Raw genomic sequence first — 114,587 nt, forward strand, 5'->3', positions numbered from 1 at the left:
GGCAGTTCACGCGAATCGGCTGGTTCGAGCCCAGTCGCTCCAGCACACCGTCCTGCAGCACCCGCAGCAGCTTGACCTGCAGTCCGAGCGGCATGCTCTCGATCTCATCGAGAAACAGCGTGCCGCCCGATGCGTGCTCGAGCTTGCCGATGCGGCGCTTTGCAGCCCCCGTAAACGCGCCGGGCTCGTAGCCGAACATCTCCGATTCGAACATCGGTTCCGGCAGCGCGCCGCAATTGACCGCGAGAAACGGCTTGTCACGCCGCGGCGACAGTTCGTGCAGGCTGCGCGCAATCAACTCCTTGCCCGCGCCGGTATCGCCGTTGATGAGCACCGATGCATCGGTGGGCGCGACATTCGCAATCAGCCGCCGCACCTGTTCGATCACCGGACTGCGCCCGATGATGCGCGGCGCCACCGCGTTCTGCCCCGCCAGCTCACGGCGCAGCGCGTGATTCTCGAGCACCAGCGTGCGACGCTCCAGCGCGCGCCGCACCGTTTCGATCAGGCGCTCCGAGGCAAACGGCTTCTCGATGAAGTCGTACGCGCCGTCGCGCATCGCCTGGACCGCCATCGAGATGTCGCCGTGACCGGTGACGAGAATCACCGGCACATCGGGGGCGCGTTCGTGGCATTGAGCAAGCAGATCGAGACCGCTTGCGCCCGGCAAGCGGATATCGCTGACGATCACGCCCGGAAACTCCGCGCTGATCGCGCGCGCCGCCGCTTCCACCGACGCATAGCCGGTCACGTCGAAGCCGGCGAGCTGCAGGCTCTGCACGCTCGCGCGGCGCACCAGTTCGTCGTCCTCGATATACAGCACCGGCAAACTATTGTTGACCATTGTCCTTACCACCTTAAAGCGCTCGAGCGCAATTGAAGCCGCCTGAATTCAGGACCCCGCAACGAGCGGATCGGTTGCCGGCACGCGCACCCGGCGCAGCGTCAGCACGAACAGCGCACCGCCGTCCGGCGCGTTGCGCGCCACCAGCGAACCACCGGCGTCACGCGCAATCGACGACGAGATCGCGAGGCCGAGCCCCAGTCCCTGGCCCATCTCCTTCGTCGTAAAGAACGGCTCGAAGAGCCGCGGCAAGACGTCGTCCGGAATGCCAGGGCCGTTATCGTGGACCGAGATGGAGAGCGTCGCTGCGGCGGCTTCGATGTCGATCTCAATCCTGGGAGCGGCGATGCCGGCGACCGCCGCGCCTTCAGCCGCCGGTCGGCCGGCCCCTGGCTCGCAAGCCGCGTCCAGCGCATTCCCCAGCAGATTGATCAGCACCTGCTCAAGCCGCAAGTCATCGCAATTCGCGACCAGCTCCGGATGTTCCTCAGACGAATCGAAACGCGTGCGCGTGCCCGCCTCGGCATCGACCACGGTCAAGACCACCTCCACGCCCTGCAAGCGCTTTTGCAACAGCGCCAGCACATTGCGCAACGCCCGTGCGAGCGGCGCCCGCGCGCTGCGTGGCCGCGCCCGCCCGACGAACAGCTTCAACTGATTGGTGATCTTGCCCATGCGCTCGGTCAGCGCCGCAATCGCTTCGAGGTTTTCGCGCGCCGACTCCTGATCGCCGCGCTCCAGCAACACGCGTGTGTTGTCCGAGAACCCGCGCAGCGCAGCCAGCGGCTGGTTCAACTCATGCGTGATACCCGCCGCCATCTGACCGAGTGCCGCCAGCTTGCTCGCCTGGATCAGCTCGTCGTGAGCCGCGCGCAACTCCTGCTCGGCGCGGGTGCGCTCGCTCACTTCCTTCTTGAGCTGCTCGTTCGCCTCCGACAGATCCGACGTCCGCTCTGCCACCCGTTGATTCAGCTCACCATAAGCGCGCTGCAGCAACTCACGGCTGCGCATCATCTCGCGCACGCGCGCACGCCGGGTCCTCCAGTAGAACACCAGCAGACACAGCGTCACGTAGCCAAAGCCCGTGACAATCGCGGCATTGCGCGCATCGGTGTCGACCGGGTCGACACTCGCCATGGTGATCAGTTGCCAGTCGGGCTCGCCGATCGAGCGCCGCGACTCCAGATAGCGTGGCGCATAGCGGCCGCCGCCAATCCGGACGATCTGCGCATCGCCCTCGAGCGTACGCTCGATCGTCATCGGCAGCGGTGGGATTCCCTGCTGCGCATACTGGCGCGTCTGATAAATCGAGTCCTCCACCGCCCCCGACAACGGCCGCACTGTGTGATATTTCCAGGCCGGCACTGACGAGAGGAAAATCACGCCGTGATCGTCAGTGACGATCAGCGGCTCGGACGCATCGGCGCCCTGAAACCACTCCAGATTGAGTTTGACGACCGCCACACCGACGATCTTGCCCGCGCGCCGCACCGGTTGCGAGATGTAGTAGCCAGGATCGTGGGAGATCGTGCCGATGCCGAAGAACCGGCCCACGCCGCCCTTCACTGCATCGATAAAATACGGCCGGAACTGATACTCGACGCCGGCAAAGCTCTCCGGCTCGCGCCAGTTGCTCGCCGCGACACAGAGCCCGTCGGCTTGAATGATGTAGGTGACCGTGGCCCGCGCATGGAGGTTCAGGTCTTCCAGATAGCGATTGGCGCGCTCGACGTTCGGCGCGCTCGGCGCGACCAGCACGTCCTGCACGAACGGATGCTCGCCGAGCAGATAAGGCAGGGATTCATAGCGCTCCAGCGTGCTCTTGAGCGCATTGGTGGTGCGATCGACGCGCACCGCGGCGTTGCGCCGCAAGCTGTCGATGCCGCGCTGCCACGTGATGCTCCACGTGAGCCCGCACGCTGCCACGAGCCCGGCGACGAGCGCGAAGAGGATCAGCAGGCGGCGCGTCACGTTGATGGATTCCGGTCAGTGGGGTTCGGTTATTGTGGCATAACGCGCCGGGGCGGACGGCGTGACGGCCGGGCGGTGGGCACCCGGGCCGTCAGCGCCCGCTTTCCTGCCAGCAACACCAGCACGGCGCCATCCCTGGTGGGAAGCGCCGCCATACGATGCTTACGCGCCCGCCGCTTCCTTCACGGTCACCACTTCACCGCGCAGTGCCGCACGCAGCTTGTTGCGATCGAGCTCCTTCTCCCACGCCGACACCACCACGGTTGCAACACCATTGCCGACGATATTCGTCAGCGCACGGCACTCGCTCATGAAGCGGTCGATGCCGAGAATCAGCACCATGCCCGACAGCGGAATGGTCGGCACCACGGCGAGCGTCGCTGCCAGCGTGATGAAACCGGCGCCCGTCACCCCACTGGCGCCCTTCGAGGTCAGCATCGTCACCGCGAGCAGCGTGAGCTGCTGCGTCAGCGTGAGATCCGTATTGGTGGCCTGAGCGATGAACAGCACCGCCATCGTCATATAGATATTGGTGCCATCGAGGTTGAACGAGTAACCGGTCGGCACCACGAGGCCCACCACCGAACGCGAGCAACCGAGCTTTTCGAGCTTCAGCATCAGTTGCGGCAGCGCCGCTTCCGACGAACTCGTGCCGAGCACGATCAGCATTTCTTCCTTGATGTAGGCCACAAAGCGCAGCACGCTGAAACCAACCATGCGTGCAATCGCGCCGAGCACCACCACGACGAACACGATCGAGGTCAGATAGAACGTGCCGATCAGCTTGAGCATGGGCACCAGCGAGCCGATGCCGTACTTGCCGATGGTGAAGGCCATCGCGCCGAACGCGCCGATCGGCGCCAGCTTCGTGATGATGCGCACCACACCGAACAGCACGCTCGAGAGGCTTTCGACCAGATCCGTGACGACCTTGCCGCGCTCGCCGAGCGTCGCCAGCACGCTGCCGAACAGCATGGCGATCAGCAGGATCTGCAGGATTTCGCCTTGGGCGAAGGCATCCGTGATCGTGTTCGGAATGATGTGCATCAGAAAGTCGACGGTGCTTTGGCCATGCGCCTTGGCGGCGTACGAGGCGACTTCCTTGCCGTCGAGCGTCGCCGGATCGACGTTGAAGCCCGCGCCCGGTTTCAGCACGTGGGTGGCGACCAGACCAAGCACCAGCGCGAACGACGAAACCACTTCGAAGTACAGCAGCGCCTTGCCGCCGACCCGCCCGACCTTCTTCATATCCTGCATGCCGGCGATGCCGGTCACAACCGTACAGAAGATGATCGGCCCGATCACCATCTTGATCAGCTTGATGAAGGCGTCGCCGAGCGGCTTCATGTCGATAGCGAAGGCCGACGAGTAATGGCCGAGGATAATGCCGACGATGATCGCGGCGATCACCTGGACATAAAGCACTTTATAGAAGGGTTTCTTCACGATGGTTCCTGCGATGTGGATGAGCCATTGGCCTGCCACGCTGCGCATCATGCGAACGAATAGACGTGTCGCCTGTGCACGGCATCGGGCCGCGACAAGACGACGAATTCAGAAATACCGGGAGGGGAAATCGGACATCGTTGTCTCCATGCTTTAGTTGTCGGGCCTTTGCGGCCGCGCTTCTACTTTGCAAGGTCGATGCCAGCTAGATGACGAGTCTTTCGCTTTGATTTTTAAGGGATTTTTTGAGGCGAGGCGAGCAACCCGTCCAGCTTTCCAGAAATCAGGACGGCGGGCGTCGGGGATTCCGGACAAAAAAATGCCTTCCTCGCGGCAGGAAGGCATTTCAATCGAATATCGGAGACTTTATTGTTCGTGGGCTTCGGGTAGGGGGTACCACGGCGAAGCTCACATCTCAATATTAGGACGGTTCGGGCGCGCTTACCGTTAAGCATTGTCAAATCGCGCACCGTTCCGCGAGCGCACCTGCCGTCTCGTCATCGTGGACAGGGTCATGCCGCCCATGGCGTGCGCCAGTGAAGTGAACTGGGTGAGGTCGGCGTATGGACATCATCGGTGCTCCATGACTTCGGATAAATCAGTGCTAAGCTGAACGACGTATCGTTTTTTCCGAAGTGATGCCGTCAATGCTGAACTATCGCCATCTCTACTATTTCTGGATCGTCGTAAAGGAAGGCGGCTTCGCCCGCGCGGCCGAGCGCCTCGACATGGCCGTCCAGACCATCAGCGCGCAGGTGCGTGAGCTGGAAAAATCGCTCGGGCGTCAGTTGCTGAAACCCGCGGGGCGCGGCGTCACCATGACCGAAGCCGGCGAGAGCGCCTTCAATCGCGCGGAACAGATTTTTCAGCTCGGCGAGGCGCTGCTCGACGAGATACGCGAGGCGGGCGGCCAACGCCTTGCGCGGCTGGCCGTGGGTCTCTCGGACGGCATTTCAAAGCTCGCCGCGCACGCACTGCTCGCGCCGGTGCTCGATACACCGTCGCTCAGGCTCCTGTGCCACGAAGGTGAGCACGCGCAACTGTTGTCGGAACTCGCCCTGCATCGGCTCGATCTGGTTCTGGCATGCCAGTCGGCGCCGCACAACGCGGATCTGCGCGTCGTGAGCCAGCGCCTCGTCGGCTCGCCCGTCGACTGGTATGGCCCGGCCGCGCTGATCCAGAAGGCCACTCGCGCGGACTTTCCACAATGCCTCACCGATCTGCCCGTACTCTTGCCCACCGGGCACGCCGCGCTGCGCGCGCGCCTCGACCGCTGGTTCGAAGCCACGGGGATCCGGCCGCGAATCGTCGGAGAATTCGAAGACAGCGCACTGATGGCGGTGTTCGCGGCGCGTGGCCTCGGCGTGTTCCCGCTCGCGGAACTGGGCGCCGAGGACCTCTCATTACTGCGAGGACTGCGCTGGCTCGGCCGCGCGGACGGCGTGATCGAAGAGATCCACGCTATCCGCTCGCGGCGCGGCCAGCATCATGCGCTCGCCTCTCAGGTGGTCGACGCAGCACGCTCATGACCGCGCAGGATGCCCGGCGGGGTACCGTGACGAACGGCGGCTAGCGCCGGAGCGGGTCCCCACACGCTAAAAACAGCCGCTAGCAGGGCGATCTCGCCATCCGCGAGATGGCCGTCGGCTATCGCGACGGCCATGCACAGGCGCATGACCTTGCGTCGCAACGCTGGGTCGTCGATCTCGACAAGCAGCGTGGCAAGCAAAGGCGTGTCGATCTGTCCGGCCATTGGCGCGAACGGCGCGTGAGCGATGGAGTGGTCCTCGCACAGCGTCTGCACGATCTGCGCGAATTGCTCCGGCGCAAGACCGAGTTGGCCGGCGATATCGAGCTTGTCGAGTGCACGCTCCTCGGAGCTGCAAACGTGGCCGTCGGAAGTCAGCAGCAGCGCGACGATGCGCGCAGCGGCTTGAGGACTGTTACGGGGATAGGTTCGCATGACTGGGCTCCTTTCGCGGACAATGTCCGCAGTGGTGATGAGCCTCAGTTTGCGTCAGAGTCCGGATCGGATAAACCTGTTAATTCTTGAGCGATGGTTCGGAAAAACCGAAGTGCTTGGCGGTGGGACAGGTTGCCTGCCCTTCGGCCACTCAGCCCCCTGAGCCACCACCCCGGGCACGCCCCTAAGCCGCACCTTCTTCCAGCACTAGCAGGTTCTCGTGCGAAAAACCCAAAGCCACCGGCTGGCCGCGCTCGGGCAAACGGCGATTCGGATCGTTGAACACGTCGAGCGAAATCACCGCGTCCTTGACCCGCGCTCTGATCCGCACCACCGCGCCGAGGAAACTCACCTCCTCGACCGTCGCCGCCAGCGTGTTGCGCCCCGCCGCCGGCGCCTCCAGCACGATCGCCTCGGGCCGCAACGCCAGCAAACGTTTCTTGCCGGCGTCATCCGGCGCGAGCTGCTGCGTGGTCACGAGCTCCTGGCCGTCGACCGCCATCGTGCCGCTCGCCGGATCCACCACATGGCCGGACAGGATATTCAGCGTGCCGACAAACGACGCCACAAAGCGCGTGCGCGGATAGTTATAGATCTCCGAGGAAGTGCCGACCTGCTCGACCCGTCCCTCGTTCATCACCACGATGCGGTCGGAGATGGAGAGCGCCTCTTCCTGGTCGTGCGTCACGAAGATCGATGTAATGCCCAGCTCGCGCTGCAGCGCACGAATATCCTGACGCAGCGAAATGCGAATTTTTGCATCCAGTGCAGACAGCGGTTCATCGAGCAACAGGACCTGCGGCTTGCCCGCCAGCGCGCGAGCGAGCGCCACACGCTGCTGCTGCCCGCCTGAAAGCTGCCACGGGTAGCGCTCGCCGACGTTCGGCAGCTTGATCAGCTCCAGCATCTCCTCGACGCGCTTGCGAATCTCGTCCTGCGGACGACGCGCCACTCGCAGGCCGAAGCCGATGTTGTCGGCGACCGTCATGTTCGGAAACAACGCGTACGACTGGAACACCATCCCGACCTTGCGCTGGCGCGTGCGCAGATGCGTCACGTCGCGGCCGTCGAGGCGGATCACGCCGCGCGTCGGGTTTTCGAAGCCCGCGATCATGCGCAGCACCGTGGTCTTGCCGCAGCCCGACGGACCAAGAAAGGTGATGAACTCGCCGCGCTCGATCTTCATGTCGAAATGATGCAGCGCCGTATTCGCCCCGAAGGACTTGTGCAGATTTTCGATCTCGAGGAATGCCATGATTCGAAGCCTCAGTTCATCAGGGTTTTTGTCCGGCGGCCGCGCGGGCCGAGCCGCGCGCCGAGCCGAATACCTGGATCAGCCCCATCGAGGCCCAGGTGATGACGAACGCGATGATCGCGAGCGCCGACGGTTCATAGGCGCGGTTTGCGCCGATCAGTTGCAGGTACGGCCCGAACGCCGGCCGGTCGAGCAGGCTCGCCAGCGTGAACTCGCCGATCACCACCGCAAAGGTGAGGAAGGCGCCGGACAGAATCCCCGAGCGGATATTCGGAAAAATCACCTTGAACAGGATGGTCGGCCAGCTTGCGCCGAGGCACTCCGCGGCTTCGGTCAAGGAGCGCACGTCCACGGCGGCGAGACCCGCATCGACCGCCCGGTACATGTACGGCAGCGATAGCGTCACGTAGCCGAACACCAGCAGCAGGTCGGTGGCGCGCTCGTTGCCGGTGAGCGGCAGGATCGAGCTGCTGTTGTAAATGCGCAGGTAGCCGAACACGATTACGATGGCCGGAATCACCAGCGGCAGCAGCGTGACGAACTCCACCACCGGACGCAGCTTCGGCAGACGCAGGCGGACCCAGTAGGCCGTCGGCACCACCAGCAGCACGCCCACCACGATCGTCAGGACTGCCATCAGCATCGAGTAGCCGAACGAGGCCTGGAAACGCGGGTCGCCCAGCACGACCCGGTAGGCGTCCAGGCTATACGAATCGCGCCGCATGCGCAGGCTGAATTCGAAGGTAGCTGCGAGCGGAATCAGGAAATACAGCGAGCCCACGACCATCGCGGTCCATGCGCCTACACGCGATTGGCTGTTCATCGACGCCCCCTCTCGGCCCGTGCACGCAGCCAGATGTAGCCGCCGTTCGACAGGCCGGTCACGAGGATCATCCCGAGCGCCAGTGCATAGCCGAGGTTCTGGTTATGCAGCACGTCGCCGCGAATCTGCGCGTACAGCAGGATGGTCACGATGTTCAGCGAGCTGCCGGTCAGGGCATAGGCGGTGGCCACCGCGCCGAACGAATTCGCAAACAGCAGCAGCGTCGCGCCGAGCACGCTCGGCCACAACACCGGCAAGGCGACGTAGCGCCAGTAGTGCAACGAGGTGCCGCCGAGGCAATCGCAGGCTTCGCGCCATTCGCGCTTCAGACCGTCGAGCGCGGGCGTGACGATCAAAACCATCAGCGGAATCTGGAAGTACAGATACGTCACCGTCAAACCGGTAAAGCTCAGGATGCTGAAGCCCGTCGAATACAGATTGATGCCGACGTATTTCTTCAGCAACACCGTGACGAGACCGACGCGCCCGAGCGTGCAGATGAACGCGAACGCGAGCGGCACGCCAGCAAAGTTCGAAGCGACACCGGAGAAGGTCATCAGCGTCGGGCGAATCCAGCCCGGCAAGCGGCCCTGCACGGCAGCCCAGGCGAGCAGCGAGCCGATCACGGCGCCGCCGATGGCCGAGGCCGCACTCACCTTGAAGCTGATCCAGTACGCGTCGAGCACGCCCGGCTGGAACAGGTCACGGAAGTTTGCGAGCGTGAAGTGGCCCTGGGAATCCTGAAACGCGCCCACCATCAGAAAACCGGTCGGCAGGATCAGGAACAGCAGGGCAAAAATGAAGAACGGCGCGACGCCGATCCAGGTCAGGAACTGGGACGATTCTCGCGGCCCCTTGACTTGGGGCGTCGGCGTGGGCACCGGCGGAACCAGCAGTTCCGGTTGCGCCGACCCGATATCCGATGAAGCGGTCATAGGTCACCCTTGGGGCAATCAGACTAACGCCGGGGCCGCGCAGGGCGACGCTCCAAGGAGGCCACGCGGGTCCCGGCACACAGCGAACTTACTTCACGTTCGCGCCGACCACTTCGTCCCAGTGCTTGGTGATCGTGTCTTTATAGGCGTCCTGCTGCTGCAGCGTGGGGAACACCGCGTTCTTGTAGGCCGACGCCGGCGGCAGCTTGTCGAGCAACGCCTGCGGCACCTTCTTTGCGGCAACCAGTTGGCTGTAGCGCATCGGGTGGCAGTAGCCGGTCAGCCAGCCGATCTGGCCTTCGTCCGAATACAGGTATTCCATCCACAGCTTCGCGGCGTTCGGGTGCGGTGCGTAAGCGCTGATTGCCTGCACGTACACGCCGGCTACGACGCCCGTCTTCGGCACCACGACCTGGACCTTCGGGTTGCCCTTGAGCGTGTCGCGATCAGCCAGCGCGTTGTAGTCCCAACGCACGATGATCGGCGTCGTACCTTGCGCAAGCGAAGCAGCCTTACCGATCACCGGTACGAAATTGCCGTTCTTGTTCAGGTTGGCGAAGTACTTCAGACCGGCGTCGGCCGACTTGGCGGTATCGTTCTTGCTCGACGACAGACCGGCTGCGTAGACAGCCTGGATGGCCTGATTGGCCGAACGCGGATCGCCTGCCAGCGACACGGCGTTCTTGTAGTCGGACTTGAGCAGATCGCTCCAGTCGGCCGGCACCTTGTCGATCATGTCCGCGTTCACTTCGAACGACAGCACGCCGTAATAGTCGCCGTACCAGTAGCCGTCAGCGTCCTTGGCCGAATCCGGAATTTCCTTCCACGTCGACACCTTGTACGGCTGCAACAACCCCTCGGCCTTCGCGGTCGGGCCGAACGACAGACCCACGTCGATCACGTCCGGCGCCTGCGGACCTTTGTTGCCCTTGTTGGCCTTGATGGCTTCGACTTCGTCGCCCGAACCGGCATCCGGATTCAGCTCGTTGACCTTGATGCCGTACTTCTGTTCGAAGGCTGCGATCATCGGACCGTAGCCGCACCAGTCGTGCGGCAATGCGATCACGGTAAGCTGTCCTTCCTGCCTGGCGGCGGCGACCAGCGCATCGAGCGGTGCAGCGACAGCGCTGCCTGTGCCTGCTGCGGCGACGCCCGCAACCGCTGACATCGAGATAACACGGCTTAGCCACGTGCGGTTCATAGTAGTTCCCATCCTTTGCCCAAAGTTGCTACGTTAGGAAAACTGCATTTGACGATTGTGTCCGGCGCGCCCACTCCCGGGGCGCTTGCCATGCGTTACGCCAGATCGCTGGGCGTGGACAGCATGTCGTGCGCAAGCATATCGATGCGATCGGTACAAATCATGTCAACGCCCCATTGCGCGAGCAACGCTGCGCGTTCGGGATCGTTCACCGTATAGACGAGCACGCGCAAACCCGCGGCACGGATCTCGGCAACCAGTTCCGCAGTGAGATGCTTATGGCTCGCATGCAGGGAGACGCAATCGAGTTCTCGCACGATGCGCAGCCAGTCGTCCGGCACCGCTTCGAACAGCATGCCGCGCGGCAGCGAGGGCGCAGCGTCTCGGGCAGCCGCGAGCGCTTCGAAAGAGAACGACGATAACAGCGGTTGCGTCTGCCCCTGCCAGAGCTCGAGGGCAGCAGCGGCGACGAGCCGGCCGGTAATGACATCGCGGCCAGGACAGGGTTTGATTTCGATGTTGGCGGCAATGCCGTCCTGAGCGCAGCGGGCGGCAGCCTCGGCGAGAGTCGGCAGGCGCTCGCCGGCAAACTCCGTGCCGCGCCACGAACCGGCATCGAGTTGCGCCAGTTCCCGCCAGGTATGCCCGGCGGCTGCGCCATGCCCGTTGGTCGTGCGATCGAGCGTGTCGTCGTGCAGTAAAAAGAGCTGATCGTCCGCCGAGAGCTTGGCGTCGAATTCAACCATGCGATAGCCGTAGCGCTTGCAGGCGTCGAACCCCGCAAGGGTATTTTCCGGCGCGAGCGTTCCACCACAGCGATGCGCGACCAGCCGCGGATACGGCCAGTCAGCGACAGTGCGATCAATTCCAGTTCCCACGTCTGTGTACCTTCGAAATAGACCGGATCTCATCCCTTACCCATACAGCCACAGCTAGCGCAAACGTATATGTTCTTATCAATGCCTGGCCGGTCGTGGCGCTGAGCGGTTTCGATGGCGTTGCCGTTCGGCGATGGTCCGGTGCTTGTTATGGTTTATCCCTGCAGCGCAGCATGCACTCCCTGGCGCAAGGTATCGTGCAACGCGCGCTTCGCCTCCGTCATCGTCGGGATGACGAACCGGGGGACGGTACTATCTCGTCAGCAAACTGCTAGCTGCAGACCGCCATCGGCAGCAGCGGCAACATAGGCCGCCGAGTCTAGTATGGAGCCAGCATACGGCAGCTTGCTTGCCAAAAACGACAATCAATGTTCGAAATTGGACATTTCAATTCCTTTTCGAACATTCCACGTTCGATTCGCTAGCAAACGTCCAATGTGCGAAGGCTAAATTTAAATACACAAATTTGCAAGGGACCAAAAAAATACAACACGAAACGGGTAAAGTAGGACCAATGACATAGGCACGACACATAAGCATGTCAGTGATGTTATAGGCTCTAAAAGGCCGCTCAGAACGACTCATACGCAAAGGGAAAATGCATGTGGCAGGAAGACCGTCATCAAAGAATTCGCGCGCTGTTATCGACCCTGCAACGGGTGTCGACCGAACGGATCATGGCGGATCTCGGTGTCTCGCGCGAAACTGTCCGGCGCGACCTGCTCGACCTCGAGGCACTCGGTGAATTGCGGCGGGTGCACGGCGGCGCCATCAAGCCGGATGACGAAGCTCCGATTGCAGAACGCGCCCATACCCGCGTCAAATCGAAGACAGCAATCGCCAAGGCGGCAGTGGGCGTGATTTCCAGCGGACAGACGCTGTTCATCGATGCGGGCACGACCACCGCGGCGCTGGCCGAAGAACTGGCGAAGCTAGCGAATCTGACGGTGGTGACCAACTCGATCGACGTGGCGCTGAAGTTGCGCGGGGTAACCGAGCAGCAGGTCGACGCCGGCAACAAGGTCATCCTGCTGGGCGGCTCGATCAGCGACCGGGCCATGGCGACCGGTGGAAGCACGACAATCCTCGAGATTCATCGCTACCGGGCGGACGTGGCGTTGCTGTCGCCGGTCGGCATCGACCACCGGCACGGCGCCACCAATTACGACCATGAGGAGACGGAGGTGGCGCGCGCGATGGTCGCCAACGCCCACCGCGTGGTCATCCTCGCCGACTACAGCAAGATCGGCCAGCGCAGCCGCATCTCGTACTGCCAGACCGAACAGATCGACGTGCTCATCACCAACAAGAAGGCGGCCGAGGCCGCCGACTTCGCTGCGCTGAAGAAGAAGGTCGCGCGGGTCATCCTGGCTTAAAGGCTGTCCAACCGGGAACCCAGTCGCAGCGCCATCGCCTCCCGCCTGCGCCCTATTGCGGCGCGTGCAGCGTATCGAGAACGCGCTTGCGCAAGCGCGTCTCGCGCAGCGCGCCGGCTGCGTCGAGCACCGGATACGCGGTTGAACAGAACAGCGAGTTCAGGCGCTTCATATCGCTGATCATGTCCAGATGCAGCGCGCTCGTCTCGATGCTGCGCAAAGTCTGCCCGGCCAGGCGGTCCAGGTGTGCATACGAATACACCCTCTCGAGATCGCGAAAGCGCTCCTTCTCTGCCAGCAAGCGCTCCGCACAACGCAGATCGTTGTTGAGGAACACGGATAGCCCGAGTTGCAGATTGCTGACGAGACGCGCGTGCAGATCTTCCAGCTCGCCCAGCCCCTGCTCGGAGAAAGCGAGCCGGTGGGCGATCTTCTTTTCCTCGATGTCGATCACGATACGCTCGATGATGTCGCCTGCATGTTCGAGGTTGATCGTGAGCGCAATGATGTCGGTCCAGCGGCGGCTGTCTGCCTCATCGAGCTGTTCGCGGGAAATGCTTGATAGATAGGCTTTGACGGCGGCATAAAGCTGGTCGACGTCGTCGTCCATGCGGGTCGTCTCGCGCGCTTTGGCAAGGTCGTTATGGTGAATCAGTTCGCCGACGTTATCGAGCATCGTGCGCACGATGTCGCCGATGCGCAGCACTTCGCGCGCCGCGTTGGCCAATGCCAGAGATGGGGTCGAGAGCGCAGCCTCGTCCAGATGCAAGGCATGCAGTTCGCCGTTCTGCGCCGGGCGGTCCGGCAGCACCCGGTTGCAGACGCGGGCAACCGGGTCGATCAGCGCGAGGCACGCGCAGCACCGCAGCGTGTTGTAGAGCAGATGAAACCCGACCACCGCCTCACGCGGGTTGCCGATCAACACGGGCAAGCCGCGCGCCAGCAGGGATGTGAACGGCAAGATCAACAGCGCGCCGGCCAGCTTGAACACGAGGCTGCCCAGCGCCAGACGGCGCGCCGCCGCGTTTTGCGCCAGCGTGCCGCTGAGCGCCAGCAAGCCGCTGCCCAGGTTTGCCCCGATCACGAGGCACAACGCCACTTTCAGCGAAATCACCCCGGACGACGCCAGCGTCGCCGTCAGCAGGACGGCCGCGAGGCTCGAGTAGGAAATCACCGCGAAGCCCGCGCCGACCAGTGCGTCGAGCATCGTGTCGCCCGTTAGCGCACCGAACATGACGCGCACGCCGGCGGCCTGCATCATCGGCTGCACCGCTTCAACGATCAGATGCAGCGCCAGCAGGATCAGCCCTAGGCCGATCGCGGTGCGCCCCGCCTGCCCGACGCGGGTCTGCTTGCGGGACAGGAAGAGCGGCACGCCCACCAGCACGAGGATTGGCGAGAGCCACGAGAGATCGAGCGTCAGCACGCGCGCCATGAGTGCCGTGCCGACATCGGCGCCCAGCATGATCGCCAGACCAATGGTGAGCGGCAGCAAGCCTTGGGCCGCAAACGACGTCACGATGACCGCGGTGGCGTTGCTGCTTTGCACGAGGCTAGTCACCGCGATACCGGACCCGAACGCCCGTAGACGACTACCGGTGCTGCGGCCGAGGGCCGTGCGCAGATCCGCGCCAAGCACGCGCAGGATGCCCGTGCGAACGATGTGCGAACCCCAGACGAGGAGCGCCACACCGGAAAGAAGGTTCAGGAGAATCAACATAGGGCACGACGCTTCTCATTCTTCCAACCACGACCCAACCCGCGTGCCGCCAGCTCGCGACACCCGGAGAAATATGACAGTAGTGTTGCACAAATTTGGCTTATTGTATTTTTGTGTATTTGAATATACGATCTGCCAACATGCGAAAAAGCGTGCCTTGCCGGCAGCTAGCCGGTTTCTGAGAGTGGATGCAAGGAACCCTTAGATGAGTCGTAACCTCGCGCTATTCGATCTGGACCACACGTTGATCCCCCTCGACAGCGATCAGGCGTGGGCCCACTTCATTGCGAAGCTGGGCGTGGAAGGCGCCGAGCGCCACGCGGAAGAAATCGATGCGTACTACCGCCAATACGTGGCCGGCACGCTCGACATGACCGATTACCTGAACTACACGCTGGCTCCGCTGGCGCGTCATTCCCGTGCGCAACTCGATGCGTGGCATGCCGCGTTCATGCAGGAAGTGATTGTCCCGGCGATCCGCCCGGCCGCACGCGAGCTGATCCAGCGGCACCTCGATGCAGGCGACCTGTGCTGCATCGTGACCGCCACGAACGTGTTCGTCACCGCGCCGATCGGCCGCGCGCTGGGGTTCGAGCATCTGCTTGGGATCGAACTGGGCACCGAAGGGGGCGATCCCCTCGCCCGCTATACCGGCGCCGCAGTGGGCGTGCCGACCTTCCGCGAAGGCAAGATCGTACGCACCGAAAGCTGGCTGGCGTCGTTGGGTTACGCGTTGCAGGACTTTCCGAAGAGCTACTTCTATAGCGATTCGATCAACGACGTGCCCTTGCTCGAGCGTGTCACGAACCCGGTGGCAACCAACCCGGATGAACGGTTGCGGACGATTGCCCGCGAGCGGGATTGGCCGGTTCTCGAGTTGTTCGCCTGAGACGAGAGCGGCTGGAAGCGGCGTGCGCGCCGCTTCGCTTGAGGCTTCAGGCTTCAGGCTTGAGGCTTCAGGCTTGAAGCTTGAGAGTAAGGGGCGGCGTCAGCGACGCCTACGCCCGCCCCTTCCATGGCACGAGGCGCCGCTCCAGCGCCCGCATGCCGAGGTCGAAGATCCACGCGATCAGGCCGATCAGCACGATCCCCATCACTACCACGTCGGTGCGCAGAAAGCTCGACGCGTTCAGCACCATCTGACCCAGCCCCGCCGTGGCCGCAACCATCTCCGCGGCGACCAGCGTGGTCCAGCCGAAGCCGATCGCAATCCGCAGTCCCGTGAGGATCTCCGGCAGCGCCGCCGGCAGCACGACATGGCGCACGATCTGCGTGAACGAGCCACCCAGCGAATACGCAGCATGAATCTGCTCGACAGTCGCGCTGCGTGCTCCGGCACGCGCCGCCATGGCGATCGGCGCAAAACAGGCGAGATAGATGACGACGATCTTCGCCGTCTCGTCGATGCCGAACCAGATCACCACCAGCGGCAAATACGCGAGCGGCGGCAGCGGCCGGTAGAACTCGAGCGGCGGGTCGAGCAGCCCGCGCGCCACACGGCTCACTCCCATCAGGATGCCGACCGGCACCGCCGTTACCGCCGCCAGCGCAAAGGCGCCGAAAACGCGCAGCGCGCTCCACGCGAGATGCTGCGACAAGGGCAGACCGCCCTGGATGCGTCCATGGCACGCGTCGATGAAGGCGGCCCAGACCGCTTCCGGCGTCGGCAGAAAGAGCGGCGGCAGCCAGTGCAGATGCGTGGCGATCCACCACAACGCGGCCAGCACGCTCACCGAAGCCAGGCTCAACGCGGCGGTCGGTCCTTCGCCCGGCATGCGCCACGCGCGGACCGGCCTCGCCCGCTTTTTGCGCGGCGGTACCGAGGCGGCAAGCGGAGCCTCCAGCAAGTTGTCCCCGAGTGGAGTCAACGGCGTCTGACTATGCGAATCAATCAGCGAACCACCCAGCGAATCATGCGAAACAGTCACGACAGCACCTCTTCCGGCGCCCGCTGATGCAGACGCCGCACCAGCCGTTCACGCCACTCGATAAACTCCGCCGACGACTTCACCGCCCGGGCATCGCGCGTCTCGAGAAAGCGCCGCGCGAACGGCAAATCGTAGCTCTCGGCGATACGCCCCGGTCCCGGCGTCATGACGACGAGACGGGTCGCCAGAAACAAGGCCTCTTCGACGCTGTGGGTAATGAAAAACACCGTCTTGCGAGTGCGGCCCCATACGTCGAGCACGAGCTCCTGCATCGACTCGCGCGTCATCGCATCGAGCGCGCCCATCGGCTCGTCCATCAGCAGCACCTGCGGGTCGCTCGCCAGCGCCCGGGCGATCCCGACGCGTTGCTGCATCCCGCCCGACAAGGCATAGACGTGCGTGTGCGCATGCTGCTCCAGGCCCACCAGCGCGAGCATCTGTAGCGCAATACGCTCGCGCTCAACTTTCGGCACGCGCTGAAAACGCAGCCCGAGCGCAACGTTGTCGAGCACATCGAGCCACGGCATCAGCGCGTACTTCTGGAACACCACGCCACGATCCGCGCCGGGTCCGTTGACCGGCTCGCCGTTCAGACGGACTTCCCCGCCGCTCGGCTGGATGAAACCGGCGATGCAATTGAGCAGGGTCGTCTTGCCGCAACCCGACGCGCCGAGCGCCACGACGAACTCGCCCGACTCGATGCGCAGATCGACATCGGCCAGCGCCACATGCGGGGCCGCGCCGCGTGCACCTTCATACGCGACGTGCAGCCCCCGGATCTCCAAAGCACTCATGGGCAGGCCTATGGGTTCCAGATACGACGCGCCGCCTTACTCATGCGCCGCTTGCTGCACGAAGTGCGGATCGACGCCCGCCGAATAGTCCGACAGCACCGTCTGAATCGTCCCTTGGGTCTTCAGGAACGCCGCCGTCGCAGCCAGCGATTTCGCCGCTCCGGATTGCGCGCCGCCGCCGAGCCACGTGCTGGACGCCTGCTGGGCCAGCGACGGGAAGGCATATAGCGCGAGACTGGCCGGCACGTCCTCGGCACTCGCTCCGGACTCCTTGGCGACCGCCGCCACTTGCGGCGAATTCGCGGACCATGCCGCAGTGTGATCGCGATAGTTCGCATCGCTTGCGGCCAGCACCTTAACGAAGCGTGCGACGAATTCGGGGTTTTGCTGAGCGAACTTGCGGTCGACCACGAAGCCGTCGAAGGTCGCCTTGCCGGTCTCCTGCGCGACCTGGCCCGAGGTGATCAGCACCTTGCCGTTCTTCTTCACCTTGGCGAGGACCGGGTCCCAGATGTAGGTAGCGTCGATGTCGCCGCGCTGCCAGGCGGCTGCGACTTCCTGCGGTCGCAGGTTGACGATCTTCACGTCCGCCGGATTCACGCCCGCATTTTGCAGCGCAACCAGCGTATGGAAATGCGAGGTCGAGACAAACGGCACGCCGATTGTTTTACCCTTTAAACCAGCCAGGCTCGTCACACCGGAACCATCGCGCGCGACCAGCGCCTCGGCATTGTTGATGTTATCGAGAATCCAGAACAACGAAATATCGACGCCTTGCGACAGGCCAGCCGCGATCGGGCTGGAACCGGCCTCACCGAGCTGCACCGAACCCGAGGCCAGCGCGCGAACCACTTCTGCGCCGCTGCCGAGTTGACGGTAGACCACTTTGTAACCGGTCTCCTTCTCGACTTCGCCAGTGGCCTGCGCGTAGCGCCACGGCACAACCATGTCCTGATATGCGATCACGACTTCTTTGGTATCGGCATGAGCGGCGCTCGCAAAAGGAGCGGACACGGCAAGCAGCGCCACGAGCGCGGCGAGCGGGCGAAGGAATCGGTTCATCGAGAGGCCCCGTTTTAATAAGGTGTTTGGGAGGCTTTCGACTATAGGGAGTTTGGACGGGGCCGGTTCTAACGATTTCTCGATTGCTAATCACGCTGTTCGAACATTGCTTTTCACGCTCGGTTAGATGAGCGCAGACCCAAGCGCTACCGGCCGGCCAGCGGCCGATGTCACCTCAGCGTCAAGTTCTGCAGCGATTATGCCGATATCCTGTCGGCGTGCCCGCATGGCGAGTGCAATGGCTTCCGGCCTTGCGTGGTGCGCAGCAGCATCGCGCTTTTGGAGATCGGGTACGGCGGTAGTGTGCGGGGCATGGGTGTTTCGCTAAGGCATGACGCAAGCAGGTCATGCCGCCCATGAACAATAAATGACAACACAAACGGACTACGAAATGTCTTCATCGATTCGCACGCGGATTCTCGTCACGTGTGTCGCAATCCTGGTAACCGCGCTCGCGGTGACCGGCGGCCTTATTTACTACGTAGTGAAAACCGACAACGATCGAGCCGTCGGACAAAACCTCAAATCCATTTCCACCGGCCATGCGCTAGCGATCGACGAATGGGTCGCCGGGCGCGCCGGGATCGTGCAGGCGCTCGCGGATACCCTGCCGGTCGGCGAAGGCGATCCGGTGCCTGCTCTACGGCTGCTCGCGAAGTCGGGCGGCTTCCAGGTCACAACGCTGGGTTTGCCTGATAAAACAGCCTACACCTCGGCCACCACGCCGCTCGCTCCCGGCTACGATCCCACGGGCCGCCCGTGGTACAAGCAGGCCGTCGCGGCAGGCAAGCTGGTGGTGACGAAGCCCTACGCCGACGTGGCGACCGGCAAGCCCGTGGTGTCCTTCGCGGTGCCCTTGCTGCGCGACGGCACGCTCAAGGGGGTGATCGCCGCGAGCGTGTTCCTGGATGGTGTGAGCTCGGTCGTGACCGCGGTCCACCCCACTCCCGCCAGCTTCGCCTTTCTCGTCGACCAGAGCGGTCATCTGGTGGCAATCCCCAAGAGCGAACTGATCCTCAAGCCGGCAACCGACCTCTCGCCCGACCTGACCGACGACGCACTCGGCACGTTGCAGGGCTCCACCGAGCCGATCGCAGCCAAGGTCGACGGCGCGACCAAGCTGCTGCACGCGGAGAAGATTCCAGGCACCGACTGGAGCCTCGTGATCGCGCTCGACAAGTCGGACGTGACCGCAGGCATGCGCGCAGTGGCCACCACCACCGTGATCGCGCTGATCGTCGTGGCGCTGATTGCCGCCGTGCTGGTCGGCGCGTTGACGAACACGGCGTTCCGCCGCGTGCTGGTCGTGCGCGATGCGCTGAACGATGTCAGCTCGGGCAGCGGCGACCTCTCGAAGCGGCTGCCCGCGAACGGCGACGATGAAGCGGCGCAGATTGCACGAGCCTTCAATCGGTTCACCGAAAAGATCAATGCGACCCTCATGCAGATCCGCGAGAGCAGCAAAACGGTGAACCATGCCAGCGCGGAAATCGCACAAGGCAATCTCGATCTGTCTAGCCGCACCGAGCATGCGGCGTCGAGCCTGCAGGAAACGGCGGCGGCGCTCGAGGAACTCACCGGCACCGCGAAGAACTCGGCGGACGCCGCCAGCCAGGTCAACCGGCTCGCCGAATCGGCCTCGACGGTGGCGGTACGCGGCGGCCACGTGGTCACGGAAGTCGTGACGATGATGAACGAGATTACCCAGGCCTCGCGGGAAATCGCCAACATCATCGGCGTGATCGACGGCATTGCCTTCCAGACCAATATCCTCGCGCTCAACGCCGCCGTCGAAGCCGCACGCGCGAGCGAGCACGGCCGTGGCTTCGCCGTGGTGGCCGGTGAAGTGCGCGCGCTGGCGCAGCGCAGCGCGCAGGCCGCCAAGGAGATCAAGCAGTTGATCAACTCATCGGTGCAAAAGATCGAGGCCGGCTCCGATCTCGTGCAAACCGCCGGCAAGACGATGGAGGAGATCGTCGAAGGCGTGCGCAACATCACGAGCGTGATCGGTGAGATCACCGTCGCGACCTCGGAACAGAGCACGGGGCTGGGTCAGGTGAATCAGGCGCTCTCGCAACTGGACAACGTGACGCAGCAGAACGCGGCGCTGGTGGAGCAATCCGCCGCGGCGGCGAATCTGCTGAAGGAAGAGGCCGCGACGCTGGCCGAAAGCGTGGGCACGTTCAGGTTGTCGGAGCAGCGCGTCGCCGCATAGCAGCGGCTGGCGGCTCGCGGCAGTCCCTATAAAGCAAAAGCCCGCATATGCGGGCTTTTGTCTTTTAGCGGAGTGCTACGTTTCGAGTAGCTTAAAGCAAGCTCAAACCACGCCGGCGCCATGCGCCTGCAGATCCGCGTGATAGCTCGAACGCACCATCGCGCCCACTGCCGCGTGCGTGAAGCCCATCTTGTAGGCTTCTTCCTCATACATCTTGAACGTATCCGGGTGCACGTACGAGCGCACCGGCAGGTGATGCTCGGACGGTTGCAGGTACTGGCCGATCGTCAGCATGTCGACGTCGTGCTCGCGCAGATCGCGCATCACCTGCAGAATTTCCTCTTCCGTCTCGCCCAGACCGACCATCAGGCCCGACTTGGTGGCGACGTCCGGATGCAGCGCCTTGAAGTCCTTCAGCAGCTTCAGCGAATGCGCGTAGTCCGAGCCCGGGCGTGCTTCCTTGTACAGACGCGGCACCGTTTCGAGGTTGTGGTTCATCACATCGGGCGGAGCGGCATTCAGAATGCCGAGCGCGCGGTCCAGACGGCCGCGGAAATCCGGCGTCAGGATTTCGATGCGCGTTTCCGGCGACAGCTCGCGGGTCTGGCGAATGCATTCCACGAAGTGCGCAGCGCCACCGTCGCGCAGGTCGTCACGGTCGACGCTGGTGATCACCACGTACTTGAGCTTGAGCGCTGCGATCGTGCGGGCCAGATTGCCTGGCTCCTCGACATCCAGCGGATCGGGACGGCCGTGGCCGACGTCGCAGAACGGGCAACGGCGCGTGCACTTGTCGCCCATGATCATGAAGGTGGCGGTGCCCTTGCCAAAGCACTCGCCGATGTTCGGGCAACTCGCTTCTTCGCAGACGGTGTGCAGGTTGTGTTCGCGCAGAATCTGCTTGATCTCGTAGAAACGCGAATTGCCGGTGGCCGCCTTCACGCGAATCCAGTCCGGCTTCTTCAGCTTTTCGATCGGGATGATCTTGATCGGAATGCGCGCCGTCTTGGCTTGCGCCTTCTGTTTCGCCGTAGCGTCATAAACGGCGGGCGCAACTGCACCTTCAGGGGTAGCAGTGCCGGCGAGGTTCGCGGTAACGTCAGTCATTCGTTCGATCCAGTCAGGCGGTCACGACACCGGCCTGCGGTTGGGCGACGGCCGCGGGCGTGCCGTCGATGTTTGCGGTGAGGCATGCGGCAAAGGTCCGGGCTACCTCGTCCCAGCCGGCAGCGACGCCGAGCGTCGCCATATCGACGGTTTCGAGCCCCGCGTACCCGCATGGGTTGATGGCCAGAAACGGCCGCAGATCCATCTTCACGTTGAGGCTGACACCGTGATAGCTGCAGCCATTGCGGATTTTCAGGCCCAGCGCGCCGATCTTAGCGCCGGCATGCGGCCCCACATCCGGACCGGGCGCCACATAGATGCCAGGGGCGCCCGCCTTGCGTTCTCCGGCGAGATTATACGCCGCGAGCGTGTCGATCACGGCCTGCTCGATCCGCGTGACCAGCTCGCGGACCATCAGCTTGCGGCGGCGCAGGTCCAGCAGCAGGTAGGCGACAACCTGACCGGGTCCGTGATAGGTAATTTGCCCGCCGCGGTCCACCTTGACGAGCGGAATGCCGCTGTCGGCAGACAGCAGATGCGCCGGATTGCCGGCCTGGCCGAGGGTAAAGACAGGCGGATGTTCGACCAGCCAGATCTCGTCGATCGTATCGGCGCTGCGCTCGTCCGTGAAGGCGCGCATCGCCTCGAAGCTGGCTTCGTACGACTCGAGCCCGCGCCAGCGCAGCGTGAGCAGGGGGGAAAGTGAAGGCGGGGAAGCCGGCGTAGCACACATAATGCCCACAGTTTACCGAAATACTGAGATGCCCGCCGGTCCCCTTGCAATGCCAGGCATCCCGTTCCAGCCAGTTAATGCCCAAACGGCGGCCCAAACGGCGCCTCAGACGGTGCGCCAGCCATCCCGCAGCCGCATGCCAAAGCGGTCGCCGAGCCGCATCAGCCAATCGAGCGCCCGCACATCCGCCCGAGCCGGGACGGCGAACGCTACCTGTGCCTCGGGGCCGCCTTCGACGCTCAGCCAGAGCCGCTCGCCACGCCGCAGCCGCAATGTGTGGCCAGACTCCAACCAATAGTCTTCAGTGTCGTCGCTGCGCGTCACCCACACCGCACCGCAGTTCACCTTCAGCCGGGTGCTGCGTGCAATCTTCATCGGAACCGTTTCGCCCGCCTTGATTTCGAACGTGACACTAGAGGAAATTTCTCGCATGATGGCCTCGCCAAAAAACGTTTCGTGGCTACAATCGTAGGCGTAGCAAGGGTTTACGCAAAACGATCAATTTTCACCTCTATGTGAGAAAAATTGCGATGGACCTTCGACATCTCCCCGCGCTCAACGCGATCAAGGCCTTCGAAGCCGCCGCCCGGCACGAGAGTTTCTCGCGCGCGGCGGACGAACTGTTCGTCACGCACGGCGCGGTCAGCCACCAGATTCGGGCGCTCGAGGCGGAATTGGGGGCAAAACTCTTTGCCCGCGACGGCAAACGGGTGCGCCTGACCGAGGTCGGCCGCCGTTACGCCGCGCAGGTGCGCAGCGCCCTGACGGCGCTCGCCGAGGCCACCCGGGAAATCCGCGCCGGCGACCGCGAGCGGCGCCTGGTGGTGTCGATGCTGTCGTCGTTCGCGGCGCGCTGGGTGACGCCGCGCATCGGCAGTTTTATCGAAGCCCATCCGCAATGGGATCTCGAACTGCTGTCCACCAATTCGCTGACGGACTTCGCCCGCGACGACGTCGATGCGGCGATTCGCTTCGGCTACGGCAAATATCCGGGCCTGCACGCCGAGCTGCTGCTCGAAGAGATCTTCTTCCCTGCCTGCTCGCCCAATTTCAACGGCGGCAGGCTGCCGAAAGTCCCGGGCGACCTCGCCAAAGTCCCGCTTCTGCGCTCCGACGACGAGCTGTGGCGCCCGTGGTTCGACGCCGCCGGCCTCGCCGACTGGCCCGAGCCGAAACGCGGCGTGCTGTATCAGGATTCATCGAACCTGCTGCAGGCCGCCATCGACGGTCAGGGCATCGCGCTTACGCGCCGCTCGCTCGCCATGCATGAGATCGCTGCGGGGCGCCTCGTGCGGCTATTCGATGTGGATGGTCCCAGCCCATGGCAGTACTACTTCATCTGCCCGCCGCAAAGCATGCAGGCGGAACGGGTGCGGGCGTTTCGGGATTGGGTGTTCGAGGAAGTGGGACAGTTCAAGCAGCTCTTCGACCAGGCTTGCGCAGCCGGGCCGCAAAGCGCGGCGGACGCATTGCACGTCGCACCGTAATCCGCTTGTAGCGAGCGGGAAACTCAAGGCAGACCGGGGCGCAAAGCGCCCCGCCACCCCTTACAGCACGACTTTCACCATCGGGTGCCCAGTGAGGGCGCGATAGATATCGTCGAGGTGCGCGCGGCTCGTGGCCCGCACCGTCACCGTCAGGCCGGTGTAATTGCCGCCGCTCGACGGCCGGGTCTCGACGCGCGAGGTGTCGACATCCGCGTCGAACTGCTTGACCACCGTCACGATCGTCTCGGCAAACTCGGGATGCGACTTGCCCATCACCTTGATCGGAAAATCGCAGGGAAACTCGAACAGCGAGTCATTGTCGGGTTGCATCTTTCACTCCTCGGCAACGGCTCCCGCAGCATCGCTGCCGGAGCCGTCCGTCATCAGCCAGCTGCGCAGGCAACGCGCGCGCCAGCGCTTACTTCTTCTTGTTGAACATCAGCATCAGCGAATCCCACACGCGGCCCACCACGCCGGCTTGCGGCACGGCCTGCAGCGCGACGATCGGGAACTGCGAGATCACCTTGCCATCCGACACCAGCTTCACCGTGCCGACCTGCTGGCCTTCGGCGATCGGCGCGATCAGCGGGTCGATATGCTCGACTTGCGGCTTGGCCTTGTCGGCGACACCCTTCGGCACCGTGATGTACTGATCGGCCTTCACACCGATCTTGACCGTGTCTTCCGCACCCTTGTAGACGCGCGGCGTCTCGATCACCTGACCGGCCTTGTACAGCCGCACCGTGTCGTACGCGCTGTAACCGTAGTTCAGCATCTTCAAGCTGTCTTCGACACGGTCGTGCTCTTTCACTTCACCCATCATCACCGAGACGAGACGGCGCGACACGTCCGACGAACCCGGCAGCGGGCGCTTCGCGCTCGCAATCAGGCAGTAGCCGGCCGCTTGCGTGTGGCCGGTCTTCAGGCCGTCGACCGTCGGATCGATCCACAACAGGCGGTTACGGTTCGGCTGCTTGATCTTGTTGTAGGTGAATTCCTTGACCGAGAAGATGTTGTAGTAGTCAGGGAAGTCGCGAATCAGGCGCGCCGACAGGATCGCCAGGTCGCCCGCGCTCGTGTAGTGCTGCGGGTCGGGCATGCCGTTCACGTCGGCGAAATGCGTGTGGGTCATGCCGAGGCGCTGGGCTTCGGTGTTCATCATGTTGACGAACTGCGCCTCGCTGCCGCCGACCAGCTCGGCCAGCGCGATTGCAGCGTCGTTGCCCGACTGGATGATCATGCCGTAGACGAGGTCGTGCACGGACACGGGCTTGTTCGCCTCGATGAACATGCGCGATTCGTCGGTCTTGACGCGGCGCACCGCTTCGCTCGGATTGACGATCTGCTCCATCGTAATCTTCTTCGTCTGCAGCGCTTCGAAGACCAGATAGGCGGTCATCAGCTTGGTGAGCGACGCCGGTTCGACGCGCTCATCGGCGTTGCCGGAAGCGAGCACCTGATTGCTGGTCGCGTCGACCAGCACCCATGAGCGTGCGTTCACCGCCGGCGGCGGGACCTGCGCGAAGGCGGCCGTGCTCGCGACCAGCGAGGCTGGCAGCAACACGCCGAGCGTCACCGCACGGCTGATGGTATGGGGAACGAAGGACGAGAGTGACGAAAAGCCGGAGGTGGAAAAACGCATAGGATCGATTCGGGCAGAAATATGCATCGCGCCCGGAGGCGCGCGGTTTGGAAGAGCCGGTCGGCGAGCGCTGGCCGCGTAAAAGCAGCGCGGCGCCCGTTGGACTTCCGGCCACACGATCGGTTCGCGCAACGCGCCCCGGCATCCGGCGCTGCCCTCATGCAGCGGCGCGCAACCGTGCGCCTGTCAGCCGGATGGGCCGCGCTGCGCCCAAAAAAGAGCGCTCATTATACGCGCGCCAGAGAGGCAAGCTTGCGGATAGCGTGTCGATAAATGTTGATTTGACGCGTACCTGTACCCCGGAAAACGTGTGCCGACCCTCTGATTACCGCCATGCGTCGACGATGATGCGCTTGAGGACGTGCAGTTTTCGATGCAGAAAATGCTCGGCGCCGGGGATCACGACCACCGGCAATTCCTGCGGCCGGGCCCAGTCGTAGACCGATTGAATGGGGACCGTATCATCGGTTTCGCCGTGAACCACAAGCGTGTTTTCCGGCACCGGCGCCACTTCCCAACGGCTCGCCGCGGTGCCGACAAACACCATCCGCTCGATCGCCTGCCCTTCTGCGACAAGCCGCGCGGCCACATGCGAGAGCACGAAGGTGCCGAACGAAAAGCCCGCGAGTACAAGGGGCAGATCGGCCTGGCCCGGCTGCGCCCGCATGTAATCGAGCACGGCGCGCAAGTCGTCGCGCTCGCCGATGCCGGCGTCGTGCTCGCCCTCGGTCTTGCCCACGCCGCGGAAATTCGAGCGATAGGTCACGTAATTCAACTGCGTGAGCGTGCGGACCAAGGTCACCGCGACCTTGTTGTCCATCGTGCCGCCGAATAGCGGATGCGGGTGCGCCACCAGCGCAATGCCGCGCGGCGCCGCGCCGTTTTCGCGCACGTCATCGGGCAGATCGAGCGCGACCTCGATCTTGCCGACCGGCCCGTCGATCAGGAACTGTTTCGTATGATTATTCATCGCGCTGCTTACTGATCGATTTTCAGACGCTCGACCACCTTGCCGTTCGCAAGATGCGATTCGACGATCTCATCGATATCGCTCTCGTCGACATACGTGTACCACGTGCCTTCCGGATAGATGACGATGGCCGGCCCTTCCTCGCAGCGGTCAAGACAGCCGGCCTTGTTGATGCGCACCTGGCCCGGACCCGCGAGGCCCAGTTGCTTCACGCGCTTTTTCGCGTGCTCCTGCATGGCTTGCGCGTTGCAGTTCGCGCAGCACGGGCGCTCCGCACCGGGTTCGCGCTGGTTGAGGCAGAAGAAGACGTGGTACTTGTAGAAAGAATCCATGATGTCCGGGGCGAGACGGTAAGGGGGAGCGGGATGGGCGCCTGCGGGTTCAAGCACCGCGGCGCGCCTGTAGTGCGACGATTATAGCGACGAGGGCATACAGGTGCTCGGACACGCCAGTTGCTCGCTGCTGCACCCGCTCACCGCGCTCACTGCGCGGCGACGAGCGCCTGCACGCCAAGCCACGCGGAGATCTGCGCGACGAGATCGTCGCTCGCCGCGGCAAGCGCTTGCGCCCCGCCCGCAGCGTCGGACGAACTGGCCGGCGCGCGGGCAATGAAGGTGCGTTGAGCGAGCACCTTGCCGCCTTGCGTCAGCGTGGCGCGCGCGGTGACCGCGCCGTGGCTTTGCGCCTGGCTGTCGAAAATCTGTTCGAACTCGCTCAGATCCACCTTCAACACCGGCGCGCTCACGCCGTCCGCGCCGGTCAGCACTGTGCCGCGCTGCGACAGCGCGTTGCGCAGGCGCTGGGTCAGCAGCGCGGACGGCGCCATGGTCCAGTGGCTGTTCGCATAGGCGGCGGTCTGCTGCGCGTCGGCATAGCTGAGCCGGTAGATCAGCTTGTCGGAGTTGAGTGTCTCGGGGGCCGTCACATCCAGCACCTTGACCGCCGGCATCGGCCCGGAGGTGGCCGTCTGCGGCGCCGGGCCGAGGTCGTAGCGGATGTCGGCGAGCGCCGCCGGCGTGCCCGCGCAGCCGGCCAGCATGCCGAACGCGAGCACGGCCGCCAACGCAGCGCCAGCGGAACGCAAATTGCGGAGTTGGCTACGCATCGAGCTGTGAAGCTGGCTTCGAAGCGGGCGATGAAGCAAGCGAGTCATGATGTTCATCCTTTCAAATCATTTTGCCGCGGGCGCTGCAGGCCACGTAAAGCCAGGCTCGCCCGGACCGGGCGAAGCCGGCGGAGCGCCGAACAGCACACTGCGCGGACTGGTGCTGAACACGTCAGCCGCGCGGTCCACCGAACGCATGGTGGAGCGCACATCGTCAGCCAGTGAATTGACGCGCGGCAACGTGTCGTACCCCACTCGCGCCGACAACTCCTGCACCGAGGTATTCATCGAGGTCAGCGCGTCGCCTGCCTGCTGCGCCGCCGTGCCGACCTTGTTCAGGTTGCTCTCAAACGGACCGTCCGGCCGGTTCAGGCCGGTGATCAGCTGGTTGGTCGACGCCAGCGTGCGGTCGAGCTGGTCAATCGTCTGCGGCAGCTTGCCGGCCGCCGGCGTCATCTGCTTCGTCAATGTCGTGACGCCGTCGGCGGCATGCTGCAGGCTCGCCGCCGTCGCCAGCAACTGGTCGCGCATTTCCGGCGACAGCACGTCGTTCACGTCGTCCGCGACCCGCTCCAGCTTGCGCAGCAGGACCTCGCCGCGCTGCTGCAACTGATCGAGCAGGCCCGGACGCATCGGCAATTGCGCAACCTCTTTCAGCGACGAAGGCAAGGGCGTCAGATCGCGCCCCGTATCGTCGAGCTGGATGAAGGCAATACCGGTTACGCCCTGAAAACCGAGGCTGCCGAAGGTCGAATGCGTGATCGGCGCGTGCTGGTCCACCAGAATCCGGATCAGGATCTGCCCGGGGTGTTCGCGATCGAACTTGATCGACTGCACCTTGCCCACGTCGAGGCCGCGATAGCGTACCGCGGCGTCCGTGTAGAGTCCGGTGACATTGGTGCGGGCAATCAGATCGTACGGCACGCGCACCGAACGGTCGACATTGAACAAAAAGGCCGCCGCCGCGATTGCCACCAGCAGCACCACCGTGAAGAGCCCAGCCCAGAAGGCATGTGATTTGTTTTCCATTGTCAGGTTCCCTGGTTCACAGCGGCAATTCAGACGATGCCGGTTCGAGCGCCGCGGGCGGCAGCTTGGCGCGGCGCTCCGGCGGCAGCGCCTGCAAGGCGCGGCGGCCGCGCAGGCCGAGGAAATACTCGCGAATAAACGGATGGTCGACGCCCGCGGCCTCCTCCACAGGCGCTGCGACCAGCACCTTGCGGTCGGCCAGGACGGCGACGCGGGTGGACAGCGCGACCATGGTGTCGAGATCGTGGGTCACCATCACGACGGTCAGGCCTAGCGCGCGGTGCAGCGTGCTCACCAGTTCGACGAACTCGTCGGACGCCTGCGGATCGAGCCCGGCGGTCGGCTCGTCGAGAAACAGCAGTTCGGGTTCGAGAGCGATCGCGCGGGCGATGCCGACCCGTTTGATCATCCCGCCCGAGAGCGCCGACGGCATCTTCGACGCATGCTTGCATGGCAGGCCGACCATCTCGAGCTTCAGCATCACGATATCGCGCAACAGGTCCTCGGGGATCTTGCCGAGCTCGCGCAACGGCTGCGCGATGTTGTCGAACACCGACAGCGACGAGAACAACGCGCCACGCTGGAACAGCATGCCGGAGCGGCTGCGCATCAAGAGCGCGGTTTCCGGCGGGATGGTCGAGAGGTCCTCGCCGAACAGCTTGATGGTGCCGGACGAGGGTTTCTCGAGGCCGAGAATCTGCCGCACCAGCGTGGTCTTGCCCGAGCCCGAACCGCCGACAATCGACACGATCTCGCCGCGCCGCACTTCGAAGTTCAGGTGCTGATGGACGATATTGCGGCCGTAGCGCTTGGTCAGATCGCGCACCTCGATCACCGGTTCGGCGATCGAAGGCAAGGGCTGGCCGCGCACGGCTTGAGTGAGCGGCGCGGTCATCCGAGCCCCACGTTCTGGAACAGGATGGCGAACACCGCGTCGGCGAGAATCACGATCGTGATCGACGACACCACTGAGGTGGTGGTGCCCTCACCGAGGCTCTGCGAATTCGCCTTGATGCGAAAGCCGAAATGGCAGCCGACGATGGCAATCAGCATGCCGAAGGCGACGCCCTTGCCAAGACCTATCCACAGGTTGGCGACCGGCACGACGCTCGGCAGCGCCCGGAAGAAATAGCTCATGTCGATGCCGAGCACCACTTTGGCGGCAAGCGCGCCGCCGGTAAGCGCGACGATATTGGTCCACATGACGAGCAGCGGCATCGCCACGCCGAGCGCAACAACCCGCGGCAGAATCAGCCGCAAGCCGTGCGGAATGCCCATCACGCGCATCGCATCGAGTTCTTCTGTGACGCGCATCACGCCGATCTGCGCGGTGATCGCCGAGCCGGAGCGGCCCGCCACCAGGATCGCCGAGAGCACCGGTCCCAGCTCGCGAATCACCGAGAGGCCGAGAATGTTGACGATGTACTGGTTCGCGCCGAACAGGCGCAACTGTTGCGCCGACAGATAGCTCAGCACGATGCCGATCAGGAAGGCCACCAGCGCGGTGATCGGCAGCGCCTTGGTGCCGGCGTTATAGACGTTCGCTGAGATCTCGGTCCACGGTGTGATCTTCGGATTGCGTACGATGGCAAGCAGGTCGAGCACGACGCGCCCGAACATCGCAATACCGCCATAAAGATGCTCGAAGAACGAGAACAGCGACAGGCCGAGGCGGGTGAACGGATCGAAGCGCACAACGGACTCGGGTGCTTCGCGCACCGAATCGAGCAAGGCGATGCGTTCGAATATGTCGCGCTGCGTGGCGTTCAGCTCAACCACCTGGGACGGCAGCTTGTGGCCCCAGACACGCCACAGCGCCTGGCCGCCGACGTGGTCCATCCGCTCGATGCGCGACAGATCCCATTGCATACCCTCGGCGCCGATCAGCGAGCGCAGACGGGGCACCACCTTGCCGGTGGCGCGGTCGCGCGCGAGCGCAAGCGCCGTCCATTGCCCGGAGAGCCGGACGATCTTGCCTTGGCTGCCTGCCGCGACTTCAAGGCCGGGCGGAGTGTCGTAGTTCAAGGATCGCTGGATTCTGGTTATCGGATCAGGGGCCATTGTAACGAAGGCGGCGCGAAGGAAGCGCGCTCCGTCACAACGGATGGGCCGTGCGCGCGCCCTGTCGCTACAATAAGCGGCATGAACGCCTCCAAGACTCCCCCCCAAGCCGGCCCGACGGGCGACTGGCGCATCGACCGCGAGCGCGCCGTCGCGCTGTTCGGTGCTCATGCTCACGACTGGCCGATCGAAATCGTCGAGGAAACCGGCTCCACCAACGCCGACCTGATGGCACGCGTCAAGGCGCTGCCACGCCGCTCAAATGCGCTGCCGCGGCCGATCGTGCGCGTGGCGTATCTGCAGACCGCCGGCCGTGGGCGGCGCGGTCGCACGTGGTACGCGGAGCCCGGCAATGCGCTGCTGTTTTCGGTGGCCTGCGTGCTGCCGCGGCCGCTCGAAGAACTCGGCGGGCTGAGCCTCGCGGTGGGCGTCGCGCTGGTCGACGGGCTGCGCTCGCTGCCGGTCGCAGGGCCGGGCCAGATCGCCTTGAAATGGCCCAACGACGTGCTGCTGGAAGGCGACAAGCTGGCCGGCATCCTGATCGAAACGGCCTGGAGCACCGACTATGCGACTGCAGTGGTGATCGGCATCGGCACCAACGTGAAGGGGGCGGACGAGCTGGCCGCCAAGGTCGGCGCGCTGAACGCCGACATCCCGCCGCAGGCGCGCGGCACCGTGCCGACGGCATTGTCGGCGGCGCTGCCCAATGCCAATCTGACCGATACGCTCGCCGCCGAGCTGAACGCACTCGAACCGGCGCTCAAGCGCTTCGGCGAGGACGGCTTCGAGCCGTTCCAGCCGCGCTGGAACGCCTGTCACGCCTACGCGGGCCGTGAAGTGGTGCTGCTCGAACAGGGTGTCGAGATTGCGCGCGGCGTGGCCGCAGGGGTGGACGAAATCGGGCAGTTGCTGCTCGATACGCCCACGGGCCGCCAGGCGATCGCCACCGGCGACGTCTCGCTGCGTCTGGCCGACGGCACGGCATGAGCGGCGCGCCTTTCCTGCTGATCGACGCCGGTAATAGCCGCATCAAATGGGCGCTGGTGCAGGCCGACGGCACGCAGAGTCATGCGGGCGCGCTTGGGCACGGGGGCGTTGACGAACCCGACTGGTCAGCCCTGCCGCGCCCCGCCAGCGCATGGATTTCCAATGTGGCGGGCGCAGCAGTCGCGCAACGCCTCGCGACTCTGCTCGACGCCCACTGGCCCGGCCTGCCGCGCACGATTATCCGCGCCTGCGAGCAGCAATGCGGCGTGACCAACGGCTATACGACCCCTGGCGCGCTCGGCAGCGACCGCTGGGCCGGCCTGATCGGCGCGCACGCAGCCTTTCCGGGCGAACCGCTGCTGATCGCGACCTTCGGCACCGCGACCACGCTGGAGGCGCTGCGCGCCGATGGCATGTTTGTCGGCGGACTGATCGCGCCCGGCTGGTCGCTGATGATGCGCTCGCTCGGCGAGCATACGGCGCAACTGCCCACACTCGACGCCAACGCGGCGCGCGGCCTGCTCGCATCCGGCGCAGAGACAACCGCGGCAAACCCGGCAAGCACGGCCGGCAACGGCCAGGCGTCCGGCGACGCCAAACCCCGCGGCCCGTTCTTCGCCACCGACACGCCACGCTCGCTCTCCGCCGGTTGCGCACTGGCGCAAGCCGGCCTGATCGAACGCATGTGGCACGACCTGCAGGACGCATGGGGCATACCGGTGCGGCTCGTCGTGGGTGGCGGCGCCGCGAACGAAGTGACAGGCGCACTCAAAGTGCCGCATACTCGCCACGATTCGCTCGTGCTATCGGGTCTCGCGCTGATTGCCGCCGCCGGCGCGCCAGCCGGGCACCGCTGAGCATCGCTATTGACGCACGCCGCACCCTTTAGACGGAGACTCCAACGATGCTGCGCTGGCTGATCGCTATTCTGTTTCTCGCCAACATGCTCGCGTTCGTAACGGTACGCGGCATGTTCGGGCCGGCACCCCTCGCGGGCGCGCGCGAGCCGAATCATCTGAATCGCCAGATTCACCCGGAAACGCTGAAGGTGCAGCCGGTTGCGGAGGCGGCCGACCTTGCGGTGGTCGGCGGACCGGCCCCGGCACCGGCAATTTCGGCGTCGGAACTGTCGCAGTAACCTGCAGGTCCCGCGCTGATGCGCCGGGTTGCCTGGGCCCTCACCCCTGAGCGCGGACCTTCTTCAACAGCGCGGTCGTCGAGCGGTCGTGCTCGAACGGAATCGCCAGCGCACGGCCGCCCCAGCCACGCACCAGCGCCGACTCGGGCAGCTTGTCCATATCGTAGTCGCCGCCTTTGACCAGCACGTCGGGGTGCAGCGCTTCGATCAGCGACACCGGCGTCTGCTCCTCGAAGCACACCACCCAGTCCACGCTTTCCAGCGCAGCAAGCAAGGCCATCCGGTCGGCTTCGTTGTTGATCGGCCGGTCGTCGCCCTTGCCGAGCCGGCGTACCGACGCATCGCTATTCACCCCGACGATCAGGCACGCACCCAAGGCTTTTGCATCGGCCAGATAGGTGACGTGACCGCGATGCAGGATGTCGAACACCCCGTTCGTGAACACCACCGGCCCGGTAAGCGAGGGGCGCAGTTGAGCAAGGGCGTCGCGGGTCGTGAGCTTGCGTTCGAAAATGGCTGACATGGGGAAATCGAAGAAAAGAGAAAAATAGGCAAACGGCCCGGCAGGCTTGCGCCTGTCGGGCCGTTCGTCACACGCTATATCACGCCGTGTCTGCCAGCTGGCGCCGCCTGCGCTCGACTCAACAAGCGCACGCCAACGCACGAAGCCATCAGGCCGGCTGTTCAGCCGTTTTCTGGTCGGCCTGCAAACGCGCCACGACTTCCTTGCGATAGCGGTTCAGTTCCTGAGCCGTGTTGAAAGTGCGCTCGAACAGGATGGACAGGTTGTGCAGGATACGTTCGACCACTTTCTTTTCCCAGCCGTCGTCGAAACGGATCTGCTCGTCGAGCCAGCGTTCGAGCCATTCCGGATCCGGCAGGCGCGACTGGATCGTGTCGCGCGGGAACAGAGCCTGATTCACGTGCAGGTTGGTCGGGTGCAGCGGCTTTTCCGTGCGGCGCGCCGACGCCATCAACACGCCGATCTTGGCGAACGCAGCACGCGCCACATCGCCGCAATTGTTCATGGCCTTCTTCATGTAGCGCAGGTACGCGCCGCCATGACGCGCTTCGTCACGCGAAATGGTTTCGTAGATGGCCTTGATGACCGGCTCCGTGTGCCATTCGGCCGCACGACGGTACCAGTGGTTCAGGCGAATCTCGCCGCAGAAGTGCAGCATCAGCGTTTCGAGCGGCGGCGCCGGATCGAATTCGAAGCGCACGGCGTGCAGCTCTTCTTCGGTCGGGCACAGTTCCGGCTTGAAACGGCGCAGATATTCCATCAGCACCAGCGAGTGTTTCTGTTCTTCGAAGAACCACACGCTCATGAAGGCCGAGAAGTCGCTGTCGTGGTGATTGTCGCGCAGGAACATTTCCGTTGCGGGCAACGCGGACCATTCGGTGATCGCGTTCATCTTGATCGTCGCGGCCTGCTCGTCGGTCAAGAGCGATGCATCGAACTTGTCCCAGGGAATGTCTTTCTCCATGTCCCATCGAACGGATTCGAGCGATTTATAAAGTTCCGGATAAAGCATGGTGTTCATAGTCCCACCCCTGTTCTGCGCATTGCGACGTCTGTTTGTGTCTATTGCTATTGTTGCTACCGGCGAACGAAACACACGCGTTCGCGAGCCAAGCATTCAATTTTACGCGGGAATCGGCCGCTTAGATGCACCTTACGGCAAAGAAGTCGTTCGGTGTTCTTGGGTTCGCGCCTGCCGAACTTTCGCACCAAGCCGCTCGAACTGGCGGCGCTGCCGACAGCAAAGGCGGCTGCAAACGCCCGCCCACCGGGCAACAACGGGCGGCGGACTGGTTGTTTTCGGGCACGCCCAAGAGCCAAATAAAGCTTTCACCATGATAGCACGCTGCCCTGGCAGCCTTACCTTACATAGGGTCATAAGGACGCGGCGCCTTGATCGATCTCAATAAGATAGCGGTCCTTCGTGTTTTGACTGTGACGAATCGTTAATTCCCGCGCGGCCGATCCATGCGGCGATCTCGTCGCGCTGCGCGAACGCGTCACGGTGTCCCAGTTCGATCAGCTCGCGGGTGAACTCGCTTTCGAACAGCAAATAGCTGGCAAACGACGCCCCGGACGCCCGGTTGCCGCCCACGGCGCCCAGCAGGCCGCGCACCGTCCGTGGCAGGCGTTGCAGATGGCGTGCCGCAATCACTTCGATGCGCTCGCTCGGCGCGATCGCCAGCACGTCGATATGGCGCCAGCCGCTCTCCGGTTCCACCGTGTGCGGCAGGTGCAGCACCATCCGGTTGATGTGCTCGATCCGTTCGATGTCGGCGCCGAGCGCATCGAGGAACACGCTTGCCAGCACCTGCTGGCCGATCTGCGCGAGCGACGGATACGCGTTGTCGCGTCCAGCCGCGGGCACCTCCGGGCGCGGCGCGGCGGCGCCGATCACGACGATACGGTCCGCGCCGAAATGAATCGCCGGGCTGAGCGGGGCGATCTGGCGAATCGAGCCGTCGCCGAAATACTCGTGGCGGCCGTCCAGTTCCAGCGGCACGGCGGGAAATATGTAGGGAATCGCCGAGGATGCAAGCAGATGCGCGGGTGTCAGTTCGACCATTCGCGCGGTGCGCTGCGCACGCCGCCACGCATGGATCGGCTCGCTCGCCTGGTAGAAGGTCAGATGTTGTCCTGACGAATAGCTGAGAGCGGTAATGGACAGCGCGTGCAACGCCCGCGTATCGAGCATCTGATCGATGCGATGGAAACTGAGCGCCTCGCGCAGAAGGTGGGCGAGCGGCGCGTTGTCGAGCAGCGCGCGCGGCGAACGGCGCGCAGCCCAACCGAAGCTCATCGCGGCCAGCCAGCGCGCACCGGCTCCGATCATGCCGGGCCAGTCCGTGCGGTACACGTGATGCGCATGCATGGCCGACCAGACCTTCACGAGCCGCTCGGCGCCACGCGAGAAATCGTCGGCGTGGCTCGCGATGGAGGTTGCGTTGATCGCGCCGGCCGAGGTGCCGCAGATCACGCTGAAGGGCGACGCGCGGGAGTCCGGCGCTGCCTCGCGAGCGATTTCGGCGAGCGCCTGCAGCGCGCCCACCTGATAGGCGGCGCGGGCGCCGCCGCCCATTAGAACCAGCGCGAGCCGCATGCCGGAGAGAGGCGTTGCATCACGCTGCGCCGCTTCACTCGGGCTGCGAAGGCGTCTTTTTGGCAGCGCGCGGCCGGCTCGCCGAGGCGCTCGACGAAGCACCCGAAGACCTGGCCGCAGGCGCGCGCCTGGCCGCCGGCTCCCTGGCTGATGGCTTGTCAGCGGCAGGCTTGGCGGCAGCGGCCGATTCTGGTGCAGCTGCACTGTCCGACGCATCGGCGCCCGCCGCCGCAGTTGCTGTGGCCGCAGCAGGTTGCGCCATGGCGAACTGCGCGATCTGGTTGAACTGCGATTGCAGCAGGTTCCACCAGGCCGAGGCATCGAAGCCAGGTGCCTCAGCGCCACCGCCCGCCTCGGGCTCAGCGGGGTCTGCCGCCTCGGCGCGCTGCGCAGCCTCTGGCTCGCGACGCGGTGGTTCGGCTGCAGCAGTTGCTGCAGCGGCGGCCGCCGGTTGCGCCATCGACTGCTGCGCGAACGCTCCAAAGGCCCGCAGCGTCGCAAGCGTGGCCCGCTGCACTTCGAGCGCCTGAATGGCCGACTGCAGCATGTTCAGATTCAGCTTGAGCCATTGCTCGACCGCACGCATATCGGTGATGCGCTTGTCGAGTTCCTCGACGTTGGTCAGCGGCGCCATCATGTCGGACATCATCGACAGCGATGGCCCGAGCCCATGGCCCCCGCCCGTCTGAGCCGCGGGAAAGGCCGAGCCGAACGGCGTGAGGCGCATCATGTCCCACATGCGATCCATCATCTCGCCGGGCGGAAAACCCGGGAAGCCGGGGAAGGGCGGCGTGGAGCCAGGTGTATCGGTCATGTTGTTCTCCTCGCAGCAGACAGGAATGGAATTGGCGCAATCCGACGCGCGTTTCATCCGATCATACCGCGCGAAAAGAGGTTGTTACGCAAGGTTGGCGGATGAGACCAGGGTACGTCAGGCGGCATGCCCGCCGGATCCGCCACGGCCAGGTGGATTGCCCTTCGCTGCATCGGCGCCGCGAAAATCCGGTGCACGCCGCTCGCGCAGCGAGGTTACCCCTTCGCGCACATCAGGGCCGGCAAAGCCCATGAATTCGAGCGCGAGCGAGGTATCGAAGGCTGGCCCCGCCGAGCGCAGCCAGTTGTTCAAGGCGTACTTGGTCCAGCGAATCGCCGTCTGCGATCCATGTGCCAGTTTCTCGGCGACTTCGAATGCTTTGGGCAACAGATCATGTTCGTAGACCGCGAGCGACACCAGCCCGATCCGCTCAGCTTCCTCGCCGCTCACCGGCTCGCACAGCAGCAGGTAGTACTTGGCCTTCGCCATGCCGCACAGCAGCGGCCAAACGATCGCCGCGTGATCGCCCGCGGCAACGCCCAGCCGCGTATGGCCGTCGATGATGCGCGCACTCTTCGTCGCAATCGAGATATCGGCGAGCAGCCCCGCCACCAGCCCAGCGCCGACCGCCGGACCGTGCATGGCAGAGACGATCGGCTTGCTGCAGTTGATGACGTTGTAGACGAGGTCGCGCGCCTCGCGCCAGACGCGCGTGCGGACCTCGAAGTCGGTCGCCATCTGCTCGACCAGATGCAGATCGCCGCCCGCCGAAAAGCCCTTGCCCTCGCCGCGAATCACGGCGACCCGCGTGTCCGGGTCGCGGTCGATATCGCGCCAGATTTCGGCGAGCTCGTAATGCATGCGCTCGTCCGCCGTCGCGAGTCCGCTCTTGTTTGCGCCCTCGCCGCTCATGATGACTTCGAGGATGCCATGCGGATGCCGCCGCAAGCGCAGCGAACGGTAATGCGAGTAGAAGGCGGGATCGTTGATCGGTGATTCGTGTGACATGGTGGTCAGTCCGGTAGTTCGGATCGCAATGGATCGATGCGTCAATGTTGAACGCCTGGCGGCGCGTGGTGCGCGCCGCTGCACATTCAGTCTGGTTGATAAACCCACTTGCCGTTATTGATTTCGACCATCACGCGAGCGCGCTGGTCGAGTCCGAGGTGATCGGTCGGACTCATGTTGACGACACCGTTAGTGTCCGCCAGAGCGTGCGTCGCTTCCAGCGCATCGCGCAAGGCATGACGAAATTCCGGGGTGCCGGGTTGTGCGCTTTTCAGCGCGAGCGGCACGGCGTTCGACAGCAGCATGCCCGCGTCCCACGTGTACGAGCCGAACGCCGATACGCTGCCCGCCCCATGCACGGCTTCGAAGCGCGCGATGTAGTCGAGCGCGAGGCGCTTCGCCGGATGGCCGGCCGGCAGTTGCGCCGCGACCAGCACGGGACTCGCCGGCAGGAAGGTGCCGTTGCAGTCCGCGCCGCAGACGCGCAGGAAGTCGTTATTGCCCACGCCGTGGTTGTGGTAGATCAAGCCCTTGTAGCCACGCTCCTTGAGTGTGCGCGGCGGCAAGGCGGCGGGCGTGCCCGCTGCGCCCACCACGACGGCATCGGGATGAGTGGCGAGAATCTTCAGCACCTGACCCGTCACGCTTGGATCGGTGCGGTTAAAGCGCTCGCTCGCGACCACGCTGATGTGATGCAGTTCGGCGAACTTCGCGACTTCGGCATAAAAGGTTTCGCCGAGCGCATCGGCCTGGCCGATGTAGGCAATCGTCTTCACGCCGTGCGAGCTGGCGTGTGCGGTGATCGCCGAGGCCATCATCGCGTCGGTTTGCGGCGTCTTGAACATCCAGTGACGCTTCGCATCGACCGGTTCGATGATCTTCGCGGACGACGCTAGCGAGATGGTCGGCGTCTCACCTTCGGCGATGACGTCGATCATCGCTAGCGTATTGGGGGTGATCGAAGAACCGATGATCGCATCGACGTGATCTTCGGAGATCAGCTTCTTGGTGTCCTGCACAGCCTGGGTGGTGTCCGAGGCATCGTCGAGCACGATGTACTCGACCTTCTGGCCGCCCATCGTCTTCGGCAGCATGGCAGCGGTATCGCGAGCCGGAATGCCCAGCGAAGCCGCCGGGCCGGTCAGCGACAGCACCAGTCCGATCTTCACCTGCGCCAATGCGAAAGCCGGCCAGGCGGTGCAGAGCGCGGCAATAAGGTGTGCGGCCCGCGGGCGGCGGGAGATGGGCAGGTTCGGCAGCGTCGCCGCACAGGCACGCCGGGTTGCCGGCGCCAACGCAAATGCAAACGAGCGCAGTCGCATGCATGTCTCCTTATCGTGGCTTTTTCGTTATGTTCCACTTCGCCGTTGCGGGGCCTGCGGCGGATCAAGGCGAGCCGTTGTGAGCCCTCACCTCGCCGCGACAGCAGCGGCGGCGCGCCAGCCGGTGGTCGCTGCGCGTCAGCCAGTGTAGCGGCGCCCGAGCGCGCCGGTATCGGGCGAAACCCTCTCGAGCGCGCTGCAGGCGCTTTAGCGCGCGCCGTCCAGCGGCGCAATGCCCTGCTCGATCGAACCGAAGATCGACTTGCCCGCCTCATCGAACATCTCGATCTTGACCGTATCGCCGTATTTCATGAACTCGGTCTGCGGTGCGCCATGCTCGATGGTTTCGAGGCAGCGCTTCTCGGCGATACAGCAGTAGCCGCGTTTGGCATCTTTGTTCGACACCGTGCCCGAGCCGACGATCGATCCCGCGCGCAGATTGCGCGTCTTCGCCGCATGCGCGATCAACTGGCCGAAGTGGAACACCATGTCGGTGCCGGCATCCGGCTGGCCGACCTTCTTGCCGTTCCAGTGGACGATCATCGGCCGGTGCACGCGGCCCTCGCGCCAGTGCTCGCCGAGTTCGTCCGGCGTGACGGCAACCGGCGCGAACGAGGTAGCAGGCTTGCTTTGGAAGAAACCGAAGCCCTTTGCCAGTTCCGCCGGAATCAGGTTGCGCAGCGACACGTCGTTGACCAGCGTGATCAAACGCACGCCCTTGAGCGCCTGGTCGGGCGTCGCGCCCATCGGAACGTCGGTGGTAATGACCGCGACTTCGGCTTCGAAGTCGATGCCGAACGCTTCCGAGGCGCACACCACGTCGTCTTTCGGGCCGATGAAGTCGTCGCTGCCGCCCTGATACATCAACGGATCGGTCCAGAACTCAGACGGCATTTCCGCACCGCGCGCGCGGCGCACCAGTTCGACGTGATTCACATACGAGGAGCCGTCGGCCCACTGGAACGCGCGCGGCAGCGGCGCCATGCATTCCTTGGCCTCGAACGCAAAGCTGTTGCGCGCCCGGCCCTGGTTGAGCGAGTCGTACAGATCCTGCAGTTGCGGCGCGTAGAAGGTCCAGTCGTCGAGCACGCGTTGCAGCGTCGGCGCAATCGCGTCGGCGATGGCGGCGGTGTGCAGGTCGCGGGACACGACGATCAGTTGGCCGTCGCGCGTGCCGTCCTTCAGCGTGGCAAGTTTCATAGGGGGAATGAGCCGTGTTAGTGACGATAGAGGGAATCTATTCTACGATGGTGAATCGCCGCAGCCCAGATGGGCTGTAAATGTGCTGGTTCATGCACCCCGGCTGCGGGAATCGCCGTGCCACGCCAGCGGCCTTTCCACCCGATTCACCGTCCCGCGCCACGTGCGCCTTGCTTATGCCTTCAGTAGCCCGCTCCGGCGCGATTGCCGCCGACGCCGAAACCACCGCAGCGACCGACCCGGCCGAGCCGCTCGACGCCGCCGAGGACGACACCGCAGATGCCGGCGAGGAGAAGCTGCGCTCGGGCATTCAGTCGATCGAGGTCGGTTTCCGTCTGCTCGAGGTGCTGACCCACGAGCCGCGCGCCATGATGCTGCGCGATCTGGCGCAGCGGGCCGGCATGAGCCCTGCCAAAGCGCACCGCTACCTGGTCAGTTTCCTGCGCCTCGGCGTCGTCGCGCAGGACCCGCTATCCGGGCGCTACGAGCTAGGCGGCTTCGCGCTGCAACTGGGACTCGCGCGGCTTGCGCGGGTCGACGGCGTGAAGCTCGCGCGCATCGCGCTCGCCGAACTGCGCGATCGCCTCGACCTGACCGTAGGCATCGCCGTATGGGGCAATCAGGGGCCGACCGTCGTGCACTGGATGGAATCGAGCCATCCCGCCAAGGCCTCGCTCAGGCTCGGCGACGTGATGCCGTTGCTCGGCTCCGCCACCGGCCTGCTGTTCGCCGCTTACCTGCCGGCGAGCAAGACCGCCGCGATGATCGAGCGCGAACTCGCCGATTCGCGCCGCTCGTCGCACACGGACGCTCCGCGTACGCCCGAAGATGTCGAGCGGGTGCTCGCGGACGTACGCAGACACGAAGCCGCTCGGGTGGAAGGCATGCTGCTGCCGACCATCCACGCGTTCTGCATGCCGGTTTTCGATTCGACCGGCGACCTGGCCCTCGGCTTGATTGCGCTCGGCCATGAGGGCGCGTTCGATATCCGCTGGGACGGTGAGATCGATACGGCGCTGCGCGAGTGCGCGCGCAAATTGTCGTACGAACTGGGCTATAGTCCGACGCCGCGTTAGGATGTCGGGCTGGACACCTTTTAATCCGCCAGAACCGCTCCGTTCGATGTCGTATCCCTCCACTGTCAGCCCATCCGACCGCACGCAGCTACCCGCAGCGCCGCGCCGTCCGCGCGCGTGGCGTTGGATCGTGGTGCTGGCGGTCGTGCTGGTCCTCCATTGGATCGCGGCGCAGTGGGTCGAACGCAACCGCGAGATCTTCACGTCCGGGAATACGTCCCACGTCCCCGTGCAGATTACCCTGCTGAAACCGGAGCGCATCGAACGCAAGCCGGCCAGCGCTGCACCCAGGCCCGCAGCGGCGCCAGTGCATAAGGCGGCCGCCAGCAAGCCGCGCGAGCATGCGCTGACTGCCACACGTGCCGGGCCGTCAGCGGTCGCCGCGGCATCGACACCGGCAGCCGACGCCGATGCGGCCTCGGAGGCGGCGAACGCGGCTGCGGCAGAGGCCCAAGCGGCGGCATCGGCAGCTAACGCAGCAAGCGCCGCGGCCGCGGCAAGCGGTACGGGCAGCGCACACGCTGCGGCCCCCGAAGCGGCTTCGGGCGTGAAGTTCCTGGTGCCCCCGTCCGGCGATCTGCCCTACGACACGTTCTATAACGGCGTACGCAATCAGCCCGGCACGATCCACTGGTCGAGCGACGGCAAGACCTACGACATGGTCGTCTCGATGCCGGTCCCGTTCATCGGCACGTTCAGTTATTCGAGCCACGGCCATATCGACGCATTCGGCCTCGCCCCCGATCAGTACATCGAAAAGCGCGGCCGCAGGCCAGAAGATGTTTCGATCTTCAACCGCACCACCAGGCAGATCGTGTTCACCCGCACACCCACGTCATTGCCGCTTACGGATGCGGCTCAAGACCGTTTCAGCATGGTGATGCAGCTCGCGAGCCTGGTACGCGGCGATCCGGACGCTTATAAGCCGGGCGTGACGCGTGAGTTTTTCGTGGTCGACAACGATAGCGGCGAAACGTGGCCAATCGAAACAATTGGCGATGAGACGATCCGCACACAGCACGGCTTCGTCACTGCGCGACATTTCATGCGCCTGCCGCGCCATCCGGGCGACAAGCGGCGCATCGACGTATGGCTCGCGCCCTCGCTGGGCTGGCTACCCGCGCGGCTCCTGCAAACGGAACCGAATGGTACGGAGATCGAACTGGTGTGGGGCGGACCGCTCAGTGCACCTGGCAGCACGGCTAACAGTGCACCCGGCAACGCGTCGGGCAACGACGATACGCAGACTTCGCCGGACAACAGCAGCAGCGCGGCAACTGGGGCAACTGGGGCAACTGGGGCAACTGGGGCAACTGACAATACGACAGGCAGTCCCGTCAATGGATCGCCCGCAGCACCCGCCGTGCCCGCCGCCCCCTCGGCACCGTCCCCAACTACCCCACCCTCCGCACTCGACAACGTACCGTCCGCGCCCGAGAAGCCCTGAAGTGGAGCGACTATTCGGCACAAAGCGCAGTGCAAAGCGCGGGACACTGCACGTCACACCGTGCGGCATGCGGCCGAATACCGAAACTTCCGGAGCAAACATGACTCGCACGAACAACGCGGCCACTTTGCCCAGCCAATACGTGTCCGCTGGGAACACGGTTTGCTAAAAGTGTTGTCGGCGCGCATCACCCAATATCACCATTTGTTACCGAAGCAGCCAGCGCCGCAACGCCGCGTCCGCCCTTTCACTGCATCATCTCTGAAGGAGTCTGCATGCAACTAAACCTCAACGGTATCGACACGCGCTATGTCCTCGACAACGAAGGCGGCGGCCCCTGGCTCACGTTTATCCATCAACTGGGCGGCGACCTCTCCGTATGGGACCAGTTGGCCGGCTACTTCCGCGACGACTTCACGGTGCTGCGTTACGACGTTCGCGGTCACGGCGCGAGCGCCGTGCCGCGTAGTCCGTTCAGCATCAAGGACCTGGCCGATGATCTCGCCAAGCTACTCGATGCGCTTGGCGCCCCGCACACGCATCTGGTGGGCATGTCGATGGGGGGCATGATTGCGCAGCAGTTCGCGCTCGACCACCCAACGCGCGTCGCCACGCTGACGCTCGCCGACACGGTCGCCGCGACAGCGCCCGAGAGCCGCGCCGTCTGGGACCAGCGGGCCGCTGCCGTGCGCAGCGGCGGCATGGCCGCACTCGCGCCTGCGACCTTGAGCCGTTGGTTGACGGCCGATTTCCAGGCCGCGCACCCGGAAGCCGTCGAGCAGATCCGCGAGGTGCTGCAGAACACCGCGCCCGAAGGCTACGCTCTTGCCTGCGAGGCTTTGCGCGAGTTCGACGTGCATGAGCGGCTAAATGAGATTCGTCTGCCTACGCTAACGGTAGCGGGCCGACACGACACCGGCACACCACCTTCTGCAACTCAGGCCATCGCAAATTCGATTCAGGGTGCACAATACGAACTGCTGGAGGCCGCACATCTAGCGCCTGTTGAAGAGTCTCACCGTTTTGCTGCGTTGCTTGAAACGTTTCTCGAAACACGGGTCTAACCTGAAGGTCCGGGAGTTTTACCAGCGTCATTCCGGACCCACCCCTTGAATTCCACACCAAACGCTCCATTTATGGCGCAGGAACGGCCAGGAGCCAACGGAAATAAGGAGTGTCGCCATGCAAATGATCTACAACAGCCCCAACTATTGTGTCGTCGAGTTCCCGCCGCAGGACGGTCCCCTCGCCATGAAGTCAGGTGGTTACGAGATCGTCGACAAAAACATGCAACGCGAGATTTACATTGACGGCGCAATGGCGGCGCGCTTTCGCGAGCACGTCACGAAGCTGATCGAAGAAGAACCGTCGCTCGACGAAGTAGACGAATTCCTCGGCCAGTTCGACAGCCTGATGCACCAACCGGTGATCCTCCACTAACACGCACGCCTCGGCGACACGTACTAAAAACCCCGTCCGGCTTGCCTGGCGGGGTTTTTTGTTGTTCAGACAGTACGTCCACAGGATTTAACATTTCGCTGCGAGTCAAGCGGCTCGTGACGAACTCCGGGGCGGCATCTTTTACCGGGCCGCCGTTTAGCGGACCTGTCTTTTATAAGTCGTATCACTTCGCACCCACGGCCGGCGAGGCCACCGCACAGCGGATACAATGACAGGTTTCCTGAAAAAACAGGCGCAAGCCCACTTCTGCCATGAACCAGCCTGCCCCCACCGTCAGTCCAGTCCGCCCCATCGCCTACACGCGCGGCGCAGCGTTGCCCGCTCTGCTGCAGTCGCGCATCCTGATCCTGGACGGTGCGATGGGCACGATGATTCAGCGCTACAAGCTCGACGAAGCCCGCTATCGTGGCGAGCGCTTCAAGGACTATGGCCGCGACATCAAGGGCAATAACGAACTGTTGTCGATTACGCAGCCGCAGATCATCCGCGAGATTCATGAGCAGTACCTCGCGGCGGGCGCCGATATCATCGAAACCAACACGTTCGGCGCGACCACCGTTGCCCAGGCCGACTACGGCATGGAGACGCTCGCGATCGAGATGAATCTCGAATCGGCGAAGCTGGCTCGCGAAGCCTGCGACAAGTATTCGACGCCCGACAAGCCGCGCTTCGTCGCGGGCGCCATCGGGCCGACGCCGAAGACGGCCAGCATTTCCCCTGACGTGAACGATCCGGGCGCCCGCAACGTAACCTTCGACGAACTGCGCACGGCCTACTACGAGCAGGCCAAGGCGCTGCTCGACGGCGGCAGCGACCTGTTCCTCGTCGAAACGATTTTCGACACGCTCAACGCGAAGGCTGCGCTGTTCGCGCTCGACGAGCTCTTTGAAGACACCGGCGAGCGTCTGCCGATCATGATTTCGGGCACCGTCACCGATGCGTCGGGCCGCATTCTGTCGGGGCAAACGGTGGAGGCGTTCTGGAATTCGCTGCGCCATGCGAAGCCGCTCACCTTCGGCTTGAACTGCGCGCTCGGTGCGGCGCTGATGCGTCCGTATATCGCCGAGCTGGCGAAGCTGTGCGACACGTACGTGTCGTGCTATCCGAATGCCGGCTTGCCGAATCCGATGAGCGATACCGGCTTTGATGAATTGCCGGCGGATACCTCAGGCCTGCTGAAGGAGTTTGCGCAGGCCGGGCTCGTGAATATCGCCGGTGGCTGCTGTGGGACGACGCCGGAACACATCGCGGCGATTGCCAAGGCGCTGACTGGCGTCAGGCCGCGGGTGTGGGCAAACTATCGGGAAACCGATAGCGAAACGGTCTAACGGTCGCCGGCGCTCCCGAAGGAACCAACCTATGCCCGCCCTACAAAGTTTGACGGTCACCGGCTATAAATCCATCCGCGAGTTGCACGCGTTGGAACTGCGCAACCTGAACGTCCTGATCGGAGCGAATGGCGCAGGGAAGTCAAACTTTATCGGGCTGTTTCGGATGCTGGCCGAGATGTATGAGGGGCGGCTTCAGTTCTATGTCCAGCAACAGGGCGGTCCGGACGCGTTGATGCACTTCTCCCGTAAGACTACGGATTCGATTCATGTAGAGCTCATTTTCGACCGTTTCAATGCGTATGTTTTCGATCTGATTGCAACGAACGACAATCGTTTGATTATTTCGCGCGAACAATTTGGGGCTGCAGAGAAAGGGACACTTAAGGCCAAGCTCTGGTATTACGAAGGTGGCCCCGAGTCTGGCCTGAACGACGCCGTCAGTCCGGTCATCCAGCATAGTCACATCGCGTCAGTCCTCGAAGGCACCCGCGTCTACCACTTCCACGACACCGGCGAAAAAGCCAAGGTCAAGCAATCGCATGCGATCAACGACACGTTGCGCCTCAAGGTCGACGGCGCGAATCTCGCCGCTTACCTGCACATGCTCAAAACCGAGCATGCAGACAGCTACAGCCAGATCGTCGACACAGTGCGCCTCGTCGCACCGTTCTTCGACGACTTCGTGTTTCGCACCGATCCGACCTCAAAGATCCAACTCGAATGGACAGAACGCGGCGACCCTGACACGCCGTTTACGGCCCACGCCCTGTCCGACGGAACGCTGCGCTTCATCTGCCTGAGCACACTGCTGCTGCAGCCTTGGGATCTCATGCCTGCGACGATCCTGATCGACGAACCGGAACTCGGCCTGCACCCGTACGCCATCAACCTGCTCGCAGATCTGCTCAAACGCGCATCCGAGCAAAAGCAACTGATCGTCTCGACTCAATCGGTCGAACTACTGAACCGGATGGAGCCCGAGGACGTGATCGTGGTCGACCGCAAAGACAACGCGTCGACCTTCCATCGCCTCGACGCAACGCAATTGCAGGACTGGCTCGACGACTACTCGCTGGGCGACCTCTGGAAGCAAAACGTCTTAGGCGGGAGGCCTGCCTGATGGTCGAGTTAATCGTAGTCGGCGAAGGCCAGACCGAAGAAACGTTCGTTCGCGACGTGCTGGCGCCCGCTCTCAGTGCGAACCGGATTTACGCTAGTGCGCGACTGATCAACACCTCGCGTGAACAACGCGGCGGCGCGCTCAGTCTCGAGCGGGTTCGCAAGTTCATCGGCCACACCTTGCGCCAGCGCGTCGATACGTATGTCACGACCTTGATCGACCTGTACGGGCTCGATACGACGTTTCGCGGCGTGACTGACAGCAAGGGCCAAGCGCCAGCCGCCCGTGCCACACGCATCGAAAATCTGCTGCACGAAGATGTCATTGCCTTCGCACAGTGCCGCCCGGAGCGCTTCGTCCCGCACGTACAGCCCCACGAGTTCGAGTCACTGCTGTTTTCGGACGTTTCGAAACTATGCGAACTCGAACCCGGCTGGCGACAACAGAGCCACCCGCTCATCGCAGCACGAGCTGCGGTAGACGATCCTGAATGGATCAACGATTCGCCGCACACGGCGCCTTCGAAACGGCTTGAACAGTTGCATCCGCGCTACCGCAAAGTCCGCCACGGCCCGGTTGCCGCCGCCCGCATCGGTCTCGACAGAATCCGCGCGCAATGCCCGCATTTCCGTCAGTGGTACGACCGCATTGCAGCGCTACCCGCCATGCACGCGCAACGCCCCAATATCGAATACACGAGCTAACGCCATGACCGATCACACCATGCGCCTTTCCGGCCTCGAGCCGTTCAACGTCACGTCCGGGACGCTCTTCATCAACGTTGGTGAACGCACCAACGTGACCGGTTCGAAGGCGTTCGCGCGAATGATCCTGAACGATCAGTTCGACGACGCGATCGCGGTCGCGCGCCAGCAGGTCGAAAACGGCGCTCAGATCATCGACGTCAACATGGACGAGGCCATGCTCGATTCGAAAGCGGCGATGGTCCGCTTCATGAATCTGATCGCCTCGGAGCCGGACATCGCGCGTGTGCCGATCATGATCGACTCGTCGAAGTGGGACGTGATCGAAGCGGGCCTGAAGTGCGTGCAAGGCAAGGCGATCGTCAATTCGATCTCGCTGAAGGAAGGCGAAGAGGCGTTCCGCCACCATGCCAACCTGATCCGCCGCTACGGCGCCGCAGCCGTGGTGATGGCCTTCGACGAAAAAGGCCAGGCCGACACCTACGAGCGCAAGACCGAGATCTGCAAGCGCTCGTATGACTTCCTCGTCAACGAAGTAGGCTTCCCGCCCGAAGACATCATCTTCGACCCGAACATCTTCGCTGTAGCCACCGGCATCGAAGAGCACAACAACTACGCCGTCGACTTCATCAATGCCACGCGCTGGATCAAGGAGAACCTTCCCTACGCGAAGGTCAGCGGCGGTGTGTCGAACGTATCGTTCTCGTTCCGCGGCAACGACCCGGTGCGCGAGGCAATTCATACGGTGTTCCTCTATCACGCCATCCAGGCGGGGATGGATATGGGCATCGTCAACGCCGGCCAGCTCGGCGTGTACGCCGACCTTGACCCCGAACTGCGCGAGCGCGTCGAAGACGTGGTGTTGAATCGCCGTGCGGACGGTACCGATCGTCTGCTCGAAATCGCCGACAAGTTCAAGACCGGCGCGGCAAAGAAGGAAGAGAACCTCGAATGGCGTAACCAGCCGGTCGAGAAGCGCCTCTCGCATGCGCTCGTGCATGGCATCACCAACTTCATCGTCGAAGATACCGAGGAAGTGCGCGCGAAGATCGCCGCTGAAGGCGGCCGCCCGATCAACGTGATCGAAGGCCCGTTGATGGACGGCATGAACATCGTCGGCGACCTCTTCGGTCAAGGCAAGATGTTCCTGCCGCAGGTGGTGAAGTCAGCGCGCGTGATGAAGCAGGCAGTCGCGCATCTGATCCCCTACATCGAAGAAGAAAAGAAGCTGATGGCCGAAGCCGGCGCCGACGTGCGCGCCAAGGGCAAGATCGTCATCGCGACGGTGAAGGGCGACGTACACGACATCGGCAAGAACATCGTCTCGGTGGTGCTTCAGTGCAATAACTTCGAAGTGGTCAACATGGGCGTGATGGTCCCGTGCAACGACATCCTCGCCAAGGCGAAGGTCGAAGGCGCGGACATCATCGGCCTGTCGGGACTGATCACGCCGAGCCTCGAGGAAATGGCCTACGTCGCCTCGGAAATGCAGCGCGACGACTACTTCCGCATCAAGAAGATTCCGCTGTTGATCGGCGGCGCGACCACCTCGCGCGTACACACGGCCGTGAAGATCGCGCCGCACTACGAAGGACCGGTGGTGTACGTGCCGGACGCGTCGCGCTCGGTCTCGGTGGCCTCGAGCCTGCTGTCCGACGAAGGCGCCACAAAGTACCTGGAAGACCTGAAGACCGACTACGACCGCATCCGCGATCAGCACGCCAACCGCAAAGTCCAGCCGATGGTCACGCTGGCCGAAGCGCGCGCGAACAAGACGAAGGTCGACTGGGCGGGCTATCAGCCGGTCAAGCCGAAGTTCATCGGCCGCCGTGTGTTCAAGAATTTCGACCTCAGCGAACTGGCCAACTACATCGACTGGGGCCCGTTCTTCCAGACGTGGGATCTGGCCGGTCCGTACCCGGCGATTCTCAACGACGAGATCGTCGGCGAATCGGCACGGCGCGTGTTTTCCGACGGCAAGTCGATGCTCGCGCGCCTGATCCAGGGCCGCTGGCTGCAGGCAAATGGCGTGATCGCGCTGTTGCCGGCCAACACGGTGAACGACGACGACATTGAAATCTATACGGACGAATCGCGCTCGGAAGTCGCGCTGACGTGGCGCAACCTGCGCCAGCAAAGCGTGCGGCCGGTGGTGGACGGCGTGATGCGGCCGAACCGCTCGCTTGCCGACTTTATCGCACCGAAGGATTCGGGCGTGGCCGACTACATCGGCATGTTTGCGGTGACGGCAGGTCTGGGCGTGGACGTGAAGGAAAAGCAGTTCGAAAAGGACCACGACGACTACAGCGCGATCATGCTGAAGGCGCTCGCCGACCGCTTCGCGGAAGCCTTCGCCGAAGCGATGCACGCCCGCGTGCGGCGCGACCTGTGGGGTTACGCCGCCGGCGAGACGCTCTCCAACGACGACCTGATCGGCGAAAAATACCGCGGCATCCGTCCCGCGCCGGGCTACCCGGCTTGCCCGGACCACCTCGTGAAGCGCGATATGTTTGACGTGCTCCATGCGGAGGAAATCGGCATGAGCGTGACCGAGTCGCTCGCCATGCTGCCGGCGGCCAGCGTCTCGGGCTTCTACCTGGCGCACCCGGACAGCACCTATTTCTCGGTAGGCAAGATCGGCCAGGACCAGTTGGAAGACTATGCGCAGCGGATGGCGCTCTCCAAGCAGGACGCCGAACGGGCGCTGGCGCCGCTGCTGTAAGCGGCCTTGGCGCGCGGCGCGGCGTGCGCCAAGGTCAAAGCGCTGCTTCGACGGGCGTTCGGCCACCGGCCAGGGTCAAGCTGGGCGGCCGCCCGAGCCGCCCCACTATATCGGGAACGTAAGGCTGAATATTTCCGGCAAGCGGGTTTTCGGCTTTGTAGACTGCAAGCGCCTTACCTGCCAGACGCGGCCAGAAAACGCGTCGGCTCAACGACTTGCAACCGACACGGAGAAACTCGTATGAAGAAGCTGACGTTCGTTTTGGCTGGTCTTTCGCTTGCGCTCGGCACCTCGGTAGCCTTCGCCCAAACGGCCGCGCCGACCGCAGGTAGTGCGGTCAGCTCGTACTCGCCGCCCACCCAGAAGCACGTCAAGAAGCCCAAGAAGCAGAAGGTAAAGAAGGGAGCCTCCGCCACGGCCGCACCGGCAGCACCGGCCGCCAGCGAGTAAGCCTCTGCGGCTGGCTCGCCGGCTCAAGGGTCCGGGCGGCTCGCCGCCGGCTGCCGGTGCTTCACCGCCGGCAGACCCGGGACCGGTAGAAACCGTGGTCCGGACTGCGTTCTGGGCCAAGACCCTTATGGAGTTCCATAAAAGCCAACAGCCCGCTGATCGCGGGCTCTTGGCTTTTATGACTTTTAACGCTCAATGGCTTGGAGGCCTCGGCACACCGCAGCGCGCGTCGCGCTCACGCGCCACGCGGCAAGGCCACTGCGCCCGCTCAGGCTCTGCAGCGCAGGCGCTCGCTCAAATGCCCCAAACGATATCCGCGTTTTCCTTCTGGGCAGCGCGCAGCATGTCGAGGAACGGAAACGCGCGTTGCGCGAGGCCAATCGGAATCTCGTGGTGTTCGTGACCGTCTTCGCCTTCGTGGAAGTGCCCGTCGTGCTCGGCACGTTCCTGCTTGTCGGAGCTGATCGCCGACTCCAGTTTGGTGATCGCGACGTCCAGTTCGTCGTGCATGATGACCCCGCGTTCACCGAGGCGCTTGCCGACGATACCGACCAGGTACTGAGCCAGATTCTCCAGCATCATCACATCTGGCGCGGCACGGCATTTGAAAGTAATCAACATGACTGTTCCCTTTTTAATTTTGTTGGACTTACGCGCCGCTGGCCGTACGACGACCGTTTGCGCGGGTTTCGCTGGCGCGCCGGCAAGCAGCGGCGGCCACGGCCCTGGGCGGGCATCTCATTGGACATATTAGCACCTGCTAAAATCCGTCTGGACGGAAAAGCGCGCCGCGCGGCGCTGGACAATAGCTTGCCGGGCGTGGCGGCCTCGATCTGCCCCTCGCCTCGCGCACCGGCTGCACGACACGACGCGCGCTTTCCAAGCCTTTGACGGACCGGCTGCGCGCCTTGCTCGAGCCGCTCCCGTTTCACCGCACTGCCTCACTGGACTCGCAACAAGCATGCTGCCCGCACATAAACAGACACTCGAATCACTGCTCGCCGACACCGTGAAGCGGGTCGCCGAAGCGACCCAAGGGGCGGCCGAAGCCGCTTTCGTCGCTCCCACCATTACGCTGGAACGCCCGAAAGTCGCCGCGCACGGCGACGTCGCCTGCAACGTGGCCATGCAGCTCGCCAAACCGCTGCGCGCCAATCCGCGCCAGCTCGCGCAGCAGATCGTCGATGCCGTGCTGGCCCACCCGCAGGCTCAGGGCCTCGTGGACGCCGCCGAAGTGGCCGGCCCCGGCTTCATCAACCTGCGCCTCGCACCGGCGGCCAAACAGGCGGTGATCGCCACGGTATTCGCCGAGAAGGACGCCTTCGGCCGCTCGCAGCGCGACGCCGGCAAGCACGTGCTGGTCGAGTTCGTCTCGGCCAACCCGACCGGCCCGCTGCACGTTGGCCACGGCCGGCAGGCGGCGCTGGGCGATGCACTGTCGAACGTGCTGGCTTCGCAGGGCTACGACGTGCATCGCGAGTTCTACTACAACGACGCGGGCGTACAGATCCACACGCTCGCCGTCTCGACCCAGGCGCGCGCCCGCGGGCTGAAGCCGGGCGACACCGGCTGGCCGGAATCGGCCTACAACGGCGACTACATCGCCGACATTGCGCGCGACTACATGAATGGCGAAACGGTCGGTGCGCGGGACGTCGAGGCGGTCAAGGGCGAAGGCGACGTCGACAACCTCGACGCGATCCGCCGCTTTGCCGTCGCCTACCTGCGTCACGAGCAGGACATGGACCTGCAGGCCTTCGGCGTGAAGTTCGACCAGTACTACCTCGAATCGTCGCTCTACGCGGAAGGCCGCGTGGAGAAGACGGTGAATGCGCTGATCGCCGCCGGCAAGACCTACGAGCAGGAAGGCGCGCTGTGGCTGCGCACCACCGACGACGGCGACGACAAAGACCGCGTGATGCGCAAGACCGACGGCACCTACACCTACTTCGTGCCGGACGTCGCCTACCACGTCGCCAAGTGGGAACGCGGTTTCACCAAGGTCATCAACGTGCAGGGCTCGGACCACCACGGCACGATCGCACGCGTTCGCGCCGGCCTGCAGGGTCTCGGCATCGGCATTCCGAAGGGCTATCCCGACTACATCTTGCACAAGATGGTGACGGTGATGCGCGACGGCCAGGAAGTGAAGATTTCGAAGCGCGCCGGTAGCTACGTGACCGTGCGCGACCTGATCGAATGGTCGGGCGGCGCGACGCCGGGTGAAGAAACCTCACCGGACCTGCTCGACGAAGCGACGATTCGCCGCGGCCGCGACGCCGTGCGGTTCTTCCTGATCTCGCGCAAGGCCGACACGGAATTCGTCTTCGATATCGACCTCGCGCTCAAGCAAAACGACGAAAATCCGGTTCACTACGTGCAGTACGCCCACGCGCGGATCTGCTCGGTTATCAGCGAAGCGAAGACACGCTACAACACCGACGAGGCGATCCTGCCGACGGTGGACGTTTCACTGCTGACCAGCGAACGCGCCATGGCGCTGTTGCAAAAACTCGCGGAATTCCCCGACATGCTGCAACACGCCGCCGACGAACTCGCACCGCACGCGGTCGCGTTCTATCTGCGTGACCTCGCGGGCGAATTCCACTCGTTCTACAATGACAAGGCTGAACGCGTCCTCGTCGACGACGAAGCCGCGCGTAACGCGCGCGTCGCATTGCTCGCCGCCACGCGTCAGGTGCTGGCAAACGGCCTTGCGACAATCGGCGTCTCTGCTCCCGAAAAGATGTAAGTCCTCCGGCACGACACGCACGCGGCCGTCGCTATAATCGACGGCCGTTCCAGGATTCTTTTTGCAGGTGATTTATACGATGGCAAAACCACGCCGCACAACGAAGCAGTCGAAGCAAACCGGGGGTACTTTTCTCGGTATCGTACTGGGCCTGATTGTCGGCCTGGCAATCGCGGTAGTGGTGGCGCTGTATATCACCCGGGCGCCTACGCCGTTCGTCGCCAAGGTGGCGCCGCCCGCTGCGTCCGAGACCAGCGCGAGCGAAGCCCAATACGATCCGAACCGTCCGCTGCAGGGCAAGACGCCGGGGCAGCCGGTGCCGCAAGCCGCCCAGCCGGGCCAACCCGCCCCGCAAAATAACGCGCCGGGCCAAGCCAACGGCCAGGCCCAGTCGGGCGGCATGCTGCAGGAACCGGAAATCGTCGAAGTGCCGCCGGCGGCCAGCTCGGCCAATGCGAACGGCGTCGCGGTCGCACCGAAGCCGGCTCAGGACAACGGCACCACCGCCGCGGTGAAGAAGCCGCAGCAAGCCACCAGCGCCCCAACCAGCACGGCGGCTACGCCTGGGCCGAATCCGGCCAAGCCGGGCTCGAGCGCTGCGCCGTCCGCCCTCGATGCGAACAGCGGCTACTTCCTGCAGGTTGGCGCCTACAAGACCTCGGCGGATGCCGAGCAGCAGCGCGCCCGCTTGGCCTTCCAGGGCTTCGAATCGAAGGTCACGCAGCGCGACGCCGGTGGGGTCACCTACTTCCGCGTGCGCATCGGACCGTTCTCGAAGTTCGACGAGATGAATTCGGCCCGCCAGCGTCTGTCCGACGCCGGGGTCGATACCGCCGTGATCCGCTTTACCAAGCAGTAATTTGCCGTCATGCGCCGCCGCTGAACCTCAGCGCGCGGCGCGAGTCTGAAGCTCGGCAGAGGCCTGCCGCCAAACTCTCATAACGGTGACAGCCACGCGTTTTGCCGCGCCGCCGCCGCACCGTTATTCCGCCTAATTTGGGTCAACAAGACATGAAAAAACTGCTGAGCATTCTCTTCCTTTCACTCGGCCTCGTCAGCGCGGCCGTAGAGGCATCGGCCGCCGCGCCGGTCGCCGGCAAGGACTACACCGTCCTCGCGTCGCCACAACCGGTCGACGTGCCGGCCGGCAAGATCGAAGTCACCGAATTCTTCTGGTACGGCTGCCCGCACTGCAACGAATTCAACCCGTACCTCGAAGCGTGGGTGAAGAAGCAAGGCCCGGACGTCGTGTTCAAGCGCGTGCCGGTGGCCTTCCGCGACGATTTCATCCCGCATTCGAAGATGTACCACGCGCTCGACGCGCTCGGTCTCGCGCAAAAACTCACGCCGGTCGTCTTCAACGAAATCCACGTCAACAAGGACTACCTGCTGACGCCGGACGACCAGACCAAGTTCCTCGCCAAGAACGGCGTAGATCCGAAGAAGTACCTGGACGCATACAACTCGTTCTCGACGCAAAGCGAGATCCAGCGCGACAAGAAGATGCTGGATGACTACAAGATCGACGGCGTGCCGACGCTGGCCGTCCAGGGCAAGTACGAAACCGGCCCGGCTGCGACGAACAGCCTGCCGGGCACGATTCAGGTGCTCGATTACCTCGTGGCTCAAGTCCGCGCCAAGAAGATGTAAGCACGGAGCGCCGGTATGAATACAGGACTGAAGGTTTTCATCACCGGCGCATCCAGTGGCATCGGACTCGCGATCGCCGCCGAATATGCACGGCGCGGCGCGATTCTCGGCCTCGTGGCCCGCCGCGCCGACGCGCTCGCGAGCTTCCAGCTGGCCCACCCGCAGAATTCCATCGCCATCTACCCCGCCGACGTGCGCGACCCCGATGCGCTCGCCGCCGCGGCCCAGCAGTTCATCGCGCAATACGGCTGCCCCGACGTCGTGATCGCCAATGCGGGCATCAGCCAGGGCGCCGTCACCGGCCATGGCGATCTGCGCGCGTTCCGCGAAGTCATGGACGTCAACTACTTCGGCATGGTCGCCACCTTCGAGCCGTTCGCGGCCGCCATGATGGCGGCACGCAAGGGCAGCCTGGTCGGGGTCGCAAGCATCGCCGGTGTGCGCGGCTTGCCGGGCTCGGGCGCCTACAGCGCCTCCAAGGCCGCCGCGCTCAAGTATCTCGAGGCCCTGCGCGTCGAGATGCGGCCCAAGGGGGTCAACGTGGTCACCATCGCCCCAGGCTATATCCGCACGCCGATGACCGCGCACAACCCGTATCGGATGCCGTTCCTGATGGATGCCGACCGCTTCGCCACCAAAGTGGCCGATGCGATCGCGCGCAACACGCGCTTCGCGGTTTTTCCGTGGCAGATGCGCGTCGTCGCCATGCTGCTGCACGTGCTGCCGCGCTGGCTCTACGACCGTGCCTTCGAAAAGGCCCCGCGCAAGCCGCGCGCCGCCGACTAGACCCATCAATACCGCGCCGTGCGCTCGATACCGCCGGTGTCGCGCACAAAACCGCCCGCGGATCGCGCGCCATCAAAGGCGTCGCTTATTTGGCGCGGTATGCTTCCACGGCCCTCACGTGTTGAGGCTGACCGGGTGCGTCCATATGGATATGCCGATTAGTTGGTTGTCGGTACAACCACCCTTCGATAAGCTTTCGCCCAGGCGGGATCGCGCAGCCACGCACTGCGCCAGCGCCAAAAACGTATCACAATAAAGTCGGTGGGCCGCTTGCCTGACCGAGCTTGTTATGGGAGATCCAATGCGTATGCGCTTCAAACTGCCCGTCACCGTCGTTGCCGCCCTGCTCGTCGCAGCGCCCGCGCTTGCGCTCGCCAAACCGTTGACCGTGTGTACCGAGGCAAGCCCCGATGGCTTCGATGTCGTCCAGTTCAATTCGCTTGTCACGACCAATGCGTCGGCTGACGTAATTTTCAACTCGCTGGTCTCGTACGACGAGGCCGCGAAGAAGGTGGTGCCGGCCCTCGCGCAAAGCTGGGACGTGAGCGCCGACGGCCTCACCTACACATTCCATCTGCGCCCTGGCGTGCAGTTCCAGACCACCGACTACTTCAAGCCAACCCGGCCGCTTACCGCAGACGACGTGGTGTTCACGTTCAGCCGGATGCTCGACGACAGCAACCCGTGGCACAAGGTGACAGGGGCGAGCGGTTTCCCGCATGCGCAATCGATGGGCCTGCCGAAGCTGATCAAGTCGGTCTCGAAGGTCGACGACAACACGGTGAAGTTCGAGCTGAACCAGCCGGACGCGACTTTCGTCTCGATCCTGACCATGGGCTTCGCCTCGATCTACTCGTCCGAATATGCCGATCAGTTGCTCAAGGCCGGCAAGCAGGTGGACCTGAACGCCAAGCCGATCGGCACCGGGCCGTTCGTGCTGAAGAGCTACACCAAAGACGCCGTGATTCGCTATGACGTGAACCCCGCGTACTGGGGCCCCAAGCCGAAGATCGACCGCCTGATCTACGCCATCACGCCGGACGCGACGGTGCGGGCGCAGAAGGTCAAGGCGGGGGAATGCCAGATCGCGCTGTCGCCGAAGCCCCAGGATGTGGCCGACGCGAAGACCGACAAGTCGCTCGCCGTGGTGCAGACACCCGCCTTCATGACCGCGTTCGTCGCGTTGAACACGGAGAAGAAGCCGTTCGACAACCAGAAGGTGCGCGCCGCCGTGAACATGGCGTTCGACCGCACAACCTATCTGAAGACCGTGTTCGACAACACGGCGACCCCGGCGGTGAATCCGTTTCCGCCGAACACGTGGAGCTATGACAAGGCGGTCAAGGCCTGGCCGTACGATCCTGTGAAGGCGAAGAACCTGCTTGCCGAAGCGGGCTTTCCGAACGGCTTTTCGACCACCATCTGGGTGCGGCCGACCGGCAGCGTGCTCAACCCGAATCCGAAGGCCGGCGCCGAACTGCTGCAGGCCGACCTGGCGAAGATCGGCGTGAAGGCAGACGTCAAAGTGATCGAATGGGGCGAACTGATCAAGGAAGCCAAGCAGGGCCAGCACGACACGCTGTTCATGGGCTGGGCCGGCGACAATGGCGATCCGGACAACTTCCTCTCGCCGCTCTTTAGCTGCAACGCAGTGAAGTCGGGCATCAATTTCGCACGCTTTTGCGACGCCGATCTCGACAAGCTGATCGCCGACGGCAAAGCCACGCCGGACCAGTCCAAGCGCGCCAAAGCGTACGAAGCGGCGCAGCAGATCATTCACGATCAGGCGCTGTGGATTCCGCTCGGTTATCCAACCGCAACGGCAATCACGCGCGCCGATGTCAGCGGGTATCGCGTGAGTCCGTTCGGACGGCAGAACTTTACGACGGTGGCGGTGCAGTAATAGCGCACACCGCTGATCCCGCAAGGCAACAGCGAAGAGGCCCGATTGAACTGCACCGGGCCTCTTTCATTTTCTGCATTTCAAAGACGGCATCGCATCAACCGCTTTATGTGGAGCGCACCGTCGCACGCGGGAACGTAGAAACGGTCTACGGCGCAAACCGGACCACACCGTCCGCATCCTGGGTGCGCTTCAACTCGCCGGCGAGCCACAGCAAGTGTAAGTGAGCGAGCGCCTCGCCCATCGCAAATGTCATCTGGTGGATATCGAGTTGCCGCTTGAACATCAACGGCACGATATCCGCTGCGCTTTGCGGCTTCTGCGCACACGCTTCGCGCACTTCGGCGAGCCGCGCATCGTGATGCTCGCGCAGTTGCCTGATACGGGTTCGCACGCCGCGAAACGGCTTGCCGTGTGACGGCAACACCAGCGTATCCTCGGCCATCGCCTCATAACGGCCGAGCGACTCCAGATACAGCGCGAGCGGGCTGCCTTCCGGCTCCATGTCGAACACCGAGACGTTGGTGGAGATACGCGGCAACACCATGTCCCCCGAAATCAGCACCCCGTCCGCTTCGTTATGCAACGCGCAGTGCTCCGGCGAGTGACCGTAGCCGGTCACGACCCGCCACGTCTTGCCGCCGATCGCGATGCCCTGGCCTTCACGCATGCGCCGATACTGGCCCGGCACCGCCGGCACGAGGTTCGCGTAGTAGCTCGTGCGGTTGCGCAGCTTATCGAGCGACGCCTCATCGCTCAGACCGTGCCGCGCGAAGTGGCGTGCAGCGCCCGCGCCGCCCGCATTCGAGCCGTCGCCCGCCGCCATCACCCGTGCCTGCATGTATTCGCCAAGCGTCATCCACAGGCGCACATCCCAACGCTGCTTGTCGCCGCCCGCGCAGATCCAGTGCGCGAGGCCAATGTGATCCGGATGGCAATGCGTGACGATCACGCGCAGCACCGGCAGGCCGTCAAGGACCGTGTCGAACACCTGCTCCCAGTTCGCCTTGATCGTGTCCGAGGTGATCCCGCAATCGACCACCGTCCAGCCCTTCTGACCGTCGATCTCGTCGCGCAGCAGCCATAGGTTGATATGGTCCAGCGCAAACGGCAGCGGCATGCGCAGCCAGAACACGCCAGGCGTCACTTCGAACGCATGGCCGGGTTCCGGCAGGGTGTCATTAAAGGGGTAGTCGAGTTGATGTTCGAGAGCATTCATTGCGGGTGTCTTCCTCCATCAGCCAGGCGGCAACCATCGCTACTTCGTCGCCACGCGCCCGGGTTGCGCTTTACTCAAGTTGACGATAACGTAAACGTCGATTCTATCGTCCAATCCGTTTTTCTGCCCGGTCACGGGACGTCCCAATGAACACGCAATACACCATCACCGAGCTCGCGCGTGAATTCGACGTCACACCGCGAGCGATTCGCTTCTACGAAGACCAGGGTTTACTCTCACCGAGTCGCGAAGGGTCGAGTGGACTGCGGCGCGTCTATTCGGGCCGCGACCGCACCCGCCTGAAGCTGACGCTGCGCGGCAAGCGCCTTGGCTTCACGCTGTCGGAGATCCGCGGCCTGCTCGATCTGTACGAATCGCCGACCGATACGGTGCCACAGTTGCATGCCTTCCTGGATACGGTGACGCGGCATCGCGAAGTGCTGGAGCGCCAGCTTGAAGACCTGAACGCGACGCTCGAAGACCTCGCGCAATACGAAGCCCAGGCACGCGCGCTGCTCGAAAGCGGCGCACGCGAGCCGCAGGGGCTGGTGTCGGATGCGCGCTCGACATGAGCCCGACATGAATCACTTTCCGAAACTGCTGTCGTCGCAGATCGGCTTCGACGTCGCGCAGACGATGCTCGAAGGCTTCGACCGGCACTACCGGATCTTCCGCGACGCCGCGATCCACGCCAAGGCCCTGTTCGAGGCCGCCGACTGGCATGGCCTGCAGCGCCTCGCCCGGGAGCGTATTACTTCGTATGACGAACGGGTCGAGGAATGCGTCGAGCTGCTCGAAGACGAATACGACGCGGAAAATATCGACGACGAAGTCTGGCAGCAGATCAAGCTGCACTACATCGGCCTCCTGACCACGCACCGGCAGCCCGAGTGCGCGGAGACGTTCTTCAATTCCGTGTGTTGCAAGATCCTGCACCGCTCGTACTTCAACAACGACTTCATCTTCGTGCGGCCCGCCATCTCGACGGAATACATCGAGAACGACGAGCCCGCCGCCAAGCCGACCTACCGCGCGTACTACCCGGGCAAGGACGGCCTCGCCGCGACGCTCGAGCGCATCGTCACGAACTTCCAGCTGGAGCCGCCGTTCGAGGACCTGCAGCGCGATGTCGACTGCCTGATGCAGGCCATTCACGATGCGTTCGGCACCTTCGACGAGGCCGCCAATTTCCAGATTCATGTGCTGTCGTCGCTGTTTTACCGCAACAAGTCGGCGTACATCATCGGCCGCATCATCAACGGCGATGCGCTGCTGCCGTTCGCGGTGCCGTTGCGTCACGTCAAGCCCGGCCTGCTTGCGCTCGATACCGTGCTGCTCCAGCGCGACCAGTTGCTGATCATCTTCAGCTTCTCGCACTCGTACTTCCTGGTGGACATGGAAGTGCCGTCCGCGTACGTCGAGTTTCTCGGCACCATCATGCAGGGCAAGCCGAAGGCGGAAATCTATACCTCGGTCGGCTTGCAGAAGCAGGGCAAGAACCTGTTCTATCGCGACCTGCTGCATCACCTGTCGCATTCGAGCGATCAGTTCATCGTCGCCCCCGGCATCAAGGGGATGGTGATGCTGGTGTTCACGCTACCGTCGTTCCCGTATGTATTCAAGCTGATCAAGGACAACTTCCCGCCGCCGAAGGAAACCACCCGCGAGCAGATCCAGGGCAAGTATCAGCTCGTCAAACGGCACGACCGCCTGGGCCGCATGGCTGACACACTCGAGTATTCAAGCGTGGCGCTACCCTTGTCGCGCCTCGACGAAGCGCTGCTGCGCGAACTCGAAAAAGAAGTGCCTTCGATGATCGAATACGACGGCGACAACCTCGTGATCCGCCATCTATATATCGAACGCCGCATGGTGCCGTTGAACCTCTACCTGCAAAACGGCAGCGACGAGGACGTCGAGCACGGCATTCGCGAATACGGCAATGCGGTGAAGGAACTGATGCAGGCGAACATCTTCCCCGGCGACATGCTGTACAAGAACTTCGGCGTGACGCGTCACGGCCGCGTCGTGTTCTACGACTATGATGAAATCGAATATCTGACCGATTGCAACGTGCGCGCCGTGCCGCCGCCACGCAACGAGGAAGACGAGCTGTCCGGCGAGCCGTGGTATTCGGTCGGCCCGCATGACATCTTTCCGGAAACGTACGATACCTTCCTGCTCGGCGACCCGCGCGTGCGCCGCGCCTTCATGCAGCACCACGCAGACTTCTTCGATCCGGCGCTCTGGCAACGGCATAAGGATCACTTACTGAAAGGCGAACTGCCCGACTTCTTTCCCTACGACAGCAGCGTGCGCTTCTGCATCCGCTATCCGGAGCGTTTCGCTCCAGCGGCCGACGTGGATACCACCGGCAAGCCGGATCAAACCCTGGCAGCGCACGACCCTGCTGTGCGCGCGGCCTAGGCGAACATGCCCCCATGCGACGCCCGCCCCTCCTGCAACGACACAGACCGGTCAATCGGTCCAACAACCGACCCGACTCAACATGAACGCAAACGCTTCTTCTCCGCCCAACCCGCTTGCCCACCTGTTCGACAACAACGACAAGTGGGTGGCCCGCAAACTGTCCGAAGATCCCGAGTATTTCTCGCGCCTCGCCGACCAGCAAACGCCTGAGTACCTGTGGATCGGCTGCTCGGACTCGCGCGTGCCGGCCAACCAGATCATCGGCCTGCCGCCGGGCGAAGTGTTCGTACACAGAAACATCGCCAACGTCGTCGTGCACACCGATCTGAACTGCCTCTCGGTGATCCAGTTTGCCGTCGACCTGCTGAAGGTCAAGCACATCATGGTGGTGGGCCACTATGGCTGCTCGGGCGTTGCCGCTGCGCTGCACGGCCGCCGCGTGGGTCTCGCGGACAACTGGCTGCATCACGTGCAGGACGTGCGCACCAAGCATGCGGCGCTGCTCGAACAGTGGCCGCTCGGCGAGGCGCGTCACCGGCGTCTGGTTGAGCTGAACACGATCGAACAGGTCGTCAACGTGTGCCGCACCACCATCGTCAACGATGCCTGGGCGCGCGGCCAGGAACTGACCGTGCATGGCTGGGCGTATGGCGTGCACGACGGCAAGGTGCGCAATCTGGGCATGATGATCGGCGCGCCGGGCGAGCTGGATGAAACGTATTTGAAGTGTGTCGCAGCCGTCTCGGCGGGCGGCGCACATAAAGCAGACAACGACATGGTCGCGGCGGACGCGGCCAGGCTCGGCGATGTGCCGGCCGTCGTCGAAGGTGTCATCAAGGAGCTAAAACATGAGTGAGACGAAGCGTGATATCCAGGCCGATCCGATTGTGATCGTTTCCGTCGCCCGTACGCCGATGGCGGCGTTCCAGGGCGACTTCGCGACGCTGACCGCGCCGCAACTCGGTGCGATCGCGATCGAAGCGGCCGTCAAACGCGCGGGCCTCGAACCCACGCAAATCGATGAAGTGGTAATGGGCTGCGTGCTGCCCGCCGGTCTCGGCCAGGCGCCCGCCCGCCAGGCCGCGCTCGGCGCAGGCCTGCCGCTTTCCACCGGCAGCACGACGGTGAACAAGATGTGCGGCTCCGGCATGCGCGCGGCGATGTTCGCGCACGACATGCTGGCAGCGGGCTCGGTGGATGTGATCGTCGCCGGCGGCATGGAAAGCATGACCAACGCGCCATACCTGCTGCCGAAAGCGCGCGGCGGCATGCGCATGGGTCACGGTCAGGTGATCGATCACATGTTCTACGACGGCCTTGAAGACGCGTATGAAAAGGGCCGCCTGATGGGTACCTTCGCCGAGGAATGTGCGGCGTCGTTCGACTTCACGCGTGAAGCGCAAGATGCCTTCGCGGTGGAATCGCTCAAGCGCGCGAAGCAGGCCAACGAGGACGGTTCGTTCAGCTGGGAAATCGCGCCGGTCAAGGTGGAAAGCCGCAAGGGCGACGTGATCATCGAGCGCGACGAGCAGCCGTTCAAGGCGAACCTCGAAAAGATCGCGACACTCAAGCCGGCCTTCAGCAAGACCGGCACGGTGACGGCAGCGAACTCGTCGTCGATTTCCGACGGCGCGGCAGCCCTCGTGATGATGCGCGAGTCGACAGCAAAGCAGCTGGGCGTCACGCCGCTTGCGCGCGTGGTCGGCCATTCGACGTTCGCCCAGGAACCGGCCAGGTTCACCACCGCACCGGTTGGCGCGATCCGCAAGCTGTTCGAGAAGAACGGCTGGAGCGCGAACGAAGTCGATCTGTACGAGGTCAACGAAGCGTTCGCCGTGGTCACGATGGCCGCGATGAAAGAGCACCATCTGCCGCACGAGAAGGTCAACGTGAACGGCGGCGCCTGCGCACTCGGTCATCCGATCGGCGCCTCGGGCGCGCGCATTCTGGTCACGCTGATCGGCGCGCTGAAGCACCGCGGCCTGAAGCGCGGCGTGGCGACGCTGTGCATCGGCGGCGGCGAAGCGACGGCGATGGGGATTGAACTGCTCTAAGGCGTCGCGCATGCGCCCTGCCCGTCTTGTGATCCACGAACGGGCACGGTGCATGCGGTACACGCTGCATTGAACCGTAAGGGGGACGTATGAAAACAGCGTTGATCGTCGGTGCGTCGCGCGGCATTGGCCGTGAGTTCGCCCGCCAGTACAAGAAGGCCGGTTGGCGCGTGATTGCCACGGCGCGCGACGACACCTCGCTTCAGGCACTCGAAGAACTCGGCGCGGAAACCTTTTCGCTCGATATCACCGTGCCCACGGAGATTGCCGCACTCGGCTGGAAGCTCGATGGCGAGCGGCTCGATGCGGCCTTGCTGGTATCGGGCGTATACGGCCCGCGCACCGAGAGCGTCGAAACGGTCACCGCCGAGGACTTCGACGAAGTCATGGTGACCAACGTGCGCGGCCCCATGCAACTGATGCCGATCCTGCTGCCGCTCGTCGAAGACGCCAACGGCGTACTCGCGGTGCTCTCGAGCAAGATGGGCAGCATTACCGAGGCGACCGGCACCACCGGCTGGCTGTATCGCGTGAGCAAGGCGGCGCTCAACGACGCGCTGAAGATCGCCTCGTTGCAGACTCGGCGCGCTGCCTGCGTCGCGCTGCATCCTGGCTGGGTACGCACCGACATGGGCGGCGCGCAGGCGGCAATCGATCCCGAGCGCAGCGTCGCCGGCATGCGCCAGGTGCTGGCCCAGGCGGCCGCGTCCCACGAAGCGTTTAATGGCCGCTTTTTCCAGTACGACGGCACGCCGCTCGAGTGGTAAGGAGACGCAAGGATGTTGCTGGACCGGAATAACCTCTGAAGAATCAATGAACGCTAGATCCTTGACTGCGCAACGACCCGCCGAATGTCCATGCGGCGGCGCCTCACCGGCCCTGCGCAGCGGCGCGAAACCACCGCGCTTCGCGCTTTGCTGCGGGCGCTACATCGACGGCGGCGAGGCCGCACCCAGCGCGCTGGAACTGATGCGCTCGCGCTATAGCGCCTACGTGCTCGGCGCGAGCGACTATTTACGCGCCACGTGGGCGCCGCAGACCTGCCCCGCCGATCTCGACGCCGACCCGGACGCGCCCGACACACCGCGCTGGCTCGGCCTGCAGATCAAGCGCTTTGCCGCGCAAGACGAGCGCCACGCGGAAGTCGAATTCGTCGCACGTTACAAGGTCGGCGGACGGGCTCACCGTTTGCACGAACTAAGCCGCTTCGTGCGCGGCGACGACGGCCGCTGGCGCTATGTGGACGGCGACGTCAGCGATACCTGAAATCCACTGCATCCGACGCCGCGCGGTAAGGATCTGTAATCGTTCCGCGCGGCCACTGCACGTTGCTCGCGCAGCGCGACTGCGCGCTTAACAGCGCCTTCACATATGCCCCTCAAAATAGGGCTGCCCTGTGTGTTGGCCGTCTACCACATCGGTCATTTCTCCCGCTCGTCCGCTTCGGCGGCGTGCGCGTGTCCCTCCACGGCCTGTATGACGTGTCGAGCACTGCGAATTTTTTTGTCGCGGGTTCTCCTTAATTGCACAACTATAAATTGTCGTGCCAGGATCGGCCTGTAGGTTTTGTAGCGACACGTTGTGAGGGAACGGTCAAACCGTCCCCGCAAAGATGGGCAGAAGCTGCGCCGGGCCTTGATCATCCAAGCTTTGACGGCAGTTTCATGTGACATCGTGTGTGGCTCATCATCGGCGCGTGGGGTCGCGTCGGCCAGGTTGGTGGGTTATCCCGTGCGATCTCGAACCGCGTGCGAGCGCCAGGCGCGCCACGTACGCGAGTGTCTTTTTGTTGCCGCAAACCTTACCGAAAGGCAACTGTTAGCGAATAGCAAAAGACGGCAGGCGATGCAGGTTTTAAGGGCGTACTTCAAGGCAGGTGTTGCGAATGGGTTGCAGAAAGTTTCTGACGGTCGGTGCGATGGTATGTACATGGGCAGGATGTGCCGTGTCGTTCGCGCACGCCGATCCGCTGGCCGATTCGCAAGCTGGCCCACTGATGCGCGCGGAAGTCCCGCGAATTGCTCTCGACGACGACACCTACCTGCCGCCCGCCAGTCTCAACGAACAGGTCATTCGCGTGCCGGTGGATGCCGCCGGCTCGATCACGCTTGAGACGACGATCTACAAGCCGGACGGTCCTGGCCCATTCCCGATGATTGTCTTCAACCACGGCAAGATGCCGGGCGACCCGCGCCTGCAGTCGCGCAGCGACCCGCTGCCGTTTGCGCGCGAGTTTGTCCGCCGCGGCTACGTGGTGGTGGCGCCGAACCGCCAGGGCTTCGCCCAATCGGGCGGCACGTATGAGCAGGACGGCTGCGACGTCGAGCGCAATGGCCTGGGCCAGGCGGGCGATGTTGCGGCGACGGTTGCATTCATGTCGAAGCAGCCGTATGTGGACGCCCAGCACATCGTGGTGGCGGGTACCTCGCACGGCGGCCTGGCAACGATGGCTTATGGCGTCGAGGCTGCGCCGGGTGTACGGGCACTGATCAATTTCTCGGGCGGCTTGCGGCAGGACGCCTGTAGCGGCTGGCAGGGCAATCTGACGAAGGCGTTTGGCGCTTACGGCGAGAAGACGCACGTGCCTTCGCTGTGGCTGTATGGCGATAACGATTCGATCTGGCCTGCGCCGCTGGTGGCGAGCATGTACGACGCGTATTCGGCGCACGGCGCGAATGCGAAGATGGTGGACTTTGGCGCGTACAAGAACGACGCGCACCGGCTGGTTGGCGACCGCGACGGTGTGCGAGTGTGGTGGCCGGCTGTGGAGGCCTTCCTGGCGCGGGTGGGGATGCCGACTGGCGTGCAGTATCGGGTGGCGGATCCGGAGCCGCCTAAGGCTAGCGGCTATGCGGCGGTTGACGCTGTGAGCGCTGTGCCGTTTCTTGATGAAACGGGGCGCAATGGGTATCGGAATTTTTTGCATCAGTATCCTAGCCGGGCTTTTGCTGTTTCTGATTCGGGCGCCTGGTCGTGGGCTGAAGGTGGTGATGATCCGATGTCGGTGGCTATCGCCAATTGTCAGAAGCAGAGTTCGGATCCGTGTCGGCTGTACGCCGTGAATGATGCTGTAGTGTGGAGTGATTCTGCTTCGCAGACGGCTAGTTCGGGGGCTGGGGCTGGTGGCTCCGCCGGAGATAAGGGTGACGATAAGCGTGCGCTGGCTAGTCGGGAATAGTGTTCTCTTTCTTGCTGCGCAGGCTTTTTTTGGTTGTTGCTCCTACGGTGTTGGCCTTTCCTTGTATTGTTATCGGTCTATTAGGTTCGCCCCTGTGCGGGGCGGCACTTACTTTCTTTGCCGCCGCAAAGAAAGTAAGCAAAGAAAGCGGGCTCACACCGCTAGCTCTTAGCGAGCCATCTCGGTCTGCTACCGGGAACGGCCTAAGACAAGACCTGCTCTCGCACATTCCCACTCAGTGACACAGCAGTCATCCGCTCCAGCGTCGCGCTGCGCGCCCCGCCGAAGGGTATAACTCCCTCTGCGAACGTGTTCGTGGTACTCGCCGCGCCGCGCATACGCAAATCCGCCGCGCAACCCTGTTCGCGGTACACGGCCTGCCAATACATATTCGCCCTCCAAACCACCTCGCTTAAATATTTCGCATACCAAATCATTGGAGTAGGCCAAAGCAACCTGGTGGACTCGACCGGTGACGCACGAAGTGCGGAGGCGGGATGAATGACTGCTGTGTCACTAGCGGGGGAAGTGCGACGGCACGTCTCGTCTTGGGCCGTTCCCGGTAGCAGACCGAGATGGCTCACTACAAGCTGGCGGTGTGAAGCCCGCTTTCTTTGCTTACTTTCTTTGCGGCGGCAAAGAAAGTAAGTGCCGCCCCGCACAGGGGCGAAGCTAATAGACCACTAAGAATACAAGGAAAGGCCAACACCGTAGGAACACCAACCAAGCTCAAGGCGCCCCAGGCAACCCCACTGGATTATGCGAAAACCACAAAAAACGAGCGCCGCAGGCAAAACCCTGCCGACTGAATCCAGATTTTTTTCGTATACCCCCTATGACTTTGCCGTCGCGATCTGCGGTCAATTCAGGCCTTCTGAGAAGAACAGTCAAAACCTGCCGACAACAGCACCGAACAGCCCGCGCAGCGACAGAAAACCCACTACGAGGGGGTAGTGCACCAACGAAAAGAAAGCGCTAATCTCAACCCCGCCGCGAGGCAGCCAGGAGGCCAGCCACGCAAAAACCCCGCGTAGCGTCCCCAAATTCCACGCCACGCGCAGCGCAAATGAAGCGCGAAGCATCACCCCAAATGGCACACCGCGTAGCGAAAAAGAAAACCTCGCCTCGCCCCGTACCGGAGTAGTTTTTGGACACACGATCACCCAACGACTGGATCACCCGCAGCCTCAATGCCGTCTGGCATCCCTGCACCCAGATGAAACACCATGAGCGCCTGCCGCTCATCCCCATCGCACGCGGCGCCGGTCCCTGGCTCTACGACCGCGATGGGCATCGCTATCTCGACGCCATCAGCTCCTGGTGGGTCAACCTGTTCGGCCACGCCAATCCGCGCATCAACGCCGCCCTCAAGGATCAGCTCGATACGCTGGAGCACGCCATGCTCGCCGGCTGCACCCATGAGCCCGTCGTCGAACTCGCCGAGCGGCTCGCCGCCCTCACCCAGCACAACCTCGGGCACGCCTTCTTCGCCTCCGATGGCGCCTCCGCCGTCGAAATCGCCCTGAAGATGAGCTTCCATTCCTGGCGCAATCGCGGCTTCGCCGATAAGCAGGAATTCGTCTGCATTGCCAACAGTTATCACGGCGAGACCATAGGCGCCCTCGCCGTCACCGATGTGGCCCTGTTCAAGGACGCCTACGATCCGCTGATCCGCAACGCTCATGTCGTCGCTTCGCCTGACGCACGCGGTGCGCATCCCGGCGAAAGCGCGGCCGATGTCGCGCGCCGTGCGCTCGAAAGCGTGCGCGCTCTCTTCGAGGCGCGCAGCACAAAGATCGCCGCACTGATCGTCGAGCCGCTCGTGCAATGTGCCGCCGGCATGGCCATGCACGACCCGTCTTACATTGCCGGTCTGCGCGCGCTGTGCGATCAATACGGCGTCCATCTGATCGCCGATGAAATCGCCGTAGGCTGCGGTCGCACCGGTACCTTCTTCGCCTGCGAACAGGCAGGTGTCTGGCCCGACTTCATTTGTCTGTCGAAAGGCATCAGCGGCGGCTATCTGCCGTTGTCCATCGTGCTGTCGCGCAATGAAATCTTCGCTGCCTTCTACGACGACGACACCGCCCGCGGCTTCCTGCATTCGCATTCGTACACCGGCAACCCGCTCGCCTGCCGCGCCGCGCTCGCTACGCTCGATCTGTTCGCCAGCGACAACGTGCTCGCAGTCAACACGCAGAAATCCGTCACGTTGCGTACGGCACTCGCACCGCTTGCCGAGCATCCGCAAGTACGTAATCTGCGTCAGTGCGGCACCATCTTCGCGTTCGATGCCGCGATCGCCGATGCGCAGCAGGCCAAAACATTCTCGCGCCGCTTCTTCGAAAACGCCTTGAAGCGCGAGCTGCTGCTGCGGCCGATTTCAACCACCGTGTATCTGATGCCGCCGTACATCCTCGATGACAACGAGCTCGCGCTGCTCGCGGCGCGCACCCGGGACACCTTTGAAACCACGCTCGCGGAGGCCGCATGATGCCGTTACTCGAAACGCTCGAACAAGGCTTGGCCGAACTCGACGCGCACGGCCTGCGCCGTCGCCGGCGCATCGCGGATACGCCGTGCGCCGCGCACATGACGGTCGATGGACGCGAGACGATCGGCTTCGCCAGCAACGACTATCTTGGCCTTGCCGCGCACCCGCTGCTGGTTGCGGCGATCGCCGAGGGCGCGAGGCGCTATGGCGCGGGTAGCGGCGGCTCGCATCTGCTGGGCGGTCACTCGCGCGCGCATGCGCAGCTCGAAGACGATCTGGCGGAATTCGTCGGCGGTTTCGTCGATGCCCCGCGGGCGCTGTACTTCAGCACCGGCTATATGGCGAACCTTGCGACGCTCACCGCGCTCGCTGGTCGCGGCGCCACGCTCTTTTCGGATGCACTGAATCATGCCTCGCTGATCGATGGCGCACGGCTCGCGCGCGCCGAGGTGAAGGTCTATCCGCACGCCGACACTGAAGCCTTGAGCGCGCTGCTCGAAGCATCGGACTCTGCCGTGAAGCTGATCGTCACCGATACCGTGTTCAGCATGGACGGCGACATCGCCCCGCTGGCGCGTCTGCTCCAACTGGCTGAGCGGTATGGCGCGTGGCTGGTGGTCGACGACGCCCATGGCTTCGGCGTGCTCGGCCCGCAAGGCCGTGGTGCCGTCGCCCATGAAGCGTTGCGCTCGCCGCATCTGATTTCGATCGGCACGCTCGGCAAGGCTGCTGGCGTTTCGGGCGCCTTCGTGGTGGCCCATGAAACCGTGATCGAATGGCTGGTACAACGCGCCCGTCCGTATATCTTCACCACGGCTTCGGTGCCGGCGGCGGCGCACGCGGTCTCCGCGAGCCTGCGCATCATCGGCGGCGACGAAGGCGATGCGCGGCGCGCTCATCTGCAGCAATTGATCGAACGCACCCGCGCCATGCTCAAGGCCACGCCATGGTTGCCGGTGGATTCGCACACCGCGGTCCAGCCGCTCATCATCGGCTCGAATGACGCAACGCTCGAGATCGCTGCCACGCTAGAGCGCGCCGGGCTATGGGTGCCGGCGATCCGTCCGCCCACCGTGCCGGTCGGCACCTCGCGGCTGCGCATCTCGCTCTCGGCGGCGCATTCGTACGCGGATCTCGACCGCCTCGAAGCGGGCTTGCAGCAACTCTACCGAGCTGCCGCATGAGTGCGCCGCTCTCCCTATTCGTCACCGGCACCGATACCGAGATCGGCAAGACGCTGGTCTCGGCAGCGCTGCTGCGCGGCTTCACGCACGCCGGCTTGCGTGCCACCGCGATGAAGCCGATCGCCGCCGGCGCGTTCGAGGTGGACGGCGTGTGGCACAACGAGGATGCGGACCAGCTCGATGCTGCAGCCAGCGTGCTGCTGCCGCCCGAGCTTCGCACACCGTATCTTCTGAAAGCACCGGCCGCGCCGCATATCGTCGCCGCACAAGAGAACGTCACGCTCGATATCGGTCGCATCGTCGATTGCCACGCGCAGGCGCTGCAGCTTGCGGATATGGTAGTGGTGGAAGGCGTCGGTGGCTTTCGCGTGCCGCTCACCGATACCCAGGACACCGCCGATCTTGCCGTCGCGCTGAACCTGCCGGTCGTGCTCGTGGTCGGCATGCGGCTCGGTTGCATCAGCCATGCGTTGCTCACCGCCGAAGCCATCGCCGCGCGCGGCCTGCATCTGGCAGGCTGGGTCGCGAATCGCGTCGATCCGGCCATGAGCTTCGTTGACGAAAACATCGCGGCGATCCGCGAGCGGCTCGAGCGCCAGTACGACGCGCCGCTCTTTGGCATCGTCCCGCACCTGAATCCGGTCTCCGCCGACGCGGCGGCTGACTGCATCAACACACCATTGCTATTGCAGACGCTGCGCACCGCGCGGCTCTGAACTTACTTCATCTCCATCCATGAGGATTGACGATATGACCCAGCTTCACCTCGACCGCCCGCAAACGGACTCGACCATTGCCAACGCAGCCACTGCAGCGGCTCCGACCGCACGCTTTCGCGTCGCCGACATCATTGCGCTCTACGAACTGCCGTTCAACGATCTGATGTTCCGCGCCCAGCAAGTGCATCGCGAGCATTTCGACGCGAACACCGTGCAACTGTCGACGCTGCTGTCCATCAAAACGGGCGGCTGCGAGGAAGACTGCTCGTACTGCCCGCAGTCGGTGCACCACGATACGGGCGTGAAGGCCGACAAGCTGATGCCGGTCGACGAGGTGCTCGCCGCGGCACAGGTAGCCAAGGACAACGGCGCGACGCGCTTCTGCATGGGCGCGGCGTGGCGCAATCCGAAGGACCGCCATCTTGAGCCGATCAAGGACATGATCCGCGGCGTGAAGGCGATGGGCCTCGAAACCTGCGTGACGCTCGGCATGCTGGAGACGCATCAGGCACAGGGACTGCGCGAAGCGGGCCTCGACTACTATAACCACAACCTCGATACGTCGCCGGAGTTCTACGGCCAGATCATCTCGACGCGCACCTACCAGGACCGTCTCGACACGCTGGAGCGTGTGCGCGATGCCGGCATCAACGTGTGCTGCGGCGGTATTGTCGGTCTCGGCGAATCGCGTCGCGAGCGCGCCGGCCTGATCACGCAGCTCGCCAACATGGACCCGTATCCGGAATCGGTGCCGATCAACAATCTGGTGCAGGTCGAAGGCACGCCGCTTACCGGCACTGAAGCGCTCGATCCGTTCGAATTCGTGCGCACGATCGCCGTCGCCCGTATCACGATGCCGCGCGCGATGGTGCGTCTGTCGGCCGGCCGCGAGCAGATGAACGAAGCGCTGCAAGCGATGTGCTTCCTCGCCGGTGCGAACTCGATTTTCTACGGCGACCAGTTGCTGACCACCAGCAACCCGCAAGCCGAAGCGGACCGAAAGCTGCTCGAACGTCTGGGTATCCGCGCCGAAGCGGCGCAACAGATGCCACTCGACAAGAGCGGTTGCGAGCATGGCTGCGATGGGCATGGCGCGGCGAACTAAGCGGATACGATTCGCGAGCGTCCTTCGCAATGCGTGCGTAGCTTCTCACTCATAACCACGCAGGAGCGCTGAAAACGCAAAAGGGCTGCCCATTCGAGGCAGCCCTTTTACTTGCTGTGTACCTAAAACCCGCACCAGAGAAACGGCATCCCCCGCTTCACGCCCAGGCGTGACTCGCCGCCTCCACCGCTTCTTCCTCGCGAAACCGCAGCGGCGCTGCGCAATGCACCAGCGTATCGACGAAGTACTTCGCACGCGGCCAGGGCCCAAACCCTGCCGCCGTATTGATGTGCCCGGCGTCACCAAGATTCACGAACGCGCTGCCAAAGCGCTGCGCCAGTTCGCGCGCGCCGGCGAGCGGCATCCACGGGTCGGTCTCACTGCCGATCAGGATAGACGGCACGCCGAGACGGCGCGCCTCGAAAGCGCCAGCGAAAGCAAATTTCGCGGGGCTGGCCGGCGCGACGAACAGCACGCCCACTACGTCGCCCACATACGAGGCCTGCTGCAGCGCGTGGGCCGTCGCCAGACAGCCGAAGCTGTGCGCCGCCAGCACGAACGGACCGCGCTCGCGCGCCAGCAATTGACGCACCGACTGCGCCCAGCCTGCCACGTCCGGGGCCTCCCAGTCAGCCTGTTCGACCCGCAACGAGCGGGCGAACTGCCGTTCGAGCCAGCTCTGCCAATGCGCGCCTTCGCTGCCGTGCAAGCCCGGTACCGTCACGAGCCGCGGCGGCCATGTCGATTTGCTGCATGAAAGCATGATTCTCCTCGCTGCCGGAATCCGAGAGCCTATTGTGGAGCGCTCGCCCGTAGGGACGAACCAACTTTTAGTGCTTTGCTTATTGGAGGCCCTCGCAACGCACTCGGCTGCATTGGGCGGCATTGAGCCAAATGGGGCCGGCAATGCAGGCCTGCGCGCCGAATCGCACGCGATAGCCGTCGAAAAAGTAGAATGAAGCCTACCCATAAAACGGAGGAGGCCCTCATGTCGCATGTGTCGTCTGCAGTAGCTCGCGCAATGCGCGCATCCCGCGAAGCGAGGCCGGTAGCGCACGCATGAAAGTCCTTCTCTACACACCGGCGAGCGACGCCGCGTCCTGGCTCCACGATTTCACCCACGCCTTGCCTGAAGCCGAGTTGCGCGAGTGGCAAGCGGGCGATACCGCCCCCGCCGACTTCGCCATCGTCTGGCGGCCGCCGCGCGAGATGCTGGCCGGCCGCAAGGGTCTGCGCGCGATCTTCAATCTCGGTGCAGGCGTCGATGCGATTCTTGCGCTCGAACGCGAATATCCCGGCACGCTGCCGCGCGAAGCCCAGCTCGTGCGGCTAGAAGACACCGGCATGGCGCGGCAGATGGCCGAGTACGTCACGCACGCGGTGCTGCGCTATCTGCGCCGCTTCGACGAATACGAAACCCTGCAAGCGGAACGCCGCTGGAAGGTGCTCGAGCCGCATTCGCACAGCACCTTCACGGTCGGCGTGCTGGGCCTCGGCGTGCTCGGCACGCACGTCGCCCGCACGCTCGCGGTGCTCGGCCTGCCGGTGCGCGGCTATAGCCGCAGCGCACGGCAGATCGAGGGCGTGACGACCTATGCGGGCGAGGCAAACTTCGAGGCGTTTCTCAGCGGCGTCAAGGTGCTGGTGAACCTGCTGCCGCATACGCCGGACACGCACGACGTACTGAACCGGCGCACCTTCTCGAAGCTTGCGCAGGGTGCGTATCTGATCAACGTCGCGCGCGGCGCCCATCTGGTCGAGCAGGATCTGCTCGATGCGCTCGCGCAAGGACAGATCGCCGCCGCGACGCTCGACGTGTTCCGCAAGGAACCATTGCCGGCCGATCATCCGTTCTGGCAGGAGCCTCGCATTACGATCACCCCGCACAGTTCGGCCGAGACCTTGCGCGAAGAGAGCGTGCCGCAGGTCGCGCGCAAGATCATGGCGCTGGCGCGCGGCGAGCCGGTGAGCGGCGTGGTCGATATCGAACGCGGATACTGAATGAATTCCTGACATAGGAGACACATCATGGCCTTGCCCCAAGCTGTCAAAATCGTCGAAGTCGGTCCGCGTGACGGTCTGCAGAACGAAAAAGACTTCGTCCCGACCGCCGTCAAGATCGAACTGATCAATCGCCTGTCGGCGGCGGGTTTTCGCAATGTCGAGTCCGCCTCGTTCGTCTCGCCCAAGTGGGTGCCGCAGATGGCCGACGGCGCCGAGGTGATGGCGGGCATCGAACGCCGCTTCGGCACGGTTTACTCGGTGCTGACGCCCAATCTGCGCGGCTTCGAAGGCGCACTCGCGGCGCACGCGGACGAGATCGTGATCTTCGGCGCAGCTAGCGAAGCGTTTTCGCAGCGCAATATCAACTGCAGCATCGCCGAGAGCATCGCGCGCTTCGAGCCTGTGGCGCAGGCCGCCAAGGAGCACGGCCTGCGGATTCGCGGCAGCGTCTCGTGCGCGCTCGGCTGTCCGTATCAAGGTGAGGTGCCGGTAGCGTCGGTAGTCGATGTGGTCGAGCGGTTTGCCGCGCTCGGCTGCGACGAGATCGATATCGCCGACACCATCGGCGTAGGTACGCCCAAGCGCACACGCGAGGTGTTCGCCGCCGTCACTCAGGTGTTTCCACGTGAGCAACTGTCGGGGCACTTCCACGATACCTACGGTCAGGCGCTCGCCAACATCTACGCCGCACTGCTCGAAGGCATCGAGATTTTTCACGCATCGGTAGCGGGCCTGGGCGGTTGCCCGTATGCAAAGGGCGCCACCGGCAACGTCGCCACCGAAGACGTGCTGTATCTGATGAATGGCCTCGGCATCGAGACGGGTGTCGATCTCGCCCAGGTCGTGGCGATCGGCGACTTCATTTCGAGCTCGATCGGCAAACCGAACGCCTCGCGCGCAGGCAAGGCCTTGCTCGCGAAAGCACGCAGCGAACAAGGCTCGTGCGTCTAACCCCTCATTCACTGGAAAGCGCTTTATGACGAACCACGCTCCTCCCCACGACGACGATCTCAGCGCGCTGCCGGATTCCGCCCGGCGCGTTGCGTTACTGCTGCGCGAGCGCGGCCATGCCGGACAGATCGTGATGCTGCCGGAAACCGGCAAGACCTCGGCCGAAGCCGCCGCAGGCCTCGGCTGCCAGGTCGCGCAGATCGCCAAATCGATCCTGTTCCGCCGTCGTGAAGACGACGCGCCGGTGCTGGTGGTGGCAAGCGGCGCGAACCGCGTCGACGAACAGAAGGTGGCCGCCCAGGTCGGGGAGATTGCCCGCGCCGACGCCAGGTTCGTGCGCGAGAAGACCGGCTATGCGATCGGCGGCGTCTGCCCGATCGGCCACGCCACGCCGCCGGTCACGCTGATCGACGCGGATCTGCTCGCGCTCGACAGCCTGTGGGCCGCGGCCGGCCATCCGCATGCGGTCTTCAATCTGTCGCCGCAGGAGCTGGTCGCGCTGACCGGTGCGCCGGTGGCCGACGTCGCGCTGCGGGAAAGCGCATGACCGCCGAGACCATGGAGCAGAACGAGGTAGTCGCACCCGTGCCGTCGCCGTGCATCAACGTGTGCCGAATGGACAAGACGAGCGGCTGGTGCGAAGGATGTCTGCGCACCATCGACGAAATCCGCGGCTGGTCGTCCTACGACGACGCCGCCAAGCGCGCGGTCTGGGACACCCTCGACGCGCGCCACACGCAATGGATGGCGCAAAACCGCCAGGCCGCGAAATGAGTGTGGCGCCGCGCGTCGTGACGATTGGGGAAAGCTTTAGCAGCATGCTGACGTTGTCCCCGGACTCGGTCAAATCGTTCGCGACGCTCGTCAACGATCTGAACCCGCTGCATCACGACGAGGGTTATGCCGCGCAAAGCCGCTTCGGAGGCCTGATCGCTTCCGGCACGCAGCCAACTGCGCATTTCATGGCACTGCTCGCGACGCACTTTGCGCAGTACGCGCAGCCGCTCGGCCTCGAATTCGATATCAAGCTGAAAAAGGCGGTGCATGCAACGGACACGCTGACGATGACCTGGCGCATACGCGATGCCTGGTGGAAGCCGAGCCTGAACGGCGATCTGACGCAGCTCGACGGCTCGGTCGTGAACCAGCGCGGCGAAACGGTGCTGCTCGGCGCCGCAACGATCCTTGTGATGCCGAAGCAGGCTGATGGGACTGCTCATGGGGCCGCTTATGGGACCGCTCGCGTGGCTGATCATGCGGCCGCTCATAGGACCGCACATGGGACCGAACATGGGGCCGATCTCGAGTCCGCGCAACGAGCCACGCCTGCGTCCGCTCCACCGGCCCAATCCGCTCAGGAGTCCAGCGAATCATGAGCCTGCCCGATTCGATTCAGGTGTTCGAGCGCGGCTGGCTCTCGTCGAACAACGTTCTGCTGGTCGACGACGCCTGTGCCGCGCTTGTCGATACCGGCTACGCGACCCACGCGCCGCAAACCCTGGCGCTGTTGCAGGCGGCACTCGGCGAACGGCCGCTCGATCTGCTCGTCAACACCCATCTGCACTCCGATCACTGCGGCGGCAACGCGCTGCTACAGACGGCCTGGCCGTGCCGCACCGCGATTCCCGCCGCGGAAGCCGAAGCCGTGCGTCACTGGGACGAGGCGCGCCTGAGCTTTCGCGCGACCGGCCAGACCTGCGAGCGCTTCAGCTTCACCGAGACGATCGCACCGGGCGCACATCTCACGCTCGGCGCACTGGACTGGGAGGTGCTCGGCGCACCGGGCCACGACCCGCATTCGCTCATGCTGTACTGCGCAGAAGAGCGAGTCCTGATCAGTGCCGACGCGCTGTGGGAAAACGGCTTCGGCGTGATCTTTCCGGAACTGGAAGGCGAAAGCGGCTTTGCCGAAGAACAGGCCGTGCTGGAAGCGATCGCGAAGCTCGACGTGCGCACGGTCATCCCGGGGCATGGCGCACCGTTCACCAACGTCGCGCTGGCTCTGGAGCGAGCCTTCTCGCGCGTCGCGTGGTTGCGCGCCGATCCGGCGCGCAATGCGAAGAACGCGCTGAAAGTGCTGATCGTGTTCAAGCTGCTGGACGTGCGGGCGATGAGCTTCGACGCACTCGCGCAAATGCTCGACAGCGCCACAGCGATGCGTGCCGCGGCCGCGATGCTCAAGCCACGCGACGCATGGCCGGCGCTATTGCAGGGATTGATCGAAGAGCTGGCGGCACATGGCGGCCCGTTGACGGTGGACGGCACACGGATCGTGGCGCGCGGTGCTTGAGCGCGAGCTGGCGCTTCAAAGCGCGTCAAAAGCCTCAGCCGCACCGTCCACACATCCGTCGAAAACAGTCGCGCAAAAAAGAAAGCCGCTCGGCATGAATGGCGAGCGGCGGAATTCGGTCGACGTGATCATCGTCTGCGCAAATGATACCTGCGCGGCATTTCCAGCCGCATCGGTGATTTCCCTACAGAAGCTTGACACGTGAATGTCGGAGCGCGCCGACTCGAGTCGATGAACCCCGGGCGATGGCCTCAGGGCGACGTTCCGGTCGAAGAATAACGGCGCTGCGGCACGAGGCGCCAGCCGAGGTTGACGCCCGCGGCGGCAAGCAGAATCAGTACGGCGCCGAATACCTGCACCCATGCCAGCTTCTGGCCGAACGCCACACAGTCGACAATAATCGCGACAACCGGATAGATGAACGACAGCGCGCCCGTCATCGCCGTCGGCAGCTTCTGGATCGCACCGTAGAGCAGCACGTACATGATGCCGGTGTTGACGACACCGAGCGTCACGAGCTCAAGCCAATGTGCCCCGGTGGTCGGCAACGCATCGAAGCGCACGAACGGCGCCAGCATCAGCACGCCCAGGCCCACCTGGATCAGCGCGATCAGATGTGGTGGCGTGCCTTTCAGATGCTTGGTGATGATCGACGACACGGCGTACATGGCTGCCGCGCCGACCGCATAGGCGATCCCTTCGAGGTACTGACCCGGCACGGCGAGTACGGCAGGCTCGACCCGCACGACGAACACGAGGCCCAAGAACGCCACCAGCAACCACGCTACCGTCGAGGCGGTGACGCGTTCGCGGAACACCAGCGCACCGAGCGCGACCAGCATGAACGGTTGCGTGTTGTAGACGGCGGTGGCCATTGAAATCGACGCGCGCGAATACGCCGCAAACAGCAGCACCCAGTTGATAACGATCGCCACCCCGCCGAGCGCCGCAAGCCCCAGCATGCGCCAGGAAAACAGCTTGCGCCGCAACAGCCCTAACGCGGCACAGACCAGCGTCAAGGTGGCGCCGCCGAACACACAGCGGAAAAACACCACATTGAACGCGCTCTGCTGCGACGATACGACCAGCCAGCCGATTGTCCCTGACATCAGCATCGCAACGGTCATCTCGGCCGCGCCGCGGCTGGTGGCGCCATCGCGCATTGCATTATTAGCCATCTTCTGTCTCCAGGATTGATCACTGCATGAGAGCAGTGTATTTAATCCAGACGAGCGAATACATGGCTAAAATTAGGCATCCAGATTTAAAAACCTAATATTCGAAGGTGAGTATGGCAAAACGCCTTACACCGGCTACGCCCCCTGCGGCGCTCGACGACACGGATCGGGCCCTGCTGGCAGCGCTTGCCGAAGATGCCCGCCAGCCAGTCAGCGAACTGGCGCGCCTGGTTGGCTTGTCTGCGCCCAGCACCGCCGAACGTCTGCGCCGGCTCGAGACGCAAGGCGTGATCGAGCGTTTCACGGTGCAGATCGATCCGCGCGCACTCGGCTACACGCTGCAGGCAATCGTGCGCGTGAAGCCGTTGCCCGGGCAGTTGCACCTCGTCGAAGACGTGATCCGGCGCATCCCGGAGTTCGTGGAATGCGACAAGGTGACAGGCGACGACTGCTTTATCTGCCGTCTATACCTGCATTCGATCGATCAACTCGATGAGATCCTGTCGAAGGTGACGGAACGCGCAGAAACCAGTACCGCCATCGTCAAGTCGACACCGGTCGCGCGCAGGCTGCCGCCGCTAGGCTGAGCGCGGCGCGGGCCCTGGCCTGGTTCTACTGCTCGACGGCTTCGAAGAAGGACAGCATCTCCGTGACCAGCTCCGCCGGCGACTCTTCCGGAATGTAGTGTCCACATGGCAACGCGCGACCGCTGACATCGCGCGCCACGCGGCGCCATTCGGCGAGCGGCTCGAAGCACTGCTCGATCACGCCCTCCTCGCCCCACAGCACGCGCAACGGACAGCCGATCTTGTGGCCGCGTTCGATATCGGCGCGATCGTGCTCGAGGTCGATGGTCGCCGACGCACGATAGTCCTCGCACATCGCGTGCACCGCACCCGGTTGCCGCAACGCGCTGCGATAGGCGTCAAGCGCCTCCGGTGCGAACGGCGCCAGCCCGGCATGACGGCTGCCCATCACACGATCGATGTAGACGTCCGGATTCGCGCCGATCAGCGTCTCCGGCAAAGGCTCCGGCTGGATCAGGAGGAACCAGTGGAAATACAGCGTGGCAAAGGTGCGGTCGGTGGCTTCGTACATGGCGAGCGTCGGCGCGATGTCGAGCAGCATCAGACGCTCGACGGCATCCGGATGATCGAGCGCCATGCGATGCGCCACCCTGGCGCCGCGGTCGTGCGCGCAGACCAGAAAACGTTCGTAACCGAAATGGCGCATCACCGCCACCTGATCGGCCGCCATCGCGCGTTTCGAGTAGACCGCGTGCGTGGCGTCGCTCGCCGGTTTTCCGGAAGCGCCGTAGCCGCGTATATCGGTGGCGATGATGGTGAAATGCTCGGCAAGCTGCGCCGCGCACCGATGCCAGATCAGATGCGTTTGTGGATGGCCGTGCAGCAGTAATAGAGGCGGCCCTGCCCCTCCCTTGACCCCGTATATGTCGACGTCGCCCGCGGCGACCCGGAACGGCGTGAAATCCTCGAAGGGCATAGCGAGTCTCTTGTCGTTGTTGGTCAAACCATTGTAGGAGCGCTGTGTGTCCACGCGGGGTGGGATAGGCCACGTAAGCGTAGAAACTGAACACTCCTTCCAACCGTGCAGGCCCTGCAGGCGAACGGTCGTTCGCCTATAATCGAACGATCGTTCTTAAAATTTGGCCGTCCTGACGGACGAAGCAAGCGCGGTGTAGGCCACGGCGGCAACCGCCACCACGTCATCACGCTGCAGCTTGTCCCGCTACACTTCACATACACCGGGCGTTCCACGCGCACCGGTCCGCTTTACAGGAGACTTGCACCATGGCATTGCCCGCCGTCCTGCAGCGCCTTTCGCTGCCCGTTGTTGCCTCACCGATGTTCATCGTCAGCTACCCCGACCTCGTGCTGGCCCAATGCAAGGCCGGTATCGTCGGCTCGTTCCCTGCGCTCAATGCACGGCCGGCGGAGTTGCTCGACGAATGGCTCACGCAGATCCAGGCGTCGCTCGCCGAGCACAAGGCAGCCCATCCGGATGCAGTGATCGGGCCGATTGCCGTCAATCAGATCGTTCATCAGTCGAATGCGCGGCTCGAACACGATGTGCGGGTCTGCGTCGAACACAAGGTGCCGATTTTCATCACCAGCCTGCGCGCACCGGCCAAGGAAATCGTCGACGCGGTGCATAGCTACGGCGGCATCGTGCTGCACGACGTGATCAACCTGCGCCATGCGCAAAAGGCGCTGGAAGCGGGCGTCGACGGCCTGATCCTGGTGGCGGCCGGCGCTGGCGGCCATGCCGGCACGACCTCGCCGTTCGCGCTGGTCGGTGAAGTGCGGCGCATTTTCGATGGCCCGCTGATCCTCTCCGGCGCCATCGCCAACGGCGGTTCGATTCTCGCTGCGCAGGCCATGGGTGCGGACCTCGCGTACATGGGCACGCGCTTTATCGCGACCCAGGAAGCGCATGCGGTGGAAAGCTACAAGCACGCCATCGTCAACTCGAGCGCGTCGGACATCATCTACACGAACCTGTTCACCGGCGTGCATGGCAACTACATCCGCGAGAGCATCGTCAACGCCGGGCTCGATCCGGACGCGCTGCCGGAATCGGACAAGACCGCGATGAATTTCGCCGGCGACAAGGCGAAGGCGTGGAAAGACATCTGGGGTGCAGGCCAGGGCGTGGGGGTGATGGACGACGTGCCGAGTGTCGCTGAGCTGGTCGAACGTCTGAAGAAGGAATACAACGACGCCAAGGCGCGGCTCGGGATCGCCCGCTGATCATTGATTCGTTCGCTGGCTCGTCGTTAACCGGCGCTCAGATATAGCGCCGGTACTGCCCACCCACGTCGAAGTCAGCTCACGGCCAGCGCCTTGATCTGCTCGAGCGAAGGCCACAGCGCCTCGTTGGCAAAGCGCGCCGCAAAGAAGTCGACGAACGAGCGCACCTTCGCCGATAGATGACGCCGGCTCGCGTACACCACATGAATCGGCAATTCGCGCGGCGGCGACTCTGCCACCAGCAACGGCAGCAACCGGCCGGTGGCAAGATCGTCGCCGATCACTTCGGTGCCGAGCATGGCGATCCCCGCGCCTTGCAACACCAGCACCCGCTGCGCTTCCAGATGATTGACGATCAGATTGCCGGAGAGCCGCACACGCGCCCCGCCGTCGCTCGCTGACGAAGCGAATTCCGGTGCCGCTACGCCTGCGTACTGCAGATAGTTATGGCGCGACAGGTCGGCGAGCTTCTTCGGCGCGCCGTGCCGGCGCAAATAGTCCGGAGACGCGCACAGCACAAGGTGCGCGGTGGCAATCTGTCGCGCGATCAGTGACGACGACTTCAAGCCGTGCGGCGAGGCCCGGATCGCCACGTCGTAACCCTCGTCGATCAGTTCGACAACCCGGTCCGAGAGCGTCATTTCCACGGTGACCTGCGGATACTGCGCGGCGTAGTCGGCCACTGCGCTCATCACGTGACTGAGGCCGAACGCCGAGAGCGACGAGACCCGCAGCCGTCCCTGCGGCACGACGCTCGCCGCGCCCACCGCCTGTTCCGCCTCGTCGAGTTCGGTCAGCACCTGGCTCAGGCGCTCGTAATACTCGCGCCCGGCTTCGGTGGGCGCGACGCGCCGCGTGGTGCGATTCAGCAGACGTGCGCCGAGCTGCTGCTCCAGGTGCATCACATGCTTGCTGGCCATCGCCGCGGACATCTCCATACGCTCGGCCGCACCGACGAAGCTACCCACTTCGACGACGTGGCGAAACACTTTCATGCTGACGAGGGTATCCATGGCAATCGCTCGCGGGAGGAATCAATCGACGTCATTTTGCCGACTTTATCAAAGGGGCGTGAGCAAAGTAGCTGCCATGTGGCGACCAAGAGCTGGCAACGGCGATTAGCGCAGCCCCATAAGCGACAAACCCCGCCTTCTTTCGAAGGCGGGGTTTGCACAGCGCCACGCGTGGCTGCCGGAACCGCTTAGAACTTCGTGCGGATGCCTACGCCGTAGGTGTCGCCCGAGGACTGGCTGGTGAAGTGGTCGTACATATAGGCCGCATAGACATCGGTGCGCTTGGACAGCGGGTAGTCGTAGCCGATCGACGCCGTCTGGCGCGTCTGGTCCAGACCGCTGCCGTCGCGCGAGTAAGCGAACGAGGCCATGATCGAGCCCGGGCCTGCCGGGACCGTGACACCGCCCTGCGCCGTATTCACATGCCAGCTGCCGATGTCCTGCGCGTTATACGTGTACATGTACTGGCCGAAGAACTTGACGAACTTCAGGTCGTAGGACATGCCCAGTTGCGCGACGCTCTGGCTCTTCATGTTCGGCAGTCCGACGCTCTGCGCAAGGCCCGTCAGGTCGCCCGGGGCGTCGTTGAAGTTCACGTACTGATACACGCCGGTTGCCGCGAACGGGCCGTGGAAGTACAGGAACTGGGCGCTCCACTTCTTCGCGCCGTTCTCACCGGCCGTGTTGCCGAGGGCGTACATGACGTTGCCGCTCAAGCCGTTGAAGTTCGGCGTCGAATACTGCACCGCGTTGTTCCAGCCCGAATCGCCGACCACACTCTGATCGGTGGTGTAGGTCGGGAACGTGCCGAGGCCGAGGTACGTGTGCCACACCATCGGCGAGAACTGGTACGAATCGACGAACGGGTTGAACAGAATCGTCGAGACGAACAGCGGCGTCGTCAGGCGGCCGGCCGTGACCGTGCCGTACGGCGATTCGATACCGACGTATGCGTTACGGGAGAACATCGTGTCGCCGGTGAAGCGGCCGTACTGACCGTTCTGCGCCAGAAAGAAGCCTTCGATCGTGAAGATTGCCTTGTAGCCGCCGCCCAGATCCTCCGCCCCCTTCATGCCCCAGTAGGACGTGGACATGCCGCCGCCCGACACTTCCGCTGCGCTCTTGCCGTCCGGGAATTTCTGCGCGCCGACCCATTCGTCGACCTGGCCATAGAGCTGCACGCTCGATTGCGCGAACGCCGACGACGCGCCAACCAGCAGGCCGGCGACGACGCCGGCCTTGAGAGTCGTGCTGAGCGCACGGCGGAAGTTTGTATTCATGGGTTCTCCTGTCTTTGTCAAAAGGGGGTATGGCTGTGCGGCGGGGAGCCGGCGCCAACGGTTTCTTGGTCGTCCGTTAGATCACCGGGCTAATCTGGGCGGGACCATCTTTGCGGACCATTTTTATGGACAAAAATATGGGTTGTTATTGCCGGTATATCGGTCTGATTAGTTTTGTCGGCTATCGGGCTGATAATGCCCGCTGGATGCCAACGGGCATCGTCGTGCAGCAACCAGGGCGATGGCCTGAGAGGCCCGCCAGGACTACAGCGCAAAGACGGATAACGGTTCGGGCGCGACTTGGATGACACGCGGGGCGAGGAATCAAACAATTTGACGGATCGGCGCCGGACCGGGCGTCGTGCCGCCACGAAAGTGTGGCGCGCATACGTCACTTATCGGGGCAGATACGGCGGGGCAGGCACGGCATGGTCGCGTCGGACCAAGGTTGGCTGACAGGCTGAAAGCTGTCGAAGCTGTGAAAGCGTGACGGAGGGAGGGAAAGCCTGGCATGCAGGGAAGCCGCCCTGCCGCAGCAACCTGCAGTTAGTTACGGTACGGCGACGATGTGGGTGGCCGGCCTATGTACTCGGGCGGGCGCGGCACTTGCCGCGCGGCGCCCCGCTCCTCGTTGTAGCGGGCCACATCTGCGCGGATGGAACCGGCGCGGACCAGCGTTTCGTCCTCCGGAGGACGCGGTATCGAGTGCGTCTCGGCGCTCACAGGCGTGATCGCCCCGGCGTACTGGAATCCGCCGCGCGGATCGCTGCGCGCGTCGCCCCGGTAACCGCCGCCGGCGACTCGCTGCGGCGCGTTGTAGCCGCGACGGGGGCCGCCCATGCCGTTGGCCGCACGCAGGTTGCGCTGCGCAGGTGCGCCCCGTTCAGCGTGGGCGTCATAGGCACGCCCATTGCGCCCCTCGTGCTGGAAGCCGGAGTGTGCAAAGCCGCCACCGGGACCGCCGCCATGCGGGGTCTCCGGCGCCTTGGCACAGGCGAGCGAGCAGAGCGCAGCAAAGGCTGCGCCCATGACCCACTGCCTTGTTTTCACCCACCCTGCGTCCACCATGACTCACCTGCCCGAAGACCCGCCTGAAGCCCGCCGTTCGAGCTGCGGCGTGGCTTGTTTCAGGATTCGCTCTGCCGCTGCGGTCGATCCGCAACGGGCGTATCCCATTGGCCTTTGAGACGTAATTTATGGGGCGCTCCAAGGGGTGTCGAGCCAAAAAGTGTTAGGCCTGACACTGCCTTGTAACACCATGTTACTGCGACGTTTTTTCGCGACAGACGCCTTGCGCGCAAGCGCCGTTAGGGCTTCTTAATTAGTGCTTTGCAGACGGCCAGACGCCCGTCTGAGGCCTATTCCGCCGAATTATTTTCAGGATGCGGAAGGGGTTCAAAGGAAGTCCAGCTTCACCCTGAAAAAGCCTCTCGAAGCGAGCGAACAAAGATGGACCGACTGACTTCGCTCGACAATACTGGGACGTATGCCAAATGGTTCATCGAGGAGGCGGTGCGGCAGGTTCGGAGCGCCTAGTATGCTCATGCCTCATTAATCAATTCCGCAAATGAATTTGATTTTTCAATCGCTTTCCTTTACTAATGAACGCGCTCCCTACAGCAAACGCCACGTGCCACCGCGCACGCGTCTCTGTATTTCCGCCTCACCCGTATTGAGATTTCCGAAATGGCTCGCCCGAAACTGCTTCCCGATAACTTCACGTTGTGCCTCGTCAGCACAGTGGTCCTCGCCAGCCTGCTGCCCGTGCACGGCCAGCTCGCTGTCGGCTTCAACTGGCTGACGAACTTCGCGGTCGGCCTGCTGTTTTTCCTGCACGGCGCCAAACTGTCACGCGAAGCGATTGTGGCGGGCGCGACGCACTGGCGTTTGCATGCGGTCGTCCTGCTGTGCACGTTTGCGCTGTTTCCACTGCTCGGGCTCGCGCTCAAACCGCTGCTTTCGCCCCTTGTCACGCCTGCGCTCTATACCGGCGTCCTCTTCCTCTGTACGCTGCCATCGACGGTCCAGTCGTCCATCGCGTTCACTTCGATTGCCAAAGGCAATGTGCCTGCCGCTGTGTGCAGCGCGTCGGCTTCGAGCCTGCTCGGCATCTTCATCACACCGGCGCTGGTCAGCGTCGTGATCACCAATCAGGCAGCCGGCGGCACCTCCGCATGGCATACGGTGTGGAACATCGTGCTGCAACTGCTGGTGCCGTTCGTGGCCGGGCAGTTGTTGCGGCCGGTGATCGGCAAATGGCTCGAGCGCAACCGCGGCGTGCTGAAGTTCGTCGACCAGGGCTCGATTCTGCTGGTGGTGTACGGCGCCTTCAGCGAAGCCGTCAACGAAGGCCTGTGGCGCCACACCTCGCTCAGTGCCCTGGGCGGCCTGGTGCTGATCAACATCGTGTTGCTGGCGCTCGCGCTGGCCGTGACGATGTTCGTGAGCAAGCGGCTCGGCTTTAATCGCGCGGACCAGATCACCATCATCTTCTGCGGTTCGAAGAAAAGTCTCGCTGCCGGTGTGCCGATGGCGAAGGTCATCTTTGCGTCCCACGCCGTGGGCGCGGTGGTGCTGCCGCTGATGCTGTTTCACCAGATTCAGTTGATGGTGTGCGCCGCGCTTGCGCAGCGCTGGGGGGCACGCGACACCAGTGGTGAAAGCCGCGCCGCCGCCGATAGCAGCGCCGCTGCGGTGGCGCGCCGCTAAAGCGCGGCGCGAGTCGAACAATAGATTCATAAAGCGCCCTCCCTGAGCCTGTCTGAACAAAGCCGCCTTCGCGCGGCTTTTTCGTTATTTCACGCCGAAACGCGCGCCGCGTCGCCCTGTCCGGATGGCATAGGCCAATACGCCGGCCCCGTCGGATCACGCTCGCAGCGCCATCCGGGCGCGCTCCGCGACCCACCGCACGCGCGCACCACCCCGGCGCAAAATGTCACTAAAGATTCACTTAACTTATCGGCCGCGCTGCCGATAAACCTTCGGTCCACCGCTTTGGCCCATTGCCATGCCACTTCGCTCGCCCCCTCGATCCGTCGCACCGAGCATCGAGGATTTGATCGCCCGGCGTGATTTATCCGCTGTATTCCAGCCCATCGTCGAATTCGACGACGGTGCGATTCTTGGCTACGAGGGGCTGATTCGCGGGCCGGCCGGCTCACCGCTCGAGAGCCCGTTCGCGCTGTTCGCGCAGGCGAGCGCCGAAGGCTGCGTGCTCGACCTGGAGCGGGCCGCCGCGGTGACCTGCATCGAAGCATTTGCGCGGCTGGCGTGCGAGGGCAAACTGTTCCTGAACTTCAGCGCGGGCGCGCTGCGCCAGCTCGCCGAAGCCCGCGACGACACGCTCGCGCTGCTGCGCCAGTCCGGCGTGGACCCCGAGCGCATCGTCATCGAGCTGACCGAGCAAAGCGCGATCCCCGACATCAGCAACTTCCTGCCCGCGCTTGCGACCCTGCGCACCGCCGGCGCGCAATTCGCGCTCGACGACTACGGCACCGCGAACGCCAGCATGAATCTGTGGGTGCGCCTGCAACCGGACGTGGTGAAGATCGACCGCTTCTTTATTCACGACATCGCGAGCGATCCGCTCAAATTCGAAGCCGTGCGCGCGATGCAGCATTTCGCCAACGCGAGCGGCGCCAGGCTGGTGGCGGAGGGCATCGAAAACGAAGCGGACCTGATCGTGGTGCGCGACATGGGCATCGGCTGCGGCCAAGGCTATTTCTTCGGCCGGCCGAATGCGAAACCGGCCCGCATGGTGACCGACGACGTCCGTCAGGCAATCCGTGCAGCCCATATCGCCGTGTTTCCGGAGGCAACCCGCTCGGTCAGCGCGTCGCCGTCGGGCGGCATGGCCTCGGCCAAGATGATGGTGCGCGCGCCGGCGCTGCAGCGCCACGCCACCAACAACGACGTGCTCGAACTGTTCAACCGCTTGCCCGATCTGCATGCGGTGGCGGTGGTCGAACACGACGAGCCGGTGGCGCTGATCAACCGGCGCGCCTTCATGGACCGTTACGCCTTGCCGTATCACCGCGAACTGTTCGGCAAGCGGCCGTGCCTGCTGTTTGCGAACGCGTCGCCGGTCATCATCGAAAAATCGATGACGGTCGAACAGATGGCCAAGCTGCTCGCGAGCGACGACCAGCGCTATCTGGCCGACGGCTTCGTGATCACCGACGGCGGCAAATACGCGGGCCTCGGCACCGGCGAGAAGCTCGTGCGCGCGGTCACCGAAGTGCGCATCGAAGCAGCGCGTTACGCAAACCCGCTGACCTTCCTGCCCGGCAACATCCCGATCAGCTCGCACATCGCGCGGCTGCTCGGCAACGACGCGGCGTTTTACGCCTGCTACGTCGACCTGAACCATTTCAAGCCCTTCAACGACCAGTACGGCTACTGGCAAGGCGACGAGGTGCTCAAGTTCGCGGCGGCCGTGCTGGCCGACGTGTGCGATCCGACCCGCGACTTCCTTGGCCACGTGGGTGGCGACGACTTCCTGATTCTGTTCCAGAGCGAGGACTGGCGCGAGCGCGTGATGCGCGCGATCCAGTTGTTCAACGAAGGGGCGCAACGCTTCTACGCGCCCGAAGACCGGCTCGCCGGCGGCATTCACGGCGAGGACCGGCGCGGCAATCCGACCTTCTTCGGCTTTGTGACGATGGCGATTGGCTGCGTGCACGTCGAATCCGACGGCGGTCCGACGCTCTATAGCAGCGAGGAAATTGCCTCGGTGGCGGCAGTGGCGAAACGGCGCGCGAAGCATGAGACAAGCGGGTTCGTACTGATCGAGGCGGACGAGAGCGCCGCGCTGCTGCGCGGACAGGTCGAAGCGCACCACGGCGCGCTCGACTGACGCAGTAGCTGGGCAGGACCCGATCCGGCGGTCCGGCGACAATACTTCGGATTCCTACCCTTAACCCCTAAAAACTCACCTTTCCCACCACCTCATACCGCTTGTTTAGTGAATTTTACTAAACAAAATTAAACTACCTTTTCCCCATATATACGGGTATTTACGCGTATCGATTCACACTAAACGGGGCATCTTTTTAGAGGTTTTACTATACAATCCCCCAAAATCAACTTACCCAGCGGCGCGCACTACGCTCGCCGCCCACCCCGATGGCCACAACCATCCGCGATGTCGCTCGCGCCGCCAGCGTCTCGATCGGCACCGTCTCCCGCGCGCTGAAGAACCAGCCAGGCCTGTCCGACGCCACCCGCCTGCGGGTCGTCGAGGCCGCGCGCCAGCTCGGCTACGACCCCGCCCAGTTGCGCCCGCGCATCCGCCGGCTCACCTTCCTGCTGCACCGCCAGCACAATAATTTCGCCGCCAGTCCGTTCTTCTCGCACGTGCTGCACGGCGTCGAAGATGCCTGCCGCGAGCGCGGCATCGTGCCGTCGGTGCTGACCGCCGGGCCCACGGAAGACGTGATCCAGCAGATGCGCCTGCACGCCCCGGACGCGGTCGCGATTGCCGGCTTCGTCGAGCCCGAAACGCTCACCACGCTGGTCGCCATGCAGCGCCCGCTGGTGCTGATCGACCTGTGGGCGCCGGGCCTGCGTTCCGTGAACCTCGACAACGCCGCCGGCGCGACGCTGGCGATGCAGCATCTGTTCCAGCAAGGCTACAAACGGATTGCCTTTATCGGCGGTTCGCTCGCGCATTTCAGCATCGCCCAGCGCGCGCTCGGCTACCGGCGTGCGTTCTTCGAAGCCGGCCTGCTGTTCGATCCCTCGCTTGAAGTCACCATCGACGCCGGGCTCGACCCCGACACCGGCGCCGCGCTCGCCATGCAACGCCTGCTCGACGCATCCGTCGCCACCGGCAAGCGCCCCGACGCCGTATTTGCCTACAACGACGCCGCCGCGCTTGCCGCGCTGCGCGTCTGCCTCGCGCGCGGCCTGCGCGTTCCGCAGGACATCGCGGTCATCGGTTTCGACGACATCCCCGCCGCCGCCCATGCCACGCCGCCACTCTCGACGATCGCCGTCGACAAGGAAGCACTCGGCCGGCGCGGCGTCGAACTGCTGCTTGAAGAGTCGCCTGCCGAACTCGAAGTCCACCTGCCCGTCCATCTCATTGCCCGTGCCAGTACCTCGGTGAAAACGCCATGACGCAATCCGATACGCTTCAATCCAACCATCGCGACCAACCCGCCGCTGCATTGCCCAGCGCGCCCGCTGTGACCAGCTTCCGCGAGGCCGAGTTCCTGCGCTCGCATATCCAGGACACCTTGCGCTTCTACGCGCCGAACGTGTTCGACCCGAGCGGCGGCTTCTATCACCTCTTCCGCGACGACGGCTCGGTCTATAACCGCACCACGCGCCATCTGGTCAGCAGTTGCCGCTACGTGTTCAACTACGCGATGGCATACCGCGAGTTTGGCGATCCGAAACATCAGGAGTACGCGCGCCACGGCCTGAACTTCCTGCGCGACGCGCACTGGGATGCCGAACTCAAAGGCTACGACTGGGAGCTCGAATGGCGCGACGGCCGCAAGCATACGCTCGACGCCACCCGCCATTGCTATGGCCTCGCGTTCGTGCTGCTCGCGTATTCGCACGCCGCAATGGCCGGCATCGAAGAAGCGCGGCCGCTGATCGGCGCCACCTTCGAACTGATGGAACACCGCTTCTGGGACGCCGCCGCCGGCCTCTACGCCGACGAAGCGACGCCCGACTGGCGCGTGAGTTCGTATCGCGGCCAGAACGCCAACATGCACACCACCGAGGCGCTGCTCGCCGCCTATGAAGCGACCGGCCATCTGGTGTATCTGGACCGCGCGGAACGGGTGGCGTCGAACATCACGTTGCGTCAGGCGAAACTCTCGCAGGGGCTCGTGTGGGAGCATTTCCACGCGGACTGGTCGGTGGACTGGCACTACAACGAGGAAGACAGTTCGAACATCTTCCGCCCGTGGGGCTTCCAGCCCGGTCACCAGACCGAGTGGGCCAAGCTGCTGCTGATCCTCGAGCGGCACCGCCCGCTGCCGTGGCTGCTGCCGCGCGCCATCGAACTGTTCGACGCGGCCATGACGCACGCCTGGGACGACGACCACGGCGGCCTGTACTACGGCTTCGGCCCGGACGGCACGGTGTGCGATCACGACAAGTATTTCTGGGTCCAGGCCGAAACCTTCGCGACCGCCGCGCTGCTCGGCAAGCGCACCGGCAACGAACGCTTCTGGGACTGGTACGACGAGATCTGGCGCTATAGCTGGGCGCATTTCGTCGACCACAAATACGGCGCGTGGTATCGCATCCTGACCTGCGACAACCGCAAGTACAGCGACGAAAAGAGCCCGGCCGGCAAGACCGACTATCACACGATGGGCGCGTGCTACGAAGTGCTGACGCATGCACTGCCGCACGGGCCGTCCACGACGACTGAATCCGCACGGTGAGCACCATGAGCGCGAGCACTGAATTTCCCCTCTTCGTTTCGGCCGGCGACATCCTGACCGACCTCGTACGCACCGGCGACTCCCAATGGCTGTCGCGCCCCGGCGGCGCCGGCTGGAACGTCGCCCGTGCGGTCGCGCGGCTCGGCCTGCCGACCGCCTGCGCCGGCTCGCTCGGCACCGACAATTTCTCCGACGAGCTGTGGAATGCCAGCCTCGCCGCCGGTCTCGACATGCGCTTCATGCAGCGCGTGGAACGGCCGCCACTGCTGGCGATCGTCCACCAGACGCATCCGCCGGCGTACTTCTTCATGGGCGAGAACGGCGCCGATCTCGCCTTCGATCCGTCACGCCTGCCGCAAGGCTGGATGAATCAGGTGAAGTGGGCGCACTTCGGCTGCATCAGCCTTGTGCGCCAGCCACTTGGGGATACGCTCGCCACCTTGGCCGCGCAGTTGCGCGAACGCGGCGTGAAGATCAGCTTCGACCCGAATTACCGCAACCTGATGGCGCACGGCTACGAGCCGACGCTGCGCAAGATGGCCGCGCTCGCCGATCTCATCAAGGTCTCCGACGAAGACCTCGGCCTGCTGTTCAAAACCAGCGAAGCCGAGGCGCTCGCCGAACTGCGGGCCATGAATCCCAAGGCGACGATCCTCGTCACGCGCGGCTCGGAGAAAGCCACGCTGATCGAAGGCGACACGATTGTCGAAGCGCAACCGCCGCGCGTCGAAGTAGCAGATACGGTGGGCGCGGGCGACGCGTCGATTGGCGGCCTGCTGTTCAGCCTGATGACGGCGCCGCAACGCACCTGGCAGGAGCATCTCGCCTTCGCGCTGGCAGCCGGCGCGGCGGCCTGCCGCCATGCGGGCGCGCACTCGCCATCGCTCGATGAAGTGGTCGCGCTGCTGGAGGGCTGAGCCTCGCGCTCCGGCGTTCACACTGGCGTTCAAGCAGAACGTGAGGAGAACGCCGGCCTGTCACGCAGATGACCAGAAAGTCACAAAACGGCGTGCTACGATGGAATCTCCCCCTTTGCTGGAGAGGCATCATGGAGGACGTCACCTATACCAAGGGACTCTACACGGCCACTGCCACAGTACGCCCAGTAGAGGGTGGAGAGTACCGCGGCATCGTCACGCTCGAGCGCGACGAAGGCGCCGAACTGGAGAACACGGTCTACGAAGTCGAGGCCACCTCGGCCACCGAGGAAGAAGCCCTCGAAGAAGCCAAAGCGCTGGCTCACCGCATCCTCGGCGAAATCGAATTCTAGGCAGGCCCGGCGCCGCGCGCGGCCGGTGCATTCGCCGGCGCGTGGTTATCGCGCGGTGTCTTTCTGGAAACAACAAACGGCTGGAGGCAAAGATGGCTGAACAGCTCTTCCTCTATGGCGTGTACTCGATCCAGGTACGCTCGCTCGAACTGCAAGGCGCACGCTGGGACGCGGAATACGAAATCCGCCATCGCGATCACGCGGTGCAGGTGTGGACCACGGTGGGCGGCGACGCCGGTTACGAGAGCGAAACCGACGCGATCGAGGCAGCCCACCAGCAGGCCGTCGCCGATATCGAACACGGTGCAGGGATTCCGAAACCGCGCACGTTTCCGTGATGGTGTGAGTTCGCGGCTAGCGAATCTCATGGCGTGCCGAGCGCGCAAGCGGTGCTTTGGCGGCGCATCGCGCAGCAAAGAAAATCTGCAAAACCGGTGCGTGCGGCGTGCTACGCTTTGCGCGTTTTCACGCTGAAGAACACGCAATGGCCACCGATACTCCAGACCGCACAACGGGTTCCGCAGCAGGCCCCGGCGCCGAGACTGGCAGCGGCGCTGCGGACGCGGACGCCACCGCCGCCGGGCGCCGGAAGCTGCCGCGCGGCAGCCGCGAGTTGCGCATCAACTCCCGGGTGATCGTTGCCCACGGCATGCCGGTGCGGTTCTGGCAGGACATGTACCACAGCGCTTTGACGGTCTCGTGGCCGGTGTTCTTCGCCTCGCTGGCGTTGATGTTCCTGCTGCTCAACGCAACGTTCGCTTCGCTCTACATGCTCGGCACGGCGCCGATCGCGAATCAGTATCCCGCTGGTTTCGGCGGCGCGTTTTTCTTCAGCGTCGAAACGCTCGCGACGGTCGGCTATGGCGACATGCATCCGCAGACGGTGTACGCCCACTGGGTCGCCACGCTCGAAATCTTCGTCGGCATGTCGAGCATCGCCTTGGCGACCGGCCTGATCTTCGCCCGCTTCTCACGGCCGCGCGCCAAGATCATGTTTTCCCGCTACGTGGTGGTCCGGCCGATCGACGGTCACATGACGCTGATGGCGCGCGCAGCCAACGGCCGCCAGAATGTGATCGCAGAAGCTCGCGGCAAACTGCGCATGATGCGCCTCGAGACTTCCATCGAAGGCCACACGCTGCGCAAGCTCTACGACCTGACGCTGGTTCGCGAACAGCATCCCGCGTTCCTGTTTGGCTGGACCCTGATGCACATCATCGACGAGACCAGCCCGCTATTTGGCGAAACCGCCGAGTCGATGAAAGCGCGCGACGCGTCCTTGCTGATTACCATCGAAGGCGCGGACGAACAGACTTCGCAGACCATGCAGGCGCGTTACTCCTGGGAAGCAGACGAGATCCGCTGGCAATACAAATACGTCGACCTGCTGCGCGAGGAAAACGGCGTGAGCCATGTCGACTACGCCCACTTCCACGAAATCGAACCGCTGGAACCCAGCGCGCCGCCCGTCTCTGCGGCAGCAATCGACCCGCAAGCGGTGCCGGGCGCTTAAGTCACCTCGCGCGCCTGCGGCACCTGCAAGCCTAGAACTTGTGGCGAACACCCACCACGCCAACCACCTGGGTGCGCGTGCTCGATGCATTGCTGATGCCTTCGATGTCGGCCACCGCATTCGACGATGCACGTTGGTAAATGGCGTTCACATACAGGTCGGTACGCTTGGACAGGAAGTACTGCAGGCCCGTGCTGGTCTGCAGGTAGTGCACGCTCGGGTTCACGCTCTGTGTCGAATGAACCTGCGTGTACGTCTCGCCGATGGCGAAGAACAACGCCGGCGTGAAGCGATAGCGGAAGCTGCCTTCGTAGTTGTTGAAACGCTCCGAGGCGCCGCCTTGCAGATTGAACAGCGAGGTCGTGTAGAGCAGGCCGAAGGTGGCATTCGCATAGTCGTAGGTGCCGCCCGCGCCCCAGATCTGCTGCTTCGTGATGCCCTTCAGGAAGGTGTAGTAGTTATCGGAGGGAATCGCGCCGGTGGTGTCGAGCGCCGGGTTGTCGAGCACCACGTAGGCTACGCCCAGGTGCAGCGGACCCGTGCCGTAGGTGCCGCCCAGGCTCCAGCTACGGTTTTGCGCGAAGTTGGTCTCGTTGGAGAAGCCATACATGGCGTTGCCCTGGAAGCCGGCAAGGGTCGGCGTCACGTACTTCACCGAGTTGTCGGTGCGAAACGAATTGTTCAGGTCGTCGGTGTCGAACGGGTGCAGCGCATATTGCGTGAGCGAGATGCTCGCGCCAATCTGCAGCGGCGCCAGCGAATCCTGCGCCGCGTTGTACTGGCGGCCCATCGTGAAGGTCCCCCAGCGGTCGTTCGATAAGCCCACCCACGCCTGACGCCCGAAGATGCGCCCGTTCTGGCTGGCCGCGCCGGTTTCGATGTTGAAGCCGTTTTCCAGCTTGAACACCGCGCTCGTGCCGCCGCCCAGGTCTTCCTTGCCCAACAGCCCCCAGCGCGTGCCCTGCTCGTTGCCGCCGGTCGCCTGCCAGGTCGAGCTGCCCTTCTGATTGTTCGTATAGGTGATGCCGGAATCGACTATGCCGTACAGCGTCACGCTCGACTGCGCCATTGCGTGAGCGCACAGCGCCGCCCCCATCCCCGCCCCTGCCAACGCCTTGACCACGCGCCGCTTCACCAAACCTTTGCTGTCCATCTTCGTTGTCCTTGTCTTGTCGTGGTTGAGTTGCACACCGGCATCCCGCGAAGCCTCGTCTATCGACGCCGATTCACGTTGTTTTATTGAATGAAACAACGTATTGTTTATTATTCGAATTGCAAAAAGTGAGCGTCAAGCTGTTGGTAAATTTCTGGTTAGCACCCATTGACAGAAATTTCGGCAGGGCTGGGTTTTACCTGATAAGACGCGGCAAATCCTTATCCAGAAAGGCGTCTATGAGAGAGGGTCCATGCAGTGCGGGTTTCAGCGTGTCACTTGACCGGCAATATCGTTCGGCGTTAAATATTGATACGCTGTTTTATTTAATAAAACACCCGAGACGCGTAACCCCGGTAACGAAGCGCTTTAAGGCCACTTCAAGACGCCCCGTCCGCCTGAAAGGAATCTGTTTTGACGTTCGAGAACAACACTCCCGCACCCCATGCGAAGCCGGCGGACCTGCTGGACGCGCCGTTCTTCGTCACCGAGCCCGCGGGCGCGCGTCTGCCGATCGTGTTCGACTCGCCGCACAGCGGCATCGCCATGCCAGCGGACTTCGACACCATCGCCTCGCGCGAGGCGCTCCATACCTCATGGGATGCCTTCGTCGATGAATTGTGGGCGGCCGTCCCCGAGCATGGCGGCGTGCTGATCGGTGCGCACTTCCCGCGTGCTTACATCGATGCGAACCGCGCCGTCACCGACATCGACGCGCAGTTGCTGACCGAACCGTGGCCCACCCCGCTTGCGCCGCAAAAGTACACGCTGCGCGGCATGGGCCTGATCCGCCGCGACGCGTTGCCGGGCCAGCCGATGTACGGGCGCAGGTTGTCGATTGCCGAAGTGCAGCATCGCATCGACGCGTATTACCGGCCCTACCGCGCAGCGTTGCACGACGCCGCCAAACGGGCGGTCGCACAGCACGGCGCGCTGTGGCACGTCGACTGTCATTCCATGAAATCGCGCGGCAACGAGATGAACGTCGACGCGGGCGAAGCGCGCCCGGACTTCGTCATTAGCGACCGGCTCGGCACCACCGCGGACCCGGCCTTCACGCAGTGGGCCGCGCAATACTTCAGCGCCGCCGGCTACACCGTGCAGGTCAACGAACCGTATCAGGGGGGCGACCTGCTGACTGCCGTGAGCAATCCGGCAGAGCGCCGCCACAGCATCCAGATCGAACTGAACCGCGGCCTCTACATGGACGAGAGCAGGTTCGTGAAGCATGCCGGCTTCGCCGCCCTGAAAAACAACCTCGACGCATTCGTCGCTGCGCTCGCCGAATACGTGCGCGCGCAACTCGCTACGTCCGCCTGAAGTCCCTGCATTGAAGGAGCAAGCCGTGAACTACATCGTCGATTCCGTGGACAGCGCACTCAAGATGCTGAGCCACGTCGCCGAACATCCGGGCCTCGGAGTCACCGAACTCGCGAACCAGCTTGGCATCAACAAATCGCGCGCCTACCGGATGCTGTGCACGCTCGAACTGCACCGCTTCGTCGTCCAGGACACCCGCTCGTCGACCTATGCGCTCGGCCCGCAGGCGTTCGTGATCGGCGTGGCCGCTGCGCAGCAGAACACGCTGGTGCGCTCGGCGCAAAAGCACATGCTCGCGCTCAACCAGGCGATCAACGAAAACGTCGTGCTGCGTGTGCGCGAAGGCCTGGAGACGGTCTGCGTGGCGCGTTGCGAAACCACCCATGAGATGCGCACGATCGGCTCGGTCGGCAATCGCCGTCCGCTCAACTCGGGCGCCTCGGGCAAGGTGCTGCTCGCGTTCGCACCCGATGCCGTGAAGACCGAATACCTCGCACGCCTGAAGAAACTGCCGCAACCGCCTGACCTGATGAAGCTGATCGAAGAACTCGATTCGGTGGCCCGCAAGGGCTATGCGGTGAGCGTCGGCGAGGTGACGGCCGGGGCCGTGGCGATCTCGGTGCCGGTGCGCGATATGACCGGCAATGCGGTCGCGGCGATCAGCGTGTCGGGTCCGGAGATGCGCATCAGCCGGGTGGAGATTCCCGACTACCTGGAGCGCTTGCAGGCTTGCAGCCGCACGATCTCCGCCGAGCTCGGTTACACCGTGCCGCAATCCAGTGCCGCTTAACCGGCCTGACAAGCATCCCAGGAAGCAGCCCATGACCACCCTCGCCCCATCCGCCGATACCGCCCGCGCTCACGGCGGCCCCGATTCCGACCCGAGCAGCCAGGAAAGCGGCGCAGGAGGCACAGGCAATAGCCACGACGAAAAGAAGCCGCACGGCAAGATGCTGCATCCGGTGGTGATGACGATCTGGGTCGTGCTGGCCGCCGTGGCGCTCACCTATCTGATCGACGCGGGCCAGTTCGAGCGCAAGGACAAGCTGGTCGTGCCGGGCACCTATCACGTGGTGCCGAAGACGCAGAGCGTCGCCACGCTGTTCGCACCGGCCGTCACCCAAAGCACGCCGCAGCAAGCCGCACCCGCGAGCCTCGTGTCGGCGTTCGTGGCCGTGCCGAACGGTCTGATCAAGAACGCGCCGCTGATCTTCATGGTGATGTTCGTGGGCGGCATGTTTGGGGTGATGCGCAAGACCGGCGTCGTCGATGCCGGCATCGACCGGCTGCTGCAGCTCACCGCCGGCAACGTGTACATGCTCGCGCCGCTGCTGATGGTGCTGATCGGACTCGGCAGCACGCTGCTCGGCTTCATCTCCGAATACCTCGTGATCATTCCGATGGTGATGGTGCTGGCGCGCCGGCTCGGGCTGTCGAACCTGTTCGCGGTCGGCCTCGTGGCGATTGCGGCGAAAGTCGGGTATATCGCTTCGGTGACCAATCCGTTGTCGCTGGCGGTCGCGCAGCCGATCGTCGGCGTGCCGCTGTTTAGCGGTATCGCCATGCGGATCGGCGTGTTCGTCGTGTTTCTGACACTCGGCATCCTCTATCTGCTGGTTCACGTGCGCCGCAGCGGCTACCGGCGCGCCACGGCGCAAGCCAGCCTGCAAGAACATCCGCAGGTGAAGCTGTCGGGCCGTCACAAGGCGACGCTAGTGGTGCTGGCAATTGCCGCTGCGATGCTGGTGATCGGCACGCGCGAACTGCGCTGGGGCAACGTCGAACTGTCGGCGTTTTATGTGCTGATCAGCATCGTCACCGCGGCAGTGGGACGGCTCGATTCTCGCAGCGCCGCCGACGCGTTCGTCGACGGCATGAAGGGCATGATCCTCGCCGGCCTGCTGATCGGGCTCGCCGCATCGGTTGAACTGATCTTGCAGAACAGCCTGGTGCTCGATACGCTGATCGATCATTTCACGCGGCTGGCGCGCGGCCAGTCGGCGGTGTGGGTCGCCAACGGGCTGATGGCGGTGCAGATGGTGCTCGACGTCTTTATCCCGTCCGTGTCGGGCAAGGCCGCAGTCAGCATGCCGATCATCGGACCGATCGCGCAACTGTCCGGCGTCAGCGGCCAGACCTCGGTGCTGGCGTTCGTGCTGGGCGGCGGCCTCACCAACCTGGTCACGCCCACCTCCGGCATGCTGCTCGCATACCTGGCGACGGCGCGCGTCGGCTTCGGCCAGTGGCTGAAGTTCATCCTGCCGCTGTTTGTGGTGCTGCTGCTGTTGTCGGGCGGCGCGTTGGCGCTTGCGGTTTGGACGGGGTACTGACGTACCGAAAGACGGTTCGGCGGCCCCCACCGAGCCCTCGCGCCGGGTACAAGGGTATTCCCGTACCCGCGCAACACCCGGCAGATCTATCTCAAAAGATTGCGAATTCGCAAAACACTTCGCTCCTGCGGGCGAGGAAACCCGGAAACTAGCAAAAATTTTCTCTAATCGGCGCTAAAAAATAGAGTCTCTTTCGAGTCGAAGCCTTTGTGGTCCCCATCCACTTCGCTCGAGTGCATAAAAACGGAGACTCACCATGACCGCTCGCTTGCCCATCGACGGCACGCCGGCTCTCGCCGATTACAAGCTGTCCGATAACCTCACCGCCACCCGCGGCCGCATTTTCCTCACCGGCACGCAGGCGCTGGTGCGCCTCGTGTTGATGCAACGCGCGCTGGACAAGGCACGCGACATGAACACCGCCGGGTTCATCAGCGGCTATCGCGGCTCGCCGCTCGGCATGGTCGACCAGCAGTTGTGGAAGGCGAAGAAACTGCTCGCGGCGAGCGATATCCGCTTCCTCCCGGCGATCAACGAGGAACTGGGCGGCACCGCCGTGCTCGGCACGCAGCGGGTCGAATCGGACCCGGAACGCACCGTGGAAGGCGTGTTTGCGATGTGGTACGGCAAGGGCCCGGGCGTCGATCGCGCCGGCGACGCACTCAAGCACGGTAACGCCTACGGCTCGTCGCCGCACGGCGGCGTGCTGGTGGTGGCGGGCGACGATCACGGCTGCGTCTCGTCGTCGATGCCGCATCAGAGCGACTTCGCGCTGATGTCCTGGCATATGCCGGTGGTGAATCCATCGAATGTCGCCGACATGCTCGAATTCGGCCTGTACGGCTGGGCGCTGTCGCGGTTCTCGGGCGCGTGGGTCGGCTACAAGGCGATTTCGGAGACGGTCGAATCCGGCTCGACGGTCGATCTGGATGCGCTGCAAACCGAGTGGACCGTGCCGCAGGATTTCGTCGAGCCCGCCGGCGGCCTGCATAACCGCTGGCCCGATCTGCCGAGTCTCACCATCGAAGCGCGGCTTGCCGCCAAGCTCGACGCGGTGCGCCATTTCGCGCGCAGCAACAGCATCGACAAATGGATCGCGCCGAGCCCGCATGCGAATGTCGGCATCATCACCTGCGGCAAGGCGCATCTGGATCTGATGGAAGCGCTGCGGCGCCTCGACCTCACCGTCGCCGATCTCGAAGCGGCGGGCGTGCGGATCTACAAGGTCGGGCTGTCGTTCCCGCTGGAGATGACGCGGATCGACACCTTCGTCGAAGGTCTCTCCGAAGTGCTGGTGATCGAGGAAAAAGGCCCGGTCATCGAACAGCAGATCAAGGACTACCTGTATAACCGCCAGACCGGCGCGCGTCCTGTCGTCGTGGGCAAGTATGCGCAGGACGGCTCGCTCTTGCTGTCCTCGCTCGGCGAGCTGCGCCCCTCGCGCATCCTGCCCGTGTTCGCGAAGTGGATCGCCCGGCACAAACCCACGCTCGATCGGCGCGAACGCGTGGTCGATCTGGTTGCGCCGCAAATTCTCTCGAACGCCGCCGATGCGGTGAAGCGCACGCCGTACTTCTGCTCCGGCTGTCCGCACAACACCTCGACCAAGGTGCCCGAAGGTTCGATCGCCCATGCGGGGATTGGCTGCCACTTCATGGCCTCGTGGATGGAGCGCGATACCACCGGGCTAATCCAGATGGGCGGCGAAGGCGTCGACTGGGCCTCGCATTCGATGTTCACGAAGACGCGCCACGTGTTCCAGAACCTTGGCGACGGCACCTATTTCCACTCGGGCATTCTGGCAATCCGCCAGGCGGTCGCGGCGAAAGCCACCATCACCTACAAGATTCTCTATAACGATGCGGTCGCGATGACGGGCGGCCAGCCGGTCGACGGCAGCATCTCGGTGCCGCAAATCGCACGGCAGGTGGAAGCGGAAGGCGTCTCGCGCTTCGTCGTGGTGAGCGACGAGCCGGAGAAGTACGACGGCCATCACGACCTGTTCCCGAAGGGCACGACGTTTCACCATCGCAGCGAACTCGATACGGTGCAGCGGCAACTGCGCGATACCGACGGCGTCACGGTCCTGATCTACGACCAGACCTGTGCGGCCGAAAAGCGCCGCCGCCGGAAGAAAGGTGAGTTCCCCGATCCGGACAAGCGTCTCTTCATCAACGAAGAGGTCTGCGAAGGATGTGGCGATTGCGGCGTGCAATCGAACTGCCTCTCGGTCGAGCCAGTCGAAACTGCGCTAGGCCGCAAGCGCCGCATCGATCAGTCGTCCTGCAACAAGGACTTTTCGTGCGTGAACGGCTTCTGCCCGAGCTTCGTAACGATCGAAGGCGGCAAGCTCAAGAAGGCTGCGGGTGCGGCATTCGATGCTGCGGCGCTGGCGGCGCGCGTCGATGCGTTGCCGGTGCCGGCGACCCAGCTCGATGCCGCACCGTACGACATTCTGGTGACAGGCGTGGGCGGTACAGGTGTCGTGACGGTGGGCGCGCTGATCAGCATGGCGGCGCATCTGGAGGGCAAGAGCGCCTCTGTGCTCGACTTCATGGGCTTTGCGCAGAAGGGCGGCTCGGTGCTGTCGTTCGTGCGGTTTGCCGCGCGCGACGAGTGGCTCAACCAGGTACGTATCGATACGCAACAGGCCGACGTGCTGCTCGCCTGCGACATGGTGGTGGGCGCGAGCTCCGATGCGCTGCAGACGGTGCGACATGGCCGCACGCGGATCGTCGTGAATACGCATGCGATTCCGAACGCGACCTTCGTGCAGAACCCGGATGCGAACCTGCACGCGGATGCGTTGATCGACAAGATGCGCCATGCCGCAGGTGAGGAACGCATGTCGTCCTGCGATGCGCAGGCGCTGGCGACCCGTTTCCTCGGCGATACGATCGGCGCCAATATCCTGATGCTCGGCTTCGCGTGGCAGCTCGGTCTCGTACCGGTGTCGTTCGGCGCGATGATGCGCGCGATCGAATTGAACAACGTCGCCGTGCAGATGAATCAACTGGCGTTTTCGGTGGGCCGTCTCGCGGCGGCCGATCCGGCGGCGCTCGAAGCGCTGTGGCAGGCGCGGCATGCAGCAGAACAACCGCTTCGCATCGATACGGTAGACGAACTGATCGCGCATCGCGAAGGCCGCCTTGCAGTGTATGGCGGTGAGGCTTACGTGAAGCGCTATCGCGCGCTGGTGGATGCGGCGCGGCGTGCCGAAGCGGGTATCGGCGGTGCTGCGTCAGGCGAGCGGGTGACGCGCGCGGTGGCGACGACTTTCTATCGTCTGCTGGCTGTGAAGGACGAATACGAAGTAGCGCGCCTGCATACGGATAGCGCGTTCCGTGCCTCGCTCGAAGCGCAATTCGAAGGCGTGGCAGGCAAGGACTTCGGCGTGAAATTCAATCTCGCGCCGCCGACGTTGTCACGCCCGCAGCATGGTGCGACGCCGGTCAAGAAGACCTTCGGTCAGTGGCTGTGGCCGGTGCTCGGCACGATGGCGAAATTCCGCGGACTGCGCGGCACGATGCTCGATCCGTTCGGCCGCACGCTCGAACGCCGGATGGAACGCGAACTGGCCGGCGACTATGAAGCGACGATGCAAAAGGCGTTGGCAAAGCTCGATGCGACTAACGCTGAAGAGATCGCCAAGCTGGCGGACCTGCATGCTCGCGTGCGTGGTTATGGGCATGTGAAGCTGGCGAATCTCGCGGGTGTGAAGCGTAGCGAGCGTGAGCTGGCAGCGCGTCTGAACATCGAGGCGGCCACCGGCGCGGCGGTCAAGCAAGCGCTTGAGGAAGCGAAGGGCGCTGGGACGCTGCGGGGGATTCCGGTGGTGGTGGCGAAGTAAGTGTGTGGCGGTGCGCGCTGCTGCGGGCGAGGTTCGATTAGAGCAACGCCCGCACTCGCGCCACCTTCTGCGGATCCACCGGCGCCAGCCCATTCCCGCCTACCCGCACGCCTGAGCCGAAGTGCACCGCGCTGACCTGCGCCGACTGTACAAACCCGGCCACCGCGTCGACCGTGAGACCCGCACCGGCCAACACTGTGCAGTGCGAACCCGCCGCCTGCTTCACCAGCGCGCGAATCTTCTCCTCGGCTTGCAACACAGATGGCTTGCCGCCTGAGGTCAGCACATTCGTCACCGCCTCAAAACCCAGCAGCACGTCCAGCGCCTTGGACAAATCACGCGTTTCATCGAACGCACGATGGAAGGTGATCGCCAAACCATCCGCAGCGTCGACGGCGCGGGCCAAACCCTCGCGGTCAATTTCACCGCCAGGCGTCAGCATGCCGATCACCACACCATTCGCACCCGCCGCTGCAACTGCGCGTACGTCACGCAGCATCACCGCATAGTCATCGGCGTCGTACACAAACGACCGGCTATGCGGACGGACAATCGCATTCACGGGGATATCCACGGCCGCCACCACCGCTTCGATCAACCCGAGGCTGGGCGTTAAACCGCCCTCGCCCATCGCGGTGATCAACTCGAGCCGGTCGGCTCCCGCCTGCGCGGCGACCCGCGCATCGGCAACCGTGGTGGCGATGACTTCCAGCAAAACGTGGGTTTGGGACATGGCAGCAGATCGGTGTCGTTAAAACCGACATGATCGCTCAAGAAAGCGCCGGACCGCCCCGAGTGTTCCGAGTGTTCGTTTACTCCTCGGGAAGCCCGGCGCAAAACGTCCGGTTCGCCGGCGTTTAGAACCGCTCTTCATCCACCCAGTCGATATCGCCGCACAGCACGCAAGTCTGCTCACCGACATGCGTCGCCACCGACAAGGTCACGCACGGCAGCGCCTCATTGATCGACAGATACGGCCGCGTCACATGTACGCGCTCCGGTGCGTTGATCGCGGCCCGGAAATACGGCCGGCGCAACCAGTTCGCCCCTTGCGCATCCGCCAGCGGCAGAAAACGCGTCTCATGCGCGGCGCGATCGGCGCGCAGCACCACATTGCGGCCGGCCTGACGTCCCTTCGCATCGAGCAGGAAGCAGCGCGCTGCGTGATCGAGCGCGAGGAAGTTCCAGCACACCTCGTCGAGCGGCTCACCGGCCGCGAGCCGCTCCGCCGCCCGCTCGAACGCGCGAATGTACGGCGCGAGGCGGCTCGCATTGCGCCGCTCGCGCTCCTCGGTCTGGTGGCGATAACGCTCGGTGACCTCGCTGATGCAGGTCACCGCTTGCGCGCTATCCGCCGCGCCCGGGTTCGGCCGGCCGAAGAAAAAACCCTGTACGAAATCGGCGTCGCAGGCGAGCGCCATCTGCGCCTCATGTTCGGTTTCGACGCCTTCGATCAGCACCAGCTTGCCCGCTTCATGCAACAGCGCGACGAGGCCCGGCAGAATGGTCGCCATATCGGCGCGATGCGCGGCATGCGAGAGCATGATGCGGTCGAGCTTGACGATGTCCGGGTTCAGTTGCCAGATCCGCTCGATGTTCGAATGCCCGGCGCCAAAATCGTCGAGCGCGATCAGGAAACCGAGTTCGCGGAACTTGCGCACCGCTTCCGCGAGACGTTCGAGATCTTCCGCGCGTTGTTCCAGCACTTCGAGCACGATGCGCCGTGGCGACAGATCGAGCCGCCGCAGGTTCGCGAGCAGCGCGGCGGCGTGATAAGGGTCGGTCAACGCCCCCGGGTGGACGTTCAGAAACAGCCACTCCTTCTCGGCGCCAAGCACCTTGAAGTTCTCCAGATGCAGCGCCTGGGCGAGCCGGTCCACCTGCAGCACGTCACCGAGCCGCGCTGCCTGGCCGAATACGTCGAGCGGCGACACTGGCCGGTCGAGTGCATCGTGGGCCCGCAGCAATCCCTCGTAGCCGACCGCCCGCATATGCGACAAACTGAAGATCGGCTGAAACACACTCGTCAGCTCCAGATCCCCATGCCGCACCGAGTACCGTTCGAGCCCCGAAGTCACACTCAACTCGAAGCCGTGCGGTGCGGCGGCGGTTCTTTCCTGTTGCGCAATCGTCATGCATTCCTCTCACGCGAGAGCCGGGCCGGTCCGAACGCGGGGGCGAACAACCTCGGCGCCGTTTCTCAAAATGTGCGTCATCGGCACTCCTTAAGCAAGCTCCGTGCGCACGCTGCCGCACCTTCCGGCGAACTTTGTATGCGTAACTGCAGCGGTTGAAGCCAGCGCCGGTGCGTCCGCGCACACAACGCACCAGACCGGTGCAAACATCTCAGCCGGGAAGCGCTATTTGGGGGCATACGCAGCGCCGCTTGTCGTGTCCTGTTGGCGGCCCATGGCCGACGACCGGCCCCCGCTCCCAGCCCACCCCAGGCAGCGCATGCCTCGCTGCAAACGCCGCGCCGCCCAAGCGTCGCCTCGGGCTAAACTCCCACCTTACGTTTGTTAATGTCTGCGCATTAGCTGCCCGCTCCGCCTCCCGCCGCATGCGCGCGCTTCGCGAACCGGTCTCCCGGTCCGCAAGGGGCAAGGGCTTGCCGCCTCTCTTTAGACGAGTCAGATGGAAATTGTCTTCACTGTCCTGATCCTCCTACTAGCGGTCGCCGTCTCCGGTGTCGGCATCCGCGTGCTGCCGTTCAAACTGCCGCTGCCGCTCGTGCAGATCGCCATCGGCGCCCTGCTCGCCTGGCCGAGACTGGGCCTGCACGTCACGTTCGATCCGGAAATTTTCATGATGCTCTTCATTCCGCCGCTGTTGTTCGCGGATGGGTGGCGCATCCCCAAGCGCGAGTTCTTCATGGCGCGGCGCTCGATCCTGCTGCTCGCGCTCGGGCTCGTGTTCATGACGGTGCTGGCAGTCGGCTATTTCGTGCACGCGCTGGTGCCGGCGATCTCCTTGCCCGTCGCCTTTGCGCTTGCCGCCGTGCTGTCGCCGACCGATGCGGTCGCGCTGAGCGGCATCGCCGGCAAGAACCGCATTCCGGCGCAACTGATGCATATCCTCGAAGGCGAGGCGTTGATGAACGACGCGTCGGGTCTGGTCGCGCTGAAGTTCGCCATTGCCGCTGCGTTGACGGGCGTGTTCTCGCTGCGCGATGCCTCGCTCAGTTTCGTGATCATTGCCGTGGGTGGACTGGCGACCGGCGCTGCCGTGAGCTGGCTGTTCGGCGTCGCGGCAACGCGCTTCCTGAACCGCACGGAGGAGGGCGATCCCGCGCCGGGTGTGGTGATGACCCTGCTGATTCCGTTCGCGGCTTACCTGTTCGCCGAGCACTTCGGCTGGTCGGGCATCCTCGCCGCGGTCGCGGCAGGAATGATGATGAACTACACCAGCATCGCGAATGCCGGTGCGGTCTCCGCACGCATGCGCGGCAACAGCACCTGGACGATGATCGAATTCGTCTTCAACGGCATGGTGTTCATCCTGCTCGGCCTACAGTTTCCGCATATCCTCGGCCGCGCGCTGATCGACGCACACGAGACCAGCAACGAGCAGATGGTCTTGCTGATCGGCTATATCGCGGCGGTGGCGCTCGCCCTGTACGCGCTGCGCTTCGTCTGGGTCTGGCTGCTGCGCTGGCACGCGAGCCGCGGTGCGGCGAAGCGGGGCATGGAGAGCGCGGTGCCGGGGCTGCGCACGGTGACGGTGACGACCGTGGCCGGAGTGCGCGGCGCGGTGACGATGGCGGGTGTGCTGTCGTTGCCCGAGGCGTTGCCGAACGGGGTGGCCCTGCCGGGCCGCGACCTGGCGATCTTTATCGCCTCGGGGGTAATTCTGTTGTCGCTGCTGGTGGCGGTGATCGGGCTGCCACTGCTGCTGCACGGCTGGCGGCGCGGGCGCGATCCGCATGCGGCCGAGGAGCAGCATGCCCGCAAGCTCTCGGCGCAAGCGGCGATCCGCGCCATCGACGAGCTGCACGAAACCGCCAGCGCCGATCTCGACGAATCGGCCTCCGCCTATGCGGCGGACGTGACGGCGCGCGTGATGGATATCTACCGGCGTCGTCTCGCGACGCTCGGCGACGAGGGCACCCCGCCGAGCGAACAGGCACGTCGAGCGGAGGCGCTAGAGTTCCAGATGAAGCTGGCCGCGATACGGGCCGAGCGCGCGGAACTGCTGTCGTTGCGCAACGCGCAAAAGATCAATGACGAGACGCTTAACAAGCTGATGCGCGAGACGGATCTGTCGGAGACGACGCTGATCGCGCGAAGCGGAGCACGGGCCTGAAGGCCGGCATGCACCAGCCAGCTTTTGCTTGCCTGGCTGGCCACTCGCTTCGCCTCGCACCTAAACCGCCGGTTGCTGCGCGGGCTTGCGGCGCAGTAACGCGTACAGGATGATCGCGCCGAAGGAAGCGGTACCGATGCCGCCGAGCGCAAAGCCGCCCAGCTTCAGCGAGAAGTCCCCGGCGCCCAGCACGAGGGTCACGGCCGCGACGATCAGGTTGCGGTTGTCGGAGAAGTCCACCTTGTTGACGACCCAGATGCGCGCACCCGTCACCGCGATCAGGCCGAACACGACGATCGATACGCCGCCTAGCACCGGTCCCGGAATGGTCTGGATCACCGCGCCGAACTTCGGCGAGAAGCCGAGCACCAGCGCAATCGCCGCAGCGATCACGAAGACCAGCGTCGAGTAGATTTTCGTCACGGCCATCACGCCGATATTTTCCGCGTAGGTCGTCACACCCGTGCCGCCGGAGAAGCCGGAGACGATGGTGGCCAAGCCGTCGCCAAGGAAGGCGCGGCCCACGTAGCGGTCGAGATTCTGGCCGGTCATCGCGCTCACGGCCTTGATATGGCCGAGATTCTCTGCAACGAGGATCACCGCGATTGGCGCGAGCAGCGTCATGGCCTGCGCGTTGAACACCGGCGCGGTGAAATGCGGCATGCCGAACCAGGCGGCGTTGGCGACAATGGAGAAGTCGATCGGCTTGCCCATGCCGAGGCCATTCGTGACGATCGCGTAGATCACGTAGGCGGCAAGCAGGCCGACCAGAATCAGCAAGCGCTGCAGCATGCCGCGCGCAAACACGGCGACCGCGGCAACGCACAGCACCGTGACGAGCGCCATCCACGAATCGAAGTTGCTGCCGCTCACGCCCTTGACTGCGATCGGCGCGAGGTTCAGCCCGATCACGCAGACGATCGCGCCGGTCACGAGCGGCGGCATCAGCGTCTCGATCCATTGGGTGCCGACGGCCGAGACGATCAGCCCGATGATCGCGTACACCACGCCGCACGCGATGATCCCGCCGAGCGCCACGGGGATGTTCAGATTCGGGCCGTGTCCGCCGTAGCCGGTCACGGCGATCACGAGGCCGATGAAGGCGAAGCTCGAGCCGAGATAGCTCGGCACGCGCCCGCCCACCACCACGAAGAACAGCAGCGTGCCGATCCCCGACATGAAGATGCACAGGTTCGGATCGAAGCCCATCAGCAGCGGTGCGAGCACCGTCGAGCCGAACATGGCGACGACGTGCTGGATGCCCATCGCGAACATCTGCGGCCAGGCAAGCCGCTCGTCCGTGTTGACGACACGGCCCTCGGCGGCGCTCGGCTGCTTGCGCCAGTGGGGGAAATAGGAATCGGCCATGGCGGGGGTTCTCCTCTAATCGGCGCGTTGTGTTGTTTAACGCGTTTTTCAACGCATTTTTCAGGTTACGCGCGAGTGTACGGAGACCGCCAGGCCCTGACAAGCGAAGTCGTGGAGGCGTTGCAGCGTACTCAGGCGCGGCGCGCCTCGAGCGCGAACACCGCCACCGCCGTCTTTAGCTCACGCGCCTGGTCCGCCATCGAAGCGGCAGCCGCGGCTGCCTGCTCGACCAGCGCGGCATTCTGCTGGGTAACCTGGTCCATCTGTGCGACCGCGCGGTTCACCTGTTCGATGCCGGTACTCTGTTCGTGCGACGCAGCAGAGATCTCCCCCATGATGTCCGTCACGCGCTGCACGGCGTGCGTGACTTCGGCCATGGTCTGGCCGGCGCGCTCGGCGAGCGCCGCACCGCTGCCGACGCGAGCGGTGGAGTTGTCGATCAGCTCCTTGATCTCTTTGGCGGACAGCGCACTGCGCTGCGCCAAAGAACGCACCTCGCCCGCCACCACCGCGAAGCCGCGGCCCTGCTCGCCGGCACGGGCCGCTTCGACGGCCGCGTTGAGCGCCAGAATGTTGGTCTGGAACGCAATGCCCTCGATCACCGCAATGATGTCGGTCATGCGCTGCGAGCCTGCGGCGAGTTCTCGCATCGTCTCCACTACATCGCCCACCAGACCACTGCCGCGCGCCGCCACCTCGGAGGCGCCATGCGCGACGCCACTCGCCTGCTGGGCGTTGTCGGCGTTCTGCCGCACGGTGGCGGTCAGTTGCTCCATGCTCGAAGCGGTTTCCTCCAGCGAGGCGGCCTGCTCTTCCGTGCGTTGCGACAGGTCGGTGTTGCCCTGGGCGATTTCGCCGGAGGCGAGCAGGATCGACTCGCTTGACACGCTGATGCCGGAGACGATGCTGGCCAGCCGGTCGCGCATGTTGCGCAGTGCGAAGAGAAGACTCTGGGTGTCGCCGGCGCGCATATCGACCCGCACGCTCAGGTCGCCGTCCGCGATCCGGTTGGCAATCTCCGCGGCATAGCCCGGCTCGCCGCCGAGTTGCCGCGCGAGGCGTCGCGCGATCAGCCAGGCGAGCAGCATGCCGGCCACCAACGCGCCAAGCACCAGCGACGACAACACGATGCGCATCTGCCGGTAGCTGGCTGCGGCCTCGGCCTGCGCCTCGCTCGCCTGCTGGCGGCGGTAGTCGATCACCTGCACGATGCGATCACGCAAGGCTTCGCTCGACGCGATCGCGCGCCGCACCAGTTCCTTGTTGTCGACACCGGCCGGAATCGGCTCCTGGCCAATCTGCTGATGCACGATCTCTTCCCACACGGCCGACTTGTTCAGCACTTCCTCGAACAGCGCCTCGCCCTTAGGGGTGGACAGCGTGGCCCGATAGCGCTCGTAGGCGTCATGCATGCTCTTGAGCGAGGCGACGATATTGGCGTCGAGGCGCTGGCGCCCCGCTTCGTCTTCGGCGTAGCCAAGATTGGCCGCCGCGAGGTCCGCGTCGATCTTGTTGCGATTCGCCTCTTCCATCCAGTAGAGGCCGTCCATATGCCGGCTGCTGATCGCGTCGGTCAAGTCATGCATCGACGACAGCGTCATCAGGCCGGTGCCCCCCACGACCGCGCAAAACCCGATCACGATCGCGAAGGCCAACAACAGGCTTTTCAACACCGTCATGCGCTCGAACCACTTCATGTCCCCATCCCCTTTCATAGAAAGCGCCCTTGCTGCGGCGACGGTGCGCGCTTAAACGCGTCCAGTTCTATTACGGCGGGGGACTCCCTGACTTAACGTGCTAATCATGGGAATAACCGGGACAGGATATTGAAAGACTCAGCCCGCAAGCCGGTTGCCCGCAAAGCCGCGTGGGCATTGGGATTTGTCTGATTTAACGGGGGCGGCCCGCTAGCTAAACTGGCTTTGCTGCGTGACCCCATGAATTGCGCATGCGATGTTGTAACTCTCCGACTTTCCGCTCACGCTCCCCAGTGTGAGCGGCTTTTTTTTGTCTGCGCCTCTTACCCCTCGCCAAATGCCCCTGCGGCCAGCCGCTCCGCGTACTCCCGCACATCGACAGGCCACTGCGCCATTGATGCCTGAAAGCGCGCCCGGTCCGCTGCGAACAGCGCCCGAGTGGCTTCTTCATAGTCGGGCAGATTGCCGGCCAGCGCGGTCATGAAGCGATAGGTGGCTTCCTGTGCGAGACGCATACGGTCCTTGTCGTCACCTGCAAGGCGCGCCGCTTCCACCAGCTTGCGCAACACCACCGAGGCCCCGCCTGACTGGCTGTTCAACCAGTCCCAGTGACGCGGCAACAGCGTCACCTCGCGCGCCACGACCCCGAGCCTCGGGCGGCCGCGACCACGAGGCGCATCTTGATCCGCGGACTCCGCGGCTTCTTCGGCACTCGCGGTGCTGCCGCTGGGTTCGCCCGCCAGCCTCGCCAGCACGTCGGCATCCGAACCGCGCAGATCGAATTCGACGGGCTGACTGGTGAGATCGTCGAAGACCAGCACCGGAGCTTGTTCACCACGCTCGATCACCTGCTTGACCGCCAGCGCGACCTCGGCGCGCGCGCCGGACGCGATCCGCCGCAAACCCTCGAAAGCGGTGCAGGTAGTAGGTTGGAGTGTCATCGCGAAAATCCTTAACGGTCAATTTTCGCAAATTATATCCGGGTAAAATTTGAATCGCAATATCACCCGGGTAAAATATCGGCTGCAGCGACGAGGGATGGCGTTCGCACACGAGCGCGGCGCGCCGCCAGCCGGCTAATGGCCCGGTTGCGTCACCATCCCCGGCTGTTCGGCGCGCTCTGCGACCGGGTAGCAAAGAATGCGATTACGGCCGGCATCCTTGGCGTGGTAAAGCGCCGAGTCGGCGGCATTGACGAAGGCCCGGTAAGTCGAGAACCGATGGTTCGCGGTACTGGCGATACCAATGCTGATCGTCAGCACATGATGCGCGCTGGACACGTGGCGCATCTGGAGCGCCTGCACCGCGGCGCGGATCTGCTCGGCGATCTGCGCGGCGCCAATGCCGTCGGTGTCCGGCAACAGCACGGCGAACTCTTCGCCGCCATAGCGCGCCGCCACATCGTCGGGACGCCGGACGTTGCCGTCGATGCAGCGCGCCACCGCCACCAGCGCATCGTCGCCTGCCGAGTGCCCATACAGATCGTTGAAGCCCTTGAAGTTATCGACGTCGAGCAGCAGCATCGACAGCGGCCGCCCGGTGCGCAGCATCGCCAGCCACGCCTGCTCGGCGCGTTCCTCGAAGGTGCGGCGGTTGTTCAGCCCGGTCAACCCGTCCGTACGCGCCAGTACGCGCAAGGCTTCTTCCATTTGCTGACGGCGCTGCAGTTGTTGCGACAGCAGGACGGCGAGCGCGATGATCGTGATATCGAGCGCCGCCATCAGCGAGCCGATAATCCATGCGCGGCGCCGCCATCCGGCATAAATGTCGTGCGTCGAAATCGCGACATCGAGTATCAGCGGGAAACGGTCAATATGGCGAAACGCATACCAGCGCTCCACGCCGTCGATCGCCGCGGTACCGAAGAATTCGCCGCTGTCCTGTTGGGTAAAACGGGTGTAGTTCGCGGTGCCTGCCAGATGAATGCCGATGATCTTCGGGTCGTAGGGACGGCGCATGAGCATCGTGCCGTCCGCGAGCATCAGCGCCATCGAACCGCCGCTGCCGAGGTTCATGCCCGCGAACAGGCGCTGGAAGTAAGTGAGCCGCATCGTGCCGACCACCACCCCGGCGAAGCTGCCATCCGGGTGCGAGAGGCGCCGGCTGAGCGCAATGGTCGGTCCGGCGGCGCTCAGCTTCGGCAGGAACGGATGGCTGACGTACAGCCCAACGCTCGGCGAGTTGCGATGCACGAGGAAATAGTCGCGATCGGCGGCATTGATGTGCCGCGGCGTCACGGACTGCGAATCGAAGATGGCGTTGCCCGCTTCGTCCAGAACCAGCATTGAGCCCAGGTCCTGTGCACTCAGCGAACCGTCGAACAGCACCATCTGCCGCAGCGCCGGGGGCAAGGCCATCACGCCGGGCTGTTTGAGCCCGGAGATCACAGCAAGCAAGGAGAGGTCGTACAGTTCGAGGTTGCGCGCCACATCGCGCTGGACCAGCAAGGAGACGTTTTCGGCCGAGTCCTGGGCACGCCGCAGGGCGTCCGAACGCATTTGCGCCAGCACCCAGACGGTGATTGCGAGGATCGCCGCGGCTAGTGCGATGCTGATGACAATCACTGCGTTCGGTCGGCGCGTCATCATGTCTCTGGTTGTTCTACACCTGCGCGAAGGCCTGCGCGCGTTATCGGAGAGTGCGACTTCTTGCGAATCCAGGGACCGCGCCAGACCAGCGTCGGGAGCCAGCCATACAGGCAGTCGCGTGGGACATTAGCGTAACAGACACTGGGGTGCGATGAACCATCCGACCGGCCGGTCTTGTCATTAGTCTTCGTCATGTCTGGATATCGGCGCGGTATGGCTCCAGGTTGAATGCAGGCGGCATAGCGCATACCCGTTTCCTATTTTGCGTGCTCGGGCGCGACGCTAGCTATACTGGGCATAAAAGCTGAAGAATAGGCGAATCGCAGTCGTCTGACGCTCGCGCACGATAGCGAGCGCTGCTACGCTCGGTCCTGCCGACCTCAGGAGAGAAGACTTATGACCGCAAGCGTCGTGGTTGATGAGCCGTCAGCAGCCGTACAGTGGGTCACCCGGGTCTACGTGGGCCTGCTGATTGGTGGCTTTGCGCTGATGCCGGCCTACCTGATCGCTTACCTCTATGTTTTCCAGAGCCCCGCGCTGACGTTCGAGAACCACGCCTTTCACGAGCTCGCCATTACGGCCGCGACGCTCGAAGGGCTGTTCGTCGCCTATGTGTCCTGGCGCTGCTATCAGTCCTCCGGCGAGCCGCTCTTGCGCTGGCTCACGCTCAGCTTTCTGGCCTTCGTGCTGATCTACGCCCTGCACGGCGCCTTCACCGGCATGGCGCACCACAATATCTGGCTGTTCCTGCTATACGGGCCAGCCTCGCGGCTCGCGATGGCGGCGCTGCTGCTGGTCGCGCTGCTGGCCTGGCATCAACCGCCCGACCCCACGACGGTGCGGCGCGCCCCAAGCCGCTGGCTCGGATGGATCGGGTTGTTCGTGTTGATCGACGCGGCAGTGGCTGTGATCGCCTATTCTCCAGTGGCTAGCAATATCGCGGTGCGCGTGACGATGGAGGGCGGCGCACTGGTGCTCTCGAGCGTGAACGTCGCGGTCATGCTGGCGCGGCGGATCCGTTCGCCACTGATGAAGATTTTCGGCATCTCGGTGACGTCGTTCGCGCTATCGTCGCTCGCCTTCATTCTGGCGCGGCCATGGAATCACATGTGGTGGCTCGCCCACGCGATCTTCGCAGCCGGTTTTTTCCTGCTGAGTTACGGCGTCGTGCAAGCGTTTCGCACCACCCGTTCATTCTCGACGATCTACAGCCAGGAGGAGTTGATGGCGCGCCTCGCCGAAGCCATGGCGCGTACCGAGAGTGCGCTGCAGGAGCTCAAGCGCACCAACCTGAAACTCGAGCATCTCGCCGCCACCGATCCGCTGACGGGCGCGGCCAACCGGCGGCAGTTCATCGAAATGGTCGATGCAGAGATTACACGGGCGCGGCGCGGTGGCGCGCCGTTCTCGCTGCTGGCGCTGGATCTGGACCACTTCAAGGCGATCAACGACTCGTACGGACACCAGGTCGGCGACGAGATCCTGCGTGGCTTCGTGAAGAAGTGCCTTGATGCGATCCGGCCATACGACGGCGTCGCGCGGGTCGGCGGCGAGGAGTTCATGGTGCTGTTGCCGCAAGTGGCATTGGGGGTAGCGCAGTCGATCGGCGAGCGGATTCGCGAGGCGATTGCCAATGGCGTGTTCGGCGGGCAATTGGGCGAGTCGGTGCCGCTCACCGTGAGTATCGGCGTGTCCCAGTTCGGGCCCGACGGCGACACCATCGACGCGATCCTGCGTACCGCCGATGAGCGGCTTTACCGGGCCAAGCACCTGGGCCGCAACCGGGTGATCGCCACGTAGTCAGCGCCCCGGCTGCGCGCAATCATCCCGCGCGTGGCGTGAGCGGCGGCGTCCCCGCCGCACCGTCCGCACCACGGCACAGCGCGCCGATCTCAGCCTGCTCCACCACCGCCCGGTTGGCCACGCCGCGGCGCGCCACCGCCAGCATCGCGCGCCCCACCTCTTCGGTGGTCACGATATGGCTGGGCGCGACGGCGTGCAGCAACGCCATCAACGGTTTCAAAACCTGGTAAAGCAGGTGGTACAGACGCGTCTTTGACCGAACCCCATGAAGCGGCTCGATGACGCCCGGACGGAACAGATAGACCGCCCGGAACGGCAACGCCTTGAGCGCGTTCTCCGTCTTGCCCTTCACGCGGGCCCACATGCTGCGGCCCTGCTCGCTGCTATCGGTGCCGCTGCCCGAGACGTAGACGAAGGTCATCTGCGGGTTGAGGCGGGCCAGCGTGCGTGCGGCCGCGAGCGTCAGGTCGTAGGTCAGGTGGCTATAGTCCGCCTCGCTCATGCGGAACGACGATACGCCGAGACAAAAGAAACACGCGTCGAAGCCCTGCAGCGACGACTCGATGGCGCTGTAGT

The 114,587-nt window shown here is 64.0% G+C and carries 101 protein-coding genes and 2 pseudogenes (2 of these 103 cut by a window edge); 56 read left to right on the forward strand and 47 right to left on the reverse strand.

The annotated features are described in order from the left end of the window. The 3 genes and pseudogenes from BLQ92_RS00255 to BLQ92_RS00265 form a co-directional block, all read right to left on the reverse strand. Window positions 1-844: the 5' portion of a sigma-54-dependent transcriptional regulator gene (locus BLQ92_RS00255; RefSeq protein ID WP_090680344.1), read on the reverse strand. 509 nt of this gene lie to the left of the window's left edge; only the first 844 of its 1,353 coding nucleotides appear in the window; it begins with the start codon at window positions 842-844; the stop codon falls past the left edge of the window. Window positions 845-892: 48 nt separating this feature from the next. After that, window positions 893-2,848, reverse strand: a pseudogene (locus BLQ92_RS00260) (sensor histidine kinase). Window positions 2,849-2,977: 129 nt separating this feature from the next. Beyond that, complete coding sequence (locus BLQ92_RS00265; protein WP_175772026.1) at window positions 2,978-4,261, reverse strand: dicarboxylate/amino acid:cation symporter; 1,284 nt, start codon at window positions 4,259-4,261, stop codon at window positions 2,978-2,980. 647 nt (window positions 4,262-4,908) lie between these two features. Between BLQ92_RS00265 and BLQ92_RS00270 the strand changes: the two genes are divergently transcribed. After that, window positions 4,909-5,790 carry a LysR family transcriptional regulator gene (locus BLQ92_RS00270; protein WP_090680353.1) on the forward strand — a complete coding sequence of 294 codons (882 nt, stop codon included), beginning with the start codon at window positions 4,909-4,911 and terminating at the stop codon, window positions 5,788-5,790. Here the strand turns inward: BLQ92_RS00270 and BLQ92_RS00275 are convergent. The 6 genes from BLQ92_RS00275 to ugpQ form a co-directional block, all read right to left on the reverse strand. Continuing rightward, window positions 5,763-6,224 (reverse strand): TerB family tellurite resistance protein, encoded by a 462-nt coding sequence (locus BLQ92_RS00275; protein WP_090680355.1) that lies wholly within the window; start codon window positions 6,222-6,224, stop codon window positions 5,763-5,765. The genes BLQ92_RS00270 and BLQ92_RS00275 overlap by 28 nt on opposite strands. A 184-nt stretch (window positions 6,225-6,408) precedes the next feature. Further along, window positions 6,409-7,479 carry an ABC transporter ATP-binding protein gene (locus BLQ92_RS00280; protein WP_090680358.1) on the reverse strand — a complete coding sequence of 357 codons (1,071 nt, stop codon included), beginning with the start codon at window positions 7,477-7,479 and terminating at the stop codon, window positions 6,409-6,411. Between the two features lie 19 nt (window positions 7,480-7,498). After that, window positions 7,499-8,302, reverse strand: coding sequence for an ABC transporter permease (locus BLQ92_RS00285; protein ID WP_090680361.1), 804 nt, complete (start codon window positions 8,300-8,302; stop codon window positions 7,499-7,501). Continuing rightward, window positions 8,299-9,237: an ABC transporter permease gene (locus BLQ92_RS00290; RefSeq protein ID WP_090680363.1), complete on the reverse strand. Its 939-nt coding sequence runs from the start codon at window positions 9,235-9,237 to the stop codon at window positions 8,299-8,301. The genes BLQ92_RS00285 and BLQ92_RS00290 overlap by 4 nt, the downstream gene beginning before the upstream one ends. A gap of 88 nt (window positions 9,238-9,325) precedes the next feature. Further along, complete coding sequence (locus tag BLQ92_RS00295; RefSeq protein ID WP_090680366.1) at window positions 9,326-10,438, reverse strand: ABC transporter substrate-binding protein; 1,113 nt, start codon at window positions 10,436-10,438, stop codon at window positions 9,326-9,328. A gap of 95 nt (window positions 10,439-10,533) precedes the next feature. Beyond that, on the reverse strand, window positions 10,534-11,316 hold the full coding sequence (ugpQ, locus tag BLQ92_RS00300; RefSeq protein WP_090680367.1) for a glycerophosphodiester phosphodiesterase: 783 nt from the start codon (window positions 11,314-11,316) through the stop codon (window positions 10,534-10,536). A 602-nt stretch (window positions 11,317-11,918) separates the two neighbouring features. Between ugpQ and BLQ92_RS00305 the strand changes: the two genes are divergently transcribed. Further along, window positions 11,919-12,692: a DeoR/GlpR family DNA-binding transcription regulator gene (locus tag BLQ92_RS00305; protein WP_090680370.1), complete on the forward strand. Its 774-nt coding sequence runs from the start codon at window positions 11,919-11,921 to the stop codon at window positions 12,690-12,692. Between the two features lie 52 nt (window positions 12,693-12,744). Here the strand turns inward: BLQ92_RS00305 and BLQ92_RS00310 are convergent, their stop codons facing one another. Continuing rightward, complete coding sequence (locus BLQ92_RS00310; protein ID WP_090680372.1) at window positions 12,745-14,412, reverse strand: Na/Pi cotransporter family protein; 1,668 nt, start codon at window positions 14,410-14,412, stop codon at window positions 12,745-12,747. Between the two features lie 205 nt (window positions 14,413-14,617). Between BLQ92_RS00310 and BLQ92_RS00315 the strand changes: the two genes are divergently transcribed. Continuing rightward, on the forward strand, window positions 14,618-15,301 hold the full coding sequence (locus tag BLQ92_RS00315; protein WP_090680374.1) for an HAD family hydrolase: 684 nt from the start codon (window positions 14,618-14,620) through the stop codon (window positions 15,299-15,301). 109 nt (window positions 15,302-15,410) lie between these two features. Here BLQ92_RS00315 and BLQ92_RS00320 read toward each other — a convergent pair whose 3' ends face one another. From BLQ92_RS00320 to tauA, 3 genes are all read right to left on the reverse strand, one after another. Further along, window positions 15,411-16,259: an ABC transporter permease subunit gene (locus tag BLQ92_RS00320; protein ID WP_425194892.1), complete on the reverse strand. Its 849-nt coding sequence runs from the start codon at window positions 16,257-16,259 to the stop codon at window positions 15,411-15,413. A gap of 77 nt (window positions 16,260-16,336) precedes the next feature. Next, window positions 16,337-17,134: a taurine ABC transporter ATP-binding protein gene (locus tag BLQ92_RS00325; RefSeq protein ID WP_090680377.1), complete on the reverse strand. Its 798-nt coding sequence runs from the start codon at window positions 17,132-17,134 to the stop codon at window positions 16,337-16,339. Window positions 17,135-17,170: 36 nt separating this feature from the next. Then, the gene (gene tauA / locus BLQ92_RS00330; RefSeq protein WP_090680380.1) at window positions 17,171-18,196 is read right to left on the reverse strand and encodes a taurine ABC transporter substrate-binding protein; all 1,026 of its coding nucleotides are present in this window, start codon (window positions 18,194-18,196) and stop codon (window positions 17,171-17,173) included. Between the two features lie 391 nt (window positions 18,197-18,587). Between tauA and BLQ92_RS00335 the strand changes: the two genes are divergently transcribed. After that, a complete protein-coding gene (locus tag BLQ92_RS00335; RefSeq protein WP_090681814.1) occupies window positions 18,588-20,411 on the forward strand; it encodes a methyl-accepting chemotaxis protein in 1,824 nt (607 codons plus the stop codon). A gap of 102 nt (window positions 20,412-20,513) precedes the next feature. Here the strand turns inward: BLQ92_RS00335 and lipA are convergent, their stop codons facing one another. The 3 genes from lipA to BLQ92_RS00350 all read right to left on the reverse strand — a co-directional run bounded on the left by lipA (window position 20,514) and on the right by BLQ92_RS00350 (window position 22,683). Then, on the reverse strand, window positions 20,514-21,518 hold the full coding sequence (gene lipA, locus BLQ92_RS00340) for a lipoyl synthase (RefSeq protein WP_090680383.1): 1,005 nt from the start codon (window positions 21,516-21,518) through the stop codon (window positions 20,514-20,516). 13 nt (window positions 21,519-21,531) lie between these two features. Next, the gene (lipB, locus tag BLQ92_RS00345) at window positions 21,532-22,251 is read right to left on the reverse strand and encodes a lipoyl(octanoyl) transferase LipB (protein ID WP_090680386.1); all 720 of its coding nucleotides are present in this window, start codon (window positions 22,249-22,251) and stop codon (window positions 21,532-21,534) included. A 105-nt stretch (window positions 22,252-22,356) separates the two neighbouring features. After that, window positions 22,357-22,683 (reverse strand): DUF2917 domain-containing protein, encoded by a 327-nt coding sequence (locus tag BLQ92_RS00350; RefSeq protein WP_090680388.1) that lies wholly within the window; start codon window positions 22,681-22,683, stop codon window positions 22,357-22,359. A gap of 98 nt (window positions 22,684-22,781) precedes the next feature. On the opposite strand from BLQ92_RS00350, the gene BLQ92_RS00355 reads away from it, so the two are divergent. Then, window positions 22,782-23,738, forward strand: a complete 957-nt coding sequence (locus BLQ92_RS00355) for a transcriptional regulator GcvA (RefSeq protein ID WP_090680391.1) — start codon at window positions 22,782-22,784, stop codon at window positions 23,736-23,738. A 60-nt stretch (window positions 23,739-23,798) separates the two neighbouring features. Here BLQ92_RS00355 and BLQ92_RS00360 read toward each other — a convergent pair whose 3' ends face one another. The 8 genes from BLQ92_RS00360 to BLQ92_RS00395 form a co-directional block, all read right to left on the reverse strand. Beyond that, the gene (locus BLQ92_RS00360; protein ID WP_090680393.1) at window positions 23,799-24,068 is read right to left on the reverse strand and encodes a DUF493 family protein; all 270 of its coding nucleotides are present in this window, start codon (window positions 24,066-24,068) and stop codon (window positions 23,799-23,801) included. A gap of 88 nt (window positions 24,069-24,156) precedes the next feature. Next, a complete protein-coding gene (locus tag BLQ92_RS00365; RefSeq protein WP_090680395.1) occupies window positions 24,157-25,380 on the reverse strand; it encodes a D-alanyl-D-alanine carboxypeptidase family protein in 1,224 nt (407 codons plus the stop codon). Window positions 25,381-25,705: 325 nt separating this feature from the next. After that, complete coding sequence (locus tag BLQ92_RS00370; RefSeq protein WP_090680397.1) at window positions 25,706-26,350, reverse strand: alpha/beta hydrolase; 645 nt, start codon at window positions 26,348-26,350, stop codon at window positions 25,706-25,708. An 8-nt stretch (window positions 26,351-26,358) separates the two neighbouring features. Further along, window positions 26,359-26,682, reverse strand: coding sequence for a (2Fe-2S) ferredoxin domain-containing protein (locus BLQ92_RS00375; RefSeq protein ID WP_090680399.1), 324 nt, complete (start codon window positions 26,680-26,682; stop codon window positions 26,359-26,361). 149 nt (window positions 26,683-26,831) lie between these two features. Further along, window positions 26,832-27,455 carry an ABC-type transport auxiliary lipoprotein family protein gene (locus BLQ92_RS00380; RefSeq protein ID WP_244106057.1) on the reverse strand — a complete coding sequence of 208 codons (624 nt, stop codon included), beginning with the start codon at window positions 27,453-27,455 and terminating at the stop codon, window positions 26,832-26,834. Between the two features lie 66 nt (window positions 27,456-27,521). Beyond that, window positions 27,522-28,484, reverse strand: a complete 963-nt coding sequence (locus BLQ92_RS00385) for an MlaD family protein (RefSeq protein ID WP_090680402.1) — start codon at window positions 28,482-28,484, stop codon at window positions 27,522-27,524. A 16-nt stretch (window positions 28,485-28,500) separates the two neighbouring features. Beyond that, window positions 28,501-29,379: an ABC transporter ATP-binding protein gene (locus BLQ92_RS00390; protein WP_090680404.1), complete on the reverse strand. Its 879-nt coding sequence runs from the start codon at window positions 29,377-29,379 to the stop codon at window positions 28,501-28,503. Next, the gene (locus BLQ92_RS00395) at window positions 29,376-30,509 is read right to left on the reverse strand and encodes an MlaE family ABC transporter permease (RefSeq protein WP_090680406.1); all 1,134 of its coding nucleotides are present in this window, start codon (window positions 30,507-30,509) and stop codon (window positions 29,376-29,378) included. Before BLQ92_RS00395 ends, BLQ92_RS00390 begins: the two co-directional genes overlap by 4 nt. 117 nt (window positions 30,510-30,626) lie before the next feature. On the opposite strand from BLQ92_RS00395, the gene BLQ92_RS00400 reads away from it, so the two are divergent. Genes BLQ92_RS00400 through BLQ92_RS00410 form a run of 3 tightly spaced genes read left to right on the forward strand, consistent with a single transcriptional unit; the run spans window position 30,627 to window position 32,670 of the window. Beyond that, entirely contained in the window at window positions 30,627-31,532 is a 906-nt protein-coding gene (locus tag BLQ92_RS00400) for a biotin--[acetyl-CoA-carboxylase] ligase (RefSeq protein ID WP_090680409.1), read from the forward strand. After that, window positions 31,529-32,389: a type III pantothenate kinase gene (locus BLQ92_RS00405; protein ID WP_090680412.1), complete on the forward strand. Its 861-nt coding sequence runs from the start codon at window positions 31,529-31,531 to the stop codon at window positions 32,387-32,389. Before BLQ92_RS00400 ends, BLQ92_RS00405 begins: the two co-directional genes overlap by 4 nt. 47 nt (window positions 32,390-32,436) lie before the next feature. After that, the gene (locus BLQ92_RS00410) at window positions 32,437-32,670 is read left to right on the forward strand and encodes a hypothetical protein (RefSeq protein ID WP_090680415.1); all 234 of its coding nucleotides are present in this window, start codon (window positions 32,437-32,439) and stop codon (window positions 32,668-32,670) included. A 40-nt stretch (window positions 32,671-32,710) separates the two neighbouring features. Here BLQ92_RS00410 and rfaE2 read toward each other — a convergent pair whose 3' ends face one another. The 7 genes from rfaE2 to BLQ92_RS00445 form a co-directional block, all read right to left on the reverse strand. Further along, on the reverse strand, window positions 32,711-33,193 hold the full coding sequence (gene rfaE2 / locus BLQ92_RS00415) for a D-glycero-beta-D-manno-heptose 1-phosphate adenylyltransferase (protein WP_090680418.1): 483 nt from the start codon (window positions 33,191-33,193) through the stop codon (window positions 32,711-32,713). A gap of 148 nt (window positions 33,194-33,341) precedes the next feature. Further along, window positions 33,342-34,214 (reverse strand): ferritin family protein, encoded by an 873-nt coding sequence (locus tag BLQ92_RS00420; protein WP_090680420.1) that lies wholly within the window; start codon window positions 34,212-34,214, stop codon window positions 33,342-33,344. Window positions 34,215-34,595: 381 nt separating this feature from the next. Beyond that, window positions 34,596-35,792 (reverse strand): patatin-like phospholipase family protein, encoded by a 1,197-nt coding sequence (locus tag BLQ92_RS00425; protein WP_090680422.1) that lies wholly within the window; start codon window positions 35,790-35,792, stop codon window positions 34,596-34,598. A 34-nt stretch (window positions 35,793-35,826) separates the two neighbouring features. Next, window positions 35,827-36,606: a PhaM family polyhydroxyalkanoate granule multifunctional regulatory protein gene (locus tag BLQ92_RS00430; protein WP_090680424.1), complete on the reverse strand. Its 780-nt coding sequence runs from the start codon at window positions 36,604-36,606 to the stop codon at window positions 35,827-35,829. Window positions 36,607-36,723: 117 nt separating this feature from the next. Then, window positions 36,724-37,614, reverse strand: coding sequence for an enoyl-CoA hydratase/isomerase family protein (locus tag BLQ92_RS00435; protein ID WP_090680427.1), 891 nt, complete (start codon window positions 37,612-37,614; stop codon window positions 36,724-36,726). Between the two features lie 86 nt (window positions 37,615-37,700). Then, entirely contained in the window at window positions 37,701-38,936 is a 1,236-nt protein-coding gene (locus BLQ92_RS00440; protein ID WP_244106034.1) for an ABC transporter substrate-binding protein, read from the reverse strand. Window positions 38,937-39,143: 207 nt separating this feature from the next. After that, window positions 39,144-40,136 carry a fumarylacetoacetate hydrolase family protein gene (locus BLQ92_RS00445; protein ID WP_090680428.1) on the reverse strand — a complete coding sequence of 331 codons (993 nt, stop codon included), beginning with the start codon at window positions 40,134-40,136 and terminating at the stop codon, window positions 39,144-39,146. A gap of 176 nt (window positions 40,137-40,312) precedes the next feature. On the opposite strand from BLQ92_RS00445, the gene BLQ92_RS00450 reads away from it, so the two are divergent. From BLQ92_RS00450 to BLQ92_RS00490, 9 genes are all read left to right on the forward strand, one after another. Further along, window positions 40,313-41,212 carry an IclR family transcriptional regulator gene (locus BLQ92_RS00450; protein WP_090680431.1) on the forward strand — a complete coding sequence of 300 codons (900 nt, stop codon included), beginning with the start codon at window positions 40,313-40,315 and terminating at the stop codon, window positions 41,210-41,212. Window positions 41,213-41,258: 46 nt separating this feature from the next. Then, the gene (locus tag BLQ92_RS00455; RefSeq protein ID WP_090681820.1) at window positions 41,259-42,659 is read left to right on the forward strand and encodes a DUF3108 domain-containing protein; all 1,401 of its coding nucleotides are present in this window, start codon (window positions 41,259-41,261) and stop codon (window positions 42,657-42,659) included. Between the two features lie 275 nt (window positions 42,660-42,934). Then, window positions 42,935-43,723 (forward strand): 3-oxoadipate enol-lactonase, encoded by a 789-nt coding sequence (pcaD, locus tag BLQ92_RS00460; protein ID WP_090680433.1) that lies wholly within the window; start codon window positions 42,935-42,937, stop codon window positions 43,721-43,723. A 118-nt stretch (window positions 43,724-43,841) separates the two neighbouring features. Beyond that, entirely contained in the window at window positions 43,842-44,099 is a 258-nt protein-coding gene (locus tag BLQ92_RS00465; RefSeq protein ID WP_074263200.1) for a BTH_I0359 family protein, read from the forward strand. Window positions 44,100-44,371: 272 nt separating this feature from the next. Next, entirely contained in the window at window positions 44,372-45,448 is a 1,077-nt protein-coding gene (locus tag BLQ92_RS00470; protein WP_090680436.1) for a homocysteine S-methyltransferase family protein, read from the forward strand. Between the two features lie 31 nt (window positions 45,449-45,479). Next, complete coding sequence (locus tag BLQ92_RS00475) at window positions 45,480-46,571, forward strand: AAA family ATPase (RefSeq protein ID WP_090680439.1); 1,092 nt, start codon at window positions 45,480-45,482, stop codon at window positions 46,569-46,571. Beyond that, window positions 46,571-47,275 carry a DUF4276 family protein gene (locus BLQ92_RS00480; protein WP_090680442.1) on the forward strand — a complete coding sequence of 235 codons (705 nt, stop codon included), beginning with the start codon at window positions 46,571-46,573 and terminating at the stop codon, window positions 47,273-47,275. Before BLQ92_RS00475 ends, BLQ92_RS00480 begins: the two co-directional genes overlap by 1 nt. 4 nt (window positions 47,276-47,279) lie before the next feature. Further along, on the forward strand, window positions 47,280-49,997 hold the full coding sequence (metH, locus tag BLQ92_RS00485; RefSeq protein WP_090680445.1) for a methionine synthase: 2,718 nt from the start codon (window positions 47,280-47,282) through the stop codon (window positions 49,995-49,997). A 240-nt stretch (window positions 49,998-50,237) separates the two neighbouring features. After that, window positions 50,238-50,447 carry an acid-shock protein gene (locus BLQ92_RS00490; RefSeq protein WP_090680448.1) on the forward strand — a complete coding sequence of 70 codons (210 nt, stop codon included), beginning with the start codon at window positions 50,238-50,240 and terminating at the stop codon, window positions 50,445-50,447. Between the two features lie 294 nt (window positions 50,448-50,741). Here the strand turns inward: BLQ92_RS00490 and BLQ92_RS00495 are convergent, their stop codons facing one another. Further along, window positions 50,742-51,068, reverse strand: a complete 327-nt coding sequence (locus BLQ92_RS00495) for a DUF1840 domain-containing protein (protein WP_090680451.1) — start codon at window positions 51,066-51,068, stop codon at window positions 50,742-50,744. A 340-nt stretch (window positions 51,069-51,408) separates the two neighbouring features. Between BLQ92_RS00495 and argS the strand changes: the two genes are divergently transcribed. The 5 genes from argS to BLQ92_RS00520 all read left to right on the forward strand — a co-directional run bounded on the left by argS (window position 51,409) and on the right by BLQ92_RS00520 (window position 57,538). Further along, window positions 51,409-53,199 carry an arginine--tRNA ligase gene (argS, locus tag BLQ92_RS00500; RefSeq protein ID WP_090680453.1) on the forward strand — a complete coding sequence of 597 codons (1,791 nt, stop codon included), beginning with the start codon at window positions 51,409-51,411 and terminating at the stop codon, window positions 53,197-53,199. 79 nt (window positions 53,200-53,278) lie between these two features. Further along, a complete protein-coding gene (locus tag BLQ92_RS00505) occupies window positions 53,279-54,058 on the forward strand; it encodes an SPOR domain-containing protein (RefSeq protein ID WP_244106033.1) in 780 nt (259 codons plus the stop codon). Between the two features lie 152 nt (window positions 54,059-54,210). After that, window positions 54,211-54,849 (forward strand): thiol:disulfide interchange protein DsbA/DsbL, encoded by a 639-nt coding sequence (locus BLQ92_RS00510; protein ID WP_090680459.1) that lies wholly within the window; start codon window positions 54,211-54,213, stop codon window positions 54,847-54,849. A gap of 15 nt (window positions 54,850-54,864) precedes the next feature. Beyond that, a complete protein-coding gene (locus tag BLQ92_RS00515; protein WP_090680462.1) occupies window positions 54,865-55,635 on the forward strand; it encodes an SDR family oxidoreductase in 771 nt (256 codons plus the stop codon). Between the two features lie 307 nt (window positions 55,636-55,942). Then, a complete protein-coding gene (locus BLQ92_RS00520) occupies window positions 55,943-57,538 on the forward strand; it encodes an ABC transporter substrate-binding protein (protein ID WP_090680464.1) in 1,596 nt (531 codons plus the stop codon). Between the two features lie 148 nt (window positions 57,539-57,686). On the opposite strand, the gene BLQ92_RS00525 is transcribed toward BLQ92_RS00520, so the two are convergent. Continuing rightward, a complete protein-coding gene (locus BLQ92_RS00525) occupies window positions 57,687-58,757 on the reverse strand; it encodes an MBL fold metallo-hydrolase (protein WP_090680467.1) in 1,071 nt (356 codons plus the stop codon). Between the two features lie 146 nt (window positions 58,758-58,903). Between BLQ92_RS00525 and BLQ92_RS00530 the strand changes: the two genes are divergently transcribed. The 11 genes from BLQ92_RS00530 to bioB all read left to right on the forward strand — a co-directional run bounded on the left by BLQ92_RS00530 (window position 58,904) and on the right by bioB (window position 71,921). Beyond that, on the forward strand, window positions 58,904-59,329 hold the full coding sequence (locus tag BLQ92_RS00530; protein ID WP_090680470.1) for a MerR family transcriptional regulator: 426 nt from the start codon (window positions 58,904-58,906) through the stop codon (window positions 59,327-59,329). 7 nt (window positions 59,330-59,336) lie between these two features. Next, window positions 59,337-61,184: a bifunctional isocitrate dehydrogenase kinase/phosphatase gene (gene aceK, locus BLQ92_RS00535; RefSeq protein ID WP_244106032.1), complete on the forward strand. Its 1,848-nt coding sequence runs from the start codon at window positions 59,337-59,339 to the stop codon at window positions 61,182-61,184. A gap of 82 nt (window positions 61,185-61,266) precedes the next feature. Then, the gene (gene can / locus BLQ92_RS00540) at window positions 61,267-62,043 is read left to right on the forward strand and encodes a carbonate dehydratase (protein WP_090680473.1); all 777 of its coding nucleotides are present in this window, start codon (window positions 61,267-61,269) and stop codon (window positions 62,041-62,043) included. After that, window positions 62,036-63,241 carry an acetyl-CoA C-acetyltransferase gene (locus BLQ92_RS00545; protein WP_090680475.1) on the forward strand — a complete coding sequence of 402 codons (1,206 nt, stop codon included), beginning with the start codon at window positions 62,036-62,038 and terminating at the stop codon, window positions 63,239-63,241. Before can ends, BLQ92_RS00545 begins: the two co-directional genes overlap by 8 nt. Before the next feature lie 89 nt (window positions 63,242-63,330). Further along, window positions 63,331-64,008: an SDR family oxidoreductase gene (locus tag BLQ92_RS00550; RefSeq protein WP_090680478.1), complete on the forward strand. Its 678-nt coding sequence runs from the start codon at window positions 63,331-63,333 to the stop codon at window positions 64,006-64,008. Between the two features lie 46 nt (window positions 64,009-64,054). Next, the gene (locus BLQ92_RS00555; protein ID WP_090680481.1) at window positions 64,055-64,507 is read left to right on the forward strand and encodes a YchJ family protein; all 453 of its coding nucleotides are present in this window, start codon (window positions 64,055-64,057) and stop codon (window positions 64,505-64,507) included. Between the two features lie 619 nt (window positions 64,508-65,126). Further along, a complete protein-coding gene (locus tag BLQ92_RS00560; RefSeq protein ID WP_090680484.1) occupies window positions 65,127-66,419 on the forward strand; it encodes a dienelactone hydrolase family protein in 1,293 nt (430 codons plus the stop codon). Window positions 66,420-67,566: 1,147 nt separating this feature from the next. Then, the gene (gene bioA / locus BLQ92_RS00570; protein ID WP_090680488.1) at window positions 67,567-68,913 is read left to right on the forward strand and encodes an adenosylmethionine--8-amino-7-oxononanoate transaminase; all 1,347 of its coding nucleotides are present in this window, start codon (window positions 67,567-67,569) and stop codon (window positions 68,911-68,913) included. Next, a complete protein-coding gene (gene bioF / locus BLQ92_RS00575; RefSeq protein ID WP_090681822.1) occupies window positions 68,913-70,097 on the forward strand; it encodes an 8-amino-7-oxononanoate synthase in 1,185 nt (394 codons plus the stop codon). The genes bioA and bioF overlap by 1 nt, the downstream gene beginning before the upstream one ends. Further along, window positions 70,094-70,813, forward strand: a complete 720-nt coding sequence (gene bioD / locus BLQ92_RS00580; RefSeq protein WP_090680492.1) for a dethiobiotin synthase — start codon at window positions 70,094-70,096, stop codon at window positions 70,811-70,813. Before bioF ends, bioD begins: the two co-directional genes overlap by 4 nt. Before the next feature lie 34 nt (window positions 70,814-70,847). Further along, window positions 70,848-71,921: a biotin synthase BioB gene (gene bioB / locus BLQ92_RS00585; protein WP_090680495.1), complete on the forward strand. Its 1,074-nt coding sequence runs from the start codon at window positions 70,848-70,850 to the stop codon at window positions 71,919-71,921. Between the two features lie 157 nt (window positions 71,922-72,078). On the opposite strand, the gene BLQ92_RS00590 is transcribed toward bioB, so the two are convergent. Continuing rightward, window positions 72,079-72,684, reverse strand: coding sequence for an RBBP9/YdeN family alpha/beta hydrolase (locus tag BLQ92_RS00590; protein ID WP_090680498.1), 606 nt, complete (start codon window positions 72,682-72,684; stop codon window positions 72,079-72,081). Window positions 72,685-72,980: 296 nt separating this feature from the next. Here BLQ92_RS00590 and BLQ92_RS00600 point away from each other — a divergent pair, with 296 nt between their 5' ends. The 7 genes and pseudogenes from BLQ92_RS00600 (at window position 72,981) to BLQ92_RS39145 (ending at window position 77,371) form a co-directional block, all read left to right on the forward strand. Further along, window positions 72,981-73,922, forward strand: a complete 942-nt coding sequence (locus tag BLQ92_RS00600) for a 2-hydroxyacid dehydrogenase (protein WP_090680503.1) — start codon at window positions 72,981-72,983, stop codon at window positions 73,920-73,922. Window positions 73,923-73,949: 27 nt separating this feature from the next. Next, entirely contained in the window at window positions 73,950-74,876 is a 927-nt protein-coding gene (locus tag BLQ92_RS00605; RefSeq protein ID WP_090680506.1) for a hydroxymethylglutaryl-CoA lyase, read from the forward strand. A 25-nt stretch (window positions 74,877-74,901) separates the two neighbouring features. Next, window positions 74,902-75,423 carry a YbaK/EbsC family protein gene (locus tag BLQ92_RS00610; protein WP_090680507.1) on the forward strand — a complete coding sequence of 174 codons (522 nt, stop codon included), beginning with the start codon at window positions 74,902-74,904 and terminating at the stop codon, window positions 75,421-75,423. After that, window positions 75,420-75,650, forward strand: a complete 231-nt coding sequence (locus tag BLQ92_RS00615) for a DUF1289 domain-containing protein (protein ID WP_090680510.1) — start codon at window positions 75,420-75,422, stop codon at window positions 75,648-75,650. The genes BLQ92_RS00610 and BLQ92_RS00615 overlap by 4 nt, the downstream gene beginning before the upstream one ends. Further along, window positions 75,647-76,081, forward strand: a pseudogene (locus BLQ92_RS00620) (MaoC family dehydratase); the annotation flags it as partial. The gene BLQ92_RS00615 and the pseudogene BLQ92_RS00620, both read left to right, overlap by 4 nt. 164 nt (window positions 76,082-76,245) lie before the next feature. Then, window positions 76,246-77,166: an MBL fold metallo-hydrolase gene (locus BLQ92_RS00625; protein WP_090680514.1), complete on the forward strand. Its 921-nt coding sequence runs from the start codon at window positions 76,246-76,248 to the stop codon at window positions 77,164-77,166. After that, on the forward strand, window positions 77,159-77,371 hold the full coding sequence (locus BLQ92_RS39145; RefSeq protein WP_143016485.1) for a hypothetical protein: 213 nt from the start codon (window positions 77,159-77,161) through the stop codon (window positions 77,369-77,371). Before BLQ92_RS00625 ends, BLQ92_RS39145 begins: the two co-directional genes overlap by 8 nt. A 46-nt stretch (window positions 77,372-77,417) precedes the next feature. On the opposite strand, the gene BLQ92_RS00630 is transcribed toward BLQ92_RS39145, so the two are convergent. Then, window positions 77,418-78,344, reverse strand: a complete 927-nt coding sequence (locus tag BLQ92_RS00630) for a DMT family transporter (protein ID WP_090680517.1) — start codon at window positions 78,342-78,344, stop codon at window positions 77,418-77,420. Between the two features lie 113 nt (window positions 78,345-78,457). Here BLQ92_RS00630 and BLQ92_RS00635 point away from each other — a divergent pair, with 113 nt between their 5' ends. Beyond that, window positions 78,458-78,931: an Lrp/AsnC family transcriptional regulator gene (locus tag BLQ92_RS00635; RefSeq protein WP_090680519.1), complete on the forward strand. Its 474-nt coding sequence runs from the start codon at window positions 78,458-78,460 to the stop codon at window positions 78,929-78,931. 25 nt (window positions 78,932-78,956) lie between these two features. Here BLQ92_RS00635 and BLQ92_RS00640 read toward each other — a convergent pair whose 3' ends face one another. Then, window positions 78,957-79,847 (reverse strand): alpha/beta fold hydrolase, encoded by an 891-nt coding sequence (locus BLQ92_RS00640; RefSeq protein ID WP_090680521.1) that lies wholly within the window; start codon window positions 79,845-79,847, stop codon window positions 78,957-78,959. 308 nt (window positions 79,848-80,155) lie between these two features. Here BLQ92_RS00640 and BLQ92_RS00645 point away from each other — a divergent pair, with 308 nt between their 5' ends. Then, a complete protein-coding gene (locus BLQ92_RS00645) occupies window positions 80,156-81,115 on the forward strand; it encodes an NAD(P)H-dependent flavin oxidoreductase (protein ID WP_090680523.1) in 960 nt (319 codons plus the stop codon). 74 nt (window positions 81,116-81,189) lie between these two features. Here BLQ92_RS00645 and BLQ92_RS00650 read toward each other — a convergent pair whose 3' ends face one another. The 3 genes from BLQ92_RS00650 to BLQ92_RS00660 form a co-directional block, all read right to left on the reverse strand. After that, window positions 81,190-82,128: a LysR family transcriptional regulator gene (locus tag BLQ92_RS00650; protein WP_090680526.1), complete on the reverse strand. Its 939-nt coding sequence runs from the start codon at window positions 82,126-82,128 to the stop codon at window positions 81,190-81,192. Window positions 82,129-82,316: 188 nt separating this feature from the next. After that, the gene (locus BLQ92_RS00655) at window positions 82,317-83,408 is read right to left on the reverse strand and encodes a porin (RefSeq protein ID WP_090680527.1); all 1,092 of its coding nucleotides are present in this window, start codon (window positions 83,406-83,408) and stop codon (window positions 82,317-82,319) included. A gap of 546 nt (window positions 83,409-83,954) precedes the next feature. Then, window positions 83,955-84,458 carry a hypothetical protein gene (locus BLQ92_RS00660; protein WP_244106031.1) on the reverse strand — a complete coding sequence of 168 codons (504 nt, stop codon included), beginning with the start codon at window positions 84,456-84,458 and terminating at the stop codon, window positions 83,955-83,957. Window positions 84,459-85,094: 636 nt separating this feature from the next. Between BLQ92_RS00660 and BLQ92_RS00665 the strand changes: the two genes are divergently transcribed. From BLQ92_RS00665 to BLQ92_RS00700, 8 genes are all read left to right on the forward strand, one after another. Beyond that, window positions 85,095-86,117 carry a bile acid:sodium symporter family protein gene (locus BLQ92_RS00665; RefSeq protein WP_090680530.1) on the forward strand — a complete coding sequence of 341 codons (1,023 nt, stop codon included), beginning with the start codon at window positions 85,095-85,097 and terminating at the stop codon, window positions 86,115-86,117. 298 nt (window positions 86,118-86,415) lie between these two features. Next, a complete protein-coding gene (locus BLQ92_RS00670; protein ID WP_090680532.1) occupies window positions 86,416-88,263 on the forward strand; it encodes an EAL domain-containing protein in 1,848 nt (615 codons plus the stop codon). Window positions 88,264-88,532: 269 nt separating this feature from the next. Continuing rightward, window positions 88,533-89,528 (forward strand): LacI family DNA-binding transcriptional regulator, encoded by a 996-nt coding sequence (locus BLQ92_RS00675; protein WP_090680535.1) that lies wholly within the window; start codon window positions 88,533-88,535, stop codon window positions 89,526-89,528. Further along, complete coding sequence (locus BLQ92_RS00680) at window positions 89,525-90,817, forward strand: AGE family epimerase/isomerase (RefSeq protein WP_090680537.1); 1,293 nt, start codon at window positions 89,525-89,527, stop codon at window positions 90,815-90,817. The genes BLQ92_RS00675 and BLQ92_RS00680 overlap by 4 nt, the downstream gene beginning before the upstream one ends. 5 nt (window positions 90,818-90,822) lie before the next feature. Then, on the forward strand, window positions 90,823-91,734 hold the full coding sequence (locus BLQ92_RS00685) for a carbohydrate kinase family protein (protein WP_090681823.1): 912 nt from the start codon (window positions 90,823-90,825) through the stop codon (window positions 91,732-91,734). A 131-nt stretch (window positions 91,735-91,865) separates the two neighbouring features. Further along, window positions 91,866-92,087: a hypothetical protein gene (locus BLQ92_RS00690; RefSeq protein WP_090680539.1), complete on the forward strand. Its 222-nt coding sequence runs from the start codon at window positions 91,866-91,868 to the stop codon at window positions 92,085-92,087. 92 nt (window positions 92,088-92,179) lie between these two features. Next, window positions 92,180-92,425, forward strand: a complete 246-nt coding sequence (locus tag BLQ92_RS00695; protein ID WP_090680542.1) for a hypothetical protein — start codon at window positions 92,180-92,182, stop codon at window positions 92,423-92,425. A gap of 146 nt (window positions 92,426-92,571) precedes the next feature. Further along, window positions 92,572-93,600 (forward strand): ion channel, encoded by a 1,029-nt coding sequence (locus BLQ92_RS00700; protein WP_090681825.1) that lies wholly within the window; start codon window positions 92,572-92,574, stop codon window positions 93,598-93,600. Between the two features lie 31 nt (window positions 93,601-93,631). Here BLQ92_RS00700 and BLQ92_RS00705 read toward each other — a convergent pair whose 3' ends face one another. After that, window positions 93,632-94,753: a porin gene (locus BLQ92_RS00705; protein WP_090680543.1), complete on the reverse strand. Its 1,122-nt coding sequence runs from the start codon at window positions 94,751-94,753 to the stop codon at window positions 93,632-93,634. Between the two features lie 414 nt (window positions 94,754-95,167). On the opposite strand from BLQ92_RS00705, the gene BLQ92_RS00710 reads away from it, so the two are divergent. The 4 genes from BLQ92_RS00710 (at window position 95,168) to BLQ92_RS00725 (ending at window position 102,253) form a co-directional block, all read left to right on the forward strand. Next, window positions 95,168-96,073 (forward strand): N-formylglutamate amidohydrolase, encoded by a 906-nt coding sequence (locus BLQ92_RS00710; RefSeq protein WP_425194886.1) that lies wholly within the window; start codon window positions 95,168-95,170, stop codon window positions 96,071-96,073. Between the two features lie 25 nt (window positions 96,074-96,098). Beyond that, on the forward strand, window positions 96,099-96,863 hold the full coding sequence (locus tag BLQ92_RS00715; protein WP_090680546.1) for an IclR family transcriptional regulator: 765 nt from the start codon (window positions 96,099-96,101) through the stop codon (window positions 96,861-96,863). A gap of 31 nt (window positions 96,864-96,894) precedes the next feature. After that, window positions 96,895-98,403 (forward strand): YfcC family protein, encoded by a 1,509-nt coding sequence (locus tag BLQ92_RS00720; RefSeq protein ID WP_090680547.1) that lies wholly within the window; start codon window positions 96,895-96,897, stop codon window positions 98,401-98,403. A 256-nt stretch (window positions 98,404-98,659) separates the two neighbouring features. Next, window positions 98,660-102,253 carry an indolepyruvate ferredoxin oxidoreductase family protein gene (locus BLQ92_RS00725; RefSeq protein ID WP_090680549.1) on the forward strand — a complete coding sequence of 1,198 codons (3,594 nt, stop codon included), beginning with the start codon at window positions 98,660-98,662 and terminating at the stop codon, window positions 102,251-102,253. 37 nt (window positions 102,254-102,290) lie between these two features. On the opposite strand, the gene BLQ92_RS00730 is transcribed toward BLQ92_RS00725, so the two are convergent. Together BLQ92_RS00730 and BLQ92_RS00735 are read right to left on the reverse strand one after the other, a co-directional pair. After that, on the reverse strand, window positions 102,291-102,986 hold the full coding sequence (locus BLQ92_RS00730; RefSeq protein ID WP_090680551.1) for a copper homeostasis protein CutC: 696 nt from the start codon (window positions 102,984-102,986) through the stop codon (window positions 102,291-102,293). A gap of 124 nt (window positions 102,987-103,110) precedes the next feature. After that, entirely contained in the window at window positions 103,111-104,388 is a 1,278-nt protein-coding gene (locus BLQ92_RS00735) for a sensor domain-containing phosphodiesterase (RefSeq protein ID WP_090680554.1), read from the reverse strand. 499 nt (window positions 104,389-104,887) lie between these two features. On the opposite strand from BLQ92_RS00735, the gene BLQ92_RS00740 reads away from it, so the two are divergent. Then, window positions 104,888-106,555 carry a Na+/H+ antiporter gene (locus BLQ92_RS00740; RefSeq protein WP_090680555.1) on the forward strand — a complete coding sequence of 556 codons (1,668 nt, stop codon included), beginning with the start codon at window positions 104,888-104,890 and terminating at the stop codon, window positions 106,553-106,555. Window positions 106,556-106,615: 60 nt separating this feature from the next. On the opposite strand, the gene BLQ92_RS00745 is transcribed toward BLQ92_RS00740, so the two are convergent. From BLQ92_RS00745 to BLQ92_RS00760, 4 genes are all read right to left on the reverse strand, one after another. After that, window positions 106,616-107,923 carry a solute carrier family 23 protein gene (locus tag BLQ92_RS00745; protein ID WP_090680558.1) on the reverse strand — a complete coding sequence of 436 codons (1,308 nt, stop codon included), beginning with the start codon at window positions 107,921-107,923 and terminating at the stop codon, window positions 106,616-106,618. Between the two features lie 131 nt (window positions 107,924-108,054). After that, complete coding sequence (locus BLQ92_RS00750; RefSeq protein ID WP_090680561.1) at window positions 108,055-109,620, reverse strand: methyl-accepting chemotaxis protein; 1,566 nt, start codon at window positions 109,618-109,620, stop codon at window positions 108,055-108,057. Between the two features lie 323 nt (window positions 109,621-109,943). After that, window positions 109,944-110,561: a DUF2239 family protein gene (locus tag BLQ92_RS00755; RefSeq protein ID WP_090680563.1), complete on the reverse strand. Its 618-nt coding sequence runs from the start codon at window positions 110,559-110,561 to the stop codon at window positions 109,944-109,946. A 135-nt stretch (window positions 110,562-110,696) separates the two neighbouring features. Then, on the reverse strand, window positions 110,697-112,208 hold the full coding sequence (locus BLQ92_RS00760; protein WP_090680565.1) for a sensor domain-containing diguanylate cyclase: 1,512 nt from the start codon (window positions 112,206-112,208) through the stop codon (window positions 110,697-110,699). Window positions 112,209-112,604: 396 nt separating this feature from the next. Here BLQ92_RS00760 and BLQ92_RS00765 point away from each other — a divergent pair, with 396 nt between their 5' ends. Continuing rightward, window positions 112,605-114,008: a GGDEF domain-containing protein gene (locus BLQ92_RS00765; RefSeq protein WP_090680568.1), complete on the forward strand. Its 1,404-nt coding sequence runs from the start codon at window positions 112,605-112,607 to the stop codon at window positions 114,006-114,008. A gap of 22 nt (window positions 114,009-114,030) precedes the next feature. On the opposite strand, the gene BLQ92_RS00770 is transcribed toward BLQ92_RS00765, so the two are convergent. After that, window positions 114,031-114,587: the 3' portion of an NAD-dependent epimerase/dehydratase family protein gene (locus BLQ92_RS00770; RefSeq protein WP_090680569.1), read on the reverse strand. 160 nt of this gene lie beyond the right edge of the window; 557 of the gene's 717 nt are visible here — the last part of the coding sequence; the start codon falls outside the window, past its right edge — the gene reads right to left on this strand; its stop codon occupies window positions 114,031-114,033.

The sequence above is a fragment of the Paraburkholderia phenazinium genome (assembly GCF_900100735.1).
GTDB classification, from domain to species: Bacteria; Pseudomonadota; Gammaproteobacteria; order Burkholderiales; family Burkholderiaceae; genus Paraburkholderia; species Paraburkholderia phenazinia.

Excerpts from the sequence above, each read along its gene's own strand:
- BLQ92_RS00270 (WP_090680353.1), top strand. The coding sequence starts at position 4,909 with ATGCTGAACTATCGCCATCTCTACTATTTCTGGATCGTCGTAAAGGAA.
- BLQ92_RS00275 (WP_090680355.1), bottom strand. The coding sequence starts at position 6,224 with ATGCGAACCTATCCCCGTAACAGTCCTCAAGCCGCTGCGCGCATCGTC.
- BLQ92_RS00280 (WP_090680358.1), bottom strand. The coding sequence starts at position 7,479 with ATGGCATTCCTCGAGATCGAAAATCTGCACAAGTCCTTCGGGGCGAAT.
- BLQ92_RS00285 (WP_090680361.1), bottom strand. The coding sequence starts at position 8,302 with ATGAACAGCCAATCGCGTGTAGGCGCATGGACCGCGATGGTCGTGGGC.
- BLQ92_RS00290 (WP_090680363.1), bottom strand. The coding sequence starts at position 9,237 with ATGACCGCTTCATCGGATATCGGGTCGGCGCAACCGGAACTGCTGGTT.
- BLQ92_RS00295 (WP_090680366.1), bottom strand. The coding sequence starts at position 10,438 with ATGAACCGCACGTGGCTAAGCCGTGTTATCTCGATGTCAGCGGTTGCG.
- BLQ92_RS00305 (WP_090680370.1), top strand. The coding sequence starts at position 11,919 with ATGTGGCAGGAAGACCGTCATCAAAGAATTCGCGCGCTGTTATCGACC.
- BLQ92_RS00310 (WP_090680372.1), bottom strand. The coding sequence starts at position 14,412 with ATGTTGATTCTCCTGAACCTTCTTTCCGGTGTGGCGCTCCTCGTCTGG.
- BLQ92_RS00315 (WP_090680374.1), top strand. The coding sequence starts at position 14,618 with ATGAGTCGTAACCTCGCGCTATTCGATCTGGACCACACGTTGATCCCC.
- BLQ92_RS00325 (WP_090680377.1), bottom strand. The coding sequence starts at position 17,134 with ATGAGTGCTTTGGAGATCCGGGGGCTGCACGTCGCGTATGAAGGTGCA.
- tauA (WP_090680380.1), bottom strand. The coding sequence starts at position 18,196 with ATGAACCGATTCCTTCGCCCGCTCGCCGCGCTCGTGGCGCTGCTTGCC.
- BLQ92_RS00335 (WP_090681814.1), top strand. The coding sequence starts at position 18,588 with ATGTCTTCATCGATTCGCACGCGGATTCTCGTCACGTGTGTCGCAATC.
- lipA (WP_090680383.1), bottom strand. The coding sequence starts at position 21,518 with ATGACTGACGTTACCGCGAACCTCGCCGGCACTGCTACCCCTGAAGGT.
- lipB (WP_090680386.1), bottom strand. The coding sequence starts at position 22,251 with ATGTGTGCTACGCCGGCTTCCCCGCCTTCACTTTCCCCCCTGCTCACG.
- BLQ92_RS00350 (WP_090680388.1), bottom strand. The coding sequence starts at position 22,683 with ATGCGAGAAATTTCCTCTAGTGTCACGTTCGAAATCAAGGCGGGCGAA.
- BLQ92_RS00355 (WP_090680391.1), top strand. The coding sequence starts at position 22,782 with ATGGACCTTCGACATCTCCCCGCGCTCAACGCGATCAAGGCCTTCGAA.
- BLQ92_RS00360 (WP_090680393.1), bottom strand. The coding sequence starts at position 24,068 with ATGCAACCCGACAATGACTCGCTGTTCGAGTTTCCCTGCGATTTTCCG.
- BLQ92_RS00365 (WP_090680395.1), bottom strand. The coding sequence starts at position 25,380 with ATGCGTTTTTCCACCTCCGGCTTTTCGTCACTCTCGTCCTTCGTTCCC.
- BLQ92_RS00370 (WP_090680397.1), bottom strand. The coding sequence starts at position 26,350 with ATGAATAATCATACGAAACAGTTCCTGATCGACGGGCCGGTCGGCAAG.
- BLQ92_RS00375 (WP_090680399.1), bottom strand. The coding sequence starts at position 26,682 with ATGGATTCTTTCTACAAGTACCACGTCTTCTTCTGCCTCAACCAGCGC.
- BLQ92_RS00380 (WP_244106057.1), bottom strand. The coding sequence starts at position 27,455 with ATGCGTAGCCAACTCCGCAATTTGCGTTCCGCTGGCGCTGCGTTGGCG.
- BLQ92_RS00385 (WP_090680402.1), bottom strand. The coding sequence starts at position 28,484 with ATGGAAAACAAATCACATGCCTTCTGGGCTGGGCTCTTCACGGTGGTG.
- BLQ92_RS00390 (WP_090680404.1), bottom strand. The coding sequence starts at position 29,379 with ATGACCGCGCCGCTCACTCAAGCCGTGCGCGGCCAGCCCTTGCCTTCG.
- BLQ92_RS00400 (WP_090680409.1), top strand. The coding sequence starts at position 30,627 with ATGAACGCCTCCAAGACTCCCCCCCAAGCCGGCCCGACGGGCGACTGG.
- BLQ92_RS00405 (WP_090680412.1), top strand. The coding sequence starts at position 31,529 with ATGAGCGGCGCGCCTTTCCTGCTGATCGACGCCGGTAATAGCCGCATC.
- BLQ92_RS00410 (WP_090680415.1), top strand. The coding sequence starts at position 32,437 with ATGCTGCGCTGGCTGATCGCTATTCTGTTTCTCGCCAACATGCTCGCG.
- rfaE2 (WP_090680418.1), bottom strand. The coding sequence starts at position 33,193 with ATGTCAGCCATTTTCGAACGCAAGCTCACGACCCGCGACGCCCTTGCT.
- BLQ92_RS00420 (WP_090680420.1), bottom strand. The coding sequence starts at position 34,214 with ATGAACACCATGCTTTATCCGGAACTTTATAAATCGCTCGAATCCGTT.
- BLQ92_RS00425 (WP_090680422.1), bottom strand. The coding sequence starts at position 35,792 with ATGCGGCTCGCGCTGGTTCTAATGGGCGGCGGCGCCCGCGCCGCCTAT.
- BLQ92_RS00430 (WP_090680424.1), bottom strand. The coding sequence starts at position 36,606 with ATGACCGATACACCTGGCTCCACGCCGCCCTTCCCCGGCTTCCCGGGT.
- BLQ92_RS00435 (WP_090680427.1), bottom strand. The coding sequence starts at position 37,614 with ATGTCACACGAATCACCGATCAACGATCCCGCCTTCTACTCGCATTAC.
- BLQ92_RS00440 (WP_244106034.1), bottom strand. The coding sequence starts at position 38,936 with ATGCGACTGCGCTCGTTTGCATTTGCGTTGGCGCCGGCAACCCGGCGT.
- BLQ92_RS00445 (WP_090680428.1), bottom strand. The coding sequence starts at position 40,136 with ATGAAACTTGCCACGCTGAAGGACGGCACGCGCGACGGCCAACTGATC.
- BLQ92_RS00450 (WP_090680431.1), top strand. The coding sequence starts at position 40,313 with ATGCCTTCAGTAGCCCGCTCCGGCGCGATTGCCGCCGACGCCGAAACC.
- BLQ92_RS00455 (WP_090681820.1), top strand. The coding sequence starts at position 41,259 with ATGTCGTATCCCTCCACTGTCAGCCCATCCGACCGCACGCAGCTACCC.
- pcaD (WP_090680433.1), top strand. The coding sequence starts at position 42,935 with ATGCAACTAAACCTCAACGGTATCGACACGCGCTATGTCCTCGACAAC.
- BLQ92_RS00465 (WP_074263200.1), top strand. The coding sequence starts at position 43,842 with ATGCAAATGATCTACAACAGCCCCAACTATTGTGTCGTCGAGTTCCCG.
- BLQ92_RS00470 (WP_090680436.1), top strand. The coding sequence starts at position 44,372 with ATGAACCAGCCTGCCCCCACCGTCAGTCCAGTCCGCCCCATCGCCTAC.
- BLQ92_RS00475 (WP_090680439.1), top strand. The coding sequence starts at position 45,480 with ATGCCCGCCCTACAAAGTTTGACGGTCACCGGCTATAAATCCATCCGC.
- BLQ92_RS00480 (WP_090680442.1), top strand. The coding sequence starts at position 46,571 with ATGGTCGAGTTAATCGTAGTCGGCGAAGGCCAGACCGAAGAAACGTTC.
- metH (WP_090680445.1), top strand. The coding sequence starts at position 47,280 with ATGACCGATCACACCATGCGCCTTTCCGGCCTCGAGCCGTTCAACGTC.
- BLQ92_RS00490 (WP_090680448.1), top strand. The coding sequence starts at position 50,238 with ATGAAGAAGCTGACGTTCGTTTTGGCTGGTCTTTCGCTTGCGCTCGGC.
- BLQ92_RS00495 (WP_090680451.1), bottom strand. The coding sequence starts at position 51,068 with ATGTTGATTACTTTCAAATGCCGTGCCGCGCCAGATGTGATGATGCTG.
- argS (WP_090680453.1), top strand. The coding sequence starts at position 51,409 with ATGCTGCCCGCACATAAACAGACACTCGAATCACTGCTCGCCGACACC.
- BLQ92_RS00505 (WP_244106033.1), top strand. The coding sequence starts at position 53,279 with ATGGCAAAACCACGCCGCACAACGAAGCAGTCGAAGCAAACCGGGGGT.
- BLQ92_RS00510 (WP_090680459.1), top strand. The coding sequence starts at position 54,211 with ATGAAAAAACTGCTGAGCATTCTCTTCCTTTCACTCGGCCTCGTCAGC.
- BLQ92_RS00515 (WP_090680462.1), top strand. The coding sequence starts at position 54,865 with ATGAATACAGGACTGAAGGTTTTCATCACCGGCGCATCCAGTGGCATC.
- BLQ92_RS00520 (WP_090680464.1), top strand. The coding sequence starts at position 55,943 with ATGCGCTTCAAACTGCCCGTCACCGTCGTTGCCGCCCTGCTCGTCGCA.
- BLQ92_RS00525 (WP_090680467.1), bottom strand. The coding sequence starts at position 58,757 with ATGAATGCTCTCGAACATCAACTCGACTACCCCTTTAATGACACCCTG.
- BLQ92_RS00530 (WP_090680470.1), top strand. The coding sequence starts at position 58,904 with ATGAACACGCAATACACCATCACCGAGCTCGCGCGTGAATTCGACGTC.
- aceK (WP_244106032.1), top strand. The coding sequence starts at position 59,337 with ATGAATCACTTTCCGAAACTGCTGTCGTCGCAGATCGGCTTCGACGTC.
- can (WP_090680473.1), top strand. The coding sequence starts at position 61,267 with ATGAACGCAAACGCTTCTTCTCCGCCCAACCCGCTTGCCCACCTGTTC.
- BLQ92_RS00545 (WP_090680475.1), top strand. The coding sequence starts at position 62,036 with ATGAGTGAGACGAAGCGTGATATCCAGGCCGATCCGATTGTGATCGTT.
- BLQ92_RS00550 (WP_090680478.1), top strand. The coding sequence starts at position 63,331 with ATGAAAACAGCGTTGATCGTCGGTGCGTCGCGCGGCATTGGCCGTGAG.
- BLQ92_RS00555 (WP_090680481.1), top strand. The coding sequence starts at position 64,055 with ATGAACGCTAGATCCTTGACTGCGCAACGACCCGCCGAATGTCCATGC.
- BLQ92_RS00560 (WP_090680484.1), top strand. The coding sequence starts at position 65,127 with ATGGGTTGCAGAAAGTTTCTGACGGTCGGTGCGATGGTATGTACATGG.
- bioF (WP_090681822.1), top strand. The coding sequence starts at position 68,913 with ATGCCGTTACTCGAAACGCTCGAACAAGGCTTGGCCGAACTCGACGCG.
- bioD (WP_090680492.1), top strand. The coding sequence starts at position 70,094 with ATGAGTGCGCCGCTCTCCCTATTCGTCACCGGCACCGATACCGAGATC.
- bioB (WP_090680495.1), top strand. The coding sequence starts at position 70,848 with ATGACCCAGCTTCACCTCGACCGCCCGCAAACGGACTCGACCATTGCC.
- BLQ92_RS00590 (WP_090680498.1), bottom strand. The coding sequence starts at position 72,684 with ATGCTTTCATGCAGCAAATCGACATGGCCGCCGCGGCTCGTGACGGTA.
- BLQ92_RS00600 (WP_090680503.1), top strand. The coding sequence starts at position 72,981 with ATGAAAGTCCTTCTCTACACACCGGCGAGCGACGCCGCGTCCTGGCTC.
- BLQ92_RS00605 (WP_090680506.1), top strand. The coding sequence starts at position 73,950 with ATGGCCTTGCCCCAAGCTGTCAAAATCGTCGAAGTCGGTCCGCGTGAC.
- BLQ92_RS00610 (WP_090680507.1), top strand. The coding sequence starts at position 74,902 with ATGACGAACCACGCTCCTCCCCACGACGACGATCTCAGCGCGCTGCCG.
- BLQ92_RS00615 (WP_090680510.1), top strand. The coding sequence starts at position 75,420 with ATGACCGCCGAGACCATGGAGCAGAACGAGGTAGTCGCACCCGTGCCG.
- BLQ92_RS00630 (WP_090680517.1), bottom strand. The coding sequence starts at position 78,344 with ATGGCTAATAATGCAATGCGCGATGGCGCCACCAGCCGCGGCGCGGCC.
- BLQ92_RS00635 (WP_090680519.1), top strand. The coding sequence starts at position 78,458 with ATGGCAAAACGCCTTACACCGGCTACGCCCCCTGCGGCGCTCGACGAC.
- BLQ92_RS00640 (WP_090680521.1), bottom strand. The coding sequence starts at position 79,847 with ATGCCCTTCGAGGATTTCACGCCGTTCCGGGTCGCCGCGGGCGACGTC.
- BLQ92_RS00645 (WP_090680523.1), top strand. The coding sequence starts at position 80,156 with ATGGCATTGCCCGCCGTCCTGCAGCGCCTTTCGCTGCCCGTTGTTGCC.
- BLQ92_RS00650 (WP_090680526.1), bottom strand. The coding sequence starts at position 82,128 with ATGGATACCCTCGTCAGCATGAAAGTGTTTCGCCACGTCGTCGAAGTG.
- BLQ92_RS00655 (WP_090680527.1), bottom strand. The coding sequence starts at position 83,408 with ATGAATACAAACTTCCGCCGTGCGCTCAGCACGACTCTCAAGGCCGGC.
- BLQ92_RS00665 (WP_090680530.1), top strand. The coding sequence starts at position 85,095 with ATGGCTCGCCCGAAACTGCTTCCCGATAACTTCACGTTGTGCCTCGTC.
- BLQ92_RS00670 (WP_090680532.1), top strand. The coding sequence starts at position 86,416 with ATGCCACTTCGCTCGCCCCCTCGATCCGTCGCACCGAGCATCGAGGAT.
- BLQ92_RS00675 (WP_090680535.1), top strand. The coding sequence starts at position 88,533 with ATGGCCACAACCATCCGCGATGTCGCTCGCGCCGCCAGCGTCTCGATC.
- BLQ92_RS00680 (WP_090680537.1), top strand. The coding sequence starts at position 89,525 with ATGACGCAATCCGATACGCTTCAATCCAACCATCGCGACCAACCCGCC.
- BLQ92_RS00685 (WP_090681823.1), top strand. The coding sequence starts at position 90,823 with ATGAGCGCGAGCACTGAATTTCCCCTCTTCGTTTCGGCCGGCGACATC.
- BLQ92_RS00690 (WP_090680539.1), top strand. The coding sequence starts at position 91,866 with ATGGAGGACGTCACCTATACCAAGGGACTCTACACGGCCACTGCCACA.
- BLQ92_RS00695 (WP_090680542.1), top strand. The coding sequence starts at position 92,180 with ATGGCTGAACAGCTCTTCCTCTATGGCGTGTACTCGATCCAGGTACGC.
- BLQ92_RS00700 (WP_090681825.1), top strand. The coding sequence starts at position 92,572 with ATGGCCACCGATACTCCAGACCGCACAACGGGTTCCGCAGCAGGCCCC.
- BLQ92_RS00705 (WP_090680543.1), bottom strand. The coding sequence starts at position 94,753 with ATGGACAGCAAAGGTTTGGTGAAGCGGCGCGTGGTCAAGGCGTTGGCA.
- BLQ92_RS00720 (WP_090680547.1), top strand. The coding sequence starts at position 96,895 with ATGACCACCCTCGCCCCATCCGCCGATACCGCCCGCGCTCACGGCGGC.
- BLQ92_RS00725 (WP_090680549.1), top strand. The coding sequence starts at position 98,660 with ATGACCGCTCGCTTGCCCATCGACGGCACGCCGGCTCTCGCCGATTAC.
- BLQ92_RS00730 (WP_090680551.1), bottom strand. The coding sequence starts at position 102,986 with ATGTCCCAAACCCACGTTTTGCTGGAAGTCATCGCCACCACGGTTGCC.
- BLQ92_RS00735 (WP_090680554.1), bottom strand. The coding sequence starts at position 104,388 with ATGACGATTGCGCAACAGGAAAGAACCGCCGCCGCACCGCACGGCTTC.
- BLQ92_RS00740 (WP_090680555.1), top strand. The coding sequence starts at position 104,888 with ATGGAAATTGTCTTCACTGTCCTGATCCTCCTACTAGCGGTCGCCGTC.
- BLQ92_RS00745 (WP_090680558.1), bottom strand. The coding sequence starts at position 107,923 with ATGGCCGATTCCTATTTCCCCCACTGGCGCAAGCAGCCGAGCGCCGCC.
- BLQ92_RS00750 (WP_090680561.1), bottom strand. The coding sequence starts at position 109,620 with ATGAAGTGGTTCGAGCGCATGACGGTGTTGAAAAGCCTGTTGTTGGCC.
- BLQ92_RS00755 (WP_090680563.1), bottom strand. The coding sequence starts at position 110,561 with ATGACACTCCAACCTACTACCTGCACCGCTTTCGAGGGTTTGCGGCGG.
- BLQ92_RS00760 (WP_090680565.1), bottom strand. The coding sequence starts at position 112,208 with ATGATGACGCGCCGACCGAACGCAGTGATTGTCATCAGCATCGCACTA.
- BLQ92_RS00765 (WP_090680568.1), top strand. The coding sequence starts at position 112,605 with ATGACCGCAAGCGTCGTGGTTGATGAGCCGTCAGCAGCCGTACAGTGG.